Source organism: Shewanella sp. SW1 (assembly GCF_025653545.1).
Classification (GTDB): domain Bacteria; phylum Pseudomonadota; class Gammaproteobacteria; order Enterobacterales; family Shewanellaceae; genus Shewanella; species Shewanella oncorhynchi.
Genome location: NZ_JAKKSG010000014.1, coordinates 1 through 115,343, shown reverse-complemented (window position 1 = coordinate 115,343; position 115,343 = coordinate 1). Strand labels below are relative to the sequence as shown.

At 46.0% G+C, this 115,343-nt stretch carries 103 protein-coding genes, 1 rRNA gene, 1 other RNA gene and 2 pseudogenes; 44 read left to right on the top strand and 63 right to left on the bottom strand.

What is annotated here, in order from left to right; all coding sequences use genetic code 11:
• Nucleotides 1-544: 544 nt before the first annotated feature.
• A complete protein-coding gene (gene ilvC, locus L5M71_RS13920; RefSeq protein WP_263207558.1) occupies nucleotides 545-2,023 on the bottom strand; it encodes a ketol-acid reductoisomerase in 1,479 nt (492 codons plus the stop codon).
• A 248-nt stretch (nucleotides 2,024-2,271) separates the two neighbouring features.
• Here ilvC and ilvY point away from each other — a divergent pair, with 248 nt between their 5' ends.
• Nucleotides 2,272-3,144 (top strand): HTH-type transcriptional activator IlvY, encoded by an 873-nt coding sequence (gene ilvY, locus L5M71_RS13915; RefSeq protein ID WP_105250471.1) that lies wholly within the window; start codon nucleotides 2,272-2,274, stop codon nucleotides 3,142-3,144.
• Nucleotides 3,145-3,335: 191 nt separating this feature from the next.
• Here ilvY and L5M71_RS13910 read toward each other — a convergent pair whose 3' ends face one another.
• The 4 genes from L5M71_RS13910 to L5M71_RS13895 form a co-directional block, all read right to left on the bottom strand.
• Nucleotides 3,336-4,652 carry a hemolysin family protein gene (locus L5M71_RS13910; RefSeq protein ID WP_105250472.1) on the bottom strand — a complete coding sequence of 439 codons (1,317 nt, stop codon included), beginning with the start codon at nucleotides 4,650-4,652 and terminating at the stop codon, nucleotides 3,336-3,338.
• 755 nt (nucleotides 4,653-5,407) lie between these two features.
• Complete coding sequence (locus tag L5M71_RS13905) at nucleotides 5,408-7,192, bottom strand: GGDEF domain-containing protein (RefSeq protein ID WP_263207600.1); 1,785 nt, start codon at nucleotides 7,190-7,192, stop codon at nucleotides 5,408-5,410.
• A gap of 45 nt (nucleotides 7,193-7,237) precedes the next feature.
• Nucleotides 7,238-8,266: an ABC transporter substrate-binding protein gene (locus L5M71_RS13900; RefSeq protein ID WP_263207556.1), complete on the bottom strand. Its 1,029-nt coding sequence runs from the start codon at nucleotides 8,264-8,266 to the stop codon at nucleotides 7,238-7,240.
• Nucleotides 8,267-8,944: 678 nt separating this feature from the next.
• Nucleotides 8,945-10,063, bottom strand: a complete 1,119-nt coding sequence (locus tag L5M71_RS13895) for a YwqG family protein (RefSeq protein WP_263207554.1) — start codon at nucleotides 10,061-10,063, stop codon at nucleotides 8,945-8,947.
• A 216-nt stretch (nucleotides 10,064-10,279) separates the two neighbouring features.
• Between L5M71_RS13895 and L5M71_RS13890 the strand changes: the two genes are divergently transcribed.
• The 3 genes from L5M71_RS13890 (at nucleotide 10,280) to L5M71_RS13880 (ending at nucleotide 13,773) form a co-directional block, all read left to right on the top strand.
• Nucleotides 10,280-11,806, top strand: coding sequence for a YifB family Mg chelatase-like AAA ATPase (locus tag L5M71_RS13890; RefSeq protein ID WP_105250475.1), 1,527 nt, complete (start codon nucleotides 10,280-10,282; stop codon nucleotides 11,804-11,806).
• Between the two features lie 112 nt (nucleotides 11,807-11,918).
• Nucleotides 11,919-12,815: an acyltransferase gene (locus tag L5M71_RS13885; RefSeq protein ID WP_105250476.1), complete on the top strand. Its 897-nt coding sequence runs from the start codon at nucleotides 11,919-11,921 to the stop codon at nucleotides 12,813-12,815.
• 13 nt (nucleotides 12,816-12,828) lie between these two features.
• Nucleotides 12,829-13,773 carry an acyltransferase gene (locus tag L5M71_RS13880; RefSeq protein ID WP_263207552.1) on the top strand — a complete coding sequence of 315 codons (945 nt, stop codon included), beginning with the start codon at nucleotides 12,829-12,831 and terminating at the stop codon, nucleotides 13,771-13,773.
• Nucleotides 13,774-13,780: 7 nt separating this feature from the next.
• Here the strand turns inward: L5M71_RS13880 and L5M71_RS13875 are convergent, their stop codons facing one another.
• On the bottom strand, nucleotides 13,781-14,275 hold the full coding sequence (locus L5M71_RS13875; protein WP_263207550.1) for a DUF523 domain-containing protein: 495 nt from the start codon (nucleotides 14,273-14,275) through the stop codon (nucleotides 13,781-13,783).
• A gap of 300 nt (nucleotides 14,276-14,575) precedes the next feature.
• Between L5M71_RS13875 and L5M71_RS13870 the strand changes: the two genes are divergently transcribed.
• From L5M71_RS13870 to L5M71_RS13840, 7 genes are all read left to right on the top strand, one after another.
• Complete coding sequence (locus tag L5M71_RS13870) at nucleotides 14,576-15,343, top strand: GntR family transcriptional regulator (RefSeq protein WP_006084449.1); 768 nt, start codon at nucleotides 14,576-14,578, stop codon at nucleotides 15,341-15,343.
• Between the two features lie 52 nt (nucleotides 15,344-15,395).
• Nucleotides 15,396-16,274 carry a methylisocitrate lyase gene (gene prpB / locus L5M71_RS13865; protein ID WP_006084450.1) on the top strand — a complete coding sequence of 293 codons (879 nt, stop codon included), beginning with the start codon at nucleotides 15,396-15,398 and terminating at the stop codon, nucleotides 16,272-16,274.
• 167 nt (nucleotides 16,275-16,441) lie between these two features.
• Nucleotides 16,442-17,569, top strand: coding sequence for a 2-methylcitrate synthase (gene prpC / locus L5M71_RS13860; protein WP_263207548.1), 1,128 nt, complete (start codon nucleotides 16,442-16,444; stop codon nucleotides 17,567-17,569).
• A gap of 80 nt (nucleotides 17,570-17,649) precedes the next feature.
• Entirely contained in the window at nucleotides 17,650-20,253 is a 2,604-nt protein-coding gene (gene acnD / locus L5M71_RS13855; RefSeq protein ID WP_263207545.1) for a Fe/S-dependent 2-methylisocitrate dehydratase AcnD, read from the top strand.
• A 167-nt stretch (nucleotides 20,254-20,420) separates the two neighbouring features.
• Nucleotides 20,421-21,635 carry a 2-methylaconitate cis-trans isomerase PrpF gene (prpF, locus tag L5M71_RS13850; protein ID WP_263207543.1) on the top strand — a complete coding sequence of 405 codons (1,215 nt, stop codon included), beginning with the start codon at nucleotides 20,421-20,423 and terminating at the stop codon, nucleotides 21,633-21,635.
• Nucleotides 21,636-21,690: 55 nt separating this feature from the next.
• Nucleotides 21,691-22,554: an oxaloacetate decarboxylase gene (locus L5M71_RS13845; RefSeq protein ID WP_263207541.1), complete on the top strand. Its 864-nt coding sequence runs from the start codon at nucleotides 21,691-21,693 to the stop codon at nucleotides 22,552-22,554.
• Between the two features lie 386 nt (nucleotides 22,555-22,940).
• The gene (locus tag L5M71_RS13840; RefSeq protein ID WP_263207539.1) at nucleotides 22,941-27,467 is read left to right on the top strand and encodes an EAL domain-containing protein; all 4,527 of its coding nucleotides are present in this window, start codon (nucleotides 22,941-22,943) and stop codon (nucleotides 27,465-27,467) included.
• A gap of 72 nt (nucleotides 27,468-27,539) precedes the next feature.
• Here L5M71_RS13840 and L5M71_RS13835 read toward each other — a convergent pair whose 3' ends face one another.
• A complete protein-coding gene (locus L5M71_RS13835; protein ID WP_113941615.1) occupies nucleotides 27,540-28,631 on the bottom strand; it encodes a branched-chain amino acid aminotransferase in 1,092 nt (363 codons plus the stop codon).
• Between the two features lie 330 nt (nucleotides 28,632-28,961).
• Between L5M71_RS13835 and L5M71_RS13830 the strand changes: the two genes are divergently transcribed.
• Nucleotides 28,962-29,228 (top strand): Rho-binding antiterminator, encoded by a 267-nt coding sequence (locus L5M71_RS13830; RefSeq protein WP_263207535.1) that lies wholly within the window; start codon nucleotides 28,962-28,964, stop codon nucleotides 29,226-29,228.
• Between the two features lie 19 nt (nucleotides 29,229-29,247).
• Nucleotides 29,248-29,589: a hypothetical protein gene (locus tag L5M71_RS13825; protein ID WP_263207533.1), complete on the top strand. Its 342-nt coding sequence runs from the start codon at nucleotides 29,248-29,250 to the stop codon at nucleotides 29,587-29,589.
• 162 nt (nucleotides 29,590-29,751) lie between these two features.
• Here L5M71_RS13825 and L5M71_RS13820 read toward each other — a convergent pair whose 3' ends face one another.
• Together L5M71_RS13820 and L5M71_RS13815 are read right to left on the bottom strand one after the other, a co-directional pair.
• Nucleotides 29,752-30,105, bottom strand: coding sequence for a RidA family protein (locus L5M71_RS13820; RefSeq protein WP_263207530.1), 354 nt, complete (start codon nucleotides 30,103-30,105; stop codon nucleotides 29,752-29,754).
• A gap of 81 nt (nucleotides 30,106-30,186) precedes the next feature.
• Nucleotides 30,187-31,680, bottom strand: a complete 1,494-nt coding sequence (locus L5M71_RS13815) for a Na+/H+ antiporter NhaC family protein (RefSeq protein WP_173496157.1) — start codon at nucleotides 31,678-31,680, stop codon at nucleotides 30,187-30,189.
• A gap of 179 nt (nucleotides 31,681-31,859) precedes the next feature.
• Here L5M71_RS13815 and L5M71_RS13810 point away from each other — a divergent pair, with 179 nt between their 5' ends.
• Nucleotides 31,860-32,081: a cell division protein ZapB gene (locus L5M71_RS13810; protein ID WP_006083484.1), complete on the top strand. Its 222-nt coding sequence runs from the start codon at nucleotides 31,860-31,862 to the stop codon at nucleotides 32,079-32,081.
• Here the strand turns inward: L5M71_RS13810 and L5M71_RS13805 are convergent.
• The 7 genes from L5M71_RS13805 to L5M71_RS13775 form a co-directional block, all read right to left on the bottom strand.
• Complete coding sequence (locus L5M71_RS13805) at nucleotides 32,078-32,290, bottom strand: DUF1107 domain-containing protein (RefSeq protein WP_006083486.1); 213 nt, start codon at nucleotides 32,288-32,290, stop codon at nucleotides 32,078-32,080. The genes L5M71_RS13810 and L5M71_RS13805 overlap by 4 nt on opposite strands.
• 505 nt (nucleotides 32,291-32,795) lie before the next feature.
• Nucleotides 32,796-33,404: a thiol:disulfide interchange protein DsbA/DsbL gene (locus L5M71_RS13800; RefSeq protein ID WP_263207527.1), complete on the bottom strand. Its 609-nt coding sequence runs from the start codon at nucleotides 33,402-33,404 to the stop codon at nucleotides 32,796-32,798.
• A 129-nt stretch (nucleotides 33,405-33,533) separates the two neighbouring features.
• Nucleotides 33,534-34,556: a serine/threonine protein kinase gene (locus tag L5M71_RS13795; protein ID WP_113941609.1), complete on the bottom strand. Its 1,023-nt coding sequence runs from the start codon at nucleotides 34,554-34,556 to the stop codon at nucleotides 33,534-33,536.
• Nucleotides 34,557-34,558: 2 nt separating this feature from the next.
• Nucleotides 34,559-34,891, bottom strand: a complete 333-nt coding sequence (locus L5M71_RS13790) for a DUF3630 family protein (protein WP_173913160.1) — start codon at nucleotides 34,889-34,891, stop codon at nucleotides 34,559-34,561.
• 13 nt (nucleotides 34,892-34,904) lie between these two features.
• Nucleotides 34,905-36,359, bottom strand: coding sequence for a protein adenylyltransferase SelO (locus tag L5M71_RS13785; protein ID WP_263207524.1), 1,455 nt, complete (start codon nucleotides 36,357-36,359; stop codon nucleotides 34,905-34,907).
• A gap of 9 nt (nucleotides 36,360-36,368) precedes the next feature.
• A complete protein-coding gene (locus tag L5M71_RS13780; RefSeq protein ID WP_113941607.1) occupies nucleotides 36,369-36,680 on the bottom strand; it encodes a hypothetical protein in 312 nt (103 codons plus the stop codon).
• 157 nt (nucleotides 36,681-36,837) lie between these two features.
• On the bottom strand, nucleotides 36,838-37,674 hold the full coding sequence (locus tag L5M71_RS13775; protein ID WP_263207522.1) for a hypothetical protein: 837 nt from the start codon (nucleotides 37,672-37,674) through the stop codon (nucleotides 36,838-36,840).
• Nucleotides 37,675-37,947: 273 nt separating this feature from the next.
• Here L5M71_RS13775 and L5M71_RS13770 point away from each other — a divergent pair, with 273 nt between their 5' ends.
• The 4 genes from L5M71_RS13770 (at nucleotide 37,948) to L5M71_RS13755 (ending at nucleotide 40,562) form a co-directional block, all read left to right on the top strand.
• Nucleotides 37,948-38,307, top strand: coding sequence for a DsrE/DsrF/TusD sulfur relay family protein (locus L5M71_RS13770; RefSeq protein ID WP_006083495.1), 360 nt, complete (start codon nucleotides 37,948-37,950; stop codon nucleotides 38,305-38,307).
• A 147-nt stretch (nucleotides 38,308-38,454) separates the two neighbouring features.
• Entirely contained in the window at nucleotides 38,455-38,853 is a 399-nt protein-coding gene (locus L5M71_RS13765) for a nitrous oxide-stimulated promoter family protein (RefSeq protein WP_071940633.1), read from the top strand.
• A gap of 57 nt (nucleotides 38,854-38,910) precedes the next feature.
• On the top strand, nucleotides 38,911-39,825 hold the full coding sequence (locus L5M71_RS13760) for a hypothetical protein (RefSeq protein WP_263207520.1): 915 nt from the start codon (nucleotides 38,911-38,913) through the stop codon (nucleotides 39,823-39,825).
• A 152-nt stretch (nucleotides 39,826-39,977) separates the two neighbouring features.
• On the top strand, nucleotides 39,978-40,562 hold the full coding sequence (locus L5M71_RS13755) for a YSC84-related protein (protein WP_219251787.1): 585 nt from the start codon (nucleotides 39,978-39,980) through the stop codon (nucleotides 40,560-40,562).
• Between the two features lie 147 nt (nucleotides 40,563-40,709).
• Here the strand turns inward: L5M71_RS13755 and L5M71_RS13750 are convergent, their stop codons facing one another.
• From L5M71_RS13750 to L5M71_RS13725, 6 genes are all read right to left on the bottom strand, one after another.
• On the bottom strand, nucleotides 40,710-41,564 hold the full coding sequence (locus L5M71_RS13750) for a universal stress protein (RefSeq protein WP_263207517.1): 855 nt from the start codon (nucleotides 41,562-41,564) through the stop codon (nucleotides 40,710-40,712).
• A gap of 32 nt (nucleotides 41,565-41,596) precedes the next feature.
• Nucleotides 41,597-43,087: a SulP family inorganic anion transporter gene (locus L5M71_RS13745; RefSeq protein WP_263207515.1), complete on the bottom strand. Its 1,491-nt coding sequence runs from the start codon at nucleotides 43,085-43,087 to the stop codon at nucleotides 41,597-41,599.
• Nucleotides 43,088-43,542: 455 nt separating this feature from the next.
• On the bottom strand, nucleotides 43,543-44,793 hold the full coding sequence (gene arsJ / locus L5M71_RS13740) for an organoarsenical effux MFS transporter ArsJ (protein WP_263207513.1): 1,251 nt from the start codon (nucleotides 44,791-44,793) through the stop codon (nucleotides 43,543-43,545).
• A gap of 5 nt (nucleotides 44,794-44,798) precedes the next feature.
• Entirely contained in the window at nucleotides 44,799-45,809 is a 1,011-nt protein-coding gene (locus L5M71_RS13735; RefSeq protein ID WP_263207510.1) for an ArsJ-associated glyceraldehyde-3-phosphate dehydrogenase, read from the bottom strand.
• A 189-nt stretch (nucleotides 45,810-45,998) separates the two neighbouring features.
• Complete coding sequence (locus L5M71_RS13730; protein ID WP_263168392.1) at nucleotides 45,999-46,997, bottom strand: permease; 999 nt, start codon at nucleotides 46,995-46,997, stop codon at nucleotides 45,999-46,001.
• A gap of 90 nt (nucleotides 46,998-47,087) precedes the next feature.
• A complete protein-coding gene (locus tag L5M71_RS13725; RefSeq protein WP_105250495.1) occupies nucleotides 47,088-47,435 on the bottom strand; it encodes a metalloregulator ArsR/SmtB family transcription factor in 348 nt (115 codons plus the stop codon).
• Between the two features lie 357 nt (nucleotides 47,436-47,792).
• Between L5M71_RS13725 and L5M71_RS13720 the strand changes: the two genes are divergently transcribed.
• From L5M71_RS13720 to L5M71_RS13705, 4 genes and pseudogenes are all read left to right on the top strand, one after another.
• Nucleotides 47,793-49,076, top strand: coding sequence for an arsenic transporter (locus L5M71_RS13720; RefSeq protein WP_263168391.1), 1,284 nt, complete (start codon nucleotides 47,793-47,795; stop codon nucleotides 49,074-49,076).
• Nucleotides 49,077-49,163: 87 nt separating this feature from the next.
• On the top strand, nucleotides 49,164-49,598 hold the full coding sequence (gene arsC, locus L5M71_RS13715) for a glutaredoxin-dependent arsenate reductase (RefSeq protein ID WP_198573266.1): 435 nt from the start codon (nucleotides 49,164-49,166) through the stop codon (nucleotides 49,596-49,598).
• Complete coding sequence (gene arsH, locus L5M71_RS13710) at nucleotides 49,595-50,317, top strand: arsenical resistance protein ArsH (RefSeq protein WP_311981122.1); 723 nt, start codon at nucleotides 49,595-49,597, stop codon at nucleotides 50,315-50,317. The genes arsC and arsH overlap by 4 nt, the downstream gene beginning before the upstream one ends.
• A 33-nt stretch (nucleotides 50,318-50,350) precedes the next feature.
• Nucleotides 50,351-50,539 (top strand): annotated as a pseudogene (locus L5M71_RS13705) (hypothetical protein); the annotation flags it as partial.
• A gap of 127 nt (nucleotides 50,540-50,666) precedes the next feature.
• Here L5M71_RS13705 and L5M71_RS13700 read toward each other — a convergent pair.
• The 6 genes from L5M71_RS13700 to L5M71_RS13675 all read right to left on the bottom strand — a co-directional run bounded on the left by L5M71_RS13700 (nucleotide 50,667) and on the right by L5M71_RS13675 (nucleotide 55,725).
• On the bottom strand, nucleotides 50,667-51,272 hold the full coding sequence (locus tag L5M71_RS13700) for a hypothetical protein (RefSeq protein ID WP_198573238.1): 606 nt from the start codon (nucleotides 51,270-51,272) through the stop codon (nucleotides 50,667-50,669).
• 96 nt (nucleotides 51,273-51,368) lie between these two features.
• Entirely contained in the window at nucleotides 51,369-52,406 is a 1,038-nt protein-coding gene (locus L5M71_RS13695; protein ID WP_212600605.1) for an acyltransferase family protein, read from the bottom strand.
• 2 nt (nucleotides 52,407-52,408) lie between these two features.
• Nucleotides 52,409-53,806, bottom strand: a complete 1,398-nt coding sequence (locus L5M71_RS13690) for a hypothetical protein (protein ID WP_219254197.1) — start codon at nucleotides 53,804-53,806, stop codon at nucleotides 52,409-52,411.
• A 193-nt stretch (nucleotides 53,807-53,999) separates the two neighbouring features.
• Nucleotides 54,000-54,350 carry a YkvA family protein gene (locus L5M71_RS13685; RefSeq protein ID WP_113941434.1) on the bottom strand — a complete coding sequence of 117 codons (351 nt, stop codon included), beginning with the start codon at nucleotides 54,348-54,350 and terminating at the stop codon, nucleotides 54,000-54,002.
• Between the two features lie 49 nt (nucleotides 54,351-54,399).
• Nucleotides 54,400-55,158, bottom strand: coding sequence for a helix-turn-helix transcriptional regulator (locus L5M71_RS13680; protein ID WP_113941435.1), 759 nt, complete (start codon nucleotides 55,156-55,158; stop codon nucleotides 54,400-54,402).
• 24 nt (nucleotides 55,159-55,182) lie between these two features.
• On the bottom strand, nucleotides 55,183-55,725 hold the full coding sequence (locus tag L5M71_RS13675) for a YbhB/YbcL family Raf kinase inhibitor-like protein (protein WP_263207508.1): 543 nt from the start codon (nucleotides 55,723-55,725) through the stop codon (nucleotides 55,183-55,185).
• A 470-nt stretch (nucleotides 55,726-56,195) separates the two neighbouring features.
• Between L5M71_RS13675 and speFL the strand changes: the two genes are divergently transcribed.
• The 4 genes from speFL to L5M71_RS13660 all read left to right on the top strand — a co-directional run bounded on the left by speFL (nucleotide 56,196) and on the right by L5M71_RS13660 (nucleotide 61,481).
• Nucleotides 56,196-56,312 (top strand): leader peptide SpeFL, encoded by a 117-nt coding sequence (gene speFL / locus L5M71_RS23145; protein WP_100199882.1) that lies wholly within the window; start codon nucleotides 56,196-56,198, stop codon nucleotides 56,310-56,312.
• A gap of 321 nt (nucleotides 56,313-56,633) precedes the next feature.
• Nucleotides 56,634-58,796, top strand: a complete 2,163-nt coding sequence (gene speF / locus L5M71_RS13670; RefSeq protein WP_105250508.1) for an ornithine decarboxylase SpeF — start codon at nucleotides 56,634-56,636, stop codon at nucleotides 58,794-58,796.
• Nucleotides 58,797-58,882: 86 nt separating this feature from the next.
• A complete protein-coding gene (gene potE / locus L5M71_RS13665) occupies nucleotides 58,883-60,202 on the top strand; it encodes a putrescine-ornithine antiporter (RefSeq protein WP_105250509.1) in 1,320 nt (439 codons plus the stop codon).
• A gap of 124 nt (nucleotides 60,203-60,326) precedes the next feature.
• Nucleotides 60,327-61,481, top strand: a complete 1,155-nt coding sequence (locus tag L5M71_RS13660; RefSeq protein WP_263147622.1) for a porin — start codon at nucleotides 60,327-60,329, stop codon at nucleotides 61,479-61,481.
• A gap of 374 nt (nucleotides 61,482-61,855) precedes the next feature.
• Here L5M71_RS13660 and L5M71_RS13655 read toward each other — a convergent pair whose 3' ends face one another.
• Complete coding sequence (locus L5M71_RS13655; RefSeq protein ID WP_263207506.1) at nucleotides 61,856-62,416, bottom strand: gluconokinase; 561 nt, start codon at nucleotides 62,414-62,416, stop codon at nucleotides 61,856-61,858.
• 85 nt (nucleotides 62,417-62,501) lie between these two features.
• Between L5M71_RS13655 and gntU the strand changes: the two genes are divergently transcribed.
• Nucleotides 62,502-63,845 carry a gluconate transporter gene (gntU, locus tag L5M71_RS13650; protein ID WP_105250511.1) on the top strand — a complete coding sequence of 448 codons (1,344 nt, stop codon included), beginning with the start codon at nucleotides 62,502-62,504 and terminating at the stop codon, nucleotides 63,843-63,845.
• A 53-nt stretch (nucleotides 63,846-63,898) separates the two neighbouring features.
• Here the strand turns inward: gntU and gntR are convergent, their stop codons facing one another.
• The 3 genes from gntR to L5M71_RS13635 form a co-directional block, all read right to left on the bottom strand.
• Entirely contained in the window at nucleotides 63,899-64,897 is a 999-nt protein-coding gene (gntR, locus tag L5M71_RS13645) for a gluconate operon transcriptional repressor GntR (protein ID WP_263207504.1), read from the bottom strand.
• Nucleotides 64,898-65,118: 221 nt separating this feature from the next.
• Nucleotides 65,119-67,554 (bottom strand): YgiQ family radical SAM protein, encoded by a 2,436-nt coding sequence (locus tag L5M71_RS13640; RefSeq protein ID WP_263207502.1) that lies wholly within the window; start codon nucleotides 67,552-67,554, stop codon nucleotides 65,119-65,121.
• Between the two features lie 215 nt (nucleotides 67,555-67,769).
• Nucleotides 67,770-68,180 carry an MAPEG family protein gene (locus tag L5M71_RS13635; RefSeq protein WP_113941441.1) on the bottom strand — a complete coding sequence of 137 codons (411 nt, stop codon included), beginning with the start codon at nucleotides 68,178-68,180 and terminating at the stop codon, nucleotides 67,770-67,772.
• Between the two features lie 157 nt (nucleotides 68,181-68,337).
• Here L5M71_RS13635 and L5M71_RS13630 point away from each other — a divergent pair, with 157 nt between their 5' ends.
• Nucleotides 68,338-69,558, top strand: coding sequence for a threonine/serine exporter ThrE family protein (locus L5M71_RS13630; protein WP_105250515.1), 1,221 nt, complete (start codon nucleotides 68,338-68,340; stop codon nucleotides 69,556-69,558).
• 191 nt (nucleotides 69,559-69,749) lie between these two features.
• Nucleotides 69,750-71,396, top strand: coding sequence for a hypothetical protein (locus L5M71_RS13625; protein WP_263207500.1), 1,647 nt, complete (start codon nucleotides 69,750-69,752; stop codon nucleotides 71,394-71,396).
• 64 nt (nucleotides 71,397-71,460) lie between these two features.
• Here the strand turns inward: L5M71_RS13625 and L5M71_RS13620 are convergent, their stop codons facing one another.
• Nucleotides 71,461-72,165, bottom strand: coding sequence for a DJ-1/PfpI family protein (locus L5M71_RS13620; RefSeq protein WP_263207498.1), 705 nt, complete (start codon nucleotides 72,163-72,165; stop codon nucleotides 71,461-71,463).
• 243 nt (nucleotides 72,166-72,408) lie between these two features.
• Here L5M71_RS13620 and L5M71_RS13615 point away from each other — a divergent pair, with 243 nt between their 5' ends.
• A complete protein-coding gene (locus L5M71_RS13615; protein ID WP_263207496.1) occupies nucleotides 72,409-73,035 on the top strand; it encodes a TetR/AcrR family transcriptional regulator in 627 nt (208 codons plus the stop codon).
• Nucleotides 73,036-73,130: 95 nt separating this feature from the next.
• The gene (locus L5M71_RS13610; RefSeq protein WP_263207494.1) at nucleotides 73,131-74,021 is read left to right on the top strand and encodes an IS982 family transposase; all 891 of its coding nucleotides are present in this window, start codon (nucleotides 73,131-73,133) and stop codon (nucleotides 74,019-74,021) included.
• 44 nt (nucleotides 74,022-74,065) lie between these two features.
• On the opposite strand, the gene L5M71_RS13605 is transcribed toward L5M71_RS13610, so the two are convergent.
• From L5M71_RS13605 to L5M71_RS13580, 6 genes are all read right to left on the bottom strand, one after another.
• Nucleotides 74,066-74,320, bottom strand: a complete 255-nt coding sequence (locus L5M71_RS13605; RefSeq protein ID WP_113941445.1) for a hypothetical protein — start codon at nucleotides 74,318-74,320, stop codon at nucleotides 74,066-74,068.
• Nucleotides 74,321-74,331: 11 nt separating this feature from the next.
• Nucleotides 74,332-74,835: a hypothetical protein gene (locus tag L5M71_RS13600; RefSeq protein WP_263207492.1), complete on the bottom strand. Its 504-nt coding sequence runs from the start codon at nucleotides 74,833-74,835 to the stop codon at nucleotides 74,332-74,334.
• Between the two features lie 9 nt (nucleotides 74,836-74,844).
• Nucleotides 74,845-75,168, bottom strand: coding sequence for a DUF883 C-terminal domain-containing protein (locus L5M71_RS13595; protein ID WP_105250521.1), 324 nt, complete (start codon nucleotides 75,166-75,168; stop codon nucleotides 74,845-74,847).
• Nucleotides 75,169-75,800: 632 nt separating this feature from the next.
• Nucleotides 75,801-76,364 (bottom strand): hypothetical protein, encoded by a 564-nt coding sequence (locus L5M71_RS13590; protein WP_263207490.1) that lies wholly within the window; start codon nucleotides 76,362-76,364, stop codon nucleotides 75,801-75,803.
• Between the two features lie 164 nt (nucleotides 76,365-76,528).
• Nucleotides 76,529-77,260 carry an LNG1/LNG2 family protein gene (locus L5M71_RS13585; RefSeq protein WP_263207488.1) on the bottom strand — a complete coding sequence of 244 codons (732 nt, stop codon included), beginning with the start codon at nucleotides 77,258-77,260 and terminating at the stop codon, nucleotides 76,529-76,531.
• A gap of 402 nt (nucleotides 77,261-77,662) precedes the next feature.
• The gene (locus tag L5M71_RS13580) at nucleotides 77,663-78,226 is read right to left on the bottom strand and encodes a recombinase family protein (protein ID WP_263207486.1); all 564 of its coding nucleotides are present in this window, start codon (nucleotides 78,224-78,226) and stop codon (nucleotides 77,663-77,665) included.
• 491 nt (nucleotides 78,227-78,717) lie between these two features.
• Between L5M71_RS13580 and L5M71_RS13575 the strand changes: the two genes are divergently transcribed.
• From L5M71_RS13575 to L5M71_RS13570, 3 genes are read left to right on the top strand one after another with little or no spacing between them, the layout of a single operon-like run.
• Nucleotides 78,718-78,945, top strand: coding sequence for a hypothetical protein (locus L5M71_RS13575; protein WP_263207484.1), 228 nt, complete (start codon nucleotides 78,718-78,720; stop codon nucleotides 78,943-78,945).
• Between the two features lie 48 nt (nucleotides 78,946-78,993).
• Nucleotides 78,994-79,311 carry a helix-turn-helix domain-containing protein gene (locus L5M71_RS23140; RefSeq protein ID WP_411569132.1) on the top strand — a complete coding sequence of 106 codons (318 nt, stop codon included), beginning with the start codon at nucleotides 78,994-78,996 and terminating at the stop codon, nucleotides 79,309-79,311.
• Nucleotides 79,277-80,212 carry a reverse transcriptase family protein gene (locus L5M71_RS13570; protein WP_263207482.1) on the top strand — a complete coding sequence of 312 codons (936 nt, stop codon included), beginning with the start codon at nucleotides 79,277-79,279 and terminating at the stop codon, nucleotides 80,210-80,212. Before L5M71_RS23140 ends, L5M71_RS13570 begins: the two co-directional genes overlap by 35 nt.
• A 73-nt stretch (nucleotides 80,213-80,285) precedes the next feature.
• Here L5M71_RS13570 and L5M71_RS13565 read toward each other — a convergent pair whose 3' ends face one another.
• The 4 genes and pseudogenes from L5M71_RS13565 to rsmI all read right to left on the bottom strand — a co-directional run bounded on the left by L5M71_RS13565 (nucleotide 80,286) and on the right by rsmI (nucleotide 83,142).
• Nucleotides 80,286-81,617 (bottom strand): tyrosine-type recombinase/integrase, encoded by a 1,332-nt coding sequence (locus tag L5M71_RS13565; protein WP_263207480.1) that lies wholly within the window; start codon nucleotides 81,615-81,617, stop codon nucleotides 80,286-80,288.
• A 33-nt stretch (nucleotides 81,618-81,650) separates the two neighbouring features.
• A pseudogene (locus tag L5M71_RS23135) lies at nucleotides 81,651-81,791 on the bottom strand (DUF6538 domain-containing protein); the annotation flags it as partial.
• Nucleotides 81,792-81,882: 91 nt separating this feature from the next.
• An RNA gene (gene rnpB, locus L5M71_RS13560) (RNase P RNA component class A) lies at nucleotides 81,883-82,234 on the bottom strand.
• Nucleotides 82,235-82,299: 65 nt separating this feature from the next.
• A complete protein-coding gene (rsmI, locus tag L5M71_RS13555; RefSeq protein WP_105250522.1) occupies nucleotides 82,300-83,142 on the bottom strand; it encodes a 16S rRNA (cytidine(1402)-2'-O)-methyltransferase in 843 nt (280 codons plus the stop codon).
• Between the two features lie 88 nt (nucleotides 83,143-83,230).
• On the opposite strand from rsmI, the gene L5M71_RS13550 reads away from it, so the two are divergent.
• The 4 genes from L5M71_RS13550 to dolP all read left to right on the top strand — a co-directional run bounded on the left by L5M71_RS13550 (nucleotide 83,231) and on the right by dolP (nucleotide 86,714).
• Nucleotides 83,231-85,126, top strand: coding sequence for a penicillin-binding protein activator (locus tag L5M71_RS13550; protein ID WP_219251812.1), 1,896 nt, complete (start codon nucleotides 83,231-83,233; stop codon nucleotides 85,124-85,126).
• The gene (locus tag L5M71_RS13545) at nucleotides 85,123-85,449 is read left to right on the top strand and encodes a YraN family protein (RefSeq protein WP_105250524.1); all 327 of its coding nucleotides are present in this window, start codon (nucleotides 85,123-85,125) and stop codon (nucleotides 85,447-85,449) included. The genes L5M71_RS13550 and L5M71_RS13545 overlap by 4 nt, the downstream gene beginning before the upstream one ends.
• 108 nt (nucleotides 85,450-85,557) lie before the next feature.
• A complete protein-coding gene (locus tag L5M71_RS13540; protein ID WP_105250525.1) occupies nucleotides 85,558-86,151 on the top strand; it encodes a phosphoheptose isomerase in 594 nt (197 codons plus the stop codon).
• Nucleotides 86,148-86,714: a division/outer membrane stress-associated lipid-binding lipoprotein gene (gene dolP / locus L5M71_RS13535; RefSeq protein WP_105250526.1), complete on the top strand. Its 567-nt coding sequence runs from the start codon at nucleotides 86,148-86,150 to the stop codon at nucleotides 86,712-86,714. The genes L5M71_RS13540 and dolP overlap by 4 nt, the downstream gene beginning before the upstream one ends.
• A 75-nt stretch (nucleotides 86,715-86,789) precedes the next feature.
• Here the strand turns inward: dolP and L5M71_RS13530 are convergent, their stop codons facing one another.
• Complete coding sequence (locus tag L5M71_RS13530; RefSeq protein ID WP_131525400.1) at nucleotides 86,790-87,674, bottom strand: DMT family transporter; 885 nt, start codon at nucleotides 87,672-87,674, stop codon at nucleotides 86,790-86,792.
• Nucleotides 87,675-87,794: 120 nt separating this feature from the next.
• On the opposite strand from L5M71_RS13530, the gene L5M71_RS13525 reads away from it, so the two are divergent.
• Complete coding sequence (locus tag L5M71_RS13525) at nucleotides 87,795-88,667, top strand: LysR substrate-binding domain-containing protein (protein WP_173913161.1); 873 nt, start codon at nucleotides 87,795-87,797, stop codon at nucleotides 88,665-88,667.
• A 61-nt stretch (nucleotides 88,668-88,728) separates the two neighbouring features.
• On the opposite strand, the gene trpS is transcribed toward L5M71_RS13525, so the two are convergent.
• The 3 genes from trpS to rpe form a co-directional block, all read right to left on the bottom strand.
• Nucleotides 88,729-89,727 carry a tryptophan--tRNA ligase gene (trpS, locus tag L5M71_RS13520; RefSeq protein WP_113941452.1) on the bottom strand — a complete coding sequence of 333 codons (999 nt, stop codon included), beginning with the start codon at nucleotides 89,725-89,727 and terminating at the stop codon, nucleotides 88,729-88,731.
• A 70-nt stretch (nucleotides 89,728-89,797) separates the two neighbouring features.
• Nucleotides 89,798-90,475, bottom strand: a complete 678-nt coding sequence (locus L5M71_RS13515; RefSeq protein ID WP_131525402.1) for a phosphoglycolate phosphatase — start codon at nucleotides 90,473-90,475, stop codon at nucleotides 89,798-89,800.
• Nucleotides 90,476-90,480: 5 nt separating this feature from the next.
• Entirely contained in the window at nucleotides 90,481-91,155 is a 675-nt protein-coding gene (rpe, locus tag L5M71_RS13510; protein ID WP_219234824.1) for a ribulose-phosphate 3-epimerase, read from the bottom strand.
• 276 nt (nucleotides 91,156-91,431) lie between these two features.
• Here rpe and L5M71_RS13505 point away from each other — a divergent pair, with 276 nt between their 5' ends.
• Together L5M71_RS13505 and L5M71_RS13500 are read left to right on the top strand one after the other, a co-directional pair.
• Nucleotides 91,432-91,797: a hypothetical protein gene (locus tag L5M71_RS13505; protein WP_105250531.1), complete on the top strand. Its 366-nt coding sequence runs from the start codon at nucleotides 91,432-91,434 to the stop codon at nucleotides 91,795-91,797.
• Entirely contained in the window at nucleotides 91,797-91,982 is a 186-nt protein-coding gene (locus L5M71_RS13500) for a DUF2970 domain-containing protein (RefSeq protein WP_131525403.1), read from the top strand. The genes L5M71_RS13505 and L5M71_RS13500 overlap by 1 nt, the downstream gene beginning before the upstream one ends.
• A gap of 18 nt (nucleotides 91,983-92,000) precedes the next feature.
• On the opposite strand, the gene L5M71_RS13495 is transcribed toward L5M71_RS13500, so the two are convergent.
• The 9 genes from L5M71_RS13495 to L5M71_RS13455 all read right to left on the bottom strand — a co-directional run bounded on the left by L5M71_RS13495 (nucleotide 92,001) and on the right by L5M71_RS13455 (nucleotide 101,018).
• The gene (locus tag L5M71_RS13495) at nucleotides 92,001-92,840 is read right to left on the bottom strand and encodes a Dam family site-specific DNA-(adenine-N6)-methyltransferase (protein ID WP_131525404.1); all 840 of its coding nucleotides are present in this window, start codon (nucleotides 92,838-92,840) and stop codon (nucleotides 92,001-92,003) included.
• A 48-nt stretch (nucleotides 92,841-92,888) separates the two neighbouring features.
• Complete coding sequence (locus L5M71_RS13490) at nucleotides 92,889-94,322, bottom strand: AAA family ATPase (protein ID WP_263168371.1); 1,434 nt, start codon at nucleotides 94,320-94,322, stop codon at nucleotides 92,889-92,891.
• An 18-nt stretch (nucleotides 94,323-94,340) separates the two neighbouring features.
• Nucleotides 94,341-95,417: a 3-dehydroquinate synthase gene (gene aroB / locus L5M71_RS13485; RefSeq protein ID WP_263168370.1), complete on the bottom strand. Its 1,077-nt coding sequence runs from the start codon at nucleotides 95,415-95,417 to the stop codon at nucleotides 94,341-94,343.
• A 9-nt stretch (nucleotides 95,418-95,426) separates the two neighbouring features.
• The gene (aroK, locus tag L5M71_RS13480) at nucleotides 95,427-95,942 is read right to left on the bottom strand and encodes a shikimate kinase AroK (protein ID WP_006083542.1); all 516 of its coding nucleotides are present in this window, start codon (nucleotides 95,940-95,942) and stop codon (nucleotides 95,427-95,429) included.
• A gap of 216 nt (nucleotides 95,943-96,158) precedes the next feature.
• Nucleotides 96,159-98,210, bottom strand: a complete 2,052-nt coding sequence (locus L5M71_RS13475) for a type IV pilus secretin PilQ (protein WP_263207477.1) — start codon at nucleotides 98,208-98,210, stop codon at nucleotides 96,159-96,161.
• A 21-nt stretch (nucleotides 98,211-98,231) separates the two neighbouring features.
• Entirely contained in the window at nucleotides 98,232-98,747 is a 516-nt protein-coding gene (locus L5M71_RS13470) for a pilus assembly protein PilP (RefSeq protein ID WP_263207475.1), read from the bottom strand.
• Nucleotides 98,747-99,370 (bottom strand): type 4a pilus biogenesis protein PilO, encoded by a 624-nt coding sequence (locus L5M71_RS13465; RefSeq protein WP_131525851.1) that lies wholly within the window; start codon nucleotides 99,368-99,370, stop codon nucleotides 98,747-98,749. The genes L5M71_RS13470 and L5M71_RS13465 overlap by 1 nt, the downstream gene beginning before the upstream one ends.
• Entirely contained in the window at nucleotides 99,367-99,951 is a 585-nt protein-coding gene (locus L5M71_RS13460; protein WP_105250539.1) for a PilN domain-containing protein, read from the bottom strand. Before L5M71_RS13460 ends, L5M71_RS13465 begins: the two co-directional genes overlap by 4 nt.
• A complete protein-coding gene (locus L5M71_RS13455) occupies nucleotides 99,939-101,018 on the bottom strand; it encodes a pilus assembly protein PilM (protein WP_105253014.1) in 1,080 nt (359 codons plus the stop codon). The genes L5M71_RS13460 and L5M71_RS13455 overlap by 13 nt, the downstream gene beginning before the upstream one ends.
• A 188-nt stretch (nucleotides 101,019-101,206) precedes the next feature.
• Between L5M71_RS13455 and L5M71_RS13450 the strand changes: the two genes are divergently transcribed.
• Nucleotides 101,207-103,741 (top strand): penicillin-binding protein 1A, encoded by a 2,535-nt coding sequence (locus tag L5M71_RS13450; protein ID WP_263207473.1) that lies wholly within the window; start codon nucleotides 101,207-101,209, stop codon nucleotides 103,739-103,741.
• Between the two features lie 97 nt (nucleotides 103,742-103,838).
• On the opposite strand, the gene argH is transcribed toward L5M71_RS13450, so the two are convergent.
• The 5 genes from argH to argC all read right to left on the bottom strand — a co-directional run bounded on the left by argH (nucleotide 103,839) and on the right by argC (nucleotide 109,325).
• The gene (gene argH / locus L5M71_RS13445; RefSeq protein ID WP_263207472.1) at nucleotides 103,839-105,206 is read right to left on the bottom strand and encodes an argininosuccinate lyase; all 1,368 of its coding nucleotides are present in this window, start codon (nucleotides 105,204-105,206) and stop codon (nucleotides 103,839-103,841) included.
• Nucleotides 105,207-105,314: 108 nt separating this feature from the next.
• Nucleotides 105,315-106,553, bottom strand: coding sequence for an argininosuccinate synthase (locus tag L5M71_RS13440; RefSeq protein ID WP_105250542.1), 1,239 nt, complete (start codon nucleotides 106,551-106,553; stop codon nucleotides 105,315-105,317).
• Between the two features lie 59 nt (nucleotides 106,554-106,612).
• Nucleotides 106,613-107,518, bottom strand: coding sequence for an ornithine carbamoyltransferase (locus L5M71_RS13435; protein ID WP_263207471.1), 906 nt, complete (start codon nucleotides 107,516-107,518; stop codon nucleotides 106,613-106,615).
• Between the two features lie 12 nt (nucleotides 107,519-107,530).
• On the bottom strand, nucleotides 107,531-108,313 hold the full coding sequence (argB, locus tag L5M71_RS13430) for an acetylglutamate kinase (protein ID WP_263207469.1): 783 nt from the start codon (nucleotides 108,311-108,313) through the stop codon (nucleotides 107,531-107,533).
• A gap of 31 nt (nucleotides 108,314-108,344) precedes the next feature.
• Entirely contained in the window at nucleotides 108,345-109,325 is a 981-nt protein-coding gene (gene argC / locus L5M71_RS13425) for an N-acetyl-gamma-glutamyl-phosphate reductase (RefSeq protein WP_212601370.1), read from the bottom strand.
• A gap of 622 nt (nucleotides 109,326-109,947) precedes the next feature.
• Between argC and ppc the strand changes: the two genes are divergently transcribed.
• Nucleotides 109,948-112,617, top strand: a complete 2,670-nt coding sequence (gene ppc / locus L5M71_RS13420; protein ID WP_263207467.1) for a phosphoenolpyruvate carboxylase — start codon at nucleotides 109,948-109,950, stop codon at nucleotides 112,615-112,617.
• A complete protein-coding gene (locus L5M71_RS13415) occupies nucleotides 112,617-113,162 on the top strand; it encodes a DUF1439 domain-containing protein (RefSeq protein WP_263168366.1) in 546 nt (181 codons plus the stop codon). Before ppc ends, L5M71_RS13415 begins: the two co-directional genes overlap by 1 nt.
• 91 nt (nucleotides 113,163-113,253) lie before the next feature.
• Here L5M71_RS13415 and L5M71_RS13410 read toward each other — a convergent pair whose 3' ends face one another.
• Together L5M71_RS13410 and rrf are read right to left on the bottom strand one after the other, a co-directional pair.
• Nucleotides 113,254-114,528 (bottom strand): CinA family nicotinamide mononucleotide deamidase-related protein, encoded by a 1,275-nt coding sequence (locus L5M71_RS13410; RefSeq protein WP_263207465.1) that lies wholly within the window; start codon nucleotides 114,526-114,528, stop codon nucleotides 113,254-113,256.
• Between the two features lie 566 nt (nucleotides 114,529-115,094).
• A 5S ribosomal RNA gene (gene rrf / locus L5M71_RS13405) occupies nucleotides 115,095-115,210 on the bottom strand.
• Nucleotides 115,211-115,343 lie beyond the last annotated feature (133 nt).

Here is a 115,343-nt window from a genome sequence, read left to right as displayed (position 1 = left end):
AATAATCACGACGGTAATAATCACGAGAATGAGCTTGGCAGCTTGGTTAAACATCAATATGGGTTCCTAATCGGTGTTTTCTAAAATATGAGTATCGCTTAAATAATGATGTCGCTGGGCTCTGCCCGTTGCGAGCTATTAGCTTTACCATAAAGCGACAGCCAAACACAATAAAAAAGATTTTTTGTCAAAAAAAATTCAGCTTCCCTGCCGAGACAATGCAAAACAACAAAGTAAAACGTTAACTGTTGATCCTCAGTCGGCGCGATTCACCTACCGCAGGATTCATTCACTGAACGCACATTCACCATCGAACGCTCACTGAAGATTCACTCACTAACTATGTCGTTTTTGCCCGCTCGACAACCCACTGAACAGGAAAAAATTTGTTTCTCACTAAGCAGATTCATCACTAAGCTGATTCATCACTAAGCAAGCTCAAGATGCGCGTTTCAGTATCTGAGGTTGCTTGGGAACTGAGCTGAGACCCAAGTCCTTTGAGTCTCAACCCTCTCCCCCAATGTTGGGCTTAACTAACGATCAATTAAGCCTCAACAATGCTCTTCATATCAGTCATGTAACCGCGAAGTTCAGCGCCAACATATTCTACTGCCGTTTCACGAATCGCTTCGTTAACTGCGATGAGCGTTAGGTTGTCGACACCGGTTGCGCTGTCTTTCAGGCCAGCACCTAAATACTCAGATGACATGGCATTAACGTAATCGCGCAGCATAGGTACGGCGGCGTGATTGAACAGGTAGCAACCGTATTCGGCTGTGTCTGAAATAACCACGTTCATTTCATACAAACGCTTACGGGCAATCGTGTTGGCGATGAGTGGGGTTTCGTGCAGTGACTCGTAATAAGCCGACTCTTCCACGATACCCGCAGACACCATAGTGTCGAACGCCAGTTCCACACCCGCTTTGATCATAGCGACAAGGAAAATACCTTTGTCGAAATAGGTTTGTTCGTCGATATGCTCGCTCGATACGGGCGCATTTTCGAAACCTGTTTCGCCAGTTTCGGCTCTCCAACGCAGTAAGTTCGCATCATCGTTCGCCCAGTCTTCCATCATAGTGCGAGAGAATTCGCCGCTGATGATGTCATCCATGTGCTTTTCAAATAATGGCTGGAGGATTTCTTTTAAATCTTCTGCAATTTCAAATGCTTTAATCTTGGCTGGATTAGACAAACGGTCCATCATGTTAGTGATGCCGCCGTGTTTCAACGCTTCAGTGACCGTTTCCCAACCTTGCTGGATAAGCTTGGCCGCGTAGCCTGGTTCAACACCATCGGCGATCATTTTCTCGTAACCTAAGATGGCACCCGTCTGCAACATACCGCACAGAATGGTCTGCTCGCCCATTAGATCCGACTTCACTTCGGCGATGAAAGACGACAGTAAAACACCGGCTCTGTCACCACCCGTTGCACTGGCGTAGGCTTTCGCAATCTCTAAGCCGTCACCGTCTGGATCGTTTTCTGGGTGAACCGCTATAAGGGTAGGTACACCAAAACCACGTTTGTATTCTTCACGCACTTCAGTGCCTGGGCACTTAGGCGCAACCATCACCACAGTGATATCGGAACGAACTTGCATACCCTCTTCAACGATGTTGAAACCGTGTGAGTAAGACAAGGTAGAGCCTTGCTTCATCAGTGGCATAACCGCGTTAACCACGTTTGAATGCTGTTTGTCCGGCGTCAGATTAAGGACCAGATCCGCCGCGGGGATTAATTCTTCAAAGGTACCGACACGGAAACCGTTATCGGTTGCTTTTTGCCATGAGGCACGTTTCTGTTCAATCGCTTCAGGACGCAGGGCAAAAGAGATATTCAGACCCGAATCACGCATGTTCAAGCCTTGGTTAAGACCTTGAGCACCACAACCTAAAATAACAATATTCCAATCTTTGATATAGTTACAGCCGTCGCTAAACTCAGAACGATCCATAAAACGACATTGGCCAAGCTGTGATAATTGTTGACGTAAATTCAGAGAGTTAAAATAGTTAGCCATCTGATATACCACCTATAAGTCAGAAATTTTGGACGCAACCAAACTAACATAATGTTACGGCTTGGTTGTGATTGAAATCACTATAACCCATGCTTATCATTGCTTAAAATGATATATTCGGAACTTCATATTGCATTCTGCGCAACGTCAACTGCAATCATGAGCAGTAACATCGGCGCCAATATGCGGTCCCCAATCACGCCATCACTCAAGCCAAGGCTCAAGTTCAGACTAAACAGGATAAGATCATGGATATTCGTACCCTCAAATTGTACCTGCACTTATGTGACAGTTTGCACTTCGCCAAGACAGCGGAACAGATGCATGTGAGCCCATCGACCTTAAGCCGAGCCCTGCAAAGATTAGAAGAGGAAGTGAACGCTAAGCTGTTAGAGCGGGATAATCGCAGCGTGACCTTAACCCACGCGGGACACGAGTTTAAGCGGTTCGCCGAGCAGACTTTGAACCATTGGAGCACGCTCAAGCACAGTATCGATCTTAAGCAGGACGTGCTGCGCGGTCGGTTAAATCTGTATTGCTCGGTCACCGCTGCCTACAGTCATTTACCGGGTTTATTGGATTTATTCCGCCAAGAACATCCCTTCGTCGAGATTGCCTTAACCACGGGAGATGCGGCGAACGCACTGGCCGAAGTGCAACAGAATCGCGCCGATATCGCCATCGCCGCACTGCCCGATCCTTTCCCCAGCAGCTTACATTTTGCCAAAATCGACGATGTGCCACTGTCGATTATCGCACCGACGATCCGCTGTGCAGTACAGCAACAAGTGAGTCAAACGCCCATCGATTGGTCGAGCGTACCCTTTATCATCCCAGATCACGGCCCAGGACGGCGCCGCGCCGATAACTGGTTCAAACAAATGGGCATCAGCCCAAATATTTACGCCCAAGTCTCGGGCCAAGAAGCAATCGCCTCTATGGTAGCGTTAGGTTGTGGCGTGAGCATGAGCCCCGAAGTGGTGATCAATAATAGCCCAGTGCGGGATCGCATTCAGCTGCTCTCGTCGCCAGTTGCGATTCCACCGTTCGAGTTAGGTTGCTGCTGCAAAGTGAAACGACTTGATGATCCCATCGTTAATGCGTTTTTGGATGTGATTTAAACGGGGAAAGTAATACAAAATAAAAGTGCGAGTGAGAGTTTCAACGAGATAGAAACCGAAACGGCTCTCAAAAAGCTAAAAACTTAGCTAAAGAGAACCGCTTCACTATCGAACAGTTGCTATCAAATTGGTGCTAACAAACTATTGCCACAGGATTTCTATCGCAAGGCAATCAACACAAGATGACAGGATTACACATCCGGCGAGTTGAGCTTATCAATAGGATCGATACGAGTCACCAATAGCTGATCGACCTTGTACGAATCGATATCGACCACCTCAAATTTATAGCCTGCATAGTTCACGAAATCCGTACGCTTAGGGATTTTACGCAGCATATACATCATAAAACCAGCAATGGTTTCGTAGTTCTGATTATGCGGAAACTCCTCAATACCAAAGGCGCGCATTACGTCGGTAATAGGCGTCACACCGTCGACTAACCAAGAGTTACTATCGCGGGCGATGATCTGCTCTTCGCTCTCGTGCAATGACCAAGCCCCCATTACGGCGCGCTGTAGATCGTTAGTAGTCACAATCCCCACCACTAAGGCGTATTCGTTCATGACCACGGCAAAATCGGCGCGACTATTTTTAAAGTATTCCATCGCTTCTGACAGGCTCAGCGTATCGGGAATGATCAGCGAAGTATGGATTAAGTTACTGCCTTTTAAGATGATATTCTCACCGTTGATCACACGGATCAGCAATTCTTTCGCATCCACGAAGCCTTTGATCATATCCAACTGACCATCGCAGACGAGGAACTTAGTATGGGGATCTTCAGAAATTTTACGCTTGATATCTTCTTCACTGTCTTGCAGTAAAAAGTACACTAAGCTTTCACGGGCCGTCATGGCCGAAGTCACAGAAACGGTTTGCATTTCAAACACATTTTCCATCATCTGTTGCTCACCGCGATCTAGCACCCCAGCTTCGGCGCCCGCATTCATGACGGCATAAATGTCGTCGGAGGTGATGGCATCGTTACGCACAGTTGGGATCTGCAGCAGTTTAAAGATACCACTCGCCATGCCATTGAAAAACCATACTAATGGGCGTAATAGCACAATACAGAAAGACATAGGCCCGACAACAGCTAAAGCGACAGGCTCAGGCATCGCCATGGCAATGCGTTTTGGCATTAAATCGGCTACTAAAATAAAGGCGCTGGTTACCGTTATGAAGGATAAAACAAAGCTCAATTGGCTCAGCCAAGGCTCGGCAACTAAAGGGGAAAGCAACTGATAGAAGTAAGGCCGAAATGCCGACTCACCCACAATACCGCCCATGATGGCAACGGCATTAAGACCAATTTGTACTACCGTAAAAAAGCTACCGGGAACGGCTTGTAACTGCAGCACTTTTTCTGCTCGTGCATCGCCCTCATCGGCTAACTGACGTAAACGAATTTTACGTGAAGCGGCAAGTGCAATTTCTGACATAGAGAAAAAACAACTCGCGCCGATTAGACACAATATAATCATCACGTTATCAAAGAGACTCATGTAACACCTTTCATTTAACACTGGACTAACTAGGACCAACCCGCGCTTTATTGCTCGCGAGTCAGTTGAATTCATTGTATTTGAGCAAAGTTTGCTTTGTCTGGTCGCTGCACAACAAAATTGTATTGACCACTTTCACCCCTGAGATGAATGAGCGCTTAGATGACAATCCTAAGGGTGCACTCAGTATATCTGCAAATTCACGAGTTATGCGTGACTCCGCTCTCGCAGCCCACGCATAGCGCTAATGCACTTGCATCATTTAAGTAATGTTTTATGTCGAAACGACTGAATATACAGCATTTAATTATTTTACTCGACTCGATGGCATTAGACATCCGAGCGCGGTGGCTTTGATATTGAGCTGCTAGAACGTACATTTAAGCCAATAGAATTGACTATGCAGTCGTGGCTTTGCTTAGTTGCGTTACGTAAAATACGTCCAGAATGGCAGCATGGATGTCACTCAGAGTGCATCGCTAAATCGACAATAGGCGACAGATTATATCTCATCTGCCGCCTAATATTACCTCACCTTGAGTAATTTTTATCTTAGCGACTTATCTACAGCTGTGTTTCACATAAATGTTATCAATTAGTTAGCATGATTGAGGACGTCTGTGGCGTGGTGATGCTAACCGAATATGTCTCCAATTTTGCAGCATAGCGCCTAGACTCTTGAAGCTCAGTAGCCAATCCAGCAACGTGTTGGGATATCTTGGCGAAAGAGTAACGTCACCTTCAACCGGCTCCCATTAAATCACTTCAACCTCGACTCTATTGCGACCTTTATCCTTAGCGCGATAGAGGCAAACATCGGCGCGGCGTAATACGTCTGCCATCTTAAATCCCGAGATCTTATCTAATGGCAAAAACACGCTGCCAATACTGATCGTCACCACAGCCAAGGGAGATACTTGATGGGGAATATTGAGTTGCTCAACGAGATAACACAGTTGCGTAGCAATAGCCGTTAACTGTGCTGGCGTGACCTGCTCGACGACCAAAGCAAACTCTTCACCACCAATGCGAGCCAATAGAGCATTGTTCGGCAGGATATCGCACTGTGCTAAGGCATCTGCCACCCGCTTGAGCACTGTATCGCCTTCAAGATGACCATAAGTGTCGTTGTAGGATTTGAAATAATCGATATCCAACATTAACAATCCCGCTGGAGTGTTAGCTTGTAGCACAGTAGCTAATCTTTCGGTAAAGGGTCGTCTATTAGCTAAGCCAGTTAACTCATCGGTTTCAGCCATCACCTTTAATTGGCTATTCGCGGCAACCAGCGCTTGTTGTAGCACTATCATCTGACGCTCTTTCTGTTCGCGTAGCAGTAACTCGTTCAATGCGGAGGCGAATTGGGTCAACATATTCTTTTTCTGGGCGTTCCAATTTAATGGCCGCGACACAGTCGACAGCGAGAGCAATCCCAATAACTCCCCAGCATTTTTAATCGCAAAGGCGGCAATCGAACATATCCCCACGGATTTCATTACCTCATATTCCTGTGGTGAAAAAGCCTTTAACGCCTCAAGATCCTCAATCACTAAGGTCGATTCCGTCTCGAATTTTTTAGCCAGTTGAGCAATATTATCTACCGAAATCACTTGGACCTTATTTGCGTGTAAGTCACTGGTCCAAAAACTGCGGTAATAGGCATGCTGCTGATTGAATTCAAGAAGACTCACCCTTTCAACATCAAATAACTGACCTATTTTGTGGCATACCTCAGTTAAGGTTTTATCCACATTGCAGGTATCTATGCTCAAAAATTGCAACGAAATCTCAGCCAACAATTGATTCGACTGCGACTGCCAATCTAATTCTTTAGTTCGTTCTTTGACTAAGTCAGACAATAAATGCTGCTGTTGTTGCAGTGCACGTTGCTGACGTTTATTGATGGCTAAATCATTACGTATCCTTTGATACATATCCTTAAGTGACAATGCCACATGGGCTATTTCATCGGGTCTTGCGGTTACCGTCTCGGGCACAGATAACTTTTTTAACGAGTTAAGATTGATTTTATTAGTAAAATCTTCCAGTGCCGACAATCTATCTGTCACCATGAGCCGCACTAAGGTCAAAATCAAATAAATCATCAATAGGGTCTTTAACCCATTACCGAGCACGATAAAAATCAACTGCCGCCACAGCTCGTAGTAAAGCCGATTGGTATCTAACCCTACGGTCAAAGTCGCTATCGACTGCTCTTGATAGGTCACAGGATAGTGAAATAGAGTTTGCGACTCGTCATCGGTTAACAAAGGTTTACCCAGATGCATAGTGACGCCATCGATACTGTCTAAATGTACACTCGACACTAATGGCATCATCCCCAGTCCAGAGAGCAAATCCGATAACAAGCTACGGTCGACGTCCCACAGTGACTTAGCCACGCTTGGCAAAATAGATTCTGAATACTCGCGGATATCCGAAGTCGCATTATCGATACTATCCTGATAGTTCCAAATCAACTGTACCAGCATAGTTAACACAGCAAAAAACGAGCTAACCCCAATAATAATCAGCGTCATCTTGTGGCTAATAGAATGATTACGATGCTTCATGTACACCTGTTATTACGCCTTGAGGGGCAACTTATTCAAAATCTGAGACTGGAAAATCTGTGGCCAATCTCGAGCAACTAACATTTGATAAAATGCCGAATCGGGTTGCAAAACACCGAATAAGGCAACATTGTCATAGGGGAGATATTTTTTATGCTGCTGATAATATTGCAATTCAACTAAACCTAAAGCACCAACCAAAAAATGCCCGCCACCAATAACACTCACAGAGTGCTGGAGACAAAGCTGTAAAATCTCAGGTGAAGTATTGATCGTACCGACAAATACATCTTTACCAGACACCAAACCTTTTTCCTTCAATGCCTTAAGCACCCCAATCGCCATACGATCACTGGCGGTCCAAATCACATTCAGATCAGGATAACGATTCAGCAGGGTTAACGCTTGCCCATAAGCCACAGCCTCACTCCATTGGCCATAAACCGTTTGAGTCAGAGTGGCATTGGACTGCATAAAGAAATAGTCACTGGCGCCTTGGGTACGTAGCACTGAAGCAGGCGTCGATTTATCGCCCGAAATCAACAGAACTTTAGCCGCCTTTCCCTCTAAGTCATCCATTAAGGCCTTAGCGGTCGCCGAACCAATAGCGTAATTATCGGGAATAATGGCGGGTAACAGATATTCTTGCCAATGGGGATCTTGCAGCAAGGCATCACGCTCACCAGGGGAAATATCATTTAAAATCAATTGCACATAGACAGGGTGAGGATAAAGCGCCTGCAGCATTTTTATCGCGGATTGTTTTTCATTAACCAGAATAACGTAATTAGGTAACGCTTTTGCAGAAGCTAACAACTCATCGAGTTGAGTGATCATCTTGAAGTGATTGCGATCGGAATGAATGATATCGAGTTTAATATCGAGTGTCGTCGATGCCGCCAACATCAATTGGTCGACATCTCCCCAAAAACTGTCATCGACAGCCCCAGGATTAAAGAAAACCACATCGAGTTTTGCCCATGCTGCCCCACCAAAACCCACAGTACAGATAAACACACACGCTAACATCCACGAACGCATAGGCGAGTTCTCCTCGACCATGTTCCCTCAAATGTCATCCTTCACAAGAGGTCACTTTATTATTATCGATTCACAACCTTGTTACCGCATCGCCGCCCAAAATGTTGCTAAAATCGGCAGCAGATGTTTCGATTAAACCACAAAATGATACAAAGTATACTTTATATGCTGACTATTTATTCCGACACCCTGTCTGTATAAGGAGTTCGAGTGGCTCAGTAGCAGAATGTAAGTGGCGGCCTTATGGTCAGTCTTGCGACCTAACCACGGAGAAAATGACGGGGACTTAAAAGGAATACAAGTTAGAACTCAGACGTTAATGCAGCCTGGCGGTCAAGTTGAATCAAGGTCGTGAGGGGTACCATGATTTTCAGTGGAGGGTCAACCAACTGAGACTGTGCAACGATGCCCTCATATAATGGCATAGGTTGACTAATCTCTATTAACTGATTGAAATAATTAAATATAATCATCAAGTGCTCAATCTATTCAGTCGTAATCATTTCTCCTAGAATCAATCATTTATAACTCATATTCATTCAAAGGCACTAAATTGTGCTTGTGACTCTTCTTTTAATCGGTCGCAACATACACCTTCAATCGTCTCGATGTACTCCTATTGCTGTGTAGCCCGCATCGCCAAACAAAAAGGTTGGCAGTAGCCAACCTTTCAATACGCTAATAATCATAAATGCAGTAAATGCGATCGAATTTGCCTAGCGCTAAATCCGCTTGGTGGATAATAAAATTCAACTGCATAGAATGCTCACTGTAGACGACTTTGAACAGTACTAGATAATCTTCGGCATTGCCGCCTAATTCAGCTGCGGCGCGGAGTTCGGGTGCTTTATAGCGGCTATCACCATGGCCATTAATGCTGGCTATCCCATCGAAATAGGGCAGCGGCTGCTCGGGAACGAGCAATTCCTGCAGGTTGGATGACTGCCATTCAGGTAGTGCCGCCCACTGCGCTTGAGTGAAAATCTGCCCGGGAATTAACCCCTGCTTATTCATTTTCATCAGGTCAAAGAAGTAGAGCTGATCTTGCCACTCAGATGCCAATTCATCTTCCGCAACCGCTAGGGCCTCCAGCACCATAGCTTGTTGCGGTTCTGGTAGCACTTGTAAACGTGCCTTGGCTAACTTTACTAAATGCGGGTTGTCACTATTAATCATGTCAGGGGCTATCATCTTAATGCTGGCAATTCCCTGAAGTTGATAAGCCTCTTCATACTCATAGTTTGCACATACCGCATCGTCGAACTTAGGTTCGGCAATCGCTTTTCCAGAGTTCAGTTGTTGATCCTCAGCGACATAATAGACATGGCCGCGAAGCATTTCCGAGAATCGCCAGCGCTCCAAAAAGAACAACAATCGCCCTTCTCGAGGCAAATAAGATTGAAACGCCTTCAGGTCGCTGCAGTTGAGCTGTGCGATAAATTGCATGGGCACACGGAAGGCTTGCGCCGCCTCGTCCCAATCCGAATCTTGCGACCAACAATAATGTTCCTCGATATACTCGCGAGTGTGGTCGAATTCCTCAGCGTAAGCATCCAGCATCTCCTCCCGTCCAACCAAAGTCACCGGATAATCCATGCCGACAGGCAAATCCGGCAATCCACCCAGCCGGCTGTTACCTAACTGGGCATAGTCTTCGATTGCACAGGGATAGAGATCGACACTACTGCGAATAAACGCCGAGAGCGTATGGGCAAGATGCGGGTCTTTAAACTGCGCCAGCTTTTGCTCTAACAACTGCCGACGAATGGGGGAATTTTCTGCTAACAACATATCCATATTTACCTCACGACTCCAATGTTTGTTTTTTATCATTTCTATCAACTATTTGCCATCTTCAAATAAGGCAAATTGCCAAGCCTATCACACGATTAGCAAAGCCGGAGTCAACGGCTTGCTAATGAGAAGGGCAACGACCTAGGCGATAGGAAACCCCTCCCATTAATTACTGCTACACTCAAATTCAGCGAAAAAGATCAACAAAAGGATTTGTTTATGGCGATTGCCTGTGTCAATACCCGAGCCAGTTGTGGGGTCGAAGCTCCTCAAGTCACAGTTGAAGTGCATCTCAGCAACGGCTTACCTGCATTTAATCTTGTAGGCTTACCCGAAGCTTCGGTAAAAGAAGCCCGTGAGCGAGTACGCAGTGCCTTGATCAATGCGGGATTCGAGTTTCCAATGCGGCGGATAACAGTCAATCTCGCGCCAGCTGATTTACCTAAACAAGGTGGCCGCTACGACTTACCCATCGCCGTGGGCATATTGGCCGCTTCGGAACAGATTCCCATTAACAGTTTAAAAAATATCGAGTTTGTCGGCGAGCTGGCACTGTCAGGGCACATACGTTACTGCCAAGGGTTATTGCCCGCGATTATCGCTGCAAAGCGCCAAGACCATACCTTGGTCTTACCGCTAGATAACCGCCACGATGCCGAGCTAGTCGGCTATCCCAATGTGTTATTTGGTTCGCATCTGCAAAGTCTAGCCGCGTATTTACAAGGGCAAAACCAACTGCCAACACTGGCGCCACAGTTAGAATGGGTAAGCCAAGAGACACCCGAGTCCCATACTTGCCTGAGCGATGTGATTGGCCAATATCAGGCCAAGCAAGCACTCGAAATTGCCGCTGCGGGTAACCACAACCTCTTGATGCTAGGCCCGCCGGGGACTGGCAAGACCATGCTTGCCAGCCGCATGATGGCGCTATTGCCCGCACTCAATTATGAGGAAGCGTTAGAAGTGGCGGCAATTCATTCCGTTGCTGGACTCGACATTAAACCGCAGCATTTTTTACAGCGACCATTTAGGGCGCCGCACCACACGAGTTCTTCGATTTCCCTCGTGGGCGGTGGCAGTATCCCAAAACCAGGGGAGATCTCCCTCGCCCATCGCGGTGTATTATTCTTGGATGAAGTGGCTGAATTTCCGCGTAAAGTCTTAGATTGCCTGCGCGAACCGATGGAAACCGGCGAAGTAGTGATTTCCCGCGCCGCCGCTAAGCTGACATTTTTAAGTCGATTCCAATTAATCGCAGCGATGAATCCTAGCCCTAGTGGCGACTTGGATAGCCATCATAGATCCAGCCCAGAACAAATCCAACGTTACCTTTCGCGGCTTTCAGGTCCGTTTCTCGATCGTTTCGACTTGACCATAGAAGTGCCCAAACTTCCCGCGGGCACTTTGACTCAAGCCGCGCCGCAGACAGAAACCAGCCAAGATATAGCCAAACGAGTGAAGCTAGCACGTGAGCTACAACTCGCCCGTGCTGGTGTGCTCAATAGCGAACTTACAGGGAAACAATTGAAACGCTTCAGCGGACTCAGTGATGCTGATTTAGTATTTTTGGAACAAAGCGTGGTGAAGCTTGGCCTTTCGGTTCGCAGTTTTCATCGTATACAAAGAGTCGCCCGCACTATCGCCGATCTTGAACAAGCACCTAACACCGAACGCCGCCATCTTGCCCAAGCACTGGGTTATCGTGCTATGGATAGGTTGCTAGCACGACTATCCCAGCAATATTGAATCAGCCGCTTTACAGTGAAGATGAACAAATGCACCGACCAGCAGTGCCTAAGATTGAGCCAAACGCCTACACCGAGTAACATAGGCCTCCAATTTTTGTCAGGGGGCTCGGATGGGAATGCTGTTTTCACAGATAAAAGGCTGTATTGCATTTTTAGGTTACGTTATAAATACCGTCTTTTGGACTATCCCAATCGTGTTAATCAGTTTTATAAAACTGATACCTATCAGTCCATTAAGGACTGCGACTAGTCATGTACTCGACTTTTGTGCCAGCGCTTGGATCAGCGTCAATGGCGTGATTGAGCGTTGCTTGCATCCCGTTAAAATAGAACTGAGTGGTGACACCGACTTTTCCACTAAAGAGTGGTATATGGTGATTGCCAACCACCAGTCTTGGGTCGATATCCTGATCCTGCAGCGGATTTTTAACCGAAAAATCCCTTTCTTAAAGTTTTTCCTCAAGCAAGAGCTGATTTTTGTGCCTGTATTAGGCCTAGCTTGGTGGGCACTCGATTTTCCTTTTATGCGCCGTTATAGCACAGCGCAGTTGCGTAAGAATCCTAAGTTAAAGGGCAAAGACATTGAAATTACACGTAAAGCCTGTGCTAAGTTTAAGGCTAAGCCTGTGAGTGTGATGAACTTTGTCGAAGGCACGCGCTTCAGCAAGGCTAAGCATCAAAAACAAAACTCACAGTTCCAACATTTGCTAAAACCTAAAGCTGGCGGCATGGCCTTCGCGCTATCAGCCATGGGTGAACAGATCCACAAGCTAGTCGATGTCTCCATTTACTACCCAGACGCAGTGCCGAGCTATTGGGACTACCTGACAGGCAAGTTGCCAAGCGTTAAAGTACACATTAAGGTCTCCGATATTGATCCTGCAATGCGCGGTGATTATATGAATGACCGCGATTTTAAAATTGGCTTCCAAGAACAACTGAATCAACTCTGGCTCACTAAGGATCAAGTGTTAAGCCAACTCGCTAGCCAAGCGAATAAAGAATAAAGGTAACGCCACTATGTTGAATTTCCTGCCTGGTTCAGTGTTGTTTATTCTGAGCTTAAGCTTGCTGATCATTAATACCGCCGTTTGGGGCTCGCTTATCAGCATTGGCGGATTAGTGAAACTTGTGATGCCAGCGCAAGGTGCGCGCAATGCGGTGACTGCGGTCATGAACCGTTTTATGTGGGCTTGGGCCTGCTGCAACGGTGGCATCTTGTATTTGATCGCTAAAATTGAGTGGGATGTCAAAGGGCTCGAAGGACTCGATAAAAACAGCTGGTATTTGCTGATCAGCAACCACCTCAGTGGATTCGATATCGCCGCGCAAACTTACGTGTTACGTAACCACATCCCTATGCTGAAGTTCTTCCTTAAAAAAGAACTCATCTATGTGCCCATCATGGGCCTAGGATGTTGGGCGCTGGATATGCCATTTATGAATAGAACCAGCCCCGCAAAACTTAAAAAGAATCCAAAGCTTAAGGGCAAAGATTTAGCGACCACACGCCGCGCCTGTGCCAAGTTTAGCAATATGCCCACGTCAATCATTAACTATGTTGAAGGCAGCCGTTTTACCCAAGATAAACATCAGCGCCAAAACTCGCCTTATCAACATTTGTTACGTCCTAAAGCGGGTGGTATCGCCTTTACCTTATCAGCCATGGGCGAACAATTTACTAACCTGCTGGATATGACAATCGTCTACCCAGATGCGCCTGAAGATATTCTGTTTGGGGTGATGAATGGTAAGGTCAGTAAGATTATTGTGCGAATTAACGCCCTGTCCGTGCCTCAGGTCGATGCGGCGCGTTATTTCTCTGAGTCTGAGTACCGCGTCGAATTCCAACGCTGGTTAAACCAAGTGTGGGCGGAAAAAGATCAACAAATTCATGCTTTACTCCAAACACATCAAAGTGTGAACAATAAGGCCACCAGCCCCAATCACACTCAAGCAAGCTAGCTCGTCTCTAGCTTTGCTCTAGTTCAGCAACGCATGCCGCTGCAGCGGATAACTCCAATTCATTGAATACGGTTATTCCTGTGGCGCTGAGTTTTTCAGCCGTTAATCCTTGTCCCGCAATTAACTGTTTTACAAATTGACCATCGTAAATCTGCCTATTACCACAGGATGGACTACGGGCTTTTAAAATCGCCACTTTAATCCCGTGTTGCTGCGCCAGCTTAAGTGCGAGATCGGCTCCCAGACTAAAAGCGTGGGTCACATCCTCACCTTGGGCAGTTAAGATGCGCTGTCCAATCCGCTCCGCTGGCGGTCTAGGTGTTGGCAAACCGCCTGCACATTCGGGACAAATCGCCACAATCCGCCCTTGCTCGAGCCACGTTTGCACCAGCTCGCTCTCCATCAAGTTATGGCCACCGTCGTAGCGCACCGCTTGTCCGAGTAAACAACTACTCACTAACACTTTTTCCACTGTCATCCCCAAATGTCTCATTCCGCCCATAGCATAACGTGAAGGATAAACATGCCAAATGCATTTGGACGATTTCCCCCAAAACCATCAACATCCGCAACGAGGTTGGAAGGTTAAAACCACTCCATTGTTGACAATTTAATATTTAAATATTCATAACATAAAATATTAATAACGAGATAATCAAAATAAAATGATAAAAATCAACAATAAAAACAGAAATCCATTGAAATATAGACTTACGTCTAAGTAAACACATTGTTGACAATCCACCAAGGGAGGGCTATTTTTTACCCATTGTCGACAATCCTATTAATAGTGATGCGCTCTATGTTGAAGCAAGACACGACGTTCGTTTCTGATGACACTCAAGTTCCCCACCTGCACAAGGTCAAATCGACCTCGGCAGATAAGACGTCGACCACATTAGCCGATCAAATTTTGGTGCAGATCCAAACCAGCATCATCAAGGGCGAACTGCCTGCAGGCAGCAAGATTAACGAGCAAGCACTGGCCGAAAAATACGGCATCAGCCGCGGCCCGACCCGCGAAGCACTGCAAACCTTAGAAAGACAACGTTTAGTGGTGCGTGCGCCCCATGTTGGTGCCCGCGTCGCCCAACTGACGGTGAGTGAACTTAACGATTTATATCAACTACGTAGCGTACTTGAAGGCATGGCCTGCGAACTCGCCGCCAGCCGTATTACCCCAGAACAATTAGCCAAGCTAGAAGATCTGCTCGCAACGCAAGAAGCGGCGCTCGCCAAGGGCGATACTTACTTCCAAGAGGAAGGCGATGTCGACTTCCACTACCAAATTATTCAAGCCAGCGGTAACAAGCATCTGCAGGAAACCTTAGTCGGCGGCCTGTATCACTTGCTGCGTATGTATCGCTACCAGTGCACTAATAAAAATCGCCCCGTGAAAGCGATTGCCGAACACAGACGCATAGTCGAAGCCATTGCCCAGCGCGATGGTGAGTTGGCAAGTTTGCTGATGCGCCGCCATATCGAACAGGGGCGTAAAAATACCGAATTACGCTTAATTGAATTGCAAGCCAATGCAGCCGCAAAAGAAACCTTAGCCAACATTAGCTAAGTTCTTACGGCTCAATATGCCCACTTCCCATAAAATGGAAAAGGATAAAACCATGACCCAAAGCGCAGGATTACGTTTTCGCCAAGCTCTTGCTAAGGCCAAACCGTTACAAATCGTTGGCACCACCAATGCCTATTTTGCCTTAATGGCAGAACAAACAGGCTTCCAAGCCTTGTATCTTTCGGGCGCTGGCGTTGCCAATGCTTCCTACGGTTTGCCTGACTTGGGCATGACCTCAATGAATGACGTGCTGATTGATGCCGGCCGCATCACCTCTGCCACGCAAGTGCCTTTATTGGTCGATATCGATACTGGCTGGGGCGGCGCATTCAACATTGCTCGTACCATCAAAGAATTCGAAAAAATCGGCGTCGCTGCTGTGCACATGGAAGACCAAGTGTCGCAAAAGCGTTGCGGCCATAGACCCAACAAAGCAGTCGTGAGCATTGAAGAAATGGTCGATCGCATTAAAGCGGCCGTCGATGCCCGTACCGATCCTAACTTTGTGATCATGGCGCGTACCGATGCGGTCGCCGTGGAAGGTTTAGAAGCGGGTATTGAACGTGCTCAAGCGTATATCGCCGCCGGCGCCGACATGATCTTCGCCGAAGCCTTAACTGAGCTAGACCAATATCGCCATTTTAAAGCACAGGTAAAAGCACCGATTTTGGCGAACATGACTGAATTTGGTCAAACCCAATTGTTCAATAAAGAAGAACTCGCCGAGGCGGGCGCCGACATGGTGCTTTATCCACTCGGTACTTTCCGTGCAGCCAACCAAGCCGCACTGAACGTCATGCAAGCGCTGATGAATGATGGTCATCAACGCAACGTGCTAGACACTATGCAGACCCGTAAAGACTTGTATAAATACTTGGGCTACCACGCCTTTGAAGACAAGTTAGATCAACTGTTCAGCCAAGATAAATAACCGAAAAGCTGCAACCCTACAGGGTTTGGCGTTAAAACAGATTTAGCGTTAAACAAATTAAATAAAAAGTGCAGCCTTAACCAATAAATGCCGGCGAATAAGTGCTCTGAAACGAGCACTGAAATCCGCCAGCAATAACCAAACAGAGTTAACGGAAGGGAAGGATTATGTCAGAAGCTAAAAAACTAAGCGGTGCAGGATTACGTGGCCAGAGCGCAGGCGAAACCGCATTAAGCACCGTGGGCGTGTCAGGCAGCGGCCTAACGTACCGCGGTTATGATGTGAAAGATCTCGGTGAAAATGCCACCTTCGAAGAAGTCGCCTACCTTATTCTTTACGGCGAGCTGCCAACACAAGCTCAGTTAGACGCTTACAAAACCAAACTCAAAGGCCTTCGCGGTCTGCCGCAAGCATTAAAAGAAGTATTGGAGCGCATTCCCGCCGACACTCATCCTATGGATGTGATGCGTACTGGCTGCTCTATGCTAGGCAACTTAGAAGCCGAGCACAGCTTTAGCGAACAGAGTGAAATTACCGACCGTTTACTCGCCGCATTCCCATCGATCATCTGTTACTGGTATCGCTTTAGCCACGATGACGTGCGTATTGATACTGAAACCGATGACGATCAAATTGGCGCACACTTCCTGCACTTATTGCATGGCAAAGCGCCGTCGGCACTGCATGCTAAAGTGATGGACGTATCGTTAATTCTTTATGCAGAACATGAATTTAACGCATCAACCTTTACCGCTCGCGTATGTGCTTCCACACTGTCAGACATGCATTCGTGCGTCACTGGCGCCATTGGTTCACTGCGCGGCCCGCTGCATGGCGGCGCGAACGAAGCGGCGATGGAACTCATTCAAGATATGAAAGATGAAGCCGATGCGCGCGACATCTTAATGGGCAAACTCGAGCGTAAAGATAAGATCATGGGCTTCGGTCACGCAATTTACCGCGACAGCGATCCACGTAATGCCATCATCAAAGAATGGTCAGAAAAACTGGCGGCTGCCAACGGTGACGACCGCCTATACCGCGTATCAGTTGCCTGTGAAGCCCTGATGTGGGAACAGAAAAAACTCTTCTGTAATGCTGATTTTTTCCACGCCAGCGCTTACCACTACATGGATATTCCGACTAAGTTGTTTACGCCAATCTTCGTGTGTTCACGCGTCACGGGCTGGGCGGCGCACGTGATGGAGCAACGCTCTAACAACCGCATCATCCGCCCGAGTGCCGATTATGTGGGCGTGGCGCCGCGCAAAGTGGTACCGATTGCCAACCGTTAAGCAAAATTGACCACACTTGGCGCGAGATTTCACTCAATGTAAGTCTCGCGCCAACTTCATTTTCCGAAATGGATGATGTTATGAGCACTGCTATGAATACCCAATATCGTAAGCCCTTACCCGGCACTCAACTCGATTACTTCGATACCCGCGAAGCCGTAGAAGCCATTCAAGCTGGCTCGTATGCCAAGCTACCTTACACCTCGCGCGTTTTAGCTGAAAACTTAGTCCGTCGCTGCGATCCGGCCGTTTTGACCGACTCGCTAAAACAGATTATCGAATCTAAGCAAGAACTGGATTTCCCTTGGTTTCCTGCCCGCGTGGTGTGCCACGACATTTTGGGGCAAACCGCCTTAGTTGACCTTGCAGGTCTGCGTGACGCTATTGCCGCTAAGGGTGGCGATCCCGCCAAAGTGAACCCTGTTGTACCTACACAATTAATTGTGGATCACTCACTCGCCGTCGAATTTGGTGGTTTTGATAAAGACGCCTTTGCCAAAAACCGCGCCATCGAAGACAGACGCAACGAAGACAGATTCCACTTTATTGATTGGACACAAAAAGCCTTTAAAAACATTGATGTTATCCCTCAGGGTAACGGCATCATGCACCAAATTAACTTAGAACGTATGTCGCCTGTGGTGCATTCACGCAATGGCGTGGCCTTCCCCGATACCTTAGTCGGCACCGATAGCCACACGCCGCACGTTGATGCGCTCGGCGTTATCGCCATAGGTGTCGGTGGCTTAGAAGCCGAAAGCGTCATGCTAGGGCGCGCATCCTATATGCGTCTACCGGACATTATCGGTGTCGAGCTCACGGGCAGACCACAGCCAGGCATTACGGCTACCGATATCGTATTAGCCTTGACCGAGTTTCTACGCGCACAAAAAGTCGTCTCCTCTTATTTAGAGTTCTTCGGTAAGGGCGCAGCGGCGCTGACATTAGGCGATCGCGCCACGATTTCGAACATGACGCCTGAATTTGGTGCCACCGCGGCCATGTTCTACATCGACCAGCAAACCTTAGATTATTTGACCTTAACTGGCCGCGAAGCCGAGCAAGTTAAACTGGTTGAAACCTATGCCAAAACCGCAGGTTTGTGGGCCGACAGCTTGACAGAAGTGCACTATCCACGCGTACTGCATTTTGATTTATCTTCGGTGGTGCGCACCATTGCTGGGCCATCAAACCCACATGCACGGGTGCCAACATCAGAATTGGCTGAGCGCGGAATTAGCGGCGTAGTCGAAAACGAGCCCGGTTTAATGCCCGATGGCGCTGTTATTATCGCGGCGATTACCAGCTGTACTAATACTAGTAACCCACGCAACGTGATTGCTGCAGGTCTCATTGCCCGCAACGCCAACGCTAAAGGCTTAAGCCGCAAACCTTGGGTCAAAACCTCACTCGCCCCCGGCTCAAAAGCTGTGCAGTTGTATTTGGAAGAAGCCAAGCTCTTACCTGAACTTGAACAACTCGGCTTTGGGATTGTTGGTTTTGCCTGCACGACGTGTAACGGCATGAGCGGCGCGCTGGATCCTGTGATTCAAAAAGAAGTGATCGACCGCGACTTGTACGCCACCGCTGTGTTATCGGGTAACCGCAACTTCGATGGCCGTATTCATCCCTATGCAAAGCAAGCTTTCTTAGCATCGCCGCCATTGGTCGTCGCCTACGCGATTGCAGGCACCATACGTTTCGATATCGAAAAAGATGTGTTGGGATTAGATAAAGACGGCAACCCCGTCAAACTTATCGACATTTGGCCATCGGATGAAGAAATCGATGCCGTGATTGCGACCAGTGTTAAACCTGAGCAGTTCCGTAAAGTGTACGAGCCCATGTTCGATTTAGCCGTCGATTACGGCGAAAAAATCAGCCCGCTGTACGATTGGCGTCCGCAATCTACTTATATTCGTCGCCCACCTTACTGGGAAGGCGCATTGGCCGGAGAGCGCACGTTAAAAGGCATGCGACCACTGGCGGTGCTGGGTGACAACATCACCACGGACCATTTATCGCCTTCTAACGCCATTATGATGGACAGCGCCGCAGGCGAATATCTGCACAAAATGGGCTTGCCGGAGGAAGACTTTAACTCCTACGCCACCCACAGGGGGGATCACTTAACCGCCCAACGCGCAACCTTTGCCAATCCTAAGCTTAAAAACGAAATGGCGCTGGTTGATGGCAAAGTGCAACAAGGCTCACTGACGCGTATCGAGCCAGAAGGTCAAGTGACCCGTATGTGGGAAGCGATTGAAACCTATATGGAACGTAAGCAGCCGCTGATCATCATAGCGGGCGCAGATTACGGCCAAGGTTCGTCCCGCGACTGGGCTGCCAAAGGCGTGCGTTTAGCGGGTGTAGAGGCCATAGTTGCCGAAGGTTTCGAGCGTATTCACCGCACTAACTTAGTCGGTATGGGCGTGTTGCCGCTGGAATTTAAGGCGGGCGAAAACCGTGCAACCTACGGTATAGACGGCACAGAAGTGTTCGATGTCCTCGGCACGCCAGCGCCAAGAGCGGACTTAACTGTCGTTATCACCCGTAAAAACGGTGAGCGCATCGAAGTGCCAGTGACCTGTCGCCTCGATACCGCCGAAGAAGTGTCTATCTACGAGGCGGGCGGCGTATTGCAACGCTTCGCGCAGGACTTTCTTGAATCAAATCAGGCTTAAATCGAATCTCGAATCAAATCAGGCTTGAGTCGAGATTTGAATCGACGCCCGTGTCTGGTTAGAGACGACGCTTAAATATCAGCTAGCAAAACCGAGCGCCAGCGACTTCACCATTAAGTTACTGGCGCTCATTTGGACTCCATTGGGAGTTCTTTTGGAGTTAATGAATGAATGCTTCAACAACCCACGCGCCACAAATCAAAGTCGCTGCGACTTATATGCGCGGCGGCACCAGCAAGGGCGTGTTTTTCCGTCTGCAGGATTTACCTAAGGCCGCACAAGTTGCAGGTGCCGCCCGTGATGCCTTGTTACTGCGAGTGATAGGCAGCCCAGACGCTTACGGTAAACAAATCGATGGCATGGGCGGAGCAACCTCGAGCACCAGCAAAACCGTGATCCTCTCCCCTAGCACCCAAACCGATCACGATGTCGATTACCTCTTTGGCCAAGTGGCTATCGACAAGCCCTTTGTCGATTGGAGCGGTAACTGTGGCAACTTGACCGCAGCTGTCGGTGCCTTTGCCATCAGCAATGGCTTAATTGATACGGCCCGTATTCCACACAATGGCGTCTGCACAGTCCGAATTTGGCAAGCCAATATAGGCAAAACGATTATCGCCCATGTGCCAATCACCCAAGGTGAAGTACAAGAAACCGGTGATTTTGAGCTCGATGGTGTGACCTTTCCTGCCGCCGAAGTGCAAATCGAATTTATGAACCCGGCTGCGGACGAGGATGGCGGCGGTGGCAGCATGTTCCCTACGGGTAATGTTGTCGATGTGCTAGAAGTGCCTGGCATTGGCAACTTTAACGCTACTATGATCAACGCGGGCATTCCCACCATTTTTATCAACGCAGAAGACTTAGGCTACACAGGCACTGAGCTACAGGATGATATTAATAGTGACAATGCCGCCCTTGCCAAATTTGAAACCATTCGCGCCTATGGCGCCGTGCGTATGGGCTTGATTTCGCATATTGATGAAGCAGTTGCACGCCAACACACGCCTAAGATCGCCTTTGTCGCTAAACCTAAAGCCTATGTGTCATCGAGCGGCAAAACCGTCAATGCAGATGAAATTGACCTACTGGTACGCGCCTTGTCTATGGGCAAACTGCACCACGCTATGATGGGCACGGCTGCCGTTGCGATTGGTACGGCGGCGGCAATTCCCGGCACTTTAGTCAACTTAGCCGCAAGCGGTGGAGACACTCACAAAACGATAGATGCTGTACGTTTCGGCCATCCCTCTGGCACCTTGCGCGTTGGCGCCGAGGCAAACTTAGTGAATGGTGAATGGACAGTCGTCAAAGCCATTATGAGCCGCAGCGCTCGCGTACTGATGGAAGGTTTTGTGCGGGTGCCGAGCGATAGTTTTTAATCTTTTATCTGGTTTTAGATTCAATTGCTAAAAGCACACAAGGAAGACGATTCAAATGAAAAAAACAACGGCATTACGACAAATGCTGAGCGGCACCGATATCCACGTCGCCCCAGGCGTCTACGATGGCATGACGGCGCGCTTAGCAGAGCAAACTGGGTTTAACCTGATTTATGCCAGTGGAGGTGCCATTGCGAGGAGCTGTGGTTTCCCCGACATAGGCATGTTGAGCTTTAGCGAAGTATTGCATCGACTCGAACAAATGGTTGAAGTGACCCAAGTGCCCATCATAGCGGATGCGGATACAGGGTTTGGTAATGCCATCAACGTGAGTCGTACAGTGAAAGCCTTTGAGCGAGCAGGTGTCGCGGCATTACACTTGGAAGATCAAACCTTTCCAAAGCGTTGTGGCCATCTGAATGATAAATCCTTGGTGAGTACCCAAGAAATGGTGCACAAGATCCGAGTCGCCAAAAATAGCCAAACTGACCCAGATTTTGTCTTAATTGCCCGCACAGACGCGATCGCCGTTGAAGGATTCGACGCTGCGATTGAACGCTCACATGCTTATCTAGCAGCAGGTGCCGACGTGATTTTTGTCGAAGCGCCCGAAACCGTTGAGCAAATTGAATTAATTGCTAAGCATATCAAGCAGCCTAAGCTAATCAATATGTTCCACAGTGGCAAAACACCGCTAGTATCGAAGGACAGACTGCAAGCATTGGGATACAAATTCATTATTATTCCCTCTGACTTACAGCGAGCGACTATCCATGCTTGCCAACACACCTTACGCACCATTCTCGAACAAGGTGACAGTGGCAGCATTGCCGAGCAGATGGTGTCGTTTGCAGAGCGTGAACAAATCATCAATACCAAAGCGTATTTGGATCTTGACCTAGGTTATGGACATAACTGAGTCGCCGCAGGTTTAACCCTACCCTCTAAACAGTTCAACCAAAGACCTTGCTTCTCCCCCTTCCGGCAAGGTCTTTTTTCTATTCTCGCCCATCATTTTAATCTGCTTCGCCCGTATTTGTCTTAGCATGATATGTTGACATACCTGAAACAATGCTAAGATCCTTTAGCAAAAACGCCAGAATACAAACTCGTCATAAAAAAGAATATTGGCAGTGAAACGGTACAGTTAATATATTGCATGATCTATTACAGAATCGCGCCCATCGATTTTGGTTATTTTTAAACCAAGTCAGCAATTTAAGTCGCATTTTTACAGCAAAATGGCATGTAAGGTCTAGGCTAAGAACTAAACTAAATAGAAACCTAATCAGGATGGGTCCGTTTTTGGTAGGGGAAAATTTGAGTCAACTAATCCACAAGCTAATGTTAAGTACGCTTTTTATCCTAAGTTTGTGGGGGATCTCGTGCAATGGATTAGCTCAACCATTGAGCGCGGCTTCTACACAGCTCAAATTTGAACATATTCGCAGTGAAGATGGCCTTACCCAAAATACGATTACTAGCCTGTTTATGGACAATGCCGGTATGTTATGGATTGGCACTCAAGATGGTTTGCATGCTTATAACGGTCACAGCTTCAATATTTTCCCCCATTCACCCAATGATCCGAGGAGTATTTCTGAGAGCTATGTATCTGACATTATTCAAGACTCAGAAGGTAATATCTGGGTTTCGACTTTCAGCCAAGGGGTAAATCGACTCGATTTGAGCACAGGGACCTTTGAACACTTTGGCCAAGAACAAGGGCTTACCGATCCGCGCACAACCAAACTCAGCGTTGTAGGCAATACACTCTGGATTGGTACTAAAGCAGGACTATTTTCCCTATCGACCAAAACCAAACGCATTACCCAAGTAAACTTAGGTAATAGTGTTCAACCCCACATCACCAGCTTAGCCAATGTTGAAGACACTTACCTTCTGGCAGGAACACAAGATAGCGGCACCTTTGCTGTCAGTGCCAATACTATCACTCGCTTAAATGTCCCGCAGAATCTCACTGCACATCAAATTAGGGCACATTCCGCTAATGCGATCACCTTAGCTCTGGGTGGGCAATTATGGCATTACAACTTGGCGTCACAACAGGGCGAAATCCTCTGGCAGACAGACGATAATGTGCCTTACATTAAAGATTTTATCCAAACTGAGCAGGGTGACTTTTGGGTTGTTGGGCCAGAAGCTGGTCTCATTCAACTCGAGAGAAACGATAAGGCATTTACTGCGACCTACCACAGGTATGATCCTAAGCGTACCAACAGTATCAGTGAAAATAACATGCTGAGCTTACTGCAAGATCCCTTTGGCAATTTATGGTTAGGTGCCAGTTATTCTGGTCTAGATAAAATTAATACCCGTCGTCAATATTTTCAGCATATTTACGAATCCATCCCCAACCTGTCGCAACAAAGTAACAACATTCGCACCTTGTTCCGCAGCCAAGATAATGCGCTATGGATAGGCACCGAAGGTGCTGGGCTTAAACGCATGTTGGCCAATGGAAAATATGAACACTACACGGAACTCTTTGCTAATGCCTTAGGGATGCATCAACGCAACTTGAATCTTACCCTGCGAGATATCGACCAAGACAAAAATGGCGTGCTTTGGTTTGCCACTAACTATGGGCTAGGTCGACTGGCGCTAGATGGCCACTTCCAGTTACTCAAGGTGACAGAACGCACTGATCAAGGCTCAGAAACCAATTATATCCGTAGTTTAGATATTGATGAGCAAGGTCGCCTCTGGGTGGCAACAACCAATGCCCTCTACCGTAAGGCGATAGATACCGATGAATTTACTTTTATCTCATTGGCACATATTGATAATTTCTATCCGGCACAAAACCAGTTTTTAATCCTCAGAACACACAAAGATACGCTATGGATAGGTACTCTCGATGGCCTGCTTAAGCTGGATATGAAAACAGGCTTAGGCAAATCCTACTTCCATCAATCCTCAGACAAAAACAGCCTGATCAACAACCGTGTCCGCGATATTTTAGTCACAAAGTCGGGCGAGGTATGGTTTGCCACCCATGGTGGGATCAGCAAGCTACCGTCCCAAGAGGCCGATGCAGGTTTTAGCCACTATACCCGCAATCAGGGATTACCAAGTGATTCCATCTATGCCTTACTCGAGGATCAAGAACACAACATTTGGTTTAGTAGTAATGCGGGGATAGGAAAGCTCAATCCTAAAACCAATCGTGTCATCATATTTAACGAGCAAGAAGGGCTACAAGCACTGGAGTTTAACGGTGGCGTAAAACTTGAAGACAGCGATGGCGATCTCTGGTTTGGTGGTATTAATGGCATAAATCGTTTCAATCCAAAGTCAATTCCAGATCAACGACCCGATGTTAAAGTCGCACTCACTGGCTATAGTATTGCGGGTAAAGGGCACACTATTCTCGATTTGAGCCATCCACCTAGCATAGTAATGGACTATAGCGATCAGCTGATCAGTTTTGAGGTGACCTCATTGGATTTCAGCTATACGGGTAAAAACCGCTTCAGCTATTTTCTTGAGGGATTTGATAACGAGTGGCATGAGCTCCCCACAGGTAATGAAATTACCTTTACCAATATTAATCCTGGTCACTACCAACTGCATGTTCGCCATGGGCTGCAATACAACTCTCAAGGTGACTACGCCCTTTCTGTCGATCTTCATGTACAAGCGCCCTTCTATCGAACTCAGTTCGCCTACGCCCTCTATAGCTTGCTCTCTCTATGGCTGTTGGCTTGGATCATTATCTGGCGTAAAAGAAAACGCCAGCAACAGCGCGAATTTGAAACCAGTATCCGCGCCTCAGAGGAGCGACTCAAACTTGCACTTTGGGCCTCTGGCGATGGCATGTGGGACTGGAACATACCAGAAAATCGAGTCTATCGTACCAATATGGATTCTTCAGTCCCCCATTGGAATAGCAGCAATATAGCCCATGAGAGCATGCACTCAGAGGATAGAGAAAGATTCAAATTTGAGCTTAACGAACACCTTCAAGGTCGTTCGCCTTTCTTCGAAGCAGAGTACCGAGTCGAACGCTCCCCCGGTAATTGGGTATGGATTTTAGACCGCGGTAAAGTGGTGGAAAAAGATAGCCTAGATAATCCGATCCGCATGACAGGGACCAATCGTAACATTACCTCGCGCAAACTGATTGAAAACGAGTTGGTACTGTCATCACAAGTGCTCAACAGTATGAACGAAGCCGTTGTAGTGGGAGGATTAAACTATCGAATTCGTTCGGTCAACCCAGCATTTTGTGCCATTACAGGGTACACAGAACGCCAAATAACCGACAGGCATTTCATTCACTTAGCCTTTAGTCGCCAACAGCGAGAGTTGTTCAATACAATTGAACAACAGCTACTGCGTCACAAACATTGGGTCGGAGAACTCTGGATCCGCAATAAACAACGTCAGGCCATTTTAGTCTGGCTTGAAATCAACCAAGTGATCGATATCAAAGGCGAAACCAGTCACTTCGTTGCAGTATTTACCGACATCACTGAGCGGAAAAAAGCCGAAGAAGATCTGCGTTTCCTCGCCAGCTTTGACACATTAACAGGCTTACCGAACCGAACTTTATTTCAAGACAGGCTCAATCACGCGATTACTCAAGCGCACAGAGCGAATAATATCGTTGCCTTGCTGTTCTTAGACCTCGACCGCTTTAAACATATCAACGACTCTATGGGTCATCATGTCGGGGATTTGTTACTGAAAGCCGTGGCAAGACGACTGCAAAATGCAGTGCGTGATGGCGATACTGTCGCACGCTTAGGTGGCGATGAATTTACTATTATTTTAGAAGGTGTTGCGAAAACAAAAGCCGCAACCCTGATCTCAGAAAAAGTGCTCAGAGCATTCCAAACGCCCTTCCTATTGGACGATAAAACGCTGACCATTTCGACCTCAATTGGTATCAGCTTATACCCTAACGATGCGGACAATGCCGACTCACTGATTAAATTTGCCGATACCGCCATGTACCACGCAAAATCATCAGGTCGAAATAACTTTCAGTTTTATACCTCTAAGTTGAATGAAATCGCCACCCGTCATGTACAACTCGAAAGTGGTTTAAAGGAAGCTATCCAACGCAAAGAACTAAGCTTGGTTTATCAACCTAAATTCTGTTTACGAGATGGTTCACTCACAGGACTGGAAGCACTTTTACGTTGGTATCACACTGAACTTGGTCCTATTTCACCTGTGGAATTTATTCCACTCGCGGAAGAAACGGGTATCATCACTCAAATTGGCCACTGGGTGATCAACCACGCCTGCCAGCAATTAGCCGAATGGAATAGCTTAGGATTTAACGGGATCACTATTGCCGTCAACCTATCGGCTCGCCAACTGAAGGCGGACATTATCTCCACCATCGAAGTCGCTTTAGCCGTATCAGGTCTCCCGGCTCAATCTCTTGAGCTTGAGCTTACTGAATCAATGATCATGGGTAATCCGCAGGAGTCGGTCAGCATCCTATCTAAACTCAAGGCCCTAGGATTGACCATAGCCGTGGATGATTTTGGTACGGGTTATTCGAGCCTAAGCTATCTCAAACGCTTCCCGATAGACACACTCAAAATCGATCGAGAATTTGTCAGAGACATCACCAACGATCCCGACGATGCAGCCATCACCAGCGCCATTATTGCCCTCGCTCACAGCTTAGAACTGAATGTCGTCGCCGAAGGCGTAGAGACCCAAGAACAGCTCAACTTCTTGGCGATGCAGGGTTGCGATCAAGTACAAGGTTTCTTACTCAGTAAACCCTTAAATGCCGAAGATTGCTTAACCTTACTCAAAAATCAATCTAAGCCACAGCCACTTTGATTTAAAGCATTATCGACAAAAACAGCCAATAAAAAAGGCTCCTAGGAGCCTTTAAACATCATCACAAATTCCTTACTTTGCTAAACGTTCAACACGCTTAACCCAGCCTTCAGGACCTTTAATATGGCCCTTTTGGATTTCGGTATACAGTTTATAGATGCGCTGAACATGCTCGCCCACTTCACCATTACCGACAGTGACAACATGGCCATCTTCAAAAATGTAGGAGCCCACAGCAGAAACCACGGCCGCCGTCCCAAAACCACCCGCCTCGATAATTTCACCTGATTCAATATCAGCGATAAATTTATCAAGCATGACAGTCTCTTGGCGCACTTCACAACCGAGCATATCTCCCAATTCCATAATGGATTGCGAGGTGATCGACTTCAAAATAGTATCTGTGAAGGTTGGAATAATCACAGTGCCATCTTTTAAGATGTGGAAATGGTTCATCGCGCCCGCTTCTTCAATCTGTTGATTGGTTGAATCGAGATATAACACTTGCGATGCACCAAAGGCTGCCGCCGCTTTACCCGCACGCAACGAAGCCGCATAGTTACCCGCGGCTTTTGAGGCGCCAGTGCCACCCGATACTGCACGATGGAAAGTTTTGCTGATCAGTAAGCGTATACCTTTGTTCACGCCTGCCGCGTAATAAGCGCCACTTGGGCTTAACACGACACAGAAGGTATAACGCGAACTTGGGCTCACAGAGAGGCGGTCTTCAGTCGCAAAAATAAAAGGACGAATATACAGACACGCGCCTTCTTGCATCGGGAACCAGAGGCGATCGACATCGATCAACGCATTGATCGCATCCATCTGCATTTGTTCATCGATATTAGGAATACAGACGATATCGGCGGAGCGATTCATCCGCTCGGCATTCTTATTAATACGGAAAGTATAAATCTCGCCGTCTTCATGCATAAAGGCTTTCGCGCCTTCGAAGATCGACTGGCCATAATGCAACGCCATTGCACCCGGTGCCATTTCAAATGGTCCATAAGGAACGATGCGCGGATCGCACCATTGTCCATCATGATAATCCATCAAAAACATATGATCGGTTCTGAGGCTACCAAAGCCCACATTCCCCTCGGGCTTGAATTGCTCAGTACGGCGCTCGGACGCAGGTTTTAAATTGTAAGTTATTTCCATCGCATACCACCTTGATTACTGAACAAGCAGACTAGGGAGCGACAGGAATAAAGTCAAGAGGGGCGCGCATATCTATACCCAAACAACCTGAAGATGCAGAATTCAGCGGCTGATTTTAATGATTAAGCAACACACTTTAGGTAAGGCCATTTATTGCTCCTGCATAAATGGCATTCACGCCATTCATGGCGATTGCGGTTATTTGCAGACCTAGCGGGCTAAGTTAAAAATAACCAATACGGCCTCAGAGACAGGATAAAACAATCCACAATAATGCCAATGGCAAGTATTTTTGCCACAATAGGGTCGAACTCCCAATGAGATGATTCAATGTCAGATTATAAAATGATCCCCTGCGCCCACTACGACTATCTCGAACTCGCCTGTCTGCGTGGTTATCAACTCAACATTGAGCTTATTGATGGCACCCAGTGCCAAGGTCAAGCCATCACCACGCAGACAAGAGCCGACAAAACTGAGTGGCTTATCATCCAACTGCAACAAACTAAACAGTCCCTTAGACTCGACCATATCGCCGCCATCACACCCCTCGAGCCTAATGCTGAATTTAGCCGAGTACTCATTGCGGCCAAGTAACCCTAGCAAAGGATATAACATGGCAACTATGATTTTATCGGTTGAAATCGGTCACTGGATCGGTGGGCATAACGGCCAATACCCCCATCTCATTGAATTTGATATGGCACATCTGGATAGACCCTTTCAGGTCAGCGAAGGTTGGGGGCATGGTTTAGGAGGCTCCGCTTACTCACTCGCACAATTTGTCGAAACGCCTTATTTCCTCAAACTCAAAACCGAGGCTTCTTGGGCGTTTGCCATTATCGAACAAGGCTTAGCCCAACAAGATATTGAGACTATCGCCACCGCACTCTCAGAACAATATGGGGATCATCCGCCGCTTGTCCCTGCACATTTAATGGAATACTTATTAGGTTAAAGCTAAAGGGTTTTGTTAGAAGAGAGTGGACCTGCTGAACAATACAGGTTTAGTTAGCGAGGTGTATTGCAGAAAAACTTCACCGAGTCATGACACTCGGTGACAGGATTCAAAATAGGGATCGAAACAGGCTTCTAAACGGGACGAAAAATAGCTTAGCGCTTAAACCGCAACCGCCGCAATCACTGAGACTTCAACCAAATATTCTGGCTCGGCAATAGCGGCTTGCACACAAGCACGGGCTGGCGCATGACCTTTAGGCACCCAAGCATCCCATACCGCATTCATCGCATCATAATCACCCATATCTTTCAGATAAATAGTCGCTGACAGTAAATGCTCACGCGAACTTCCCGCCTGCGCTAACAAGGTATCGACCTCCTCAAGCATAGTGACAGTTTGCTCGGTGATACCTTGATACTTGTCCTTCGCCACTTGACCACACAGATACACAGTACCTTGGTGGATCACTATACTGCTCATGCGGGGACCTACATCTAAACGGGTAATACTCATATTGATAATCTCTTAAATCAGATGCACTTAAATAAATGGCTCAGCAAGAACCGAATCGGCCATTTTAGCGATAAACTGGCTTTATGTCTGCGCTACGAATCTGGGCAAAGGTGAATAAAAACGTGCCATCAAGGCAAATAATCCTAGGCTACAGCTCACCACGGCCAGCCACACTAACGGCGTCGCCACGGCTAAATTGACTAATTGAAATCCGACTAAGGCTGCGCATGCCGCGATCAAAGCAAAGGGCAACTGAGTCACCACATGGTCATGGGGAGCGCAACCTGAGCTGGTCGCACTGAGCACGCTGGTATCTGAAATGGGCGAGCAGTGGTCGCCAAATACCGACCCCGCCATCACAGCGCTCAGTACAGGTAACAACAAATGAGGATCTAAGTTATGGGCAATCTCTGCGCCAATAGGGATCATAATTGCAAATGTTCCCCAGCTTGAACCCGTCGCAAAAGCCATTATCGCGCAGAGTAAAAACATTCCCGCTACCAGCAGATGCGGGGAAAGATAAGCCTTAGCCCAAGCAGCCAATAATTTAGCGACGCCAAGATCTTGGATCACAGCGCCAATCATCCAAGTGCAGAGTAAAATCGCAATGGCGAAGGCGATCATGCGAACTCCGTGGCTCAAATCCCCCACTAACGCCGTTAAACGTCGCCCAGACAAGCCTAACATGGCAAGAGTGACTAAGGTTGCCAACAAACAAGCATCACGCATAGAAGCACCAATATCAGCCTTAGCAAGCCAAAGTGACACATCCCAAGAAGAGACCTGCTGAGCCCCCGACCACAAAGTTAATCCCACTGAAGCAGACAGCAGAGTCAGCATAGGGATTGCGAGCAGCCAAGGATTTCCCTTAACCTCGACCGTATTGGAAGATTCCACAGCAGTAGCAGCAACAAAAGAGTGAAAACCTACACCATACCAAGCGACGAGCACGGACAAGCCTAAGGTCACTATGGCGTAAAAGTTAAATAAGGCCACCTCAATAAAGGCTTCCAGCGGCGACACGGGCAAAAAGCTGATCCCCGCGATAAGCGCCATCACATAGGGGCCCCAACTGGAGAAAGGCAATAGCGCGCATAAAGGCGAAGCATTGGAATCAACTAAATAGGCGAGCTGCTCATGGCGAATACCATAACGCTGGCTGAGCGGCTGACACACATGGCCGACAGCAAGACAACTGAAAATCCCATCGATAAACACTAACCAACCAAGAAATACGACCCCAAGACGCGCCTGACGTTCAGTACGAATACGGCTATACAGCCAATCACCAAACTGACCCACGGCACCGCCACGTGCCAACAATTGCGTCATGCTACCGAGCAGCAACATGGCGAACAGCACATTGAGATGCCACGCTTGCCAAGCACCTTGGGCATAAAATTGTTTTACACCGATATCAAGCAAATACAACCCAGTTTGCAGAGGATCAAATTGTGCGATTAATAGGGCACCAGAGACAATACCTACACCTAACGCCACCAGCGTGCGGCGTAAAAATAGGGCTAAGGTTAAGGTCAACAGTAGCGGGAGTATGGCGAGCAAACTAGGCGACATGGACCATTCCGATAAAAAATAAAACCAAGAATACTAACGAGTTAATAACAAATGCAAAAAAACTTAATTTAGAACCCAGTAATAGGGTGTTTTTTAACCAAACGGCAAGAATCGCTATTCCTTAAGTTCTAGGCACTGCTAGAATCACAGTCCCATCCAGAAACCATAGGACTCTCCAGATGAGCCTTGAATTACTGTCCAAACTGGAAACCAAAATCCAGGCTGCACTCGAAACTATCGAGCTTCTAAAAATGGAGCTTGAAGAAGAGAAGCAAAAAGCGTCTACGCTGAGTGAGCACAATCAACAATTGAATGCGCAAAACCAGCAACTACAAGAAGAACTCACTTCTTGGAACGAAAAAGTGACTGGCCTTGTTGGCTTGTTAAACAGCGAAATCTAAACTGCATTAGTTTGATGATGCTGCGCTTCGATCAGTTCGTTCAATTCTAAAATAGCCTGCTTCACTTTTGGCAGGCTTTTTCTTGGCAGTAAAAACCGTCCCTTCTCAAATTCCAATCGTCCTAAATCTTTAACCCAAATAACACCAGTGAGAAAAATACGCGCGTGCTTAACGATAAGCTTAGGTGCGTAGACAGGAAAAACTCTCATATGACCACCTACAAGCATTCTTGTTGTTATTGATTACAGTTGTTTGACAGAAGCTTTGCCACTTGAGTTTCATCGTTAGAGTGGTATTTTTCATCTTTTATCGCCAAAAATACTTAATCGTTTGATTTAGTTAAACTATGAATATGTCACCCTGTGAGTAAAAAAGAAGAACGCCATAATAATGTCACTTGCCAATTTTTTGACACTCTGCTAAATTATTAGCGTTACTCAGGGTAAAAATGAGTCCTCTGGCTCAAGTCCGTACTTTCTTTTACAAGAAGTACGGTTTTTTTTGCCCATTTTTTGCCTCGTCTTTATTCAATAAGTTCAAACGACTAGCCTACAGAGGCCTAACTCAGTACGTTAAACTCCCTATCAAAGCGCTATTTGCCTTGTTGTCGCCAACCGCCCCAATAAAAAAGAGCCCTTAGGCTCTCTTTAACATGCAATCGATACCGCATTATCATCCGCTCATATGACAGCAGTGCGGGTAACGCCTATCGAATTATTTTCTTGCTAGGTAGAAAGCAATTTCTAACAGCTCGTCGTAGGATTTGATTGCCCCTGTTTCAACACGGTACTTACCGTTAACAACCAGAGCAGGTACACCCGTCAGCTTAGCGTTTTCAGTATCACGCTTCATCTTTGCCATTTGCGCCTTTACCATGAAAGACTCTGCAGCCGCATCGAAGGTTTTACCATCGACACCGTTAGCAATAAACACGGCACGAACATCATCGCGATTAGTAAAATGCTGTTTCTTCTCATGAATAGCAGAGAATAACGCTGCATCCATTTTCTCATCGACGTTTAACTGATGTGCGACTGCAAATGCGCGTGACATTTCAACCCCCATCTCTTTACCGATAAAATCAACGTGTGCTTGGTTAAACGCAACGCCTTCTGGCTTATCGGCGAGAATTTTTGGCACTACGGTTTTAGAGAAAGTAAAACAATGCGGACAATAGAAAGAGAAAAACTCAGTAATCTCAGGCTTCGCAGTTGCTGGGCCATCGTTAATCACTGTGTAATGCACACCTTCTTGGTATTCCACAGCCGATACTGCCAGTGGCGCCAGTAATAAAGCCGCGGCCATGAGTAATACTTTTTTCATGAAAATTCCTTAAATCATTTTGATAAATTGGCTGGAGACTAACATATTCCATTTTTTGAGTGTAACTCAAGCTTAAGAGTTCAATCTAATGTCACAAGATACGTCTGTGAAATCATATTTTGCTCAATGCTAATACGGCACTAGACTCAGTGGTGGTTCGCTAAGGGCAAATAATTGCTCTTTGAACGCCAAAATCTGCTGTTCCCAATACTTTTCATCCCCAAACCAAGGGAAGTTCATCGGGAAGGCAGGATCGTCCCAGCGACGGCCAATCCACGCGTTGTAATGCACCATACGCAGCGCTCGCAACGGTTCAATCAAGGCTAACTGTCTTGTATCAAACTCACAAAATTCTTCATAGGCTTCGAGTAAGATCTCAAGCTGCATCAGTTGCTGCGCTCTATCCCCGGTGAGCATCATCCATAAATCTTGAATCGCCGGTCCCATGCGAGCATCGTCTAAATCGACGAATCCGGGACCGTCTGGCGTCCACAAAATATTGCCTGGGTGTAAATCGCCGTGTAAGCGAATGGCCGCAAAATCTTGGCGATCCCAAATCGCATTCGCCTTAGCCAGCACCTGCTCTACTACGGTAAAGAACGGCAAGCGCAAGCTGTTAGGCACCAGGTTAGATTGCTTTAACCACGCGAGTGGCTCGGCGCCTAAAATCTGCGGATTCAGCGGTTCACGTTCAGCAAATACCGTTTGCGCCGCGTACTGATGTATACGACCGATGAACCGACCCACTAATTCCAGCTGCTCTAAATTATCGACTTCGAAGGCGCGACCACCCAAGGAAGGAAACAGGGTAAATCGATAACCTTGGTACTTGTGTAACGTATGGCCTTCGATAATTACAGGTACGGCAATCGGGATATCTTCTGCCGCGAGTGCGAGCGCATAATCATGTTCCTCTTGGATCTGCGCATCGCTCCAACGGTCAGGGCGATAGAACTTCACCACATAACGCAGTCCTTCATCGCTACGGAACTGATAAACGCGGTTCTCGTAACTGTTCAGCGCGAGTAAGCCCGTTTCCGGGTACACACCCAGACTTTCGATCGCATCTAAGATCAAATCCGGCGTTAGGGCTTGAAAATGGAACTCTGCGCCGCTAGAACTCGTGGCCGGTGGCGTCATATTCTGACTCATATTCAGTTCACTCTTAGGTGAGGTTGCAGCAAAGTGGCTAAGTATTCCAGCACCTCAAAATCGGCTTCTCGTTCGGTCGAGAGCCAGCAAATGTTGCCGTAAAACTCATAATTGAGCCATAACTGGCTGCCTTCAAATTCTAATAACCATTGGTGCCTATCGGCGCCCCACTGACGCTCGCGCACAGTGCAATCTAGCGCCGCGGCTAAAGGTTCGGCAAAGTCGGCGAAACGATCAAAATCGATATCCGCACTGACCGCTAAACTTAAGGCACTTTTATCTAAGCTAATGGTATCTAAGCTCATGGCTTTTAAATGCGTACTTGGTAATTTCATGCTTGTTATCCCATCAACTACTACATGACATGATCAAACCTTGGCCCCAGTCCGGTGGACGCTTGGCTAAGTCTTCATGCTCTGCGTGTTCGGCAAAGGGCTGAGTTAAGATTTTTTGCAGCAAATGCAGCGGCGCAAAATTACCCTCTTCCACTGCGATTATCGCCTCTTGGCCTAAATAGTTACGCAAAATATATTTGGGATTCACACTATTGCGCTCAGTTTGCCACGCAGGGATATCAGCCACCGCGCCCAATCGCTGTTGATAGGCTTGATACCAAGCATCAAACTGACTGACATCGATAAAGTCATCCCGCAGCGCACTGTGTTTGCTGGTTGGATCTAACTTGCCTAATTGACGCCAAGTCTGAGTGTAATCGAGTTGATTCTTCTCCATCAGCACAGTAAATCGACCTATGAGTTCAAGATCCTGTTTGTCCTGCTCCACCGACGAAACATCAACTGCTGATAGACCTAGTTTTGCCCGCATCAAGCGCAAATAAGGCTGCACTAGCGCCTCTTGGTATTGATTAAGAATGGCAATTAAGTCATCGGATGGGATCACTGGTGTGAGCGCCTGCGCTAAACGTTGCAAGTTCCACAAACCGACTCCCGGCTGCTGACCAAAGGCATAGCGACCTTCGGGATCAGAATGATTACAGATAAAGTCTTCTTGGAATGTATCGAGGAACGCAAAGGGACCGAAGTCAAAACTGTCACCCAGAATCGACATATTGTCTGTGTTCATCACGCCATGGGCAAAACCGACCGCCTGCCAGTGGGCAATCATCTTAGCAGTATCTTGCACTACCTGTAAAAACCACGCTTTATAACCTGCGGCATCACAACTCAAATGGGGATAATGCTGAGTAATAGTGAAGTTGAGTAATTGAGTCAGCTTATCGGCACGACCGCGCTCACTGTGGCAGAAAAACTCGAAATGACCGAAACGAATATGGCTACGGGCTAAACGTACGGTAATGGCTGCAGTTTCTTGGCTCTCACGCCATACGGGCAAGTCAGAGCCAATCACAGCCAAGGCGCGGGTCGTCGGCACCTGCAGATGATGCAGCGCCTCAGAGACTAAAAACTCGCGCACCGCGGAGCGCATCACAGCACGGCCATCACCACGGCGCGAATAAGGCGTCGGACCACCGCCTTTAAGGGCGACATCCCATGCGCCATTTGGACCAATCGCTTCACCTAAAATGATCGAACGTCCATCCCCTAAGCGCGGCGTGTAACCGCCAAATTGGTGGCCGCTATACACTTGGGCATAGTAGGTCGCGCCATCGACGGCAGCATTGCCAGATAAGCCCAATAACAGCTCATCGGTGGGTTGGCTTAAGCCTATCAATTGGGCGGCGTCATTACTCCATGCCAGCCATTCAGGCTTAGTTATCCCTTGTGGATATACTTGCGAGTAAAACTCAGGCAGCTGAGTAAAAAAATCCTGTTTAAACTTCATCTTGTCCACCTATTGGCTCATGGTCTTGCAAACCAGCACCGATTTATCGTCGAACTCGCATAGGTGCCCACATTGGTAAGATCCAAGGCCAAAACCACTCACGCCAGAACGACTTAGACGTTGCATACCATGAGCCTTGCTCTGGCATTGCTCTAAAGTATCGTAGTAACCATTAATATCTTCGGCCTGCAAAGGTGTCACCGGAATGGCACTCACATCGGGATAATAAAATAGGGTCCATTCTGGGGTTTTAGTACAGCCACTGAGTAGCAATAATCCAAGCCCGAATAAGACATTCGGTAAGGCATAGCTTAGTTTCATTTTTCCCCTACTTAAGCCCATAAAATAGGCCCATAAAAAAAGCGAACCTTAGTTCGCCTTTTGCGCATTCAGTTAGCAGGGATTCTACACTGCTTAGACGAGGGAAATAACCGCTTTTCGACTAAGGGTTTACCCGCTAAGCGCTCCCTACAACATATCAAGCCGTGGTTGCTTTAGTCTGTGCTTTCTCAATCCGGTTGATTCGGCCCTCAAAGCCAGTGACAGTGCCATCGCTCAGCCCAAGCTCAAGTGCTTTGCGACAGATGACAATGGCGGCATCGAAGGCTTGGGTATCATTTAGCAAGGTGGCTAAATGCAGGAAACCGGAAGATTTAAGTTCAGTATCTTTGCCTTGCTCGGCGCTAGCCGCTTGGAACAGTGCAATATACTCTTCCGCTAATTGAGCACCATAGTTGAGGTAATCCGCCGATTTACGCTGTTTGTAGCATTCAGCAATCATATTTTGCAGCGCGGTATAGCGAGCACTGGCTGACGCCGCCCCTTGATACTCCTCAAAGGCCCGAACTAAGGTCACATTCGCCCAAGCCCCTGGCGCACCAACCTCAGAACGTGTGTTCGATGCTGGCTCTGCTTCAGTCTTAACATCATCTTGTTCATCTACAGGCGTGGCCCCTAAAATGATCACCGCCTCTTCATTATGGGCTGCAGGTATATCAACTTCGATGATATCTGTGTCTAGCGCCACCGAAATGCTCGCAGGCTCATTAGTCTCACGGGGCATTAATTCGGCTTCAACTTCGATAACGGGCTCGACTTCAGCCACGCCAGTATCCTCAACCCTTTTAACTGGCTCAGGTTCTACACGCTCGGGCTCAGCAGCGGAGAAAATAGGTGCCTCTTCGGTGGGAACTACAGGTTTTACCGTGGTCGACTTGGGTTTCATCGCCTCTTGTTCTTCTTTCGCCAATCGCTGCGCGCGAAGGAATAAAAACACCCCGACAGCAATCAGTATAAATACGACTAAGATCTTCATTCTTGTTCACCTTTGATGGCCGCTTCTCATCAGAAGCCGTGTCAATGGGTTTGCCAACGTCCATCAAGACAGTGTCCATGGCAACCGAGTCTAGCTAAAAATTGAGCAGAGATTAACCGCTATTAAAGTCCATTGTGTCGGTGCAAATCAAGTATTTATGCCTTTTTATACGATCTTGCGCTCAAATAGTTATAGCCAATTGCGCTAGACTGGCACAATCGAGTTCCCTAATCCCCCCATCCACCTGCTTATAACAAACATAAGGAAAACCTGATGCAAAGTATTCTTATCGTGGCCCATGCCAGCCCTTACGGGACAGAAAAGCTATTTAATAGCTTACGCATCGCATTAGCCCTGAAGGATCAGGACGAGCAAGCGGTCGATCTTAAACTTTTTCTCATGTCAGATGCCGTGTTTGGCGCACTCAAAAATCAAACCACACCGGACTTAAGCTACAACCTGCAGCAGATGTTTGAAATTCTCTCGGCACAGCAAGTTCCGATTCTACTTTGCAAGACCTGCGCTCAAGCGCGAGGCGTCACTGCGGAAATGATTATCGAAGGTGCGCATATAGGCACACTGCAAGATTTAACTCGCTGGACACTGGCTGCCGACAAAGTGATGCATATCTAAGGTTTATTTTTAGGCGTGACATTAGGGATAGTTGGATTATTTAAAGCCCCATTTTGTGCGCACCTTCATAAATTGGTGCTTTCGTTTTGTCAGCGCCAATTTCACTGCCTATGATGGGATATCCGAGTGACAAGCTAAGGTATTCCAATGGGCACAGCCACACTGCTTACGGGCAAACTCCTGTACGAACACCAAACCATTGCCGCAATGGTGACGATTTATTGCAAGGCGAAACACCAAGGCCAAGACGCGACGAGCCTATGTGCAGATTGCATTGAGTTATTGGATTATGCCGCAACACGCCTAGATCGCTGCCCCTACGGACAAAACAAACCCACCTGTAATAAATGCCCAGTGCATTGCTACAAACCCGCGCAGAAACAAATCGTCAAAGAGATCATGATCTTTTCTGGTCCACGGATGTTATTACCGCATCCCGTTCGTGCAATCAAACACTTACTCGCGGAACGCATTCCTGTTCCCAGCGTTGTGCCCGAGGCGGCTTCAAATCGTCATCAGCGCATAGCAAGCCAACAGAAAAACTAACGGCGATACTTTTACCGAGCCGATTTCCCTGATATAACAGGGCTCGAGGTATCGCATATGAACGAGTTTCATAGTTTTTTCACTCAAGCTTACTGGTGGTTGTCATTATTTGGAGGCGTACATTGCCTCGCATTAGCTATTTATATTCGCTATTTTTATCACCCAGACGCTAACCAAAAACTCCTCGCCGCTTTCTTAAGTCTTATTGCTCTATACTTCCTCACGGGTATGTTGAACCGCGATAACAGTCCAATTCCCATTCATATCCTATTCAATCTGATTAACCCCATCTATTTTTTGCTCATGCCTTTGCTCTATCTATATTGCAAACGCAGTTTAGCACCAACCAATAAACCGCTAGGGTTTTCAAAGCATTACTGGCCATCTGCATTCACATTAGTTTTCGCCATTTTAGATATTGCCCTAAGATTAACTGCGCATCCCATTAACGAGTGGCAACCCATAGCTCTGATGCTTAAAGAAATGAGTATCAGCCAATGGGGCGCTCTACTCCCAGCGCTGTTATCTGTACAAACCTGTTTTTACTTTATCGCGCTGTGGATGTTGTTTCGTCGACATAAACGCAATCAAAGAGATGTCACTCAAACCCAAGAAGCGCTCGGCACCATTCGGTTTCGTTGGTTGATAAGCTTGACCTTGGCCATGTTGTTGAATTGGTTAATCCGCGTATTTGTGGTGATTTTGCCTTTCTATCTTGGTGATAATCTATCGCTACTTTCCCTCGCATTGCCAAGGCTGACCTTACTACTGAGCATGTATATGCTGGCGGTATATGGGCTAAAGCAAATCACCCGCTCTGCCTACTTAAAAGGCCGCATGGCCGAACCAGAGTTAGAGCAACGCCCACTCGTCATTGAAAATATTCTCACCCCAGAGGAGTATGAATTTTTGCATCAAGTTCAGCAGGACGATGCAGAAAAAAACCAAGGTTCTTCGCCACCTAAGAACTAATTGGCGAAACTGCACTCCAATCATCACCACCAATATCACTCCAACCATTAAGTCGAACACTGAACCTAAGCTGACACATATGTCACTTTTGGCTGTCATTTGTGTCGATAAAGGCTAGTCTGGAACAACTAAAGACTTGAAGAGGCGTTACCATGAAATCATTTTTAACAGCCATTGCGGCATCAACATGCCTTATTGTGAGCCTATTTGCTGCCCCAACTGCACATGCAGATGAAAGCTACGATCAGGCAGTAGTCAATTTCCAAAAAGCGAAAGAAACCAGTAAATTTTTCGATACAGCCTATGGCTATGCTTTATTCCCAACTGTGGGTAAAGGCGGAATTGGGATCGGCGCAGCCTATGGCAAAGGCCGAGTCTACCAAGGCGGTGCCTATATGGGTGATTCGAGTCTGACTCAATTATCCATCGGTTTTCAATTAGGTGGACAAGCCTACAGCGAGATCATCTTCTTTAAAGATGCCAAAGCCTATGAAGCCTTCACGAGCGGCAGTTTCGAGTTTGACGCCCAAGCGTCGGCAGTTGCCATCAACATGGGAGCAAGCGCTCAAGCAGGAACCACAGGCAACTCAGCAGGCGCAGGCCAATCGGGTGGTAATCGCTCGGCGAGCGGCTCTTATATCAACGGTATGGCAGTATTTACCGCAGCAAAAGGCGGCTTAATGTTTGAAGCCGCTCTTGCGGGTCAAGCCTTTAGCTTTGAGCCTAAAGCTAACTAAGACGAGCCATTCGGCTGTGATATCAAACGGCGAGCCTAAATGCTCGCCGTTTTTTCTTAAGTGATTACCTCAAGCTTCTGACTCAGATGTTCTAACTAAAACCAAGTCATTAGAATTGAGCAAAATAAGTTGAAATGTATATTTAACCTAGCGAAGTAATAACAAGGGGATATGACTTTTACTGATCATCCTTGTGGTGTTACTCCCCACAAAAAACTCCCGAATACGCGAATGACCATAGGCACCCATCACCATAAGATCGATTTGATGCTCAAGTTGATAGATCTCAAGGGCCGTTTGCACTTCTCCCTGACAAACGGCGGTAACCACATTGAAATCCGCCGCAATCAGAGATTCAGCCACCAACGCCAGTTCAGCTGTCGCCTGCGATTGATCATCAGACACCATCACTAAATGACATTCGAGCCCTTTAAGTAGCGGACTGCTTACGACTCGATCGAGGGCTTTTCTTGCGGTCACACTGCCATCATAGGCGATCATAAATCGCTTCGGTGCAGTAAACTCGTCCATCACCACTAAAATAGGCTGCTTAAGCGTGCGAATGACATTTTCTAAATGGCTGCCAATGGCCTGCGTCTGATCTTGATGCTGCTCCCCTTGACGGCCCATCACCACCAGTCTGGCATGGGATTCTTGCTCTAACAGAGTTTCGACTAAATCGCCGTGACGCTGCAAGGTTGCAACCACGACTGCGGGTTGTGCCTCCACGATGCGCGTTTGCGCATCTTGCAACATATACTTACCCTGCTCGAGTGCGAGTTTGCCTCGACGCGCTTCAAGCTCAACCATTTCAGCAAGCAAATGCTCTCGCGTACCTAAACCTATATTCCCTGATAAATTCGTTTCAGTTGGGTATGCTGATTTATCCAATACATGCAATAGAGTTACTGGGGCATCCAGTTGCTGAGCGGCCCAGCTACTGGCATCACATACGGCGAGTGTCACTTTTGAACCGTCGATACAGGCAATCACATTTGTCATCGTTATTTTCCTTTTACTGTGTTGCTAAAGGCTTAGTGACCAGACATCATGTTTTCAACGTCTTCAGGCTTATCGTGCACCCCAAATTTATCGACTATGGTTGCACTGGCTTGGTTAAGGCCAATCAACTCCACTTCAGTTCCCTCGCGACGGAATTTAATCACTACCTTGTCTAGGGCCGATACCGCAGTAATATCCCAGAAATGCGCTTGAGATAAGTCGATAGTCACCTTATCAACCACTTCCCTAAAATCAAATGAATTACTGAACTTATCTACCGAGGCAAAAAAGACTTGCCCAATAACTTGATAATGGCGACCTGCGTCAGCAGCAGCCGTTACACTCTTAACCACCATAAAACGGCCCACTTTATTAGCAAAAAACAGGGACGCGAGTAATACCCCCACAAATACTCCCATAGCTAAGTTATGGGTAGCGACCACCACAGCAACGGTCGCCACCATCACAAGATTGGTTGATATTGGATGATGCTTAAGATTACGAATTGAATCCCAAGAGAAAGTACCGATAGACACCATGATCATCACGGCAACCAGTGCCGCCATAGGGATGAGCTTTAACCATTCGCCGAGGAATACAATCAATATGAGTAGAAATACCCCCGCTGAAAAGGTCGATAACCGTCCGCGACCACCCGATTTAACGTTGATGATCGACTGACCAATCATAGCGCAACCAGCCATACCGCCCATTAAACCCGCGCCGATATTGGCAATACCTTGGCCCTTACACTCGCGATTCTTATCGCTTTGGGTATCGGTTAAATCATCGACTATGGTGGCAGTCATCATAGATTCCAGCAAACCCACCACGGCAAGGCCGGCCGAATAAGGGAAGATGATCATCAGAGTTTCAAGGGTCAATGGCACTTCAGGCCAGAGGAAAATAGGCAAAGTATCAGGTAGTTGCCCCATGTCACCGACAGTACGAATATCTAACCCCATATAAACCGCAAAAAGTGTTAATCCGACAATACACACGAGAGGCGAAGGTACGGATTTACCGATCACAGGGATAAGTGGGAATAAATAGATAATACCAAGGCCTGCAATCGTCATCGCATACACATGCCAAGTAACATTAGTCAGCTCGGGCAACTGGGCCATAAAGATCAGAATCGCCAGTGCATTCACAAAGCCCGTCACCACAGAACGGGAGACGAAACGCATCAAGCTTCCTAGCTTTAAGTAACCCGCGGCAATTTGCAGCACACCAGTTAATAGGGTCGCCGCGAGTAAATACTCGAGGCCGTGTTCCTTCACTAAGCTCACCATCAACAACGCCATAGCACCCGTTGCGGCAGAGATCATACCAGGACGACCACCTGTAAACGCGATGACCACTGCGATACAGAATGAAGCATACAGGCCGACTTTAGGATCGACGCCTGCAATAATAGAAAAGGCAATCGCCTCAGGGACTAACGCCAGTGCAACCACAATACCGGCTAACAGATCTCCGCGTATATTGGAGAACCACTCTTTTTTCATGGTTTGTATCATGTCACTCACTCTGATTGAAATTTAATCATATCTTCCAATAGCTAATATCAACACTTGACTCAAATGTCAGCGCATAGCCAATAAGGTACTTATGCGTCAAGGTGACGAACTGCAATTGGATTATGGGGTACAGCAAAACAACTACCGAGTCGGTAGCTAATAAGGACGGATCTTAACGATCCAAGAAGAAAGGATTAAACTAATGCGGCTTAATGCTCATCACCGAAAAATAACCTCACTTATATGAGCCAACTCAAATTTGACTGCATTAAAAATAGTTGTGCTATTGGGAATAGCGACATAATGACGTGTATAAAACAGGCCGGAGTATAGAGAGTTGTTTGCTCAAAATCAAAAAACTTCAGTTAACATCAGAGTGATTAAAATACCCGCCATACTTTGGCGGGCATTGAATAAAAAAAACCGCAACAACTCAGGGATAGCTTAGGTAAGTATTAAGCACCATCTGATATCGCTTTATGCCGAGGCAGTTTGATTGAGATAAGCGCCGCTAACGCAATAAATGCCGCCGATATCCACAGACAAGCCGCCATGCCATACACTTGATACACCCAGCCAGACAACACAGTCCCGATCAAACGCCCCATAGCATTAGCCATGTAGTAAAAACCCACATCTAACGATACGCCATCTTCATCCGCATAACTGACGATAAGATAGCTGTGTAATGAAGAGTTGATCGCGAATAAGGCGCCAAACAGCATCAATCCCCAAATCAGTATATTCGCAGCATGGAAGTCATAACTTATCGCCAGCGCAATGCCTGCCGGCACTATGCTCAATATCGCCGCCCAACCTAAGGCGCTACGTCCATCGGGAACCTTGTTTTGGCTCGCCGACTTTGTCCCCGTCAAGCGAGGTGCGAAGCCTTGCACTATGCCATAACCTATCACCCAGAGTGCGAGAAAACCGCCGACATACCAATGATCCCAACCAAAGGTTGAGGCCAAATAAACGGGTAAAGCCACCACAAACCACACATCCCGCGCACCAAATAAAAACATGCGTGCGGCAGAAAGCGTGTTTACCGCCGGACTCTTAGAGAAAATTTCCGTGAACTTAGGTTTGTTTTTGGCTTTACCTAAATCGCGCTGCAAACTTAACAGACTAAAAATCCACACCAGCAATAGGACAATTGCCATACCTAACACGGCCAGCTGGAATCCAAACAGGGTCAGCAAGGCACCGCCCAAGAAGAACCCCGCGCCCTTTAGCGCATTTTTGGAGCCAGTGAGCATGGCAACCCACTTATACAGCTCACCCTGAGCATCATTGGGCACCAACAACTTGATACTGCTTTTAGCGCTCATTTTATTGAGATCTTTAGCAATACCCGACAAGGCCTGCGCCGCCATCACCCAAGCAACCGTCAGCATACCGCTAGGCACAAGCAGCATGCTAAGGGCGACAATCTGCATAAATAGGCCCACATTCATGGTCTTATTTAAGCCTAAACGCGCCCCGAGCCAGCCGCCGACTAAGTTAGTGACCACCCCAAAGATTTCATAGAAAAGGAATAGCATGGCAATTTGCAGCGGGCTATAACCTAATCCATGGAAATGGAGCACCACTAACATACGTAATGCGCCATCGGTGAGCGTGAATGCCCAATAGTTGCCTGTGACTACCAAATACTGGCGGATCTCGGGTGATATGTTAGACAAGAACCCTGTCAGCTTAGCCATAAAACTTATGCCTTATCCATCAGACCGACCATGCGAGCCAGTTCGACGGTACGATTGGCATAACCCCACTCGTTGTCATACCAAGCGTAGAGTTTGACCTGAGTGCCATTGATAATCATGGTCGATAGCGCATCGATAATGCTCGAACGCGGATCGGTTTTGTAATCGACCGAGACTAATGGACGTTCCTCATAACCTAAAATGCCTTTTAGCGGTCCATCTGCCGCAGCCTTTAACAGGCGATTGACCTCAGCCTCCGTTGTTGGGCGACTCACCTCAAACACGCAATCGGTTAATGAGGCATTCGCAAGCGGCACCCGCACGGCATGGCCGTTAAGCTTACCTTTGAGTTCAGGGAAAATATGGGTAATGGCCGTCGCCGAGCCCGTTGTCGTGGGGATTAGGCTTAAACCACAGGCCCGCGCACGGCGGAGATCTTTATGCGGTGCATCTAAAATAGTTTGAGTGTTGGTAATATCATGAATGGTTGTCATGGAACCATGTACTATGCCGAGGTTTTCGTGGATCACTTTGACGATTGGCGCCAAACAGTTAGTGGTACAGGAGGCCGCGGTTACAATAGGATGAATAGCTTTGTCATAGAGTTGATGATTCACCCCCATGACAACGTTTAACACGCCCTCTTCTTTAACGGGCGCTGTGACCACAACACGTTTAACACCTTGATCTAAATAAGCTTGTAGCACTTCTTTGGTTTTCATCTTACCCGAAGCTTCAATCACCACATCACAGCCGAACCAATCGGTTTCCCCGATGGTTTTATTGCGAGTACAGCGAATACGCTTGCCATCGATAATGATGTCATCACCATCGGCATTGGCTTCGTACTGCCAGCGACCATGCACAGAGTCGAATGTCAGCAAATGGGCTAAGGTCGCCGCATCCCCTGCGGGATCATTAATCTGCACAAACTCAACCTCTTCCCAGCTCCAAGCAGCGCGCAATGCTAAACGTCCCATACGGCCAAAGCCATTTATCCCGATTTTGATTGTCATACCTGCATCCTTCACACTCAGTTTTATATTAGGTGTTTTATATTATTTTTTTAAGATTAAAGCGTTATCTGTTCGATATAGCCGCGCTAATGCCCTTCTCGTTGGCAATGGCGGTAATAATCTCAGCGGTTTTAGTGTATTTAGCGCATCCACTACCTAATACTTTGATATTTAACATTTTTATAATTCTCACAGAATGGGACCTATAGCGTTAAAGATCCAACCGATTAAGGTGAATGAAATCAATAAAATAGCAAAAACGATGGCCAGCAAACGCCATTGCATCACCTGCTTGAGCAAAATGAACTCGGGAAAACTGGCGGCAACCGTAGACATACAAAATGCCAATGTCGTCCCTACGGGCAAGCCATTAGTGATAAGGCTCTCCATGATAGGAATAACCCCAGTCGCATTGGAATACAGAGGAATACCAATCAATACCGCCGCAGGAACCGACCACCATTGACCATCGCCTAAGTGGGCTTCGATCCAACCGTCAGGCACAAATCCATGGAGTGCGGCGCCAAGCCCAACCCCAATAATGACCCATTTCCACACTCGGCCAAAAATCTCTAGGGTCTCGCCTTTCGCAAATTCATGCCGTTCCGTTAACGTCATGGATGTTGATGTCATACCCTCGCTATTATCGTGACTTGCTTGTGCCTTTCCTTGCTCGAGTGCTTTGGCGGCAAAGGACTGCAGCCAACGCTCAGCGCGGATCGTGTCCAAAAATGCCCCCGCCAACATACCCACTGACATGCCGACCAGCACGTATATCACAGTAAACTTCCAGCCCAACAGACTCACAAGCAACAGAACGGCGACTTCATTAATTAACGGCGAAGTGATCAGAAATGCCATAGTGATCCCAACGGGGATCCCCGCGGAAGTGAAACCTAAAAAAACCGGAATACTCGAACATGAGCAGAATGGGGTAACAGCGCCAAAACCCGATCCCATAAAGTAACCGACAAAACGATTTTTACCCGCCAAGTAATCCCGAACCCGCTCGACATTGAGCGAGGCCCGCACCAAAGCGATGCCATAAATCATCAGCAACAGGAGCGCAAAAATCTTAGTGGTATCTTCAATAAAAAAATGGATGGCGTCGGCGAGCTTAGTATTGGGCTCTAAACCCATCAAATCAAAAGTTAACCAGCTTGCTAAATCTGAAAATATTTGCAGCATTGTTACGCCACCTTAATATTAAGCAAAACTTTAGACACGCAAACATATGAAAAAACGTATATTTGAGGTTAAATTTTTGCTGCTAGTCTTCTAGCAGCAAGCTTTAGCACGGTCAGGACGCCCGCCCATCTTGCACAAATTACGCATATTTTCTTCAAGGAATACAGTGTTTTGGTTGGTAACTTCACTCAACACTAACTGACTCCATTCGGGTAAGTCATTATTGATACGATAGAAAATCCATTGCCCCTGACGGCGATCAACTAATAAACCGCATTTACGTAATTGGGCCAAATGTCGCGAAATCTTAGGCTGGGTCTCTTGCAATGCCTCGGTCAATTCACAGACACAGAGCTCCCCCTCTTGCTGGATCAACATCATGCAACGCAAGCGGGTTTCATCGGCTAAACATTTAAAAAACTGGGTTGGATTAATCATTGATGCCCTTAGACTGAACTAATAGAAACATTTTGATCCTTTTGTTAACTTTCCTAAAGGTTCATTCAAACAGCAAGCTGTGAGCGGTAAGAAACAACACTCATTTTTCATGGCTATGGATCTTTTGGAAAGACCTTGTACAATATATACGAATTTTCATATATGTAAATATCCGTATATAAGATCACCTTAAGTTTCATGCATTAGTCAAAATGGTGCTTGAGTATAGTGTTCAATACTAAGATATATACGAAAATTCACATATAAAAAATCATTCAGACCCACCGACAATATCGTTAGGTGAGGGCATTATTTTATGATTACGGGTAGACAGTCTCTGCCCTTTTAGGAGCTTGTATGTGGTTAGCTGGGGCAATTTTTGTTCTCACCATAGTGTTAGTAATTTGGCAACCTAAGGGGTTAGGCATAGGTTGGAGTGCTACCTTGGGCGCCGTATTGGCCCTACTACTGGGTGTGGTGCACTTAGGGGATATTCCTGTGGTATGGAATATTGTCTGGAATGCGACCGCCACCTTTATTGCCGTGATCATCATCAGTTTATTATTGGATGAGTCGGGATTTTTCGAATGGGCCGCGCTGCATGTGGCCCGTTGGGGCAAAGGTCGTGGCCGTTTACTCTTTACTTACATAGTATTACTCGGCGCGACTGTTGCCGCATTGTTTGCCAATGATGGCGCGGCGCTGATCCTCACCCCCATAGTGATTGCTATGTTACTGGCTCTGGGCTTTAGCGCCGGAGCAACCTTAGCCTTTGTAATGGCGGCGGGTTTTATTGCCGATACCGCAAGTTTGCCGTTAATTGTCTCTAACCTAGTCAATATTGTTTCAGCGGACTTCTTCAACATAGGTTTTAACGAATACGCCTCTGTGATGGTGCCTGTCGATATTGCTGCTATTAGTGCCACCTTAGTCATGCTGCATCTGTTTTTCCGCAAAGATATTCCCGCGACCTACGACTTGCAAAAACTACGCGAACCTAAGGCCGCCATTCGCGACCTCAACACCTTTAAAACCGGTTGGGGCGTATTAGTCTTACTCTTGGTGGGCTTTTTTGGCTTAGAACCGCTCGGTGTGCCCGTGAGTTTAGTGGCTGCCGTGGGTGCCCTGATCCTGTTTGTTGTCGCGAAAAAAGGCCAAGCCATAGATACCACTAAGGTACTGCGCGGCGCGCCATGGCAGATAGTGATCTTTTCACTCGGCATGTATTTGGTTGTTTATGGTCTTCGCAACGCAGGCTTAACCGATTACCTATCGAGCGTATTAAATAGCTTGGCAGAACAAGGGCTTTGGGCTGCCACTATGGGCACGGGCTTCTTGGTCGCGTTTTTATCGTCCCTCATGAACAACATGCCAACGGTGTTAATTGGCGCCCTCTCGATAGACGGTAGCAATGCGACCGGCGTGATTAAAGAAGCCATGATTTACGCTAACGTGATTGGTAGCGATTTGGGTCCTAAAATCACCCCCATCGGCAGTTTAGCAACCCTGCTATGGCTGCATGTACTGGCGCAGAAAAATATCAATATTACCTGGGGTTATTATTTCCGCGTCGGCATAGTGATGACGCTACCTGTGCTATTTGTCACCCTAGCGGCACTGGCGCTGCGCCTCTCCTTCTAATCTTCGTCCATGGGCACTAGAGCATCTGTTTAGTGCCTATGGATAAATTTATAAGCGATTATTTATCAGAGACATGTTATGACTAATATGATTGATGACAGCATTAAGATTTACCACAATCCAGCCTGTGGCACATCGCGCAACACTTTAGCATTGATCCGTAATAGTGGAGTCGAACCCCAAATCATCCACTACTTAGAAACGCCGCCCTCCCGCGATGAATTACTTAAGTTAATTAATGAGATGAAAATCTCTGTGCGTTCATTGTTACGCAACAATGTTGAACCATTTGAACGACTAGGACTTTCTGAAGACACATTTACTGATGAAGAACTGGTTAACTTTATGCTGACTTATCCCATTTTAATTAACCGTCCTATCGTCGTTACGCCGCGAGGCACAAAACTCTGTCGCCCGTCTGAGACAGTGCTTGATATTTTGACCAAAGCACAACAAGGCCCTTTCACCAAAGAAGATGGCGAAATCATCATTAATGAACAGGGACAAAGAGTTCGCACATGAAACCACTAAACCACGATATGCCAGCACTCAAACAAGAATTAATGGTTAATAACATGGATATGGACTGTTTTAATCTAACTCCTCTAACCCATCCGCCTAGAATACTGATGCTTTATGGCTCAGTACGAGAACGCTCCTATAGCCGACTGACGACGGAAGAAGCCGCTCGACTATTAACACACATGGGCGCAGAGGTGCGTATTTTTAACCCTTCTGGACTTCCACTTCCTGATGATGCGCCTGACAGTCATCCCAAAGTCATGGAACTAAGAGAAATGGTACGTTGGTGCGAAGGTATGGTGTGGTGTTCACCAGAACGCCACGGTGCGATGACCAGTATTATGAAAGCCCAAATCGATTGGATCCCTTTGGCTGAAGGTGCTGTCCGGCCTTCACAAGGTAAGACATTAGCAATAATGCAGGTGAGTGGTGGTTCACAGTCCTTCAACACACTAAACCAAATGCGTATATTGGGACGATGGATGCGCATGTTCACCATACCCAACCAGTCTTCAATCGCAAAAGCTTGGTTAGAGTTTGACGAGGCAGGCCGAATGAAACCTTCGCCTTACTACGATCGCGTAGTTGATGTTATGGAGGAATTGATGAAATTCACTTTACTCCTGAGGGGCAATGTTGATTTCCTCACGAACCGATATAGCGAACGCAAAGAAAGCGCTTCAGAGCTATCAACCCGAGTAAATCAAAAAGAAATATAGATTAAACACTAAAAGTATTCACCCACCTTCTGGATTGATGAAGACGCCATGTACAGGATAAAGTATCTGCGAGGTGGTACGCTGAGGATGCGAAATGATAACGCTCAGGTGGGAGAGACTTACACCATGATAAAGGCTCTGAACAAGCTTATAGTGCTATTTATGCCTGAAACCCAGCATATCGTCCAATATTTAAACAGCCATAAAAGTTCTGCTCACTGAATCTGCTTAGGAAACAATGAGTTGACTGAGTTTAATGCAAGGCTGAGCCCGTGTAGTGTCGTTATCCACATAAACGGGCAACATAAGCAGGTGATGAACACAATTTTGAGCTAGCTTGATAACAACACTAGTCGTGTCCCCAAGGTTTGGGCGGTAATGCTACTGGCTGGGTAAGATCAAAATCGACTTTGAAATCGCGGTTTTCGCGCGTAAGTTGATAGCTAAACGTTGTTGGCGTAATTTCCATGTGCCACACATTCGTGATCGACTGGGTTAGCCCATTCTTAACGAAGTTATCGATAGATTCCCTATCAATTGGAAATGATTGTTTCTGTACTGTCCCATCATTCATAGTGTCGCCGCCATACATGGTCACAGCATCTTCACTTCCATCCTGATGGCGATGGTCGTGCTTCAACTTAAGTCCTTGCTGCGTTTTAGTCAGCACCCAAGTACGCGAGTGGTCATCACCCACATGGAACGGGATCTTAAGCTCAGTGTCGCTACATTCACGCACGTGCATAATTAACGACTTACCGCTAAAGGCTGAATCGGCACTGTCACCCGATACCACTTTTCCCGCAAAGGCTTGGCCACAATGGGCCGCGATTTGTGCGAAAAAAGTATTCTGCGTCTTGGTGGATAGCGACTCAACTTGAGCGGCGATGGATGGCAACGCGATAAAAGACAAACTGATGAGCCCGAGGCTCGGTAGGGTAATGTTGGGATTCATTATGTTCTCCACTTTTTTAGATGGAAAACACCCTAACACTAGGAAATAAATTCAAACTGAATTTCACCTAGTGTTAGTGATGATAAACCAAAGTGATTACCAGCCGATATAAGTACGCGATCGATTACCCAGACGCTTTTTGATAAAGCGAGCCGTCATAATACTGCCTACCATCATGAAAATGAAAATCCCAGCGGAAAAGAGCACGCTAGTCACAGCAGAATCTGGTGGGAAGCGGAAACGCATTACGGTTGCAGCCGTGTTAAATAGCATATCGAAGAGTGGATGAATAAAGAAAATTGCAAAACTCATCTCAGCGACTTCGACTAACCAAGGCAAACGACTTCGTCCCGACAACCATTCACAGAAATTCAGTACTAATACACATAAACAAAGTTTCTGAATAAACTGCCAATCGATACCGTTATACTCAAACGGTGCCTTATGATAATTACCAATATGCTGCACTATGTAAGTTTGTTCGACTAAGCTCACCACTAAAAAAATCATCGCTAGTGCGGTGAAAATAGAGCCAAAGCGCGTCACAATATGTTCATCTTGCGAATATAAAATACCAATCAAGTAGAAAGGTACAAAATACACAACTGAGTGGATGAAATTGACGTTACCTATAGGTCTATGCAATAGGATTGCTACCACACAGCTCAGTACAAATAGTGTCCAACGCATCTGCTGCGAGCAACGGATAAACCATAAAAAAATCGGCGAGAATAAAAACACCGCCATGATGAAGGGAATGTACCAGTGCGGATACAGAATATAACCGTTACGCACAGTATAAAAAATACTCAGCAAGACATTATCGAGCGGCTGATGCTCCATAAATATCCAGCGCAAACACAAACAAAATAGACCAATCAATGACACAACTAAAAAAGGATAAAGTACGTTTTGTACTTTGTTCTTCATAAACTTGCTGTAGTCGAAATCCTTATAAAAAATGCGGTGGAAAAAGTATCCCGAGATAAACACAAATAACGCCGTGCCACCACGCAATAGATTTTCCAGCAACAGCGGGAAACCTTCACCAGAGTTGTAAATACTGTGGCCAAGCACGATAAAAATAATCGCAATGCCACGCATGTAGGTAAATTCGAGCTGATTTTTTCTCATTATTAATTCATCGCACAGTAGAGGGTTCTTCCATCAACAACACTCGCAGAAACCCTAATAGTTCCATGGACTTCCGCTTCGTTGAATACCAGATACTGACCCTCACGCTGAAAGGGGAATGCTAAAGGTAACAGAGTTGCCGCCTCAATGCCCTCACAAAAATTTTGTACCGGAACATCGAGTAATGGACTGCCACTCACTGACAAGTTACTAAATTGCGCGCTCATCCCTAAATAAGCTTGAGTCATTTCCTCTTGATAGGGCACCACATAAAAGCCAGAACGTACGTCACCCACATCAATAAAACTGCTGCTATCGCTCACGCTCGGCATAACCAATAACGGCACTTTCGGATCCTGCACATTCAACAACAACTGAGACAATTTTGCTTGAGTTGCGGGGTAATACGCTAACATCTCCTGCAGCTGTTTCTTCTGTTTAGTGTCTTTCTTGTCTAGCGGGGATACTGGCTTTACGCGGTTCAGTAGTAAATCCACAGGCAACATACCCGACATGACCGACTCTTTCCATACATAAGGGTCTTGAGTGCTATCCAACAATATGCCCGCCAGAGCGCCAATATTTGCCGCCTCAGCCGTCCAACCAACCCACATCTTCTGCTGTTGATAATAGTCATACACATATTTTGTCAGTATTTGCTGATAACCAAGTAAAGTTTGATTTTGACTCAATACACGCGCACCAGCGACCAATTCCACATACTTAGCGCTGCCTTCAACGAGATCATTGATGTAACCAACTTTATCTTCATTCGGCGCAATTTGGCGCCATTGCTGCAACCAATAGGCTGCATAGCTAAGGTGTAATGACTGTTGCTCGGGTTGTGCCAGCGCCGCCATTAAGGCATCAAATAACTGTAAACGATAATAGCGAGCATCGAAGTTGAGCGGAAAGACCTCGCCCTCATAACGCTTACCGTCTTCTAATACTCGCCATTCGGATTGGGCATAAAAATGGAAGGCTTCATGCAAGCCATTGCTCGCCCAGATTAAAAAAGCTAAATCCGTTGGCTTAGTGTCGCGAGTAAATTGGATGTTCGGCACTTCGAGCTGGATCAATACGCCTGGCTGGCCATTATATTGTGGAAAGCCGAAACTCACCGATAGACCAGAGTGCAGATTGACCGACTCTAACACACTGTTATCTTGGATTATTTCGCCACCGGGCTGTCGAAGCCAGACATTACCACCATAACTAAAGAGGTGTACTTTATCTTCAAGGCGAAAACCGGGCCATAAAGCTTCGCTCTGGCGACTATTCTGTGCCATAAAATCGAGGTAAAGACGGGCGAGTTGTTCCGGAGAGGCCTCATCGGCAAACGCGGGGGTAGCGGCAGAGACACCTAAAAGCCATAGGATCACTACCATAATATTTTTCATTTATCTGCCTAAACAAACACAAGGGGTTTACAAAACAGCGCTAGCATATAGCGCAATCAAGCAATAGTGAAACATTTGCAAAAAAATATTTTTACCCCAGAAAATCTCAGTCAAAACCAAATCAACGACTCCTAATGAAATCATATTTTTAGCACAATTTTGCATCACTTAGGCGATTGCGTTCGCAATAGGCTTAAGTCTTAGGTTCGCTCGGCTTATCTCCAAACCACAGTGCGAGTTTATCCGCCGCAAGGGATTTCACTTCATCATCGATATATAAGGTCACCATAGTCAGGGCAGCGGCAAGAGCACCTAAATCATCGGTAAAGCCAACTAAAGGAGTCAGATCGGGAATCGCATCTAAAGGCAAAATAAAATACGCTAACGCACCGTAGATGACTGACTTAGCCCACTTAGGCGTATTGGGTTGTTGCGCTGCATAATAAAGCCATAGTGCCCGCTCGATGACCTCTCTACCTGCTTGACGGCTAAAGAGTTTGATCTTGTTCCAAAATCCGCTGTCAGTAAATTGCTCATCCGCCATCATATTTCTCCAATACCCTAAAGTTGTTTGGGTATACACCCATGCCACTTCACAGTGTACGACGATAAGCCGCAGGGGTCAGGCCAAATTGTTGCTTAAAACGTAAGGAAAACTTTTCCGCAGATTGATAACCACAGGCCAAAGCCACTTGTAATACTGGCTCGCTCGAATTTTGCAACATGGCTAAACCATGGCAAAGCCGCACTTCTACCAGTAACTGCCTAAAACTGGTGTCTTCTAAGGCCAATTTACGCCTAAGGCTTGCCGTGCTCATGTGTAACTTGTCGGCAATATCCTCCTGCTGCCATGACGCCGAAGGACTCACACTCATCAAGGCCAAGGCCGCTTGAGTCACGCTGCGTTGGGTGTGTCCATACAACCAGTTCACACTGCGTTTATCCGGCAAACTTAACAGTAACGCGGCCAAATAATGTAGTTGAACAGGATCGGCCAGAGACAAGGTCAAACTCTGTAATAGCGCATTCCAAGCTAAGTCCACAGCGCGTGATATGTTTTGGACTGGCATAGGGTCACGCCAATCGGTAGCACTTGATAAAATGCCTTGGGGTAAATCGTGGGGGAGTAATAACTGCACCGCCCGATAACGCCCAAGAAAAGGTCGATTAACAAAGCTAATATGCGAACCAGCAGGAATTAACAGTAACTGCCCTTGGCCTACTAAAACAGATTCATCTTGCCAGAGCAGAGACTTTTCACCATAGATAACCCGAATAATCGACGGCTGATGTACAGGGACTTGAGATAAAGATTGTGCCTGCTTCGAATCATATTCAAACATACGGATCATGACACCAGCCTAATTATCAATGGATTATCGATTATATACCGCAGTCAACTTGGCGTTGCCGAGCGCTTGTGCCCTGAGCATAAAGCCCAATAAGGCAGGGCTAGCATCCTTTGGCAATTCTAAAGCACTGGGTAATGCCCACACAGTAAATTCGTACCTGTGAACACCATGACCTTGGGGCGGGCATGCGCCACCAAAATTTGTAGTGCCAAAATCGTTCTTCAAGGCAATGGCGCCTTTGGGCAGTGCATCAACATGCGAGCCCGCACCTTGTGCGAGCGAAGTTTGCGCTAAGGGTAAGTTATATAGGGCCCAGTGCCACCAACCGCTGCCCGTTGGCACATCAGGATCATAAGCTGTCACTGCAAATGCTTTAGTTCCTGTGGGCACCTCAGTCCAAGTCAGTTGCGGCGAAATATTTTCCCCTTGGCAACCAAAGCCATTAAACACTAATTGCGATGTCAGTTTATTGCCCTCGCTCATATCTTTGCTCGTTAATGTCATAGCACTTGCCTGCCCAACGAATAACCCAAGCACTAAACTCGCCCCTAACCACCCTTTATTCATGTCTATCTCCTATTCATGTTCGACCTGACTCACTTTACGTCAATCAAAAAAATAACATCTGCCCTAAAACGACAACTTTCTGCCCCAAATGCTCAAATGTGATAAAAAAGTTATCATTTTTGCATTTTTAAAGCAGGAAGATGATTTTGTAACGAAAATATCTGCATAACAATTCAAATATGGAATGCGGTATAAATCGGAATGATGATTACAGCAGCCTTTAAATTAAGATTAGATATTTGAAATAAGATATTTTATGCAAATAATATTATTTAAATAATGCTGACAATATTTACTTTCATAATTTAGATAAAGATACTTAAGCATGATTGACTCCATTTAATATCGATAAATTAAGTTAAATTGACGTGCTAATTATTTAAAAATAAGACATAGGTCATGATTTTATTTATAACTCGCATATAAACTTCATTACGTAATAAAAACCTAACCATTTTCTCTAAGTCATAATGGAGTCGTATATGAAGAGGAAATCTAAAATTATGGCGCATATCAGGCGCACACGGCATATCATGATGCCTAGTCAACGTGACTATTTCGATCACTCCTTTATCTTCCTCCGCTAACCTTAGCGTAGGTAGTAGGCCAATTAACAGGTCTAAAGTGCTATTGCTCTAATAGGCGCAAACACTTATCGTACTGTTTTCATTTGGTTTATTATCTAACACCTTAATCAAAGCATTCTTTTATCAGTGCAGTTTTACTGCGGCTAAGCTATTCATACGCTCAATAAATATATTTCTACTTATATTTATTTCGTAACTTTGGCATAACCACATTTAATCTGCGCACGGAATAGCTATATCTAATTTTCATACCATTAATGTTTTTAATTAGGTATAGGCACACTTGTATCTATTTTTTATAAAGTAAAAGGGAAATTAACTATGAAATCATTAAAAGTAGCCGCTAGCTTATCTGTTAGATCTTGTTTCGATATCGACAGAGAAGTTGTCAATGTATTAACCACAGATTTTTGCGATGTGGGCGCGGCTGTCGTCTCTGTTGATGATGTTAGAAATGGTATTGTTGAAAAGATTAAAAACACCGGATTGAAACTGCCCATTTTCGTTTCAGTTTGCTGTGAAGAAACCTTCCCTGATGATGTTTGCTCATCGATTACAGGGGTATTTGAACTCTGCGGTGATAACACTGACTTCTACGGAAAACAGGTTGAGACTGCAATAAGTAAATATGAACAAGCGCTATTGCCACCTTTCTTCGGTACGTTAAAAAAATACGTCGAAATGGGTAACTCTACCTTTGCCTGTCCTGGTCACCAAGGCGGACAATTCTTCCGTAAACACCCTGTGGGCCGCCAATTCTTCGACTTTTTTGGCGAAACAATTTTCCGCGCGGATATGTGTAATGCCGACGTGAAACTGGGTGATTTACTGATCCATGAAGGCGCTCCACTGGAAGCACAGAAATACGCTGCCAAAGTTTTTAATGCCGATAAAACCTATTTCGTACTTAACGGCACTTCGTCATCAAATAAAGTCGCGACTAATGCGCTGTTAGCGAAAGGCGACCTAGTGTTATTCGACCGCAATAACCACAAATCAAACCACCATGGCGCATTAATTCAAGCAGGTGCTACACCTGTTTATTTAGAAACGGCACGTAATCCCTTCGGATTTATTGGTGGCATTGATGCCCACTGTTTCCAAGAGTCCTATTTAAGAGAGCAAATTCGTGAAGTCGCGCCAGAAAGAGCCGATGAAAAACGCCCGTTCCGCTTGGCGATAATCCAACTCGGCACCTATGACGGCACCATTTACAATGCTCGCCAAGTGATTGATAAAATTGGTCATCTTTGTGACTATGTCTTATTTGACTCTGCTTGGGTGGGTTATGAACAGTTCATCCCTATGATGAATGACTGCTCACCACTCTTGCTCGAACTGACTGCTGAAGATCCAGGCATTATCGTGACTCAGTCGGTACATAAACAGCAGGCGGGTTTCTCACAAACCTCGCAAATCCATAAAAAAGATAAACATATCAAAGGCCAAGATAGATATTGCAACCATAAACGCTTCAACAACGCCTTTATGATGCATGCCTCTACCAGTCCCTTCTATCCTTTATTTGCGGCGCTAGATGTAAACGCGAAAATGCATGAAGGCGCAAGCGGTCGTTATCTGTGGCGCGAAGCGGTAAAAGCGGGTATCGAAGCACGTAAGCTATTGCTCAAAAAGTGTAAATATATCAAGCCATTCGTGCCAACAATGATCGACGGCCGCCTATGGCAAGACTATGAAACCGAACAAATGGCCGATGACTTACGTTTCTTCGAATTCGAACCTGGTCAGAAATGGCACTCCTTCGAAGGTTATGAAAAAGGCCAATACTTTGTTGACCCTTGTAAGTTCTTATTAACAACACCGGGCATCGATGCTGAAACAGGCAAATATACCGAATTTGGTATTCCAGCGACTATTCTGGCTAACTTCTTACGGGAAAATAATATTATTCCAGAGAAGTGCGACTTGAATTCGATTTTATTCCTAATGACACCTGCGGAAGATATGGCCAAGATGCAACATCTGGTATCACAAATATCTCGTTTCGAGAAATTAGTCGATGAAGATGCGCCATTATCTGAAGTATTACCTAACGTTTATAACGCCAATAAAGCCCGTTATAAAGACTATTCTATCCGTCAACTCTGTCAAGAAATGCACAATCTTTATGTCAGCCATGACGTAAAACAACTGCAGAAAGAAATGTTCCGTAAAGCGCATTTCCCTACAAAAGTGATGGACCCGCAGGAAGCAAACCTAGAGTTTATTCGTGGCAAAGTAGAATTAGTCCCACTCTCGCAAATTGAAGGAAGAATTGCAGCAGAAGGCGCACTCCCTTACCCACCAGGCGTGTTATGTATGGTGCCAGGTGAAATATGGGGCGGTTCTGTTCAGCGTTATTTCCTTGCCCTTGAAGAAGGCATCAACCTATTGCCTGGATTCTCACCAGAACTGCAAGGTGTATATCTCGAAAATACCGCAGACGGCAAAATTCAAGCAATGGGCTATGTACTAAATAAATAATGAAGACTGACTGCAGAGTTTATTAACCCCACTCTGCAGTCAAATTCATGCCTCCTATAATAAGTCACCTAAATTAGGTTATTAGTATGAGTAAATCAGAAAATAAAATTGGCGTCGTCCAATTAACTATTATCACCATAGTCAACATGATGGGTTCGGGCATTATTATGCTGCCAACCCAATTAGCTCAAGTCGGTACTATCTCCATTTTATCTTGGTTAGTAACAGCAGCAGGGTCAACAGCCCTCGCCTTCGCTTTTGCTAAGTGCGGTATGTTCAGTAAAAAATCCGGTGGTATGGGCGGTTATGCCGAGTATGCCTTCGGCCGTTCTGGCAACTTTATGGCCAACTACACCTATGCCGTCTCGCTGTTAATCGCCAACGTCGCGATTGCCATCTCTGCCGTGGGTTACGCTGCCGTGTTGCTGGAAGTTAACTTAAGCCCGATGGCAATTTGTCTTGCGACCATTGGCGTACTTTGGTTGGCAACCATTGCTAACTTCGGTGGTGCCCGCATCACGGGTCGCGTCAGTAGCGTGACTGTGTGGGGGATTATTCTGCCAGTGATTGGCGTATCTTTAATTGGTTGGTTCTGGTTTGACATCGACCTCTATAAAGGCGCATGGAACCCGCATGATATGCCATTCTTCAAAGCGTTAGGCGGTTCTATCGCTATGACTTTGTGGGCGTTCCTCGGTTTAGAATCGGCCTGTGCAAACTCAGAAGCCGTCGATAACCCAGAAAAAAACGTACCTATCGCCGTGATGGGCGGTACCTTAGGTGCTGCAGTGATTTATATTGTCTCCACTAACGTCATTGCTGGTATTGTGCCAAATGCCGAGCTTGCCATGTCAAATGCGCCATTCGGCTTAGCCTTCGCACAAATGTTTAATCCAGTAGTTGGTAAAATCGTGATGGCCTGCGCCATTATCTCCTGTACTGGATCACTCTTAGGTTGGCAGTTCACTATTGCCCAAGTGTTTAAAGCCTCTGCCGATGAAGGATTTTTTCCGAAAATTTTCTCTAAAGTCAGCAAAGCCGATGCGCCAATTTGGGGCATGACTATTATCGTCTCGATCCAAACAGCATTATCGCTGATGACCATTAGCCCATCACTGAGTAAGCAGTTCGAAGCACTCGTTAACCTCGCCGTCGTCACCAACATTGTGCCTTATATCTTATCTATGGCCGCGCTTGGCATAATGCAAAGACAGCAAAAAGTGCCTATCAATAAAGCCCGCGTTGCCAACGTGATCGCCGTAATCGGTGCGTTATATAGCTTCTACGCTCTGTACAGCTCTGGCGAAACCGCAGTGATGCTTGGCGCCATAGCCACCTTCTTCGGTTGGACTATTTTCGGCGTGATCTCAAACCAAGCGCCTGTTGCCGACACACGTCCAGCCTAAATACGGCTAACGCATGATCGGAAACAATTAATACCAACATCCACATCAAGACTAACGATAACTCAGGGATCATAGGCCAAGCCTATGATCCCCTGGAGAATACTTGCTCATTATCGGGGGATTTATGAATAAGACTTGTCTCGCTTTAGTGTTACCTATGCTATTAACGGCCACCAGCAGTCAGGCGGTTGAACTCTATAAAGATCAAAAAAACACCTTAGATTTAACCGGTTGGTTAGGGTTTGCAGCATTAAATGACAGCCACGATACTTCAGTTATCGACGACTCGTCACGCCTAAGATTCAGCTTCGAACGCAGCGAGAAAAATGGTTGGACCGCTTTTGCTACCACAGAATGGGGGATCAACATGGTCTCCAGCGACGATGGGCTAGTGATGCAAGGGGGCAAACTCGCCGCCGAAAAAACCGATGATTTTCTCTATAACCGCTTAGGTTATGTTGGCATGTCCCATGATACATGGGGCAACCTGAGTTTCGGTAAACAATGGGGCGCCTACTACGATGTCGCAGGCACTACAGATTTACCGAACGTATTTGCAGGTTACAGCGTTGGCGCTTACACCTTCGGTGATGGCAGCCTCACAGGTACAGGCCGTGCCGATTCCGCCTTCATTTACCGTAATAATTTAGGCCCAGTACAAATCGCCCTGCAATATGCCGCCAAAACCAATGGTGATGTCAGCCTAAAAAACGATGACGGTAGCGAGATGACCAACTCAGAACTGAGTTTTGACAGCAGCTACGGCGCCAGTATCACTTATGCGGTAACCGATAAATTTAAGCTACTCGCAGGTTTTAACCGCGGCGATTTTGAAGGCCACTTAGGCAATACCCAAGTCGATGAAACCAATGAAATTGTCGGCATTGGTGCCATGTATGGTGACTACTATCACTATGCCGAAGGACGTGAGGCCAACGGTCTCTATGTGGGCTTTAACGCTCACAAAAGTAAAAATAATGAACTGGTCAACGGCGATCTCTACGACGCCACAGGTGCCGAGTTGATGACGGCCTATCAATTCGACAACGGTTTTGTGCCCATGGTTGTACTCAGTTATTTAGATTTAGACACAGATGCAGCTACGCCTATTCAAGGTCAATGGACTCGCCAATTTGCCATGCTGGGGCTGCATTATCGCTACAGTAACGACACTGTGATGTTTGCCGAGATGAAGCTAGATTTCAGTGATATGGATGATCCTGCACTCGAAGCACAGGAAGACAACAGCTTCGCAGTGGGGATCAACTACTTTTTTTAGGACTAAAGGAGATGTTAGCTAAGGTTTCTAAAGCGCTCATTCTACTTTTGCATTGCTTAGTCGCATGAAGCAGGACGATTTTGAGTAACAGTCTTCAGTGACCGTTCTAATCATATGTTGAGTTAAATCATGTTTAGCAGGATAGGCAGCTCGCGTCATCGCTCATATGCGTGAGCTTATTTGAGACTGAGGTGCGGCGCACGTTCCGTCTACAAACGCTCGCCGTAACACTCATTGGATGGTACCGCAGGCTTACCATTATCTCTACGCCACTCCAAGTTAGTTTCTGGAGTGGCTTTTTTTCTAAAAAATTGAGCGGTTTAAGCCGATGTGCATTACGACTTTACGCTTGACTTCAATGGCCAACGTTGACCTTACCCTTCGCCATTTATCGCATTAATACAGCGTTGTACGACTTCTTCGAAAGTGCCGTCTATGCTCACTTGGATAACGTCAGCTTCATCATTCGCGGGCATTTCCAGCGTGTCGAACTGACTCTTGAGTAGCTCAATCGGCATGAAGTGGGCTGTTCTGGCAAACATGCGTGTTTTGACTAATTCAAAATCTCCGTATAGATGAATGAACACCAGCTTGCTATTGTTCTGACGGATTAAGTCACGATACTGGCGACGCAGTGCAGAGCAGACAATAACCCCCTCTTCACCCTTTTGCTCAATGCTATACACAGCATCGTTGATGCGCTCAAGCCAAGGAGCACGATCGCTATCGTTGAGCGGTGAGCCAGATTTCATCTTGATAATATTGGCTCTAGGATGCAGATCATCACCATCAATAAATTTCGTCTCTAAAGCCTCTGCGACCGCGGCACCAATCGAAGATTTGCCACAACTAGAGACGCCCATGAACACATAGCTATTACCTTTTTTTCTCTCAGTCACTTTGTTAACCTCATGCCAATTCTCGAATTTAGTCACTTCCCACTCTACCATATTACGGGTAACATGTTACCGGTAACCTACAAAAATGTGGACAACTTAACTAACAAGGAAAAGTCCTCTTATGTCTGATATGTCATTGATTCTGACAGCACTGGGTTCAATCGCCCTGCTACTGTTCTTAGTGATGAAAGTGAGATTACATGCAGTAGTATCATTGATACTGGTGTCGATCATTGCCGGCCTTTTCTCTGGCATGAACCCAGCTGATATTACCAATACGATTCAACAAGGTATGGGGGGAACACTAGGCTTTGTTGCGGTTGTGGTCGCTTTGGGAGCCATGTTTGGCCGGGTAATGGAAGAGACTGGCGCGCTAGATCAGATAGCCCATACACTGCTGAATAAATTTGGTAACGACAAAGCTCACTGGGCCATGACCTTTACAGGCTTTATCTGTGCGCTCCCCCTCTTCTTCGATGTTGCTGTGGTACTGCTGATTGGCATCGCCTTTGCTGTGGTTCGTAAAGGGGGCGGCAGTGTCGTTAAAATTGGTATTTCACTGCTCGCGGGTATTGCCACCTGTCAGGCATTTCTCATCCCTGCACCGGGGCCTATTTTGGTCGCTTCCCAGCTCAATGCCGACTTTGGCTACATGATAGTCTTCGGTTTATTGGCATCGATTCCGGCGATGATTCTAGGCGGCCCGCTCTTTGCCAGCCTCATCTCCCAAAAAGTCCATGTTGAGCTGCCTGCCCACGAGCAGCAGGAAAAAGGTGAACGAGAAGGCGGACCGATCCCCTCATTCGCGCTATCAATCAGTATTGTGGTGTTCCCACTGCTGCTTATCGGTTTAAAGACAGTGGTGTCACGCTTTATTGATGAAAAATCCGATCTGCATAATTGGCTCGCCTTGATAGGTCATCCCTTCACCGCCATTTTGCTAGCCTGTTTAATCGCATTCTATGTGCTAGGCGTTAGACGCAATATTCCCAATGAGCGCATCATGGAAATCTGTAGCAGTGCGCTCCAACCTGCAGGGATCATTATTCTCGTCACCGGTGCTGGTGGCGTGTTCAAGCAAGTGCTGATTGACTCAGGTGTCGGCGATGCATTAGGCAATATGTTGGCAGGTTCGGGATTACCGATTGTAATACTGGCATTTATTTTGTCGGCTTCGGTGCGCGTGATCCAGGGGTCGGCCACCGTGGCCATGTTAACGGCTTGCGGCCTTATCATCCCAATACTTGAACCACTAAACTTAGATGGTGCTCAATTGGCGGCAATTACGATTGCCATTGGCGGTGGTTCAATTGTGCTCTCGCACGTCAATGACTCAGGCTTCTGGCTCGCTAACCGTTTTCTTGGATTATCAGAAAAACAAACACTGCAAACTTGGACTGTAATGGAGACCATTATTGGTACGACGGGCGGCATAGTCGCAGTCATCATCTCTGCGTTTCTCTAGCGCTAGCCTGTGATGACAAACATTAGCCGTTAAGCGAAAGATCAAGGGGAAGTCTACAATGTTTCCCCTAGATCAATGCGATAGCCCAGATCGATAACCGAATCTGCTATCTCTTTGCCATTTAACCTGTCTAATAGCTCAGTGGCAGCAATTCGACCAATCTCTTTTCTCGGCGTAATAATGCTCGCCAATTTTGGCGTCATAGATTGGCCAATATCATGGCCATGAAACCCTGCAACGCCAATTTGTTCAGGGATCTTGATGCCTTGTCTTTGACACTCAAATATCACCCCCGCAGCCAAATCATCGTTGGTGCAAAAAAAGCTATCTACATAGGGATATTTCGCTAATGTTTGTTGCAATAACGACGCCCCCAAGGAAAACGATGAAGCCTCATTGGTGGTCATCGCCAAAGGTGTAAGCTGAGCTTGCTGCATCGCTAACTCGTAGCCTCGCATCTTAAGCTGAGTGCGAATATCCATGCGCGCGCCTAGGTAGGCAATGTGGCGATAGCCTTGTGCAATCATGGCCTTAACCATTTCGCATGCGGCCGCGGTGTTATCGAAACCCACACACTGTTGAATAGAAGGCGACACGCTATCCATCATTTCGATGACCGGAATGCCCGCCGTTTCAATCATTCGCACGGTACGCGGCGTGTGGTAACTTTCGGACAAGAGTAAGCCATCGATATTGTAAGAGAGCAGTGATGCCACCCGCTCTTCTTCTAATTCGGCCTGATAGCCGTAGTGAGCCAGCATGGTTTGATAACCGCGTTTACCGGTCACATTCTCGATACCGCGCAGCACTTCAGCAAATACTTGGTTGGTTAACGAAGGCACTAACACGCCAATAGCGCGACTGGTTGCTTGCGCTAAAATTTCCGGTGCGCGATTAGGAATATAACCTAAGGTTTCTAGTGCGACAGCAATCTTCTCTTGAGTGCTTTGCGCCACCCTTGTTGGATTTTTTAAATAGCGACTCACCGTCATTTTGGTGACCCCAACTTGATCGGCAACGTCTTGAAGACTGGGTCTACGCTTTTTATTCATAGTATCTAATGTTAGTTAACGAACCGCGGATATGGGTGAGATGTATAGCTAAAATATCGAATATAAACAAATAGTAGACATAAACATCAGACAGGGATCTTATAATAGTTCGCCCAGCGATACCAGTTGAGGACTATTTTAGCGGAATGACCATGCTAGCTAGGCCACTCCAAACCATATCTGGAGCAGCCTTTAAACATTATTTGTGATGGCGAAAAGTGTTACTTAGCCTGTTGGCGACCCTGAGAGGGCTTTCCTGCAGGTTTACCACCCGTTTTTGATGGGTTTCCGCCTTTAGCACTGCTGTTCGCTTGAGCGCCGCCGGCCTTAAAACCAGACTGGCCGAAGGGCGCTTTTGCTCCCGGACGGCTCGAATGGGCTCCGCTGGGTTTAGAGCCAGTTGGTTTAGATCCCGTTGGCTTAGCGCCATTCGCTGCGGGTTTTCCGCCTTTAGCAGCGGGTTTTGACTCAGCACCAGCCTGAGCTTGCGCGCCGCCTTTAGCTGCACTTTTAGATTTACCGTCACCCTTGCGGTCATCAAACTGATTGCCCGAGAAGCGAGTAAAGGCTTTTTGGCCTTGGTTGGCATCTTTCATCCACTTAGGTCCGCGCTCATTTCGACCTTCTGGCGGCACTAACTGATGCGGACTATTACCGATCAAGTCTTCACGCCCCATGGCGGTTAAGCCTTCACGGATCAATGGCCAACCCGCAGGATCGTGATAACGGAGCAATGCTTTGTGCAAGCGACGTTGGCGCCCTTTCTTCGGCACAGACACCACTTCGCTGGTGTGCTTAACGTTTTTCAGCGAGTTTAACTCGGTATGATAAATCGTGGTCGCATTCGCCATCGGTGACGGATAAAAGTTCTGTACTTGATCGAGTTTGAACTTACGCTCCTTCAACCACAGGGCCAAATTCACCATATCTTCGTCGGTCGTGCCAGGATGAGCCGAAATAAAGTAAGGGATCAGGAACTGCTCTTTGCCCGCTTCCTTAGAAAACTTATCGAACAATTCTTTAAACTTATCGTAGGCGCCCATGCCAGGTTTCATCATCTTGCTGAGCGGACCTTCTTCGGTATGCTCAGGGGCGATTTTTAAGTAGCCGCCCACATGGTGCTGCACTAACTCTTTAACATAAGCCGGATCTTCGATCGCCAAGTCGTAACGCACGCCAGAGGCAATCAATACTTTCTTGATGCCAGGTACGGCACGTGCCGCGCGATACAAGTCGATTGTATGTTTATGATCTGTGCCTAAGTGGCCGCAAATCGATGGAAACACGCAGGATAAACGACGACAGGTTTTTTCGGCCTTTTCGCTGGTACAACCTAAACGGTACATGTTGGCGGTGGGGCCGCCTAAATCGGAAATCACCCCAGTAAAGCCGGGCACTTTTTCCTGAATGTCTTTGATTTCTTTAACGATTGACTCTTGTGAGCGACTCTGAATGATTCGGCCTTCATGCTCGGTAATCGAGCAGAAAGAACAGCCACCAAAGCAACCACGCATGATGTTGATAGACGTCTTGATCATGTCATAGGCAGGGATTTTTTCCTTGCCATAGATAGGATGAGGAATGCGCTGGTAAGGTAAATCGAATACGGCATCCATCTCATCGGTATTGAGCGGCCATGCGGGCGGATTCACCCAAACGGCGCGGTCGCCATGGGGTTGAAATAACGCACGAGCACAACCTGGGTTTTGCTCTTGGTGCAAAATCCGTGAAGCATGGGCATATAAATATTTGTCTTCAGAGACTTTTTCAAACGCTGGCAGCAGCACATAGGTTTTATCCCATGGCTTAGGTTTAGGCGGCTGAACGCTAATTGGCTTAGGGGCTTCGTTATCGAATATCTTCACATCCGACGGGCCAGACAAGTTAGCACAACCCACATCATCGGCGCCGTAAGGATTCGGCAGCGGCTCTATCTTGTGCAGTTGGTCAATCTTGCGCGAGTCCATACCGCGCCATTCGGGCAGCGGCTCTTTACGGATAACAGCTGTGCCACGCACATCATGTAACGAGCTAATGGGTTCACCGGCAGCTAAGCGGCGTGCCACTTCGACTAAAGGGCGCTCGGCGTTGCCGTACATCAGAATGTCGGCCTTAGCATCGAAAATCACACTACGGCGTACTTTATCCGACCAATAATCGTAATGGGCGATGCGGCGCAAACTGGCCTCAATCCCGCCAATGATCACAGGCACATCTTTAAAGGCTTCTTTACAGCGCTGGGTGTACACAGTCACGGCGCGATCTGGGCGCTTGCCACCAATATCACCCGCGGTATACGCATCGTCAGAACGTAAACGACGATCTGCGGTGTAACGGTTGATCATCGAATCCATGTTGCCGGCGGTGACGCCAAAAAACAGATTTGGACGACCCAATTGCATAAAGGCTTCTTTGCTCGACCAATCTGGCTGGGAAATAATGCCGACTCGGTAACCTTGGGCCTCTAACATACGGCCGATCACTGCCATGCCAAAGCTTGGGTGATCCACATAAGCGTCACCTGTGACTATGATGATGTCACAGCTATCCCAACCAAGCTTATCCATCTCCTTGCGAGACATAGGTAAGAAAGGCGCAGTGCTGTCGCCCGTGGCCCAATACTTGGGATGACTAAAGAGTGTGGATTCAACTTGCATGGATTGTGACCCGAAAACGTAATGTCAAATAAAGGCGCCACGAAAATAAGTTACGCCAATTTAGGGACGCGGAGTATAGCAGGGAATGGAGGATAGATGCGATTAAAAAAACACCAATCGAGGCATTTTCAGGGGTATTTGAGCCAGAAGCGTAATACCCCTAAATCCGCTATGGATATGGCTTAGGGCGGAATTGACCGCCCAAACCTGCGAGCCTAGAGACCCTTTCCTAAACCTTGAGCAAAATGCAGCAAATTCACCAGCGCCAAACTGATAATCACTAGCCAAGTGAGCAATACGCCCCAAAAACGACCAAAATGATAACCACCTTGGCCTTGAGTTAAGCCAATAGCATGGAGTAAGCGCGCCACTATCCACACGGTCCCAAAACAGTGTAAATAAAATGCAGGCAAGCCACCCGCTTCGGCCACCAGCATTAAAATCAATACGATAGGCGCATTTTCGATCAGGTTAACATGCACTCGATTAGCCAAAGCTAAGGTGCTGTTACCACCATCGCCTAAGCCGATTTTCTGACCTCGCCTTAATTTAACTACTCGATAAGCCAAAGCGACAATTAATAGCCCTGTGAGGCTAGCGTAAAGACCCGTTACCATCAAAGACATGCCTATTTCCCCTTATCAAAAAGCTGACTATAGCCCGAGCTGCAAAAAATCAGCAATTTATTTGTATTAAGGTTAAAAGCCATTAACCTTTTATAGACAAGATAGGTTAATATGCGCGCGTCATTCCCTACAACTTTTTATACAGTGAATACCCCGATTGGATAACGACGAGTTTATCGAAAAACGCAGATTTATCATAAAGCTAGGTAAAGCCTTGCATAAGTTTGGCACACCCGCTTATCGTCTAGAAACCCACTTACAAACCGTTGCTCGCACCTTAGGTATCGAAGGCTATTTCCTTATTTCTCCGACGTCGATGACCTTCGTTTTGCAACATGATACTGATCAAGAATATAACCATGCCGCTCGCGTTAAGCCCGGTGAACTCGATTTGGGCTCACTCGCCCGCACCGATGAATTGGTCGATGAGTTAACCTCAGGTAAACGCACTTTGGCCGAGGCCTTAGATCGCTTAGAAGAAATTGCCAATAAACCCAATCCCTATGGCCCTGTATTAACTTGCTTTTCTTTTGGAACTTCTGCCGCCGCTTTCGCTATGCTGATGGGCACGGGTTGGAACGATGTATTTTGGTCAGGATTATTAGGCTTATTCGTCTATGGCTTGGTATACCGTGCCGAACGCTCGGCCCGCATGGCCGAAGTGCTCGAACCCTTCGCCACTATCCTTTGCGCCATCGCAGCCTGTGGCATAGCGCGTATCGATCCAAATATTAATATCCCAGTAGTGATCCTCTCCTCCATTATTATTTTTATTCCCGGCTTAGCCTTAACCTTAGGTTTAGCCGAACTCGCCGCACGGGATTTAATTTCTGGCACGGCGCGCATCATGGATGCGAGCATGCAATTATTTAAGCTGTACTTTGGCGCAGTGCTCGGCATGGCAATCGGTAAAGCTATGTTCGGCGAAGCGATTCACATAGAACCTGAGGGTTTACCTCGCTGGGCGATATGGTCGGCGGTTCCGATTCTATCTATGGCGCTGGTTTTTATCTTCAAAGCACGGATGCAAGATTCGCCTTGGGGCGTATTGGCTGGGATAGTGGCGTTTTTCTCAGCCATGCTCGGCGGACATTATTTTGGTGATTCGGTGGGGATCTTCTTTGGTGCCTTGGCAGTAGGAATTTATTCTAATCTCTTCGCCCGCTGGATGAAGGCGCCTGCCTCCATCGCCCTGTTGCAGGGAATAGTGATCTTAGTCCCCGGCAGTAAAACCTATATCGGACTCAATGCACTGATCTCAGGTGAGACCATGCTCAATCAGTCGCACATAGGCTCGCAAATCTTTTTGATTTTTATGTCGCTGATTGCGGGGCTCATCTTTGCTAACGTCGCTGTCCCACCTAGGCGTACACTGTAACAATCGCTAATCCGGCTGGAGCCCGCGCCCAGCCGCTACCTCAAGATAATCTTAAGCTAACCTTAAGTAAAATAAGAAACTTATTAAAATGTTTCCTTGACTAACACTCGTTTTCCATGTGTTATTAAATTGTGAATTGCAACGTGAAATTGTTTTCGCTGCAGTCGTCGATTTCATGGGAGTGGCCTTTTATGCAGAAATTTTTTCAGTATGCATGCATCCTATCTTGTTGTGTTGGCAACCTAATCAGGGTTGCCCAAGCAGAAGAGGCTAAGCTCGCCGATCCCGCAAACCAAGATCAAACAAAACAAAAAGTCAGCAAGATTGTGGTGGTCAACAACCCCATTTTTGATGAGTCAGATCCCGATGCTTTTTTCATTCACCGCTGGGCTAACGCCCTGCATATCAATACCAAAGAATATGTGGTTCTCGATAATCTAACCTTCAGCGAAAATGATACTGTTACACAAAAAGATCTCGACGAATCCCAACGCCTATTACGCGCAGTGCCTTACATTCGCGACGCCAAAATTTATATCGCCGAGAAAGATCCCCAAGCCGATGTCGATCCATCCGTTGAGTCAGTGGTGGTGGAGACCTGGGATAATTGGTCATTATTACCGACAGCGAGTTTAAGTAGTTCAGGTGGCGACACCCGTTACTCCTTCGGGCTCAAAGAAGACAACTTGCTTGGAACTGGGATCCGCACTCGACTTAAATATCAATCTAATGAATCCCGGAATGGCTATAAATTTGCTTTCGAAGCGCCGCTCAGCATTATTGAGCACGGCACAGTTGCCGCTGAGTTCTACGACAATAGCGACGGCCAAGCTAAACACGTTTATGTGAGTAAGCCCTTCTATTCCCTCAATACGAGTACCATGTATTCGGCGGAGTTTTTAGACGATAACCGTACAGATACCCTCAGACAAAATGGGCAAGAGGTGAATGAGTTCACACACACAGTCGACTATCTCAATCTGCAATATGGCTGGTTAATTAATAAAAACAGTCAGCACCTTTCTCGCTTTATTACCGGTGTCACCCAAGACAAGCACGAGTTTGTCCATTCTGAGCGCTATCCTACTTCCATGCTCCCTCAAGACAGGGACTTTATGTACCCTTGGGTCGCCTACGAGTTTATCGAAGATGATTTTCACGTACTGAATAATGTTCACCTGATCACCAACAATGAAGACTTTAACTTAGGTTGGCATCACTATGTACAATTCGGCATAGAAACCAATGATATAGGTGATAATAATCCCTTAGGCTACCACGTTAACTGGCAAAGCACTGGCGGGTATAAGTTTAACGATCAACTGTGGCTGTTAGAAATGGGGGGAACAAGCACTATCGGTACCACCCAAAAAGATACTTATAAGGTCGATGTTCAAGCCGAATACTTCTATCAAATTCATCCTAAGTGGACGGCTTATGGCAAAGCTTGGGCTAGCCTTTCACAGAACACTTATCTGGATCTAACAAAAGGATTAGGGGATGAAACTGGCGTGCGCGGTTATCCAAACGAATACCAACAAGGGGATAATCAGTGGTTACTGACCGCCGAGATACGCAACTACCCCAATATCAACTTATACCAACTGGCTGAATTAGGCTGGGCAGTCTTTGCCGATCTGGGTCAAGCCTCCGGCGGCCAACTCGCCGAGAATAACGAAGTCAGCGGACCACTGGGTAGCATAGGCATAGGCGCGCGGATTTATTCCTCTCGGTCCAGCTATGGCAACGTAGCCCATATTGATTTTTCACTCCCTTATACGAGCGGCGAGTCAGTAAACAGCTGGGAATGGCGATTCCTAGTGAAAAGCAGTTTTTAAACTAAGGTACATAATAATCGTATGAACTATGTACTTTTTAAGACAATCCTTGACACCTTGTGGCCTAAAATAATCCTGACGCTATCAGCCTAACCTCCTGCTCAACCCTTTGTACCAAAAGAGCATCAGCCAATATAGGTGAGCCACAATTAAAGGGAGGTTTAGGATCATATTCAAACAATAACTGCAGTGTTTTAGCCTGTTGTTCACCCTCTATATTGGCAATGAGTGCCAAAGCAAAATCGAGCCCTGCAGTAATACCGCCGCCACTGATCCGATTACGGTCAATCACAATACGTTTATTTTCAAAGGTAATTTGAGGATATTGTGCCAACACTGAAGCATAAGCCCAGTGAGTGGTCGTGCGATAACCATTAAGTAAACCTGTTGCCGCAAGAATCAAGGCACCAGTGCATACAGATGTAATGTATTGTGCTTGCTCCCCCTTGCATTTTAAGAAAGAAATGACTTGCTCATCCTGTATTTGCGCCAAAGGATTTGCGCTCCCAGGCACTAAAAGGATATCTATCGGCGGACAATTATCGAAATCGTAATTAGGTTGTAAGTTAACGCCCGCATCACAGGGTAATAGCATGCGGGTTTTCGCAAAAGTGAAGGTTTCAAAAGATGGCACAAAGGCTAAAAACTGTAGTGGCCCATAGGCATCGAGCATCGTCATGCCGGGATAAAGAAAAATACCTACTCTTAATTTGTGCTTGATTAGATTATTTGTTTGATCACTTTGAGCCGCTTCAATATTTTCACTCATCACAGATTCTCCATCGGTAGTGACAATTTCATATTTCAGGTAACACTGTCATTGCAGTTAACCCTATGACCGTCACTATAAAGCCCATTATTCCTAACCATCAGGCACAAACTCGCCCGCATGTTTCAAATGGTACACCTGAGCCTATCTGTTCCAATTAAGCAAAAATCACAACACAAGAGCCATTGAGGCTAAGGTATAATCACACGCCTAAACTGAGTTGAATTTAAAGCGGGATCCAATATGCACACAAAGCACTGCATGCACATAGCGAAAAGCCCGCGGGCTGTGCTCAAGGTTCTCCACGCTTTTAAGGAAATGCTGAAACAGCAAGATTATCGTGATATTGCAGTGGCAGATATTGCCTACAAAGCCGATGTCGGACGTACGACGTTTTATCGCTACTTCAAGCGTAAGCTGGATATTCTTATTGCACTCCATCAAAATATTTTTGAAAATATCTTTGAAGATCTACAGTCAACCGAAGACTGGCTTTCAACTAATACACCCCCCTCATTGGAAAAACTGCTTATTACTTTTAGCCGAAACAGCATGTTTCGCCGTTCCATGTCATTTAGACTAGGTAGCGACCTCGATGCAGCAACTAAACAATTACAAACTAAACTTGTGCAACATATCGAAAATAAATTGATCAACACCTTCAACACTGACGAATTTATTATTCCAAGCTACACATTAGCCCATAGCATAGCAGCTCTTTATTTAAGCCAAATTCAACAACTTATCGCCAGTCCCACACCTTGTCCTACACAACAAGCAAAATACTTACACTTACTGACTCGAGGCATAATTGTAGCGGCATTGACGACAACTAATAGCAGCGAAACCCACACCAATGGAAATCATTAAGGTAACCTGAACTCGGGATAAGAAATGTTGAACTAATAGCCCTCCAAGTGATCGGATCTTTCGACCAAGAGAAACCCCATCACACCGGAGGGCCTATGCATAAATTAGTGGAAGTGTTTTGCGATGTCGATGATTTTTGCGCTGTTTTCATTCCAGAATGGGAAAAAACGCTGTTAACCGATGGTATACGCAAGCGTCAACGCGCTGGCCGTATGACGATGAGCGAAGTGATGACCAGCATCATACTTTTTCAGATGTCTCACCACCGTGATTTCAAGAACTTCTACATCGGCTATCTGGCTCATTTCTACAAATCCGCTTTTCCTAATTTACTCAGCTATACCCGCTTTCTTGAGGTGATGCCCAAGGCTTTAGTGCCGCTTTGCAGCTACTTTGCCAGCCTCAAGAGTGACCCCACTGGCATCGAATTTGTTGATTCAACCAGCATCAAAGTGTGTCATAACCTACGTATTCATCGCCATAAAACCTTGGCGGGACAGGCGTGCAGAGGTAAAGGCACCATGGGGTGGTTCTATGGCTTTAAGCTGCATTTGATTGTGAATCATCAAGGCGGAATAGTGGCGGCCAAAGTGACCCCAGCGAATGTACATGACACAAAACTGGTGAACGAGATGGTGCACAGTGACATGAATAAACTCTATGCAGATAAAGGGTATATCAGTAAAGCACTGTCCAGTGAATTGCTGGAGAAAGGCATCACACTGGTGACAAACGTGCGTAAGAATATGAAAGTAAAAGCGATGTCGTTGTGGGATAGAGCGATGCTGTCGAGACGTTTCATCATAGAAACCATCAACGACCAGTTAAAAAACATCTCTCAAATAGAGCACTCTAGACACCGCAGCGTACATGGTTTTATGCTCAACATGATTGCGGGACTCATCGCCTATCAATTGAAAGACAATAAGCCACAACTGAACATCACTAACGCAGAGTTTAATGCTATTACAGTTATGGCTTGTTAAACCGATCTCAGGTTAAGGTAGAAATCACGGCATTTACATCATTCTCAAGCAATGAGTTTGGTAATCCAACGCAAACCAAAGGTGCTACGCAGTAGTTTTACAGTGCTGTTGTGGCGCATTTGAAACAGGCAGCCAAGGCTAAAACTGACGATTAAACCTGGCGTCGATCCTATAAAATCACGACTGCTTTGCGCTAATTGTCGTTTCCTCATCAGTAACAAATCATGCTGCAACTGGCCTTGTTCCGTCAGCACAGTCAGCTTCAACTGCTGTTTTTTAAGCAACTGTTGAATTAGCATACTCGCACCTCCTATTTTTGATGTTCCGACTCTCGAGTCGAGAGCAAAAGCTGTAATTGCTGCCAAGTCTTCGAAAAGCCAGTTTGTGACAGCACATAGCCAAGACTACGCCAACACCAAAGCAATAAAACAAACTGTAGCACCACCAAAGCGCTCACTGTGGCCAATAATGAACCGCTCAATTGAAACAGCATATAGCCCAGCAGTAATAAAATACTGCCCCAGAATAACGTAATGCCAGTACCAAAACAGACGACTAAAGCCGCAGCGATAATCAGGCTACGCCCTGTTAACCGCCATTCTGCCGTTGCTATTTCCCCGGCCAACTTCAACTGCTCGAGATAGGCTTGCTTCACTGAACTGCTAAGAACAGCTATTTCAGCCAGTTGCTCAATTGCCTGATCAATAACGTTATGCTGGGCAGCAGCTGATGCTGTCTGCCCAGTTTTGGCGGTTTGCGCACTATGCTGGACGGGCCTTTGTTCTGGCGCCTCTGACCTTGCACGGTTTTGCATAAATCCACCTTAGCGACGGCGCAATAAAGCCGTTAATACCACACCAGCGGCAAAGGCAATCCCAGCTGTGGCCAATGGATTTTGCGCTGCCAACTCACGGGTTTTGCTATAAGAACTTTGCAGTTGTAATTTGATTTCCTCCTGCTTGAGCGCCAGAGTTTCCTGTGAGCTAGCTGCCGTTTTACGCAAAGTGTCTTCTGCAACTGCGGCTTTCTCTGCTACTACATCAACAGCATGGTGCGTCACTTCAGTTGCTTTCGCTGTTGTGGGTGAATTTAAAGCACCGCTATCTTTACTGTTAGTTTGTTCTGCTACGCTTTTTGAACTGGCCATAGAAAGCCTCCTTGGTGAACACTGTGCAATGCAACAAGATGCTGCACTTTGCGTACAAACCAATGCAATGGCTATACCAAACAATATAAACTCATAAAAACAAAAGGTTGGAACTACTTTATTTCTATTAACCCTCCAAGTTAACGGTAGATGTTACCTGCATTGAGTAATTTTTACCTACAACGAAGAAAGACTAGAAATGGCTGTAATGGCGGCTAAACTGAAAGCTAAATAAGCGATAGACTGAATGTACTGGAGAACAAGATAACTCTGATTTTTTAATGAGTTAATCAAATAAAATTTATCATTACCGTATAAATTAAAAAACAAAAAGCCCGTTTGTCATTACGACAAACGGGCTTTTTGTTGAATGAGGTGAGTTGGTCGATAAGCCGGATAGCCAACTCCAACATTCTGAATTCATTGATACACGTTTTTGTATGAGTGATTAGTGTACCACTTTGTGTCTCACTCTCAAGCAAACTAAACAACTAACTTCACACCAGTATAATTTCTATGTTTAGCCCTATCTTTTGCGGAGAACGATTTAATCGACTCATACCACGATTTACCCTTATAGTAAGTAAGCTTGCGAATAGCCTTTCAACAACTATAGAGAACCTGTTAGTAGTTTATATCGTTTTAGATAATTGATATATCAAATCAATTGGACCTGGGAAGGAATGTAAAAAACGTTCATGCAGGGCTTTAGTTTCCATGTTAAAAAAATTGAAACCTTCTTCACTGGTTGAGCGCCGCTTGAGGTAGTCATTGCAATAGCCTGTTACTAAGCCTGCTATTAGCCCCCTTAGCTCCACTTCATAAGCAGTAGTAATATAGCGAATTTTTTCAAACTCAAAAGATGGTGGGATATTGAATATTGATAAATCAACTGCAAGTTCATTTAGGTGCTCTAGCATCTCTTCTTGCTCATGAAAATCTATTCGCAGTAGGAATTGTTCTAGAAATATTTGATTAGAAAAAATACGGACCATCTCATCCTTTGTTAATAAATAACCACTTAATCCTTCAACTTTATCTGAAGCACGTATTCCAAAACCAAAAGGGCTCATCAGTGATGCGTGCTTAAATACTTCACTGGCTTCAACCGCAGCACTTTCTTTGTTAGATTTAACTCCTAATGAGAACATGCAAACCAAAGCAAAGATTACGATACCTGCGACTATTATTTCCATATTTCCTCCATATATTCATCCATCTTTGAAAGGTCGATTTACGTGATACTAATGCTGTTAACTGAGGTTTAGGGTTCATTTGAGCCTAACGAAAAGCTATTCACCCCAAGTAAACCCCAATTAATTAGACTATCACCCCATACCTCATTAACAACTTTAAAAAGCTAGCTCAGAATCAAGCATGGTTTATTCCAGAACCTTTTTATTGTTCTCACAGAGACATCAATAGCGTTTGCCACCTGTACCTGAGTCATCCCTCGCCCTTTACATGACAGAATCTCAAGGTGGCGCTCTCGCTTATTACTTTCTTTAGACTTACTAGCACAACTCTTCTTTAGTCTTACAGGTAGATAACCACAAACTTTTTTGACCTGACCTATCAATCCTATGGCGGTCAAGTTTGAATGAATCACTAATTTGTGCTGTTGAATTATCGTTAAATCTGATAGTGCCACTACATCCTTAATAAACTGACTCCCCGCCACTCTTTTGTATTGAATCAATTCATCAGCGTCTCCATTGCATTGCTTTATAGCCAATAGTAAAATGTCGCTAGGTACCTTATCTGGATTACCTAAGGTTAAATTGACAGCTGATACTATGACTTCCTTAACCTTCTTGCAATTCTTGTCGATTCGAGGGTTATAGCCCCCTCCTTTAGCTTGACATGCATTCTTCTTTGCCATTGCAATGTAAATCTGACTCAGGCCAATCACTGCTGCAACATTACCACTGATGGCATAGGTCGCAATGTCCAACTCAGTCTCAACAAATTCAGTTATTTCTGGTTCGAAATCATCATAATTAACATCTAAGCCTATCTCATCGACTTCACCTGAACTTAGAAGCCAATCAGCCTTCCCCTTTAAATCTTTATTTACATTATTATCCAACACTTACCCCTCCTATTTTTTATACATAACCTCACTTAATCATCTGTTTTTATTAAAAAGTATTCTTAACTCGAATACTATTCAAAAACAAAGCTATCTTCAAAACCGAATTGGTGACAATAAAGAACACCATCACTTATATAAGAACCTGTTATAAAATGTCCCCTATCAACCGAATCATCACCATAAATAATCACCAGACTGACTTAATCACCAGACTGACTATGACGGGTTATTAGACTGCATGCCCTCCCACCTTATGAACTACCAATAACAACCAATAACAACCAATAGAAATAAAAAAGCCCTCTAATTAGAAGGCTTTATAAATTCTAGGCGTGATAAAAACAATAGATTTACTATGGGTATTACTACGAGTTTACTATAGAAAAACAACCATTAACTTTATGACTTAATAAACCGATAGAGAGTCGCAACCCCAACACCAGTAGCTCTAGCGGCCTCTTCTTTAGTCAACCCGCTATTAACAAGCTCAACTGCACGTTGACACCTCTTAACAGTATCAGGTGACTGCTGACGGCCTTTATACTTCCCTTCTTCTTTAGCCTTAGCTATCCCAAGTATCTGCTTCTCTAAAATCTGCTCTCTTTGCATTGTAGCGACAGCTGCTAATGTCGTTATAACCATTTTACCCGTTGCGCTAGTTACATCTATACGACCTAAATCATCAACTATCAGTGATACATTCCGATTGGACATATCCCCAATAAAGTCGAGAACTTCAGTGGTATTACGCCCTAACCGTGACAAGTCCTGCACAACTATAGTGTCAGACGCTCTAACTGTCTGGCAAAGAGAAACAAAGGCTGGTCTATCTAACGACTTACCACTAAAGTTTTCAGCAAACAGGTTATTCAGTGGCACATTATATTTGTTACGCAAGTAATCAACCTGAGGTCTTAAGTTTTGCCCTTCCGTGCTCACCCTTGCGTATATGTACGTTGTCATTCCACCACCAAACCTATCACTAGAACACCCTAATGATAACCCTATCATATAAGTCTGTCAATCCCCAAATGATAGAGTGAAATGAATGTGTCATCTGGGTATAGTGATGTGATAGAGCGTGACTGGACAATATTAAATTTGACTCACAGTCAAAAATTGTTGCATTTAGAAAAATTAGCTGTAGTATTGATAGCGTACAAGGTGTACCACCTTGATGCAGATTAAAAGCTAAAACTATTTGTATTGAACAAGTTTGTGGCTCTTTTGATTGAGTCGATTACCTTAAACAGTAGTCTGCCACCCAGATAAGTTTGACCAAGCTATCCACTAGGGCTCAGCATCCACAGAGTTCTTGAAAGTTAAGTTAAATTAGACTGGTACGCACTTTTAGTGCGCAAAATGAGTGACCTGCGCTGTCTATGTCATTTCTATTCAGTTCAATATTGTTTGACTGGTGCAATAACGCACTGATTAGACGGATGGTTTTTACGATGAAGAATCAACAGCTTTTAAAAAGTTCTATCGAATCATTAAAATTGATACAGATAGAGCTGCATGATGACATAGACAGCAGTAAACGCTTGGAGCTTGAAAAGGTAATTAAGGAACTTGAAAGCTGCGAAACTGAGCCTTCACCCCGCCAACTTCTTACGAAGATAGGAAAGGTGATAGTTTGGATACCAGCCATTGAGCGATTTATAAATCTTTTTCTGGAGTAGTAACCATGAAGCATTTACAGCGGGTCACATCTTTTTAGAGTAATAATTATGAATATTAGCAAATCATTAAAACTTTGCCGAACGCAAAAAGGAATGACCAAAACTAAGCTGTCAGAGCTCGCTGATATATCAGTGTCATACCTCTCCCTTTTAGAGCAAGGGAAAAGAGACCCCAATCTGTCTACGGTTAACAAAATCTGTAGCGCGTTAAATATACCTGTTAGTATCTTTATGTTTCTAGCGGCGGATTCTAATGAGCTAAACGGAATCAGTAATGAACTAGCTGAAAAACTATCCTTAACAGCTCTCCAGCTAATTGAGGCTGACGCAATTGAAACCACTTTACCCTCATCAACCCATAGCTAAGTTAGATTCCTTATCGCTAGCATTAGGGCTAACCACCAGTGAATTGCTTAACTTAGCAAGCGCGGCAGATGACTTCTTCATTTTACAAAAGGAAATTCTCAAAGCGGATGGTTCCAAAAGACAGGTTTACGATGTCAAGCCAGAGCTCAAAAGGGTGCACGAGAAAATCAAGGCGATATTCTTAAAACAAATTAAGTACCCATCCTTTTTACATGGCAGCTTAAAGGGTAAGGATTACCTAAGTAACATTAAGCAGCATACAGGTCAGCGAGTAGTTATAAGTGAAGATGTTTCAAACTTCTTCCCATCTATCAGCAGCAAGGTTGTCCATGAAGTATGGGCTGGGGTTTTCGGTTTTTCAAATGAGGTAGCAAGCTGCCTGACAAAACTAGTCACCCTCAATGGCTTCTTAGTGCAAGGGGCTAAACCGAGTAGCTACCTATGTAATTTAGTTCTCTGGAGTAGAGAGGCTAGGCTTGTTAGCAACTTCGAAAGAAAGGGATATTCATACACCCGTTATGTTGACGACATAACCATATCATCACCAAACAATATTGGGAAAGATGAGGTTACCGATATAATAACGAAAACCTACTCAATGCTAAAAACTATAGGAGCTAAACCCAACAGGCAAAAGCATAAAGTTATGCCTAATGGAAGAAATCAAGCAGTGCACAGGGTGAACGTAAACAGTGGCACTCCAACCCTTCCAAAAAAGGAAAGGCAAAAAATAAAAGCTGCCGTATATGAGTGCGAACAAGCTCATACAACAAAAAGTCCAACTCCTGCCTATAGAACCCTTTTCAATAGAACCATGGGAAGGGTAAACAACCTAAAAAGAATACATCCCTCAGAAGGTTTAAATCTCAGCATGCGATTATCAATGATAAAGCCAACCTAGGGATTTTAAAATTCCCACAAACACATGCAACAAGCCCCGCTAGAGACTAAAGACCTCGACATATCAATATGCATCACCAATCTGTAATTGCATCGACAACACAAAACAGCGACTTAACATCAAAGTCATGTGTATACCTCTTAGATATTCCTAATTCAGTCTTTTGGTGACCCACAACAGTCTGAAACAATGAAGTACCTACACCACACTGCTGAACTTTAGTAATAAATGAGTGCCTAAAACTGTGTAGGGTATAACGCTGCCCCTTCTCATTGCTGACAGGAATTTCAAGCTCCTCAAGCAGCGACTGAACATGATAGGTCAATCGGTTTGGGTTTTGAGATATCTCAGGGAAAAGCAAATCGTCACATTGTTGGGTGAACTCGATAAACCCTAGTTCAATAAGCGTGTTGTGTAGTGGTATAGGCCTAGTCGCCGCATCGGTCTTACCCGATTTAATCCACAAGTAATGTCGTTGAGTATCCTCATCCAACTTCACGCTATCCTTACTTAGGCCAACAATATCCCCTCTTCTTGCCCCTGTGAATATCGCTAGTAAGACAGTCCACTTTTCCCAGCCTTCTAACGATATCGCTTTATCCTTGAGCTTTTTAATTTGAGTATCAGAAAAATTAGCATACGAAACAGACTTAACTTCATACCTCACATTAGCAGTGGGCGCCATTTGGAACATATCCCTTTCAGAGGTCAGGTAGGCACTAAAAAAGCTCTGGCATAACTTAAGCATACCCTTCACAGTCTTGTCTGATACCTTATCCTGCTCAGTAATATCCTCCTCATCCACAGCCATTATGTCTTGAACAGTCATTGCGTGATAAGGCTTGATATTGCCCTTAGGGAAATCCTGATACCGACTGAGCAACCCCTTAATCATCTGCTTATTGATTAACGTGACCTCTATGTCCCCCCAAAACTCAAGCATCACCTCGTAAAGGCGGTTGTTATTGGTCACTATCTTATGAGTCCAGTCAGACTTAAATCGAGTAAAATCAACCCAAGCCTCACTTAATAAATATGGTTTACCTGCTTCTGAATCAACCTCTGACAACTGTTTAGCCTTACTTAACACCCTTTCAAAGACTGGCGAACGACCATTGCATATACGCTCAATCATGCCCTCTGATAAGGTTAGCGCAAGCTGTTCAAAGTTACGTCTCGACTCGATATCTGCTGGTGGGGTGGTTTTCAACCCATAGTCCAACGGTTCGTACCTCGCACCGCCATTTTTGAGGCTGTCCCGAATATCATCAGCCATAACCTCAAACATCACCGCTGCATTACTATCGTTATGAGGGTCACGCTCATGTTCGGTGAGACTATCAGCCCAAGAGTAATCTGTTAACTCAGCAAATAGTTGTTTTAGTGAGATGTGCGGAGACTTCATAGATTTAATACGCCTAATAACTGCTAACTTGGGTGCTATTCTAGCAACTGCATCACCATAAGAGTCAGTGAATAGGGAATATTTTATTTCAGAGTATGAAGTGTATTGCTTAAATCTAGAGGGGACTCTATAACGGAAGTAATATGTATGATTTCTTTGGAAGATATAGCGCATTGTGTACCAACCTGTGGCTCAAGTTGTGTACCAATAGAATGACTTGATAGTAAGAATCCCTACAGCCCCCTGTTTCCAAGGGGTGTAGAAATAATTGAGTTGGCCGATAAGCCGGGTCCTGTCTTGGACAGTCATTCATCTAGGCCTGCAATCGCTCACAGGCTCAAGCGACCTACCCGGTTCCAACGCGAGCCACGCCATACGGAACCCTATTTGGTCTTGCTCCGGGTGGAGTTTACCTTGCTACGAACTATTGCTAGCCGCACGGTGCGCTCTTACCGCACCCTTTCACCCTTACCGACCTGATAAATCAGGCAGGCGGTCTACTCTCTGTTGCACTTGTCGTCGGTTCGCACCGCCCAGGCGTTACCTGGCACCCCGCTCTTTGGAGCCCGGACTTTCCTCCCCGTTCTTGCGAACGCGGCGACTGTCTGGCCAACTCGGCGCGGATTATAGCCTAAGCCACCCTGATGCACCACAGATAATCCGCTCGTAACCGTTTTAGCGCTTATAAATCAGACTCTAGGCCGTATTTATACAGAGCATTCTTTTTAAGTCCATGAATTTGCGCGGCAATTGCTGCGGCTTTCTTCAATGGCAATTCTTCACATAAGAGTTTGAGCGTATTAATAGCGACGGTGGGAATCGCTTCGTCATCACTCAAATGGTAGCCATGCACCATAAGCACGATTTCACCCTTCTGCTGATTCGGGTCAGTACTTACGGTGGCAAGCACCTCTGAGACAGGGCCAGATAAAAAAGTTTCGAAGGTTTTGGTCACTTCACGCGCCATGACGACATGGCGTTCGCCACCAAGCACTTCAACCATAGTCGTTAGACTGTGCTCAATGCGGTGTGGTGATTCATAAAATATCAGCGTGCGCGGATCTTCTTTCAATGCCAATAACTTATCAGCGCGGGCTTTTTCTTTAGAGGGCAGAAAACCTTCGAAAGAAAAACGGTCCGATGGCAAACCCGAGGCGCTCAGGGCGGTAATTGCCGCGCAAGGGCCGGGCAAAGGGATCACATTAAACCCAGATTGGCGCACATGGGAGACCAAGTGATAACCCGGATCGGAAATCAGCGGGGTACCCGCATCTGAAATTAATGCAATTGACAACCCAGCTGCAAGCTGATCGACAATCCACTGGGCACGAGCACGCTCGTTATGATCATGCAGCGCCGTAGTTTTTGTAGTAATACCAAAGTGGCTCAATAACTTACCGCTGTGGCGAGTATCTTCACAGGCGATCAATGAAACCTGATTCAGCACCTCTATTGCCCGTGAGCTCATATCGCCCAAATTACCTATGGGAGTAGGAACTATGTAGAGTGCGACGCTTTGGTCCATATATACCTCTGTAATGACAGTGCCAAGACTTTCGTCAAGCGCGAGAGAAGGTTAAACTAGAGGCTGCATCTTACCAGAGTGAAGCCCAGTGTTAAAAAGCCTGAATACAACTAAGTTCGTTTCCGTGGCCATTTTATCGGTAATCTTGGCGGGTTGTGGCACTTCAACGCCCACCTCGACCGGAACTGCACCCACAGTGGCCACCTCTTTAGCATCCGCACCTTTGTCGGCCAATGTGTATTTGGCACAAGCCGCCAATAGCAAAGATCCGCAGCAGCGCGATACTAATCTGCTGCTCGCAGCCCATGCCTACATCAATGCCAACGACTACGCAGCAGCGCAGAAGCTACTTAAATCGATACAGCCAAGCTTGAATCAGAGTCCAACATTTTTGGCCGAACATAAATACTTGACCGCGCGCGTGCTTGAACACACGTCCACCTATAGTGATGCACTTAAAGTTCTCAATTATCCAAGCAATTGGAGTTTGCCAAGCTGGCAGATGACGGCTTATCACCAATTCAAGGCGCATTTATATCAATTGAATAAACAGCCTATTGAGCAAGTGCGTGAACTGAGTTTACTGACGACTTACTTGCCCCCCGCCCAAGCCAACGAGGTGAATAACGCGATTTGGCAAGTGCTGCAGCCAATGCACGAACAAACCTTAAAAGCCTTTACCCAAGATGCTAAGACTCCTGTGTTTACGGGTTGGTTGCAATTGGCTTATATCGCGAAGCATTATGCTGTCGATCCGACACAGTTAGTACGCTACTTAGGCGAATGGCAGAAACAAAATCCTTATCATCCTGCAGCGGCTAAGCTACCCGCCGATCTTGACAGAGCCTTAAACGCTAAGCCATTTACGCCAAAAAACATTGCTGTGCTGTTGCCGCTGACGGGCCCAAGAGCTAACGCTGCCAATGCAATTCGCCAAGGCATATTAGCCAGTTACATGGCAAAGCAAAATGACCAAGTCGCAGTCAACTTTTATGACACGGCAAACGATGCTGCCAGCGCTTACCAACAGGCGCTAACTGCGGGAGCCGAATTTATTATTGGCCCATTATTGCCTACTGAAATTGAACAACTGCAAGTGAGCAATGCGGCAAACACTGCCGCCACTAATGCGGTGACTAATACTGCTAACCCAGACAAAACGGCCAATACAGCACCTGCTACGCCTGTGCCACAACTATATTTAAATCAAGTAGATAAGTTCACCCCCGATCCGAATAAGTTCTACTTTGCATTATCTCCCGCACAAGAGGCGGCCGATGCGGCGGAGCATTTATATCAAGATGGCGTAACTATGCCGTTACTGCTCGCCAGTAACGATGCCCTTGGCAAACGCATGGCCGAAAGCTTTATTCAAGCATGGAAAAAGAAGAGCGATAACCCTGTCGAAGTTCACTACTTCGATGGAGGTGATAAAATGCGCACCACAGTACAAGATGCCCTTGGCGTGCGCGATAGCCAAGAGCGGATCGCCCGTATTAAAGAACTGTTAGGCAATTCAGTACAAGCCGACTTCCGCTCGCGCCAAGATATTGATGCCATTTATATGATTTCAACGCCACAGGATCTAACCCTGCTCAAGGCCTTTATCGACGTAAACTTTAGCGTTTTCACACAACCTGTGCCTTTATATACCTCAAGCCGCAGCCGAGTTGAAAATGAAAGCACACAAACGGCGCAGGATTTAAATAACCTGACCCTAAGCGACGCACCTTGGCTAATGCAAAACGGCGAAGAAAATCTGATGGTCAACACACTATTTTCGGGCTGGAATAACAGTCAGAAACGTTTGTTTGTTATGGGTTATGATGCAATGGATTTGATCGGCCGTTTAGCGCAAATGCGCTCATTCACGGGTTATCAATTCAATGGTCGCAGTGGTGCTTTATCTGTCAGTCCAGATGGCATAGTCAACCGCCAATTAAGCTGGGGACGTTATGAAAGAGGTAGCTTCCGCCAGCTATGACACTCGGACAGCAGGCAGAATCGCACGCCCAACGTTACCTTGAACAACAAGGCTTAACTTTTGTCGAACGTAATGTCCGCTATCCGTTTGGAGAAATTGATTTAATCATGCGCCATAAAAACCATTGGGTATTTGTCGAAGTGAAGTATCGTTCGGCAAATCAATATGGCGGCGCATTACAGGCCCTAAGCAGCGCGCAGATCTCGCGAATTCGCAAAGCGGCTAGCCACTATTTACAACTCAATAGACTCGATGTGCCCTGTCGTTTCGATGTCATCGCCATGGAAGCCGATCAAATTCATTGGCTGGTCGATGCCTTTTAAGCGCCAATAGTGAAAGAGTGACTACACAAATTATTTTAACGTCTGTGCCTCAACACGCTTGTGGAAATATGGCATGATAGCAACACTTTATCCTGAAAGGATGTATCCATGTTAGAACGCATTAAAGACAGCTTTACTGAATCTATCCAGACTAAAATCGATGCAGCCGAAGCACTGCCAGAATCCATCGCCAAAGCGGCCGAAATGATGGTGCATTGTCTTTTGGGTGGCAATAAAATCCTTGCTTGCGGTAACGGCGGCAGTGCTGGCGATGCGCAACATTTCTCAGCAGAACTGCTAAACCGCTACGAGATTGAGCGTCCACCCTTACCAGCCATCGCTCTGTCTACCGATACTTCAACCATCACAGCTATCGCCAACGACTATAGCTATGATGAGATTTTCTCAAAACAGATTTTTGCCTTAGGTCAACCGGGCGATATTCTGCTTGCTATCTCGACCAGTGGTAACTCAGGTAACGTGATTAAAGCCATTGAAGCCGCATTAAGCCGCGACATGACTATCGTAGCGCTAACAGGTAAAGATGGCGGTGCTATGGCTGGCCTACTGAGCGTGAACGATGTGGAAATCCGCGTACCTTCAAATGTCACTGCACGTATCCAAGAAGTGCACCTACTGGTGATCCATTGCCTGTGTGACAATATTGACCGCACCCTCTTCCCACAGGACGAGCAGCAATGAGACACGCTGCCCCGCTGTTAATGGTTTGCTTGCTGCTTCAAGGCTGCGCCGGTGCCGTTATGGTGGGCGCAGTCAGTGGCGCTATGATGGCCAACGACGAACGTACTGTTAAGACTCAGCTTGATGATACCAATACTGATTTTAAGATCACCAGCGCACTGCTAGAGCAAGAAGATCTTAAAAAACAAACGAATATCACAGGTGTATCCGTCAATGGCAATGTACTTATGATAGGCCAAGCCCCTAACTCTACGTTAAGGGATAAAGCCATCAAGGTCGTACAAGATCTTAAGCTCGGCGGCAAAATACATAATCAAATCCGCATTGGCAATCCAACCTCTTTCACCACCCGCAGCAATGACACTTGGGTTACGACCAAAGTGAAGGGCCGCATGCTGAACGAAAAAGATTTGGATGTGACTCGCATTAAAGTCATCACTGAAAATGGTGAAGTCTTCCTGCTGGGGGTTATTCATCGCTCACAAGCAGACTTAGCTGTTGATATCGCCCGTAATACTGCTGGCGTGCGTAAAGTGGTGAAAGTATTTGAGTATGCTAAGTAATTTTGCAGTTTACCTATTTAAAACTTGAGCCTAAGTGGTGAGCTAACTCGCCCACTTAGGCTTAAACCCTCGCGGTTATTTTCCCGTGAGTGTATCCGCTATCTTAGGTGCCGATTTTGATAGGAGCGAACCTAGCCAAGGTAAAAACAATGAAGGCAATACGATTAAGGCTGCACCGAGCCAACTTAAGTTATCCAACCATTCATCGAACAACAACCAGCCTAAAAAGACAATAAACAACAAGCCTGTGTATTCCGCAATCGCAATATCACTCGCCTGGGCCTTGCGGTAAGCCAGCACACAAAACCAGTGATAAACCAATAAAAATGCGTTGCTCAGCAAGGCCACGCCCACCAGCTCCCAACTCAAACCCTCAATCCCCTGAAACGCTGCAATCACTAACGTTGCCGGAATACCCAGCAAGTTATATAGCATTAGCGTTAGCACGGGATGCTCAGCATGGGGCACTTTTTTAAGTGCTAACTGATTCACTGCAAAGGTAAAAGCAGAAAACAGCACAGCAATGCCGTACCAGTTCATTTCGCTCGGTCGCAGGATAATCAAGATGCCGACAAAACCTAAGCCAGTACAGATTGTCTGAGCAGCGGTGATCCTCTCGCTCAGGAAGAAATACCCCATCAAAATAATCATTAGCGGTGCAGAGTAAAACAATGAGCTAACTGTCGCGAGCGGCAATGCCATTAAGCCTATAATTAAAAAAAGCGCGCCAACTGAGCCTATGTTGGCACGCCAAAGGTGAACTGAGATATGTGTCGTCATCGGACGCTGCGAATACAGCCACACTGGCAACAACATAAATACTGAAGAGATTTGCCTGACAAGGAGGAAAGTCGAGGCACTCGCATCGTCCGGTAACCACTTGATCGACACATCATAGAAGGCACTGAATAGGTTACCTACTATCAATAAAATCAAACCAATAACTACTGGGCGTTGCATTTTTTAACATCCATAAATCTCAATGGCGGCATGATAATCCTCGCAAAACTTAAGCTGAAATGATGCTTTCTCATGCTAGATGAATTAAATTCATACTAAAGCCTTTAGATATTGAAAATCATGAGAAAGCTCCCGCCATTACGCGCTCTACAAGTGTTTGAAGCTGCCGCCAGACAGCAGCATTTTTCTAAGGCCGCCGATGAACTGTGCATCACCCAAAGTGCAGTGTCGCACCAAGTGCGAGTATTAGAAGAGTATTTTGGCGAGCAACTGTTCGACCGTCAGGGGCGTAAACTGCAGTTAACGCCTAAGGGGCACGGACTATTTTTAGAGTTAGAGAGGATATTCAACGAGTTAAGCGACCTCAACTTAAAAGTACGCGATACGCCAAATCAACAGCTCTGCCTAGCCGTTTACAGCTCATTTTCAGTAAAATGGTTGATCCCAAGACTCGCCGATTTTCGCCGCCAATATCCGAGCGTGAAAATCCGCCTCGAGATGATCACCCAAGATCCTGATCTAAGCACCAGCACCGCGGATATCTTCATCGCTGGTAAGCTAAATCAACGTGGCTATTGGCAACAGTTACTGCACAAAGAGCGTTTAATTCCTGTATGCAGCCCCAGTTTTTACCTTAAATGGCGCGACATAAGCCTGAGTAATTTCCAGCAACAAGCTCTGCTGGTGGTTGATGAAGGGCCATTAGGGCTTGACTGGCACAAGTGGTCATCGGCGCACCAAATACCACTCGATAACGAACAACAGCATGTGTTTAGTCATATTGTGATGGCGATTGAAGCGGCGATTGCTGGCCAAGGCTTAGCCCTAGCGCCGGACTTTATGGTGGCTGGCGATATCACCACGGGGCGTTTAGTCGCCTTGAATCTTCCCGATGTGCATACCGGATTTGAATTTACCTTCTTTTGTAAGCAACGCCGTTTATCAGAACCAGCGATTGCCGCTTTCTCATCTTGGCTAAAATCACAGGCTTAGGATGAATTTACAGGCACAAAAAAGCCGACGCGAACGTCGGCTTAATTTATCGATCGATTGATTACACTAACAAACCAATCTTCTCATACACTTTCTTCAGGGTCACTTCGGCGCGCGCCTGCGCACTCTGTGCACCAGCTTTCATCACTTGGTCTAAGTAAGCGCGATCGCTACGAATCGCGCGGTAACGCTCTTGTAGTGGCTCTAACATGCTCACAACCGCTTCACCTGCTGCACCTTTCAAATGGCCATACATCTTGCCTTCAAACTCGGCTTCTAGGCTCGCAATGCTTTGCCCTGTCACACCCGACATGAGACTCAGCAGGTTAGAAACACCCGGTTTATTATCCACATCAAAACGCACGACTGGCGGCTCATCACTGTCTGTCATGGCTTTTTTCAGCTTCTTCAGCACTGATTTCGGATCTTCTAGCAGGCCGATAACGTTATTACGATTATCGTCTGACTTAGACATCTTCTTTAGCGGCTCCTGCAGTGACATAACTTTAGCGCCAAGCTCAGGAATAAACGGCTCAGGAATGGTGAAAGTATCACCATAGGCATTGTTAAAACGAGTAGCGATATCACGCGTTAACTCAAGGTGTTGCTTCTGATCTTGGCCAACAGGGATTTCGTTCGCTTGATAAATCAGAATATCCGCCGCCATCAACACTGGGTAGCCAAATAAACCCACGTTGATGTTGTTAGCGTGCTTTTGTGATTTATCTTTAAACTGAGTCATGCGGCTCAACTCGCCCATTTGGGTATAGCAGTTTAATGCCCAACCCAATTGCGTATGTTGTGGCACCTGTGACTGGATAAACACTGTACTCTTTTTAGGATCGACGCCACAGGCCAAATACAGGGCTAAGGTATCTAAACACGCTTCGCGCAATGCTTTAGGATCTTGGCGCACAGTAATGGCATGCAAATCAACTACACAATACAGGCAGTCGTGGCTATCTTGCATCGCAACCCATTGACGCAATGCACCCATGTAGTTACCTATGGTTAATTCGCCGGACGGCTGTGCACCGCTGAGTACTATGGGTTTGGTCATTACGTCATTGCTCCACTATCTATATATAAAAAGACTAAAAAAAATCGACTAAAGAACAGGTAACCCCCCATTACTTGGTAGGTTTTACCCAGTTCAGAATCTCACTAAATTGCTCACATACGGCATCTGGGCCACTGAGGCCAATATCTTCACCGTAGTTGTAGCCGTAGGTCAAGCCGATTGACGCTATCCCAGCCGCTTTCGCCGCTAAAATGTCGTTTTTAGAATCGCCGACCATCAATAACTCAGTTTTCTCCAATTGCCACTCATGCAATAAATGCTGCAGCGGCAAAGGGTCAGGCTTCATCTTAGCTAAGGTATCGCCACCTAACACTAAGCTGAAAAAGTCGTTAATCCCAAAAGCATTGAGTAATGGCATGGTAAAACGATAGGGTTTATTGGTGACAACCGCTAACTTAAAGCCTGCATCAAACAAAGTTTGCAGCACTTGATGCACGTCGCTATACAGCGCACTGTGCTTTTCAAGATTTTCTTGATAATGATGCATAAAAATCGGCATAGCCGCATCAAGGGTTGTTTGCTCAACATCCGTACCCAAAGCATGACTCATAGCACGGCGCATCAACATCTCTGCACCGTTACCGACCCAAGTACGAACTTGCGCCTCAGAGCAGCTCTTCAAACCTAACTCAGTCAAGGCTTCCTGCGTAGCAACGGTTAGGTCCGGCACACTGTCAATCAGCGTGCCATCTAGATCAAACGCAATCGCTTTAATCTTATCCCACATGGCTATTATGCCCCAACTTTAGCAAGTTCGGCACGCATCTCATCAACAACGGCCTTATAATCGGGCTTGCCGAAAATAGCCGAGCCCGCAACAAACATGTCCGCACCGGCGGCCGCGATTTCGGCGATATTGTCGACCTTAACGCCGCCATCGACTTCTAAACGAATATCAAAACCACTGACATCAATACGCGCACGCACTTGGCGCAGCTTATCTAAGGTTGATGGAATAAAGGATTGACCACCAAAACCAGGGTTCACTGACATCAATAGGATCACGTCGAGTTTATCCATCACATGGTCAAGATAATGCAGTGGTGTCGCAGGGTTAAACACGAGACCCGCCTTACAACCGCACTCTTTGATGAGCTGAAGTGTGCGATCGACGTGCTCAGAGGCTTCTGGGTGGAAAGTAATAATAGACGCGCCCGCTTTAGCAAAATCAGGCACGATACGGTCAACCGGCTTGACCATCAAATGCACATCAATATCAGCGGTAATCCCATAGTTACGCAGTGCTTGGCACACCATAGGGCCAATCGTTAAGTTAGGAACATAGTGATTATCCATCACATCAAAATGTACTACGTCGGTTCCCGCATCTAACACAGCTTTTACATCGTCACCCAAACGGGCAAAATCGGCAGATAAAATTGATGGAGCAATCAAGAATGGACGCATAAAACACTCGCTGCTATTTGGATAAAAAGTGCCTTATTTTACCCTGAGCCAAGCTAAGCCTCTATAGCTAAAGCCACATTTCTGGCAATTGATCCGCTGTGCCTATGTCAGCAAAGCAGCACACTCTGCAGCTATCGCAGTAAATTGGGGCTTAGATTCGGTAAAATAAGCTAATATTTCCGAGCATTTTGGCTGGAATTGATAATTTTTTGTTCATAAACTAAGCGAGTTTGTTATACTCGAGGCGCAGTGCTGGTTCATTCCAAAGGAAGCGTTATGATGGAGCGGTTTAGTCAGTTTTCACACTATGTTAGGTCGGTGACATTTAAGTCATCTATGATGTTGGCATTTACTGCAGTTGTAGTGGCCACGCTAGCTTTTGGCGTTGAAAAACTTACGGAAAATACCGAAACTGCATCTTGCGCTTGTAGCAATGACACTCGTTACAACAATGCACTGCCCAGTAGCCACCCTAATAATCGCTGCGCCGATCAAGCACAAACCTTAAGCTGGAAAACGTGGCTTACAGGTAAAAACCGTTCGAGTCAGTTCCACTTTGTCGACCTACTTGAACTATTACATGGTCATCAAGATAAACCTATGGATGATCTCAAGCCCACTACGTCGCATCTCGCCTATTAATGCTTAGCCGCATTTGGCAAGTATTCCACAGTACCATTGCCGCCTTTTTCGGGGTACAAACTAGCGAAAATCGTAAAAAAGATTTTCAAACCAGTTCCCCATTGCCCTACATAGTGATGGGCATAGTGTTAGCTGTCATCCTAGTGGCAAGTCTGATGTTTCTCGTAGGACAAGTGCTTAGCTAAACGTTATTTATGTTGAAACTAGTCGTCTTTTGGATCGTAGTTTTCATCATATAGCGCCATCAACTCATCCACTTTGTTACGACCACTGCCATTTTGGCTAATGTTGCGTTGCACTTGAATTTTCGCTAAATGCGCGCCGCGATATAACTCGCGAGTTAATGGAATATCGTGATTACTAATCAATACCGGAATACCACGCTCTAACGCGGTATGGCGTGAATGACGAGCCAGCAGTGCTTGATCGTCTAAACTAAAACCTGCGCCAACATATGTCGTGAAACTGGATGTAGTAGATAACGGTGCGTAAGGTGGATCGCAATAGATAACATCGCCACTGCGTGTCTGCTCAAAGGCTTTTTCGTAACCAATGCATTTAAACTCAGCACGTTGCGCTTTTTCAGAAAAGGCCCAGATTTCCTTTTCGGGGAAATAAGGTTTTTTATAGGAGCCGAAGGGCACATTGAAGCCACCCTTACGGTTATAACGGCATAAGCCATTAAAACCATGGCGATTTAAATAAAGAAAATACACAGAACGCTGGAAAGGGTCGCGACATTTATTAAAGTCGGTCCGCACCTGATAGTAAGCTTCCTTTTGATTCATCTCATCGACAAACAATGCTTTAGCTGCGGCAATGTATGCTTCTGGTTGATGCTTCACTATCTGATATAACTCGATCAAGTCCTGATTAATGTCACAGAGCAGGTAGCTAGGATAATCCGTATTCAAGAAAACGGATCCTGCACCCACAAACGGCTCGACCAAACGGTCTCCTGCGGGTAAATAACTGGCTAAATCATCCACCAATTTAAATTTACCGCCAGCCCACTTAAGGAAGGCTCTGTGTTTTTTTATCATTTAACTTGATGAATGCCGACAAAAATAAAGGCCATGATTGTACTCTGTTTATTCTGAAATTTCACGATTTGAGAGACTTTCTTCTACTTGATAATCTTTCAAATCGGCCCATTTTCTGACCCAAGGTTGCTCAAAACGATACTCCTTAACCAATTGAGCCGCCGCATTCGAAGCCAATTTGCTACTGCTGTAGTGACCAACGAGGACAACCCACCGCTGTTTATACTTTGCGACTCGAACACCCTCGACATTCTCAAGACTCTTTAATGTCGAACGCAGGGTATCTAACTGAGCAACACTCGCTATTTGTACGGTATAACCTTTGAGTGGCTTTTGCGGTTCCAAAACTGTTTTATCAACCTTTGCCACCTCTGGCGCTGGGGACTGAACATCTACCGTTTTAGCTTGAGGCTCTGCATCCACAGTTGGCTCATCACCACCAAAAGACTTGCTACTGACTTCACCAACGATCACTAAGGCTGCATCATCAGGCTCAGGATGTGGTGCCTCACCATGGAATTCACTTAATGGATCGACAGCCGGTTCTGTTTTGGCTTTGGATGTTTCTATTTCGTTAACGGTCACGGGTACGGCGGCAAACTTTAATTGATCAGCGCGCAGAGCAAAATAGGGGGCTAAGATTTTTTGCCCATAGGACAAGAAAGCGGGTGAATCTATCGCAGGAAAAGTCGCAGTCTCTAGGGCTTGCTCTTCAGAAAATGGTTGAGTAACACCAAGCCAAATACCTAGCGCTAACAACATGCTCACAGCTGTCACCACAGCTTTATATTTCATCCAAGAAGATGTTTTCTCTTGCGGGCTATGCAAGGCTTTATCTAACAGATTGACCACTTCTTGCGGCGTACCCATTTGCTTCTCAAGCTGACTGCGTACGATTTCCCTTGGCGTAAAAGGGTTTTGATCGCTGTATCTCAGCAATGTTTGATACAAAGCTTCACGCTCTGGCATGGTTAACGGCTCAATACTGATAGGCAATATTTGCCGCCGCAATTGCTCGGGTAATTGTGGCAATAGGTCCGCTAAGAATGCCGGTGGAACCGTGAGCGTGACGGCAATATTCTTACCCGCACACTGGATCTGATTGAGAATAATACACTCAGCCCAGAGCGCCTTAGGTAATAAATGCGCATCATCGATAATAATATGTAAAGGTTTAGTTTGCGTGCTCGCAAGCCGCAACAGGGTATCGGCGAGGGGAATGTCGTCGTCAAAAATAGGGGATGAAATTAGCTGGACTAGAATTTTGCGGCGTATCTCAGCGTTATCGGCATGCATAGGACAAATCACAAATGCCGCATTTGACTCGTCAAAATCGGTCGCTAATCCGGTAACTAAGGTCGTTTTTCCTGAACCGCTGACACCAGAAAGCACCAGCAGCTGATCGCTATAACTGGCAACATGATGCATTCTTTGTATGAGGGCTTCCTGAGAAGGAAGCAAGACAGAACCCTGAAACGTCACTCGCCCACCACACAGTTTTTATGCGCAGCGAATAACCTGTTCAAGGGTAGATTCTGTGACTTGACTAAACACATCCGCGCGGCCTATTGCCGTTGGGAGCACCAGTCGAATCTGACCGCCTAAAACTTTTTTATCGCGTCGCATATGTTGAATGAAACTGTCGAAATCCATAGATTCCGGCGCACTCACTGGAAGTTCAAAAGCTTGTAGTAACTGTATGATACGACAAACTATTGACTCATCGATAAGCCCCAGTGCTTTAGCTGTTTTAGCAGCAAGGACTGTGCCAGCTGACACGGCTTCACCATGCAGCCAATTACCGTAGCCCATTTCGGCTTCAATCGCGTGACCAAAGGTATGACCCAGATTCAACAAAGCACGCACGCCCTGCTCAGTTTCATCTTGGCTAACCACATCGGCTTTAATCTCACAGCAACGAGAGATAGCATAAACTAATGCTTCGGCATCTAAGGTTTTTAGCGCCGTTACATTATCTTCAAGCCATTGAAAAAAATCAGCATCCCACATGATGCCATACTTGATGACTTCCGCCATTCCCGCCGCAAACTCGCGCGCTGGAAGCGTATGTAAACATAAAGTATCGATAAGCACGATTTGTGGCTGATAAAAGGCCCCAATCATGTTTTTACCAAGAGGATGGTTAACAGCCGTTTTACCGCCGACGGAAGAATCCACCTGCGACAATAAAGTTGTCGGAATTTGAATAAAATCGATCCCACGTTGATAACATGCCGCGGCAAAGCCCGTCATATCACCAATCACGCCGCCACCCAAAGCCACCAGCACAGAATCTCGACCATAGTTTTGCTGCAGCAATGCAGTAAAAATAGTATCTAGATGTGCTAAGTCTTTGAATTGTTCGCCATCGGGAAGGATAACACTCTCGACCTCACCAAACGAAGCCATCGTCTCTTGTATCTGTTTAAGATACAAAGGCGCGACAGTTTCATTGGTGACGATAAGAATACGTTTTTTAAGCAGGTAGCGAGACAAAGTCTCGCCATCACTCATCAAATTCTGGCCAATGTAAATGGGATAACTACGTACACCTAAATCAACCTGAATTTGCTTCATAAATTCTGCCTAAAAACCTAATTGCTCAATGATCTGATTTGCGACGATCTTTGCGCTTTGATCATCGGTTTTGACAATCACATCGGCAATTTCTTCGTACAATGGATTACGGATCTCTGCAAGATTCTCCAACACTTCTCGAGGATCATCCACTTGCAATAATGGGCGTCGCTTGTCTCTTTGAGTACGAGCAACCTGTTTGTCGATAGTGGTTTCCAGGTAAACCACAATGCCACGAGCAGACAGATGATTACGGATATCTTTGCTTTGTACTGAACCACCACCGGTGGCAAGGACGATACCTTGTTTCTCAGACAAATCAGCAATAACCTGAGCTTCACGACGACGGAAGCCTTCTTCACCTTCGACGTCAAACACCCAAGCAATATCAGCGCCTGTGCGTTGTTCAATCTCTTGATCCGAATCGTGGAATTCTAAATGCAGCATTTGCGCCAGATGGCGACCAATTGTGCTTTTACCTGCGCCCATAGGGCCTACCAGAAAAATATTACGTTTTTCAGCCATTTCTTGTACGTCTGAATCTTATTGAAAAGTATGCCTATATCGACTCAACATCAAGCCGACCTATATGTTACCTTGCTCTTATGAGACTTGACCGAGGATTATCTCAGCTTAGGGTCTACTATGGCAAGCCATGTGCGCTATTTATGCAAAGAATTGTATTCCAGTAATAATAAAGCCAGCAATCACTGCTGGCTTTAGTCGATACATAGCAAGTGCTTAGATCTTCTCACCGACTATTTTGGGGGTTACGAAAATAAGTAGCTCTTGGCGCTCATTTTTGTCTGTTGTGTTCCTAAACAGGAAACCGACTAAGGGAATGTCACCGAGAATAGGGACTTTACTCACACGGCTGATCAAGTTTTGCTGATAAATACCACCAAGGACTATGGTTTCACCGTTATCAACTAGCACTTGAGTGCCAATACGCTGGGTATCGATGGCGACAGCGGGGCCCGTTGGTGTGTCAACCGTCTTGCCCTGAGAGTCTTGGGTGATTTCCAAATCTAAAATAACGCGGTTATCAGGTGTAATTTGTGGTGTAACTCGCAAGGACAACACAGCTTTCTTAAAAGTGACCGAGGTTGCACCGCTTGAAGTCGACTGCACATAAGGGATCTCCACACCCTGCTCAATATAAGCCGCCTTTTGGTTAGAGGTGGTAATACGAGGGCTGGCGATAATTTCACCTTTATTTTCTTGCTCTAACGCACTCAATTCCAAATCAAGAATAGTACCATCTGCCAACTTAGCAACGTGGAATGCGATACTTGTTGGATTGGTCACTGCCGCAGGCAAATTAACATTCAAACGTTGGTCAGGAGTTGGAATGATACCGTTGGCAATACTCTGAGCACCTTCTAATGTACCTGAGGTTCCCTTACTGCCCTGCTGATCCGTTACGCCCCAACGTATGCCTAAGTCTTCAGAGACATCATCTTTGACCGTTACCATACGTGACTCGATCAGTACTTGACGAATAGGGATATCGAGTACTTCAACTAAACGATGGATGTTCTCAATCGTTTCTGCCGTATCTTTCACAAGTACAGTGTTGGTACGTTCATCGACCGCGACTGAGCCGCGTGGCGAGAGTAAACTAGAATCTGCGCTTTTAAGCAGCTCAGCAATATCGATCGCTTTGGCATAGTTAATTTGCAAGTACTCAGAATACAAAGGTACTAACTCTTTAACTTCTTGCCTATTTTTAAGATTTTGGCTTTCACGAATAGCCAACTCTTCGCTCGGTGCCACCATTAAGATGTTGCCTTCGATACGTTTATCTAGGCCTTTGGTTTGTAGAATCAAATCTAATGCTTGGTCCCAGGGCACATCATCCAATCTCAAGGTGATGTTGCCTTCAACAGTATCACTCGTGACTAAGTTAAAATTGTTATAGTCAGCAATGATCTGCAAAACAGTACGTACAGGGATATTTTGAAAGTTAAGCGACAAAGTACGGCCATTGTATTTTTTAACATCTTTCTTGGCGGCAACTCTCTCAACTTTATTCATAGAGAGTCTAAAGAGATTATCCTCTTGCTTATAACTGAACTCATATTCCCCAGCAATATCAACTAAAATACGCGTTGTTAGATCTTCTTTAAATGTCTCGAAGCTTTTTACTGGCGTTGAAAAATCTTTCACATCCATAACATAAAGCAGATCACTATTAATATCAGTGTTATATAACTTAACTTCGAGTTTAGCGCCCACTTGCTCAACGTTAACGGCAACAGAGCGGTTATTCAAATAGACCAATAACTCACCGCCACCATTTTCATTACGACGAAAATCGATATTTTTAATGCTATTAACGAAGGGATTTTCTGCCTGAGTCTGAGCGCCTGCAACCTCATCATTAATAGTGAGTCGATATGAGTTACCCATGACTGAACCTTGGTAAGGTTTCACTTTGGACATACCTAAGGTGACTTTAAGACGAGTATCTTGCTGCTCAGTCATCATGTCAGTTACACCGACTTGATTAATGGGTAAGCGATCCTTAGATAAACCAGAAATACTATTATCAAAGGTTAATACGAGCTCTGCAGGCGAGGCATTAGAGTCAATAACTGGCGGTGTTACCGCTTCTTCAAATACCAACTCTAGCTCTAACTGATGGTCAACCAAGGCATGGTACTTAACATCCATTAATCGGTTTGCAGCATAACTCGATGGCAAAATTCCAAATACCAATGCGATCCCAATAACAGACTTGATTAAGCCTGAAGAAATTAACGGGACTTTTATCGCGGCAGAAGATTTCATTATTCCCTCATCCTTCGCTCGTTATTCTCCAGAAAGTTCTAAATTGCTCGTCCTTTCGGACCAACAGCCTGAACCATCTGGAATTAATTCTACTACTTCGACATTTTGTGAAGTAACTTTAGAAATGCGTCCATTAAACAGACCTAAATACTCACCAACGCCCATCCGATAAACACTGCCGTCATTTGTTTCAACTAACGCCCAAGTTGTATCGGATTCACTTAAGGTGCCACGCATTTTTAAATTATCTAAAGGATAAGTTTCTAATCGTCCTTTTCGACGCTTTAAGTCCGGTTGTAAACAATCTTTGCTGGTATCAACAACTTCTTCCGTTAACTCACGCGAAGGTGGTACAAAAGGGCTACGCATTAACTCGGCTTGATAGGCAAAGTGCTCAAATCTTGGCGGCTCTTTCAAGGGCGGGATATGAGCAACGTGTTGCGCTTTGGTTGTAGTAACAAATAGCTCTAAATCACTACGATCGCCAACACAACCCATTAAAAAAAGACTCAAGGCTAACAAAGGTAAGAATTTCATTATTTCTTCCCCTTATTAGCAGGTTTTTCAGGCGGTAATTCAGCCCCTTCTTTAAAGCGGTATGTCTTGGCTAAGATATCCATTGCTAAGTTGCCGGCTTCATCTCGCTTAATGGTGAAATCATGGAGGCTAACGATACGCGGCAGCTTAGCGACACCACTCACCATACTACCTAGCTGATGGTAATCTCCCGTCACAGACATTTTAATTGGAAACTCAATGTAGAAATCCCGCTGGATTTCGGCCTCCCAATTCAAACTATTAATTTTGAGTCCTGCATCCGTAGCCACAAAAGTTAAATCGTCTAGCAAACCTGGCATTTCATTTTCAGAGGGCAGCATCTTCAGTAACTCTGCAAACTGCACTTCCATCGTCGCTAGCTGCTCTCGGTAGAGTTTTAAATTTGCCGCAAGTTGATACTTATTCTTGAAATCATCTCTAAGCTGTACTTCTTTATCTTGCTCTGCGGTATAAATATCTACCGAATCGGAGACGACCAATAAATATCCAGCAGCAAAAACACAGAGTGCTAAAAGGATCGCGAAAAAAGTTTTAACTTGATTTGGCCAACCACCAATATTTTCAAAGTCGATATCATTAAATTGACTTAGATCGAGTTTCATTTACTCGCTCCTTTTGTCATTTTCTCAGGCTCATCTACACTCGCGCCTTTAATAGTGACTCTCAAACTAAAACGCTGTAATTGCCGTAACTCTTCATTTTGGGTCACGATCGACTGCATATTAGGATCGGTTAACCATTCGGATGTTTTCACTTTTCGCATCATGTTGGCGACGTTATTGTTCGATTCACTTCGCCCTTCAATCAGCAACAAACTGCCCTTTTTCTCTAGACTAGACAGATATATTCCTGGAGGTACAATTCGAACAAGCTCATCTAACACGTGAGTAGGCAAATTACGGGATTGCTGTAGATTAAGAATAATTTCTGTACGCCGCTCAATGTCTTTCTTACGTTCTGTAATTTTCTTGATCTCAGAAATTTGTGTTTCAAGCAGACTAATTTCCGATTGCAAATAAGCGTTACGTGCTTTTTGCTCATCGGTCATAACATCTAATAAAGATACTGCGACATAGACTAAAATCGCCGACGCTAAAAATACTGCCGCTAAAATACCAATATAGTCGCGCTTTTGTTTTTCTCTCGCCTCTTCTCGCCAAGGGAGTAGGTTTATGTTCGCCATTGACCGTAACTCCTCAATGCTAAGCCACAAGCAACCATATATTTGCTGATTGTAGGTTGCAGCGCACTTTTAACCGACTCATCGGCATGCAAACACCCTTGAAAAGGATCGGCGATAATAGTGTGAACACCCAATTCATTCGTCAGTAAATTAGCCATACCTTCTAATTTAGAGGTTCCACCGCATAATACGAGGTAGTCGACTTTATCTTTACCGCTGGAAGTGCAATAAATCTGCAACGTACGTTTTATTTGTTGTAATAGCTGAGTTTGAAAAGGTGACAAAACTTCAAACATATAATTTCGTGGTAAGTCGCCTTCAATCTTTGCTTTCTCAGCTTGATCATAAGACATGCCATAGAAGGATAATATTGACTGAGTAAATTGCTCACCACCGAAAGCTTGCTCACGAATAAAAGTCGTCTCACCCGATTCAACCACAGAGAAAGTCGTCATATTCGCGCCGATATCAACCATAGCGACGGCTTTATGTTTCGCTCCTTCTGGAAGCTGAGCCAGAATTAACTCGGCAGCTCGACCTAAAGCGTAACCTTCAACATCCACCACTTTAGCCTCAAGCTCCACGCTATCCAGCGCATCTACTCTGACATCAATATTGTCAGTGCGGCATGCGCTCAACAGCACATCAACTTTAGTAGGATCGGTACTGTTTACGTTTAGCGTTTCAAAATCTATGCTAACTTCATCGAGTGAATACGGAATAAGGTTATCGGCTTCAATTTCTATCTGTGCTTCCATTTCTTCCTCACTAAGGGAGGCATCCATGTAGATCACTTTCGTCATCACAGCAGAACCCGAAACAGAAACAGCGGCATATTTAACGGATTTAGGTAGGCTACGTTTTATTTGCTTAAGGCATTCAACAACGGCATCAGCATCACGAATATCATGATCGTTAACGGCCCCCTTCTTAATGGGTACCGCGGCATGACTCAATATTTTGTATCCGTCAGCAGTCTTACTCAACAAAATGGCCTTAACTTCATGGGAACCGATATCAATTCCCACCATCTGCGGAGCCTGACGCTTCCATAAATTTGAAAGCATATCCATTGTCACTTTTTTATTTATATTTCAGTAAAAGAGATTAGCACAAAATCAACTTGTTATACTTACTTGTATCGAATGTTTCATCATTTTACAAATGCTATTTTGTGAGTCTCACGTTTTTACTTCACCAAGACGTGTGCGCCTTATATACTGTCGCACTTAACAGAACATTAGGATAAATTTTGGTGAAGTGGTTAAAACGTATTGTTATAGCACTATTCAGTCTAGCCCTTTTGGGCGTAGGCGCCATTGTGGCAGCATACTTTTATGTTTTGCCGGATTTACCGGATGTTTCAACACTAAAAAATGTGCAACTTCAAACACCTTTACGTATTTACAGTAGTGACGGCAAACTTATTTCTCAATTCGGTGAGAAACGTCGCATTCCACTAACGTTAGACGAAGTGCCAAAACCTCTGCTACAGGCGTTTATCGCAACCGAAGATGCCCGCTTTTATGAACATGGTGGTATAGATCCTGTTGGCGTGCTTCGCGCTGCATTAGTGATGTTGACCACTGGTGAGAAAAAGCAAGGTGCGAGTACGATTACCATGCAGGTCGCACGTAACTTCTTCTTAACCCGAGATAAGACTATTATTCGTAAAGTGAAGGAGATTTTTATCTCCTATCACATTGAAGAGTTACTCACCAAAGATGAAATTTTAGAGCTCTACGTAAACCGCATTTACTTAGGCCAACGGGCCTACGGCGTTGGGGCAGCTGCACAAGTGTATTTCGGTAAAAACGTGCAAGAACTCAGCTTATCTGAACTGGCCGTTATTGCAGGCCTACCCAAGGCGCCCTCTACACTCAATCCAATCACGTCACCTTCGCGTGCATTAGCTCGCCGTAATGTCGTCCTCATGCGGATGAATGAAGTCGGCTACATCAGCCAAACCGAATACCAAGCGGCACTACAAGAGCCATTGGTGGCCAGATATCATGGCGCTGAAATTGATCTCTATGCCCCTTATATTTCTGAAATGGCTCGGGATTACATGGTACAGAAGTACGGTGAAGAAGAGGCCTATACCAATGGCTACAACGTCTATACGACTATCTCATCGGATCTACAACTTAAAGCGCAACAGGCACTGCGTAATAACGTCTATGCCTATGATGAACGCCATGGCTACCGTGGTCCTGCTGCTGTGTTGTGGACGGACGAAAAACCTGAACCTGCTCAAATCAAAACTGAACTAGCTAAGATTGCTTCAGTACAAGAATTGCAACCCGCCGCAGTCATCAGCATTGCAGATCAGCAAGCTAGCGTCATGACCGCCAAGGGCGAGACCAAAGTCATTACTTGGGATGGATTGAAGTGGGCACGTAAGTTTATTACTGATAAGCGTCAAGGCAGTGTACCGAAATCAGCTTCTGACATACTCAAGGTCGGCGAGCGTATTTGGATCCGTGATAACGGCCAATATTTGCAATTATCGCAAGTACCAGAAGTCGCCAGCGCAACAGTATCACTCGACCCCAAAAATGGTGCTATTCGCACTTTAGTTGGTGGTTATAGCTTTAGCCAAAGCCAATACAACCGAGTGACTCAAGCGAAACGTCAATTAGGTTCGAATATTAAACCTTTCATCTATGCCGCAGCATTAGAGAAAGGCTTTACCTTAGCGACCCTCATAGACAATGCGCCAATTAATAAACCCGATATCAGCCAAGGCACTGCATGGCGCCCTAAAAATTCACCCGATATCTATGGCGGCCCAACTCGTTTACGTGTGGGTTTAGCGCAATCTATTAACGTTATGTCTGTACGTGCAATGCGCCATGTCGGACTCGACGAAACCATTGCTCAACTCGTTGAATTTGGTTTTGATCCTAACGACTTACCTCGCAACGAATCGATTGCATTAGGCTCGTCTTCCGTCACGCCATTGCAAGTAGTTACTGCATTTAACGTATTTGCTAACGGCGGTTTCTTACTCGAACCTTTCTATATTGATCGCGTAGAAGATGCTTACGGCAATGTTATCGAAAAAGCGAACCCTACATTGGCCTGTAAGCCTAGCCAAAGTCTTAGCCAACCAGTTACACCGAGCGATCCTATGGCGTTCAGCGTAAGTGGAGACTCTGGTGCTGAGCCTAGTGCACCTGTTGCGCAGTGTTTCGATCAAACCGGTCGCTACGCTCCGCAAATTATTTCAGAGCAAACGGCATTCCTCATTACCGAAGCACTGAAGAGCGTGATCTGGGGCGGCGGCGATTGGAGTAAAGGCACGGGTTGGCAAGGTACGGCTTGGCGCGCAGCAAAATTGATTAAGCGCCATGATATTGCAGGTAAAACGGGTACCACAAACGAATCGCGCGACACTTGGTTCAGTGGTTTTAGCCCAGTCATCACTAGCACTTTCTGGGTCGGTTTCGACGATCACGGTCGCCAACTGGGCAGAACCGCATGGAATGCAAACGGCGAAAAAGATCAGATAACTGGCGCCGAAGCGGGAGCGAAAACAGCAGGTCCGGGCTGGAACGAGTTTATGAACAGTGTCTTACAAGGCACACCTGAGACAACCTCGATTCCGCCAGAAGGCATAGTTTCGGTACGCATCGATTTAGCGACGGGTAAACTGACCCGTAAAACCGACTATACCAGTGCGTTCGAGTACTTTATTTCAGGTACAGAGCCGAAGGAATACATCAGCGAAACTCAGGATGAAAACAATTTATTCATCGATGCACCAACTGATGATTTATTCCAATAAACAAATGCTAAAAAGTCATTACCACTAATTGTGGCCCAATAAAAAACGCGACCTTAAGTCGCGTTTTTTATTGGCTTGTTGATTTGAACAACTTACTTTAGCGGGCTTTCTTAGCCGCGATCGCCTGCTGAATTTGTGGCAATGCAGTACCACCGAGCACGTCACGTTTCGCTAAACAAGCTTCAATAGTCAGGTTTGGATAGACATCATCTTCAATGATGGCGGCAAAAGTTTTTAATTCGGCCAAGGAGAAATCCTCGAGCGGAATTTGCTTCGCTATCGCAGCAACCACGACTTCACCCACAACATGGTGCGCCTCACGGAAAGGCATACCTTTAGACACGAGATAATCCGCAAGCTCAGTAGAATTTGCATAACCTTGCTGTGCGGCTAACAGTGCATTAGGACGATTGACCTTCAAACCTGACAACACCAACGCCGCCATATCGAGGCAAATTGCCCAGCTATCGACCACATCAAACAAGCCTTCTTTATCTTCCTGCATATCTTTGTTGTACGCCAAAGGTAGCGCTTTCATCGTCGTGAGAATGCCCACTAAGCTGCCATAAACCCGGCCAGTTTTGCCACGGATAAGCTCTAATGCATCAGGATTTTTCTTCTGTGGCATCAGGGATGAACCCGAAGTCACTTCATCACTCAGGGAAATAAAGTTCGCTTCACCTGAGTTAAAGAAAATCAAATCTTCAGCCATACGGCTTAAGTGCATCATGCTGATCGATGCGGTTGAACAAAGCTCTACCACGTGATCTCTGTCTGATACGCTATCTAAGCTATTCAGCGTTGGCGAGGCAAAATTCAGCGCCGCGGCCAGAGCATGTCGATCCATCTTATAAGCTGTGCCCGCAAGGGCGCCTGAACCTAATGGACAGGTATTCGCGCGGGTTAACGCATCGGCTAAACGGCTGATATCCCGCTCAGTCATTTCCACATACGCTAAACACCAGTGACCAAATGTCACAGGTTGCGCGCGCTGCAAGTGAGTATAACCCGGCATTACCGCATCAAATTCACGCTCAGCCAACGCCAGTAATTCAGCATGTAAACCTTGAAGGCGCGCGAGTAATGCTTTGCCTTCGGATTGACACCAAAGCTTTAAATCGGTGGCAACTTGATCGTTACGACTACGACCAGTGTGCAATTTCTTACCGAGATCGCCCACTTTGGCAATCAAGGCCGACTCGACGAAACTGTGAATATCTTCAGCGCCCGAGGCGAGAATAATCGCCGGATCGCCCTGCACTTCCACCAGCAAATCATTGAGCGCTTTTTTCAAGTCGCTGCATTCAGTTGCCGAGATAATTCCCACGCTGGCAATCGCATCCGCCCAAGCAATGGAGCCGACCACATCCTGTTCGAACAAGCGATAATCCACGGGTAACGAATCGTTGAATAATTTGAATAGCGCGCTCGTTTCGCCCTGAAATCTTCCACCCCATAAAGCCATGCTAACTCCCCTTACTCACTGCTTATTTGAAATCGACTCATCTGAATCAAAAACTCAATCAAAACCTAAAAACAAAAAAGGGCGCTAGGCGCCCTTTTAAACGACCTATTACTTAGACTTTACATCATTAGCGTTGAGTGCGCGGATGCGGCTCGCTAATGAGTACAGGCGGATAAAGCCTTCTGCATGTTTTTGATCGTAAACTTGATCTTCACCAAAGGTGGCAAACGCTTCAGAGTACAAGCTGTTAGGTGAACGTTTCTTCACTGCGCTCGCTTGGCCTTTGTAGAGTTTTACCACAACTTCACCGTTAACTGATTCAGCCAGTGACTCAGATGCTGCCAGCAGTGACTTACACAGTGGCGTGAACCAACGGCCGTCATACACTAAATGCGCCATTTGTGCGGCAACTTGCTCACGCCAGTTACGGCTAGTCTTGTCGAGTACAAGCTCTTCAATTGCACGTAGTGCTGCGAACATCACAGTGCCGCCGGGTGTTTCGTAACAACCGCGAGACTTCATGCCGACTAAACGGTTTTCGGTAATGTCGATACGACCCACACCGTGTGGCGCAGCAATGGCGTTTAATGTCATCAGTGCAGCATAAGGCGTTAGGGCTTCACCATTCACTTTAGTGATACGGCCATGTTCTACTTCTAGCGACACATATTCAGGCTTGTTCGGTGCATCTTCAGGATCGGCAGTCAGTGTCCATACGCCTTTGCTTGGCTCGTTCCATGGATCTTCTAACTCACCACCTTCATGGGAAATATGGAAAGCGTTGGCATCACGGCTATAGATTTTAGTCGCTGACGCTGACGTCTTGATGTCACGTTCAGCTAAATAGGCCAGCAGATCTTCACGGCTCTGCATAGTCCATTCACGCCATGGTGCAATCACTTTTAAATCAGGTGCTAATGCGGCGAAGCAACCTTCGAAACGCACTTGGTCGTTCCCTTTACCAGTACAACCGTGGCACAGAGCATCTGCGCCCACTTTACGAGCCACTTCAACTTGCGCTTTAGCAATGATAGGACGCGCCATTGACGTACCGAGTAAATAAGTGCCTTCGTAAATCGCACCGCTCGCAATCGTTGGGTAGATATAGTCTTTAACGAATTCTTCTTTTAGATCGACGATATGACATTCAGAAGCACCTGAAGCTAAAGCTTTTTCAGTCAAGCCAACCAGCTCTTCTTCGCCTTGGCCGACGTCGGCGCAGAATGCGATGATTTCGCAGTTATCGTAGTTTTCTTTTAACCAAGGAATAATGGCCGAGGTATCTAGACCACCTGAATAGGCTAAAACCACTTTTTTCACGCCAGTATTTTTGTTCTCGATAGACATCTTAAATTCCTATGACTCGTTTCTCTCAAGGAGAAAACAGGCTGCTAAACAGGGTTAATTTAACTAAATAAGGTTACCAGTACCGCATTTTGGGCATGCATCCGATTTTCGGCTTGTTGCAGAATTAAGGATCCTGCACCGTCCATCACTTCATCTGTTACTTCTACACCACGGTGGGCGGGCAAACAATGCATAAAGAAGTTAGCGCCCGCTTTCGCCATCAAGGCTTTGTTTACTTGGTATGGTGCAAACTTCGCTTTGATATCCGACAAAGGCGTTGGATCGCCCATTGAAATCCAAGTATCAGTATAAATAGCGTCGTGACCTTCAATCGCATCGATATCTGAAGTCAGTACCAGCTTGCCGCCATATCGTTTGGCGAGCTCTTGCACTTCTGCCACTACGTAGCCATCAGGAAAGTGACCCGCAGGGCAGATCACTGTCATGGTGGCACCGAGAATAGCCGCACAGTACATCAGCGAATGGGTAACATTATTACCATCACCAACATAAGCTAATTTGGCTTTGCTGACATCCTCAAATTGCTCTGCCAGCGTTAAAAAATCAGCTAAGGCTTGGCAAGGATGATAAAGATCCGACAGCGCATTGATCACGGGCACAGTGCCAAACTCGGCTAATTGTTCGATAGTGGTGTGTGAATAGGTTCTCGCCACAATCGCATCGGCCCAGCAAGACAGGTTAGCAGCAAAATCAGCTACCGATTCCCGTTTTCCCAGTTCACCATTTTGCTGGTCTAAATATAAACAGTGGCCACCAAGCTTATTAATACCGATATCAAAGCTAACGCGTGTTCTGAGTGAGGGCTTTTCAAATAACATCACCACACTCTTGCCATCCAGCGCGTGGCGATACTCAGCCGGATTGGCTTTGATCGTTTTTGCCAAGGCAATCAGATCGAGTAACTGCTGCTGGGTTAACTCTTTTATCGATAGTAAATGCTTCATAACCTACTCCACTTATGGTTGGATTTGTGTTCCTACGGCTTCACCTTTTGCTAATGCGATTAATTGGCTTGCATCACGCCACGAGGCAACTTGAACCGCTTGCCCCATCCACTGTGCAACTTCGAGCGCAGCTTCAACTTTGACCTTCATTCCCTTTTCGATCACACCTTGTTTAACAAGGTCTGCTATCTGCTTGCCATTTAAACTGTGAATGAGCTGGCCTTTACCATCGAGCACGCCAGACACATCCGACAGTAGCACTAACTTGCCGCCCACTAATTTGGCTAATGCCGTTGCCGCTTGGTCTGCATTGACGTTAAGCATTTGGCCATCGTCCATCATCGCAATGGAACTACAAATCGGCATCCAACCTTGGGCGAGGATAAACTTAAGATAAGTGCCATCGTTTGGCGTGACTTCGCCCACTAGGCCTAAACGCTCATCTTTAATCTTTGCCGATACAGTCTTGCCATCGGCGAGGCTCATGCCCACACTCACAATCCCAGCTTTAGTCGCTGCGCCTTGGAGGATCTTGTTCGAAGTACCCGCAAGTGCGCCGGCAATAATCGGCATTTGCTCAGGCGGAGTCACCCGTAAACCTTCTAACTTAACGGTTTCCATGCCGTTTGCCGCTAACTGTTCATCCACTAAACAGCCGCCGCCATGCACCATCAACACTTGCTGACCATTGGCTAACATAGCCGCAGCCGTATCCATTAACCGCGCCATCCCCATTTCACACTGCAGCAGCGCGCCACCAACTTTAAGAACTAATACTGAGTTGTTTGTAGACATCTTGACGACTCACTTAAATAAGGATGAACAATTAAAGGTTAAAATGAATCTTTATGCATTGCAGCGCTTGGCTGGCAGCACCTTTCATCAAATTATCGATTGCACTGGCGACCACTAAGTAGCCGCTATTCTCATCAAACTTCCAACCTAAGTGGCAGTTAGGTGTCAGCACCACATCGTCCACTTTCGGGAACTGATTGTGCTTTACAGTTACCAATGGCGCCTTGTCATACACACTATAGGCCGCGGCCACATCGGCAGTCGTAGTGCCTGGTTTTAGCTGTACGGTAATGGTCGCTAAAATGCCACGCTTAAAGTTACCAAGGTGCGGTGTAAATATCACTTCTTGGCCAAGCTGAGTGGCGATCTCGGGTTGATGTCTGTGGCCTAATACGCCGTAAGGTGTCAGGCTCACTTCACAAAAACTGGTGTGTAACTGCGCTTTACGGCCCGCCCCTGTTACGCCGCTCACGGCATTGATTACCGGATAAGCCGATGTCAGTAAACTCGCTAGCGGTTTTAACGCTGTCAATGATGCGGTCGGGTAACAACCTGGCACGGCAATCATCTTAGTCGCAGCGATTTCTTTAGTATTCCATTCGGCAAGGCCATACACGGCTTTGGCTAAAACTTCAGGATATTCATGCTCAAAGCCATACCACTTCGGATATTGCGCCACATCACTGAAACGATAGGCACCGCTTAAATCGAATACCGCTAACCCTTGGCTATAAAACCAAGCCGCTAAATGCAGGCTCACCGAGTGCTCAGTCGCTAACACCACGGCATCGGCTTCGGCAACGATTTTTACCTTAGCTTCATCGGACAATGGCGACAGCGTTAATGCGATATGGCTATAGCTAGGATACAAATCCGCTAAAGGCTTACCTTTATCTAAACTGTTTTCAGAAACATACAACCCTTGAATCGTCAGTTCTGCTTCTGCATGGATTAAAGCGGTCAATTGCGCGCCTGTGTAACCACTGGCACCAATAATGGCGATATTTTTCATGTTTTTTGTCTTATTAACCGAATCAAAGAAACTTAAAGAGTAGATGAATAGCTTACACGCAACCGCGCATATCTATGATGACAAGACTATCGTCGCAGGAAATCGTAATAGGTTGTTATTTTATTCACTGTCAGGCTAATACTGTACATCATGATATTCACTCTACAGGTCACAGGGGGTGACTCATCTCAACTGATGGCTAGACTACCACAAAGATCTACTTATGCAATATATGTGAATATATATTTTTAATTTATTTTCATATTTTAAGCTCAAACTGGGATATCGAAAACACGCCGCCCACTCAGCTAACTCGTTAATAACTCAGTTATCCAGGGTCAATATGAGCCAAATCAGTCCTTTTCATTAACAGCTAAGATACATGTCTGCAAAGCATAAAATGATGCACTTCATATTCACTTGCACTAATCATCAAAAAATATTGCGTGACTTCGCATTTCTATTGAATATTCTTCATCAAATACCGTGATTGGTTGCATATCGGATAAGCCAGTCGTATAAGTTATAAGTTCTGCTGTTGACCATAGCCCCAAGTGATAGGTATTGTGCTAACGGGCTAAATGCACAGCGGAATTTTCATGTTTTTCTATTCGGAGTAACTATGTCAGTAACCATGGCAGACAATATGACAGATATGTATGCGTCATTAAGATCGAACGTGAGTATGTTAGGCCAAATCCTTGGCGATACTATGCGTACCCATCTTGGGGACTCTTTTCTTGAGAAGGTTGAACAGATCCGTAAGCTTGCCAAAGACTCACGCCGAGGCGACCAAGCCGCCAGAGAGCAAATGCTCGAGTTACTGACAGCTTTGCCAGACGAAGAATTAGTCCCTTTTGCAAAAGCTTTTAACCAATTTCTTAACTTAGCTAACTTATCCGAGCAATTTCATACTATCAGTCGTAATTGCGACGAACTTGTCTGCGTGCCAGACCCAGTGGAACAACTTCTAGGACGCATGCTCAATGGTCGTGTCGACCAAGCTAAAATGCTCGACTGTCTAAAAACACTGGATATTGATCTGGTGCTAACAGCGCACCCCACTGAAATATCCCGTCGCACCCTGATCCAAAAATACGCCGCCATTGTCGACTGCTTAACAGAGCAAGAAAACGACCAACTGTCGGATAGAGAACGTCAACAGATCAATCTGCGCCTGCGTCAATTAATCGCGCAAATATGGCACACCAATGAGATCCGCCGCGAGCGCCCAACTCCAGTAGATGAGGCTCGCTGGGGATTATCCACCATTGAAGAGTCACTCTGGCATGCGGTGCCTGACTTCTTAAGACAACTTAACGATCGAGTGCAGCAACGCACAGGGCAGCAATTACCGATTGATATAGCGCCAGTGCGCTTTTCAAGCTGGATGGGCGGCGATCGCGACGGCAACCCGTTTGTAACTGCCAAAGTCACCCAAGAGGTGCTCGATCGTAACCGCCATGCAGCCGCCAGATTATTCTTAAAAGATATCGTGCTGCTGGTCGGTGAACTGTCGATGGAAGAAGCCAATGATGAGTTAAAGGCTTATACCAATAACAGCTGCGAACCTTACCGCCACGTGCTGCGATCTATTCGTCAAAGACTGCGTGACACCATAGATTATTTAAATGCGCGCATCGAAGGCCACAATCCTGAAGTCGATAAGTCGAGCCTGATTTGGCAAGAAAGCGATCTCAAAGCACCGTTAGAAATGCTTTATAAGAGTTTGACCGACTGCGGTATGCGCTTAATTGCCAACGGTTTATTGCTCGACATTCTCCGCCGTCTCGCCTGTTTTGGCATTCATATGCTCAGGCTCGACATTCGCCAAGACGCCAGCCGTCACAGCGATGTGCTCGCCGAGTTAACTCGCTATCTCGGCATGGGTGATTTCAACCATTGGGATGAAACCGAGAAGCAAGCCTTCATATTACGTGAACTCAGCAACCGTCGTCCACTGATCCCAAGTAACTGGCAACCCTCGGCCGATGTGGCCGAAGTGCTTAATACCTGTCGTTTGATTGCTAAACATCCGGTAAAAGCACTCGGATCCTATGTGATTTCGATGGCGGGTAAACCATCAGATGTCTTAACGGTTTTACTGTTACTCAAAGAAACGGGCTGTTCGCACCCAATGCGTGTAGTACCGCTGTTTGAAACCTTAAGTGACTTAAACAACGCCGCGGCCTGTATTACCGATTTGCTCGATATCGACTGGTATCGTGGTTATACCAAAGGCATGCAAGAAGTCATGATTGGTTACTCTGACTCAGCTAAAGATGCCGGCGTAATGGCGGCGGCTTGGGCTCAGTATCACGCTCAAGAGCAGTTAGTGGCGGTCTGTAAACAAGCGGGCGTCAAGCTTACGCTATTCCATGGCCGTGGTGGCAGCATTGGTCGCGGGGGTGGTCCTGCACACAAGGCTATCCTATCGCAACCACCAGGTTCGGTAGATGGCCGCATTCGTGTGACTGAGCAGGGCGAAATGATCCGCTTCAAGTTTGGCTTGCCAAAACTCGCGGTTCAAAGCTTGGCCCTGTATACCTCGGCCGTATTGGAAGCAACCCTATTACCACCGCCAGAGCCGAAGCAAGAATGGCGCAATTGCATGCAACGTATCGCTGAAGAATCAGTGGGTGCATACCGTGGCATAGTGCGTGATGAACCTGATTTTGTGGCTTATTTCCGCGCGGCAACGCCAGAAGTGGAATTAGGAAAACTGCCACTCGGCAGCCGCCCAGCTAAACGTCGTGTCGATGGCGGGATTGAAAGCCTACGGGCAATTCCGTGGATTTTTGCTTGGTCGCAAAACCGCTTGATGTTACCTGCATGGCTTGGCGCCGGTGAAGCACTTCAAGCCGCCTGTGAACGCGGTGAAATGGGCTTACTGCAAGAGATGGAACGGGAATGGCCTTTCTTCAGCACTCGCATTTCAATGCTAGAAATGGTCTACGCCAAGGCGGAACCTAATTTGGCCCGCTACTACGAAACCTGTTTAGTACCTAAGGACTTGCATCACTTAGGCGAAACCTTGCGCCAACGCTTAGATCTGGGCATTAAAGTCGTGCTTGAGCTGACAAAATCGGATAGTTTAATGGCGCATACACCGTGGAATCGCGAATCAGTTAAACTGCGAAATCCGTATATCGATCCATTAAACTTCTTACAAACCGAGCTATTAGCGCGGACACGTAAGGAAACAACCGAAACTCCTGCGTCTGAACATGTGCAATTAGCGCTAATGCTGACTATTGCAGGTGTGGCAGCGGGTATGAGAAACACTGGTTAATGAAAAAACTTTCCCGCACGATTTGCTTGGGACTGACTGTACTGCTTGGCGGCTGCGTCTCGCAGTACAGTATCAGCGAGCACGAAATGGAGCAGTACCTCAGTAAAGAGATCCATTTTGAGATTAAACAAGGCAATCAATTAGTTGGCGCAGAAGTACGCATTAACGACATCAGTGTCAAGCTAGGTGCAAAACCTGACACTATGAGCGTAAGTGCCACAACTCAAGTATCAATTAAGAATCCGATCTTTCCATTGAGTGTCAAACTCACTACGACTTTCGAAGCCAAGCCTTGGTATGACAGCGCAACGCACAGTGTCTATCTGCGCCAACTCGAATTAGTCAAAGTGGAATCAACGCCCAAGGATATTGAAAAAGCGATTAGCAGTGCCACGCCGCAGGTGATGGGTTATCTAAGGCAATTCTTAGAAAACCAGCCTGTGTATGTACTAGATACCAAGGACAGTAACCAAGCACTGATGGCAAAAATGACCGAAAGCATTCAAGTTGCCCCAGGCAAATTAGTGCTTAAGTTCACTAAATAATCTGCCATTTTTGTATCTCTGTAGAAGTTAAAATGCTCCCTCGGGAGCATTTTTGTTGGCGGGTTTAAACTGGTATATGCCCGTATAAGAGTTACTTACTGAATCGCCCAATCGACTGATAATCGACGATCACAGCTTCAGCTAAAAGCTCACGTCTTAGCATATCGTAAGCCACTGCAGCACTTAAACTCCGTACCAGATCCCGTGAACGTCTCGGTAGTTTAATCATCTGACTATAAACACCGCCGCGAGTTGCTAAAGCGATCGCCACAGTGCCCACAGGTTTCTCATCTGTGCCACCATCGGGCCCCGCAATTCCACTGGTTGCCAGCGCATAATCACTGTCTAAAATTTGCCTTGCCCCCTTAGCCATTTCTTCTACAGTCGCAATGGAGACAGCACCATGATCATCTAAGGTTGAAGGATTAACACCTAACACACGCACTTTAGATTCATTACTGTAAGTCACTAATCCGTGCTGTAAGTAAGATGAACTGCCGGGGAAATCAACTAACTGGCTAGTGATCATGCCGCCAGTGCAAGACTCGGCAACGCTTAAGGTCAAGCCTGAGTTAAGTAGCTTATAATGAATTTCTTCGGCAAGAGTGGCTTTATCTTCCGCGACAACCGCAGTACCCAGCACCATTTTGATGTGCCCAGCGACGCGAGGTAATACCGTAATCGCCTTCTCGCCACGGGCGAAAATCTTAATCTCAATATGCGGCATAGAAGAGCGGTAACCAATAGTAATGCCTTCTGGCAGCTCTAGCGGTTCTAACTTATCTGCCAAAGCGGACTCACCTTGGCCTATGGTCAATAGTTTCTTTAAAGCAACCTTGGAATCAAGGTTAAACTCTTCGCGAATAAAGGGTACAAACTGCTCTGTAACCATGTGCTTCAGCTCAAAAGGCACACCAGGCGTGAAGAATAACCAAGCGCGATTAAGTTTAACTCTAAAACCACAAGCGGTTCCCACAGGGTTATCAACCATCACAGCTGAAGCTGGTAGCATAGCTTGCTTGAGATTACTTAAAGGCATTTCACGGTTATTACGTGTAAACCACTCCTCTAAACGCTCACGCCACTCCGTATTCTCAACCAATGGTTCGCCCTTCGCCTTCGCCATCGCTAAAGCAGACATATCATCACTTGTGGGCCCAAGACCACCATTAACGAGAATCACATCGGCATGTAAGCTACGTTCTTGGAAAACCGCAATCAGATCCTCGAGACGATCGCCGACGGTCACTCGACGCTGGATCTCGACACCATGCTCCATCATAGTACTGGCAAACCAAGCGGCGTTGGTATCAACAATTTGTCCCGCCAACACCTCTTCCCCAGTGCAAATCATCTCTAACTTCATCTCAGATCCTTATCTACCCCAATAAATTAAAACATAAGGTAAGTAACCGCTTAACTAATAGCAATAGCTAGGCTCGATCGAGAACTAAGATCGCTGTAGCAAAATCGGAGCATTGACAAAATAAACGAACAAATAATCGACAACCATTACTTACTATTGATGTCATGAAGAATGAAAGAATGTGTTAAGGAGAGAAAAATGGGAGGAAAACTGACTAATTAAATAGACACTAGGCTGGATTTCACAAATTACAGACGCAAAAAAGCCAGCTTATTCAGCTGGCTTGGTTACATCTCAATAAGATAATTAGGCGCTTGGCGATGACCCACTCTCACATGGGGGTGAAATCATAGCGCTATAAATACGGAGTATTTAGCCATGATTGAACGCGAAGAAGCTTGTCTTCGTAGCTGGGGAGTCCGCTTAGCGGCGGGCGACCGCCATGGATGGTGGAAGTGTCAATATTGGAGGAGTATTTATTGACCGACATCGAGATAAGTTTTTGCGAAGCGTATAAACAAAAAAGCCCTAGCGGTTTAGGCTAGGGATTTTGTGTTTATTTGGATGCTTGGCGATGACCTACTCTCACATGGGGAGACCCCACACTACCATCGGCGCGTTTGCGTTTCACTTCTGAGTTCGGGATGGGATCAGGTGGTTCCACAAGGCTATTGTCACCAAGCAAATTCTGTTTATTACCGTGTCCATCTCTGGCTCACGTTAATAATAATTCGGAAAGCTGATTTGCTTTGTTTGAGTTCAAACTTTATCAAGTATCTGTATTCTGTCTAAGTTCGCTTAGCAAAACCCATCTG

Excerpts from the sequence above, each read along its gene's own strand:
- L5M71_RS13680 (WP_113941435.1), bottom strand. The coding sequence starts at position 55,158 with ATGATCCGTATGTTTGAATATGATTCGAAGCAGGCACAATCTTTATCT.
- L5M71_RS13795 (WP_113941609.1), bottom strand. The coding sequence starts at position 34,556 with ATGAGTCAGAATATGACGCCACCGGCCACGAGTTCTAGCGGCGCAGAG.
- L5M71_RS13890 (WP_105250475.1), top strand. The coding sequence starts at position 10,280 with ATGGCGATTGCCTGTGTCAATACCCGAGCCAGTTGTGGGGTCGAAGCT.
- L5M71_RS13530 (WP_131525400.1), bottom strand. The coding sequence starts at position 87,674 with ATGCAACGCCCAGTAGTTATTGGTTTGATTTTATTGATAGTAGGTAAC.
- L5M71_RS13810 (WP_006083484.1), top strand. The coding sequence starts at position 31,860 with ATGAGCCTTGAATTACTGTCCAAACTGGAAACCAAAATCCAGGCTGCA.
- L5M71_RS13635 (WP_113941441.1), bottom strand. The coding sequence starts at position 68,180 with ATGTCTTTGATGGTAACGGGTCTTTACGCTAGCCTCACAGGGCTATTA.
- gntU (WP_105250511.1), top strand. The coding sequence starts at position 62,502 with ATGTCTGATATGTCATTGATTCTGACAGCACTGGGTTCAATCGCCCTG.
- L5M71_RS13525 (WP_173913161.1), top strand. The coding sequence starts at position 87,795 with ATGAGAAAGCTCCCGCCATTACGCGCTCTACAAGTGTTTGAAGCTGCC.
- L5M71_RS13545 (WP_105250524.1), top strand. The coding sequence starts at position 85,123 with ATGACACTCGGACAGCAGGCAGAATCGCACGCCCAACGTTACCTTGAA.
- L5M71_RS13470 (WP_263207475.1), bottom strand. The coding sequence starts at position 98,747 with ATGAAATTCTTACCTTTGTTAGCCTTGAGTCTTTTTTTAATGGGTTGT.
- L5M71_RS13775 (WP_263207522.1), bottom strand. The coding sequence starts at position 37,674 with ATGAAGATCTTAGTCGTATTTATACTGATTGCTGTCGGGGTGTTTTTA.
- argB (WP_263207469.1), bottom strand. The coding sequence starts at position 108,313 with ATGTCTACAAACAACTCAGTATTAGTTCTTAAAGTTGGTGGCGCGCTG.
- aroB (WP_263168370.1), bottom strand. The coding sequence starts at position 95,417 with ATGAAGCAAATTCAGGTTGATTTAGGTGTACGTAGTTATCCCATTTAC.
- L5M71_RS13910 (WP_105250472.1), bottom strand. The coding sequence starts at position 4,652 with ATGAGTCTCTTTGATAACGTGATGATTATATTGTGTCTAATCGGCGCG.
- arsH (WP_311981122.1), top strand. The coding sequence starts at position 49,595 with ATGAAACCACTAAACCACGATATGCCAGCACTCAAACAAGAATTAATG.
- L5M71_RS13800 (WP_263207527.1), bottom strand. The coding sequence starts at position 33,404 with ATGAAAAAAGTATTACTCATGGCCGCGGCTTTATTACTGGCGCCACTG.
- L5M71_RS13900 (WP_263207556.1), bottom strand. The coding sequence starts at position 8,266 with ATGCGTTCGTGGATGTTAGCGTGTGTGTTTATCTGTACTGTGGGTTTT.
- prpB (WP_006084450.1), top strand. The coding sequence starts at position 15,396 with ATGACCCAAAGCGCAGGATTACGTTTTCGCCAAGCTCTTGCTAAGGCC.
- L5M71_RS13615 (WP_263207496.1), top strand. The coding sequence starts at position 72,409 with ATGCACACAAAGCACTGCATGCACATAGCGAAAAGCCCGCGGGCTGTG.
- L5M71_RS23140 (WP_411569132.1), top strand. The coding sequence starts at position 78,994 with ATGAATATTAGCAAATCATTAAAACTTTGCCGAACGCAAAAAGGAATG.
- rpe (WP_219234824.1), bottom strand. The coding sequence starts at position 91,155 with ATGCGTCCATTCTTGATTGCTCCATCAATTTTATCTGCCGATTTTGCC.
- L5M71_RS13475 (WP_263207477.1), bottom strand. The coding sequence starts at position 98,210 with ATGAAATCTTCTGCCGCGATAAAAGTCCCGTTAATTTCTTCAGGCTTA.
- L5M71_RS13440 (WP_105250542.1), bottom strand. The coding sequence starts at position 106,553 with ATGTCTATCGAGAACAAAAATACTGGCGTGAAAAAAGTGGTTTTAGCC.
- L5M71_RS13760 (WP_263207520.1), top strand. The coding sequence starts at position 38,911 with ATGAACGAGTTTCATAGTTTTTTCACTCAAGCTTACTGGTGGTTGTCA.
- L5M71_RS13875 (WP_263207550.1), bottom strand. The coding sequence starts at position 14,275 with ATGGGCGGAATGAGACATTTGGGGATGACAGTGGAAAAAGTGTTAGTG.
- ilvY (WP_105250471.1), top strand. The coding sequence starts at position 2,272 with ATGGATATTCGTACCCTCAAATTGTACCTGCACTTATGTGACAGTTTG.
- aroK (WP_006083542.1), bottom strand. The coding sequence starts at position 95,942 with ATGGCTGAAAAACGTAATATTTTTCTGGTAGGCCCTATGGGCGCAGGT.
- L5M71_RS13575 (WP_263207484.1), top strand. The coding sequence starts at position 78,718 with ATGAAGAATCAACAGCTTTTAAAAAGTTCTATCGAATCATTAAAATTG.
- L5M71_RS13735 (WP_263207510.1), bottom strand. The coding sequence starts at position 45,809 with ATGACAATCAAAATCGGGATAAATGGCTTTGGCCGTATGGGACGTTTA.
- L5M71_RS13725 (WP_105250495.1), bottom strand. The coding sequence starts at position 47,435 with ATGATTAATCCAACCCAGTTTTTTAAATGTTTAGCCGATGAAACCCGC.
- L5M71_RS13745 (WP_263207515.1), bottom strand. The coding sequence starts at position 43,087 with ATGATACAAACCATGAAAAAAGAGTGGTTCTCCAATATACGCGGAGAT.
- L5M71_RS13460 (WP_105250539.1), bottom strand. The coding sequence starts at position 99,951 with ATGGCGAACATAAACCTACTCCCTTGGCGAGAAGAGGCGAGAGAAAAA.
- arsJ (WP_263207513.1), bottom strand. The coding sequence starts at position 44,793 with ATGGCTAAGCTGACAGGGTTCTTGTCTAACATATCACCCGAGATCCGC.
- L5M71_RS13605 (WP_113941445.1), bottom strand. The coding sequence starts at position 74,320 with ATGCTAATTCAACAGTTGCTTAAAAAACAGCAGTTGAAGCTGACTGTG.
- argH (WP_263207472.1), bottom strand. The coding sequence starts at position 105,206 with ATGGCTTTATGGGGTGGAAGATTTCAGGGCGAAACGAGCGCGCTATTC.
- L5M71_RS13790 (WP_173913160.1), bottom strand. The coding sequence starts at position 34,891 with ATGAAATTACCAAGTACGCATTTAAAAGCCATGAGCTTAGATACCATT.
- L5M71_RS13845 (WP_263207541.1), top strand. The coding sequence starts at position 21,691 with ATGAAAAAAACAACGGCATTACGACAAATGCTGAGCGGCACCGATATC.
- ppc (WP_263207467.1), top strand. The coding sequence starts at position 109,948 with ATGTCAGTAACCATGGCAGACAATATGACAGATATGTATGCGTCATTA.
- L5M71_RS13515 (WP_131525402.1), bottom strand. The coding sequence starts at position 90,475 with ATGTGGGATAAGATTAAAGCGATTGCGTTTGATCTAGATGGCACGCTG.
- acnD (WP_263207545.1), top strand. The coding sequence starts at position 17,650 with ATGAGCACTGCTATGAATACCCAATATCGTAAGCCCTTACCCGGCACT.
- L5M71_RS13495 (WP_131525404.1), bottom strand. The coding sequence starts at position 92,840 with ATGATAAAAAAACACAGAGCCTTCCTTAAGTGGGCTGGCGGTAAATTT.
- L5M71_RS13730 (WP_263168392.1), bottom strand. The coding sequence starts at position 46,997 with ATGCTGCAAATATTTTCAGATTTAGCAAGCTGGTTAACTTTTGATTTG.
- L5M71_RS13435 (WP_263207471.1), bottom strand. The coding sequence starts at position 107,518 with ATGAAGCATTTACTATCGATAAAAGAGTTAACCCAGCAGCAGTTACTC.
- rsmI (WP_105250522.1), bottom strand. The coding sequence starts at position 83,142 with ATGGACCAAAGCGTCGCACTCTACATAGTTCCTACTCCCATAGGTAAT.
- prpF (WP_263207543.1), top strand. The coding sequence starts at position 20,421 with ATGAATGCTTCAACAACCCACGCGCCACAAATCAAAGTCGCTGCGACT.
- argC (WP_212601370.1), bottom strand. The coding sequence starts at position 109,325 with ATGAAAAATATCGCCATTATTGGTGCCAGTGGTTACACAGGCGCGCAA.
- L5M71_RS13600 (WP_263207492.1), bottom strand. The coding sequence starts at position 74,835 with ATGCAAAACCGTGCAAGGTCAGAGGCGCCAGAACAAAGGCCCGTCCAG.
- L5M71_RS13415 (WP_263168366.1), top strand. The coding sequence starts at position 112,617 with ATGAAAAAACTTTCCCGCACGATTTGCTTGGGACTGACTGTACTGCTT.
- L5M71_RS13835 (WP_113941615.1), bottom strand. The coding sequence starts at position 28,631 with ATGGAAATAACTTACAATTTAAAACCTGCGTCCGAGCGCCGTACTGAG.
- L5M71_RS13660 (WP_263147622.1), top strand. The coding sequence starts at position 60,327 with ATGAATAAGACTTGTCTCGCTTTAGTGTTACCTATGCTATTAACGGCC.
- L5M71_RS13870 (WP_006084449.1), top strand. The coding sequence starts at position 14,576 with ATGTTGAAGCAAGACACGACGTTCGTTTCTGATGACACTCAAGTTCCC.
- L5M71_RS13885 (WP_105250476.1), top strand. The coding sequence starts at position 11,919 with ATGGGAATGCTGTTTTCACAGATAAAAGGCTGTATTGCATTTTTAGGT.
- L5M71_RS13690 (WP_219254197.1), bottom strand. The coding sequence starts at position 53,806 with ATGAAAAATATTATGGTAGTGATCCTATGGCTTTTAGGTGTCTCTGCC.
- L5M71_RS13465 (WP_131525851.1), bottom strand. The coding sequence starts at position 99,370 with ATGAAACTCGATCTAAGTCAATTTAATGATATCGACTTTGAAAATATT.
- L5M71_RS13720 (WP_263168391.1), top strand. The coding sequence starts at position 47,793 with ATGTGGTTAGCTGGGGCAATTTTTGTTCTCACCATAGTGTTAGTAATT.
- L5M71_RS13410 (WP_263207465.1), bottom strand. The coding sequence starts at position 114,528 with ATGAAGTTAGAGATGATTTGCACTGGGGAAGAGGTGTTGGCGGGACAA.
- prpC (WP_263207548.1), top strand. The coding sequence starts at position 16,442 with ATGTCAGAAGCTAAAAAACTAAGCGGTGCAGGATTACGTGGCCAGAGC.
- ilvC (WP_263207558.1), bottom strand. The coding sequence starts at position 2,023 with ATGGCTAACTATTTTAACTCTCTGAATTTACGTCAACAATTATCACAG.
- L5M71_RS13880 (WP_263207552.1), top strand. The coding sequence starts at position 12,829 with ATGTTGAATTTCCTGCCTGGTTCAGTGTTGTTTATTCTGAGCTTAAGC.
- L5M71_RS13700 (WP_198573238.1), bottom strand. The coding sequence starts at position 51,272 with ATGAATCCCAACATTACCCTACCGAGCCTCGGGCTCATCAGTTTGTCT.
- L5M71_RS13595 (WP_105250521.1), bottom strand. The coding sequence starts at position 75,168 with ATGGCCAGTTCAAAAAGCGTAGCAGAACAAACTAACAGTAAAGATAGC.
- L5M71_RS13640 (WP_263207502.1), bottom strand. The coding sequence starts at position 67,554 with ATGCAAGTTGAATCCACACTCTTTAGTCATCCCAAGTATTGGGCCACG.
- L5M71_RS13500 (WP_131525403.1), top strand. The coding sequence starts at position 91,797 with ATGCTTAGCCGCATTTGGCAAGTATTCCACAGTACCATTGCCGCCTTT.
- L5M71_RS13620 (WP_263207498.1), bottom strand. The coding sequence starts at position 72,165 with ATGAGTGAAAATATTGAAGCGGCTCAAAGTGATCAAACAAATAATCTA.
- dolP (WP_105250526.1), top strand. The coding sequence starts at position 86,148 with ATGAGACACGCTGCCCCGCTGTTAATGGTTTGCTTGCTGCTTCAAGGC.
- L5M71_RS13785 (WP_263207524.1), bottom strand. The coding sequence starts at position 36,359 with ATGAAGTTTAAACAGGATTTTTTTACTCAGCTGCCTGAGTTTTACTCG.
- L5M71_RS13675 (WP_263207508.1), bottom strand. The coding sequence starts at position 55,725 with ATGAATAAAGGGTGGTTAGGGGCGAGTTTAGTGCTTGGGTTATTCGTT.
- L5M71_RS13695 (WP_212600605.1), bottom strand. The coding sequence starts at position 52,406 with ATGAGAAAAAATCAGCTCGAATTTACCTACATGCGTGGCATTGCGATT.
- L5M71_RS13565 (WP_263207480.1), bottom strand. The coding sequence starts at position 81,617 with ATGAAGTCTCCGCACATCTCACTAAAACAACTATTTGCTGAGTTAACA.
- L5M71_RS13820 (WP_263207530.1), bottom strand. The coding sequence starts at position 30,105 with ATGAGTATTACCCGTTTAGATGTAGGTCCCCGCATGAGCAGTATAGTG.
- L5M71_RS13905 (WP_263207600.1), bottom strand. The coding sequence starts at position 7,192 with ATGACGCTGATTATTATTGGGGTTAGCTCGTTTTTTGCTGTGTTAACT.
- L5M71_RS13755 (WP_219251787.1), top strand. The coding sequence starts at position 39,978 with ATGAAATCATTTTTAACAGCCATTGCGGCATCAACATGCCTTATTGTG.
- trpS (WP_113941452.1), bottom strand. The coding sequence starts at position 89,727 with ATGACCAAACCCATAGTACTCAGCGGTGCACAGCCGTCCGGCGAATTA.
- speFL (WP_100199882.1), top strand. The coding sequence starts at position 56,196 with ATGGAGTCGTATATGAAGAGGAAATCTAAAATTATGGCGCATATCAGG.
- L5M71_RS13895 (WP_263207554.1), bottom strand. The coding sequence starts at position 10,063 with ATGGATATGTTGTTAGCAGAAAATTCCCCCATTCGTCGGCAGTTGTTA.
- L5M71_RS13455 (WP_105253014.1), bottom strand. The coding sequence starts at position 101,018 with ATGCTTTCAAATTTATGGAAGCGTCAGGCTCCGCAGATGGTGGGAATT.
- L5M71_RS13625 (WP_263207500.1), top strand. The coding sequence starts at position 69,750 with ATGCAGAAATTTTTTCAGTATGCATGCATCCTATCTTGTTGTGTTGGC.
- L5M71_RS13825 (WP_263207533.1), top strand. The coding sequence starts at position 29,248 with ATGGCAACTATGATTTTATCGGTTGAAATCGGTCACTGGATCGGTGGG.
- L5M71_RS13580 (WP_263207486.1), bottom strand. The coding sequence starts at position 78,226 with ATGACAACGTACATATACGCAAGGGTGAGCACGGAAGGGCAAAACTTA.
- potE (WP_105250509.1), top strand. The coding sequence starts at position 58,883 with ATGAGTAAATCAGAAAATAAAATTGGCGTCGTCCAATTAACTATTATC.
- L5M71_RS13505 (WP_105250531.1), top strand. The coding sequence starts at position 91,432 with ATGATGGAGCGGTTTAGTCAGTTTTCACACTATGTTAGGTCGGTGACA.
- L5M71_RS13805 (WP_006083486.1), bottom strand. The coding sequence starts at position 32,290 with ATGAGAGTTTTTCCTGTCTACGCACCTAAGCTTATCGTTAAGCACGCG.
- L5M71_RS13610 (WP_263207494.1), top strand. The coding sequence starts at position 73,131 with ATGCATAAATTAGTGGAAGTGTTTTGCGATGTCGATGATTTTTGCGCT.
- L5M71_RS13780 (WP_113941607.1), bottom strand. The coding sequence starts at position 36,680 with ATGAAACTAAGCTATGCCTTACCGAATGTCTTATTCGGGCTTGGATTA.
- L5M71_RS13765 (WP_071940633.1), top strand. The coding sequence starts at position 38,455 with ATGGGCACAGCCACACTGCTTACGGGCAAACTCCTGTACGAACACCAA.
- L5M71_RS13590 (WP_263207490.1), bottom strand. The coding sequence starts at position 76,364 with ATGGAAATAATAGTCGCAGGTATCGTAATCTTTGCTTTGGTTTGCATG.
- arsC (WP_198573266.1), top strand. The coding sequence starts at position 49,164 with ATGATTGATGACAGCATTAAGATTTACCACAATCCAGCCTGTGGCACA.
- L5M71_RS13685 (WP_113941434.1), bottom strand. The coding sequence starts at position 54,350 with ATGGCGGATGAGCAATTTACTGACAGCGGATTTTGGAACAAGATCAAA.
- L5M71_RS13540 (WP_105250525.1), top strand. The coding sequence starts at position 85,558 with ATGTTAGAACGCATTAAAGACAGCTTTACTGAATCTATCCAGACTAAA.
- speF (WP_105250508.1), top strand. The coding sequence starts at position 56,634 with ATGAAATCATTAAAAGTAGCCGCTAGCTTATCTGTTAGATCTTGTTTC.
- L5M71_RS13770 (WP_006083495.1), top strand. The coding sequence starts at position 37,948 with ATGCAAAGTATTCTTATCGTGGCCCATGCCAGCCCTTACGGGACAGAA.
- L5M71_RS13750 (WP_263207517.1), bottom strand. The coding sequence starts at position 41,564 with ATGACAAATGTGATTGCCTGTATCGACGGTTCAAAAGTGACACTCGCC.
- gntR (WP_263207504.1), bottom strand. The coding sequence starts at position 64,897 with ATGAATAAAAAGCGTAGACCCAGTCTTCAAGACGTTGCCGATCAAGTT.
- L5M71_RS13815 (WP_173496157.1), bottom strand. The coding sequence starts at position 31,680 with ATGTCGCCTAGTTTGCTCGCCATACTCCCGCTACTGTTGACCTTAACC.
- L5M71_RS13830 (WP_263207535.1), top strand. The coding sequence starts at position 28,962 with ATGTCAGATTATAAAATGATCCCCTGCGCCCACTACGACTATCTCGAA.